Source organism: Mesorhizobium sp. M0152 (genome assembly GCF_040322415.1).
Lineage (GTDB): Bacteria > Pseudomonadota > Alphaproteobacteria > Rhizobiales > Rhizobiaceae > Mesorhizobium.
In genome coordinates, this window is record NZ_JAMYTH010000016.1 from 1 (window position 1) to 113,068 (window position 113,068).

Sequence of the window (113,068 nt, forward strand, 5' to 3'; positions counted from 1 at the left end):
ACCGTTCGAATCATCAAAACCTCCAAAATGAGGCTTGAATCACTCAAAGGGCGAAAGTGGAATCCTGATTCTCAACAACCCCTAGTGCGGCTGATCGTTTCGAACACGGCGCGATGCGGCGAAGGTTGCGCGCCCTACGCGGTCCGACAAGCAGGTCAGTTCTCCAGCCCTTCAAGCAGCGTGGTGAGGGCGGCATCCAGGGGATCCGGGCCGACCTTTTCGAGCTGGAACAAACCTTCCATGGTCAACATGGTGATGCCATGCATCTGTGCCCAGCAGGCTGCCGCGCGACCCCGCACGTCGCGCTTGCGCAGCACCCCCTCGGCCTGGCCCCGCTCCAGCAATTCGGTTACCACGCCAAACACGGCGAGTGCGCTTTCGCTCAAATGCACGTTCACCGCCTTGCCGGCTTCCGCACTGAACATGAGCCGGTAGAGGCCTGGATTTGAGGTTCCGAACCGAACATAGGCCCGCCCAACGGCGAAGAATTCATCCCGCAAGGGACCTGGCCCTTTTGCCTTCGCGGTCGTCATTGCCTTGTGCAACCCTTCGAATCCCAGCAGCGCCATTTCGGCAAGCAGGGCGGCTTTGTCCGGAAAGTGCTTGTAGGGAGCGGCATGGCTGACGCCGGCGCGGCGCGCCACTTCCCGCAGAGTGAACTGCCAGCCCTTGTCCTCGTGCAGCATCGCCATCGCGGTCTCGATGATCTCGCGCCTCAGGTCGCCGTGGTGATAGGGCCGATTGGTCGTGTCCTGCATATCAGCCTCAAAGTTGTCAGTGAAAACATATGTTGACATCGCCTACTTCAGGGCTTATGTCAATGCCCATAAGTTAACACTGTCAACATAGGAGCCCGTCATGAACACCGTCGCCAATGAAGTCGGAACCCGCCTAGCCTTTGCCCATAGACAGTCGCCACATCATGTCCCCGCGGACCAGCCGAGAGCGGAACACGCCAAACGGAGCACCGCACTGCGTAACTTTGCCGGAGGCCTGGCGGCATTCTTGCTGATAGCTTCTCCCCTGCATGCCGGCGAACTGTCCGCCATGACGGGGGAGAGCGTCGACCTTGGCCGCTTTCATGGGGTGATCTACTACACCAGCACGGATAGCGCCTATCAGGTTGTCACGACGATGGCGGACGGTGAGGCTGCGCCCGTGCGTTTCTCGGCCACTCTCGCCGATAATGAATCGGCCACTATATCCGTGCCAGGCAAATTGGGCGAAGCTGGGCAAAGCCTGGAAATCTCGCGCTCGGGCGACAAGGTTACCCTCACTAAGGGGCCGCTGTCCAACTAGCCATTCGGGCCTTGCAAAGCAATGGTCGGGGTGCGCCGCATCTCCGTTGGTGCGCACGTACCCCGGCCGGGCAAAATCCCGGTCGCTACTGTGTCTCCAGTTTTCCTTTCAGCTGCGCCCGCGCGTCGCGGATCGAGGCGGCGTAGGTCACCAACGGCCGTTTGACACCGTGATTGATCAGCATGCGGCGTATCTGCGGCGAGGCGCCTGATATGATGAAGCGGACGCCGGCGCGCTTCGCCTTGTGCGCCGCGCCCTCCATTTTTCTTGATACTCCCGAGCTTTGCGAGCTAAGTTGCTTTCATCTGGGGCGGGGGTAACGCGGTTGAACATTTTCAGGGCCTTGATGACATCGGCATGCTTGCTGTCGGTGGTTTTCCTGCTGGCGGGCTGCGGGATCAACAGATTGATCTGATGGGGAGCCCGAGGGCGGTCAGGCGCTGTCGCCGTCCACCACCTTGCGCCGCTGCAGGAACCGAGCCGCCAACCAGCACAGCATCGCCCAGGCGAAGCCGGCGCACCAGCCGGCCAGCACATCCGATGGCCAGTGAACGCCGAGATAGACGCGACTGACGCCGACCAGCACCGCCGTCAACACGGCGAGCGACAACACATAGATTTTCGTGGTCCGGCCGTGCAGGAAGCGAGCCGCGAGCGAGCCGAGCGTGAGATAGGTCACCGCCGACAGCATGGCGTGGCCGCTCGGGAAAGACAGCGAGGTCTCGGTGACCAGATGTGAAACGAGCTCGGGTCGCGGCCGGTCGACACCGACCTTCAGCAGGCTTGACAGCACCTGGCCGCCAGCCACCGCCACAAAGATGAGCAGCGCCGTTCCGGGCCTGCGGATCAGCAGCAGATAGATGATGGTCGCCGCCGTGATCAGCACCAGCACGCTGGCGCTGCCGAGGCTGGTGATGTCGCGCATCGCCCCTTCCAGCCATGGCGGGCCGATCGGGAGTCCGGGTTGGCCGGCCTGACGGAAGGCAAGCAGGATTTCGGTGTCGAAGGCATGCGGCGTGGCAGTCCGCGCCAGTTCCATCAACTCGACGAGGCCCCACAACCCGCCGGCTATGACCAGGCCGGCCAGCAACACCGGGAATTCGATGCGGTTGAGCAGAGCATTCGCGGCATTCTTCATTGCAGGTCGCCCGTTATAGCCGTCCTTGCAGATAGGGCCCGAGCGTGATCAGCGCCACTGCGGCGATTGCCAGCACGATGCCGGTGGCCTGCAGCGCATTGACGCGCTCGCCGAAGAACACGAGCGCCACGACATTGACCGACACGAGCTGGATAACCGCCGACAGGCTGAACGAAACCGACATGCCGAATTCACGGATCAGCCGCAGCATGATCAGATTGCCGAGCGAATAGAGCGCAAGCGTCAGCAGGATCTTGCCAAGGCTCGGCGCCAGACCCCATTGCTTGGCGGCAGTCGCGGCGAACAGGAAAATGATGGTTGAAAAGCCAAGCTGCAGCAATCCCGAAAAACTCAAGTCCCGTCCCCTCTCGAAGCGGCCCGCGCCGCGTGTGCCGCAGCCCTTGTTTCCGAAGCCTGCCGGAACGTCAAGCAACGTCGGGAGAATGAAGGTCTTGGCAACAGCAAGACTGAAGCCCAATGTACGGATATCGCCCAACTGTCGATCGAGGGCGGTCAGGGGTCCATGACACGCATTCTTCAGAACTTGGCGCGGCGCTGGAGCGAGCTTTCCCTTGCCCTGCAATTCGTGCTTGCCGGCGGATTTGGCCTCCTGGCGGTCATGCTGGTGGTGGGCGCCTGGGTGACCACGCAGATCCGCGACGGCGTCATCCGCAATTCGGCCGCCACGACGGCGCTCTACGTCGATAGCGTGATCGCGCCGCTGTTGCCCGACTTGCGCAAGAGCCAGGAGCTCAGCGATTCCGCCAAGCAGGCGCTCGACGAGACGCTCGGCCAAGGCGCGCTTGGCAAGCGCCTCGCATCGTTCAAGCTCTGGCGCCGCGACGGCACGATTCTGTATGCGAAAGAATCGGCCTTGATAGGACGCCGCTTCGATCCAAGCGATAATCTGCGGTCTGCTTTCCAAGGCAATGTCGTCGCCGAATTCAACACGTTCGACGCCGACGAAAACGAGGAAAGGGCTGCTGGCGTACCATTGCTGGAGATCTACAATCCGGTGCGCGAGCCCTGGTCGGGCGAGGTCGTGGCCGTAACCGAATTCTATGAAATCGCCGATGACTTCCAGGCGACCCTCGCTTCCGCCCTCCTGTCAAGCTGGCTGATCGTGGCTAGCGCGACCTTGGCGGCGCTTCTGCTTCTGTCGGGCATCGTCCTGCGCGGCAGCCGCACCATAGACGACCAGCGCAGGGCTTTGCGCCGCCAGGTTTCGGAGCTGCAGGGCCTGGTGACGCAGAACAGTGCCTTGCGGCAGCGCGTGCAGCGGGCGTCTCGTCGCGCCACCGCACTCAACGAGCGATATCTGCGCCGCATCGGTGCCGACCTCCATGACGGCCCGGCCCAACTCGTGGCCCTGGCGGCATTGCGCATGGACAGTCCGGTATTTTCCGGCGACGGCCAATGGAGCGAAAGCCGTTCGACCGAGGTCGCGATGATCCGCAAGACGCTGGAAGACGCGATGCGCGAGATACGCGGCATCTGCAACGGCCTCGTCCTGCCGCAGATCGAGACGGCGGCGGCGGCGGATATCCTGCGGTTGGCCGTCAACGAACACGAGCGCAGGACAGGAACGGCGGTGACGCTGACGCTGGCCGAACCCTTGCCCGAGCCCGGCGCCTCGGAGAAGATCAGCATCTACCGTTTCGTGCAGGAAGGGCTGAACAATGCGTATCGGCACGGCCGGGGCAAGGATCAGGCGGTGCGCGCCGGGATGAAAGGTGGCAGGCTTTTCGTCGAAGTATCGGACGGCGGACCAGGCTTCGACCCGGCACGGGCAGAAGGCCTGGGGCTCGCCGGCCTGAGAGAGCGGGTCGAAAGCATCGGCGGCCAGTTCGAAACCTTGACCGGGCCGCAAGGTACGCGATTGGTGATCAGGTTATCAGTCGAGGAGCAAGCATGATCGGACCCATTCGCATTGCAATAATCGACGATCATCCCCTTTTTCGCGAAGGCGTGACGCGCAGCCTGTCGGAGATCGGAGGCTTCGAAATGGCCGGCGAGGGCGCCACGGCGCAGGATGCAGAACGCATCGTCTCGACGGTGCGGCCAGACATACTGCTGCTCGACATCTCCATGCCGGGTGGCGGCCTGGCCGCGGTCGCGAACATCCTCGCCAGCCATCCCGCCCAGAAGATCGTCATGCTGACCGTTTCCGAGACCAATGCCGATGTTACCTGGGCTCTGAACGCAGGCGTGCGAGGCTATGTCCTCAAAGGCGTCGGATCACGTGCGCTGGCCGACATCCTGCGCAACGTGGCGGACGGAGAGAGCTATCTGTCGCCAATGCTGTCGGCACGGCTGCTTTCGGATCTCCAGTCCCAGCAGCCCGCCAACGGCATGGCGGACCGGCTGCGGCAACTCACCGAGCGGCAGACGGAAATCCTGCGGCTGGTGGCGGAGGGGCTCAGCAACAAGGAAGTCGCCTTGCGACTGGAGCTGCAGGAGAAGACCGTCAAGCATCACATGACCGGCGTGCTGTCGAAGCTCAAAGTGCGGAACCGAACCGAGGCGGCCCTGATGATGCGCGAGTCGCGCGACCGCGACAGGAACCCCTCGTAGCGCTTTTTGCCATCGCGATGCCGGAGATCGCGTAAACGCCAATTTGAACGAGGTCACCTCCGCCGGGGGCGGCGGAGGTGACGTGTGAAGCTGACCGTTGCCTGTTGGCCGGCTTCACAAGCTCTTGAGGCGGCTGACATCGGCCGGGGTGGCCCGGCGGTCGATGATCGTGCGACCGAGTGCATCTTCCATCCTGAAACGGCCGTTCTCGATCTTTTCCGTTATGCCGTCGGGATGACGGACCGTGATCTCGTTGCCTTGCACGTCGACGCGGTCGCGGGTCTTGGCGTCGACATGGCTCTTGCCATTGTTGTTCTGGCCCTTGCCGGCTCCCGAGCCGCCATTGGTTCCGGAATTGCCGCCGCTGTTGCCGCTATTTCCATTATTGCCACCGCTCCCACCACCGCCGCCGCCACCACTGCCACCGCCCCGACCACCAGCTGCTTGTGCGCTGGCGACGTGGATCCCCGCAGCGGAGCCGTGCAGGGCAATTTGATAGGGAGCGAGAGTCAGGACCAGCGCGGAGGCCGATCCGAGCGCCAGTCGCCGACAGCGGCCCATGATCGATCCGTGCATTTCTTGATCTCCGTCGATTGAGCCGGCGCCCACGGTCAACCTCGCAGTTGCAACGAACATCGCCGAAAGCAGTGGCGTCCGGAAGCGGCCTCCGACCGTTGCGGTTGTCTACCAGGACCTTTGCCAGCGCAAGGTTGGACCAAAGTCCTATGTCGCATACGCGCGAGCCCGCCTCGTGAGGAGATCGGAGCGATCCATCCAAGATCATCCCAGACAGGAAGAAAGGGACTTTTTGCCTGACCTGACCAGGGCCTGGACCCTACGGTGCGCGCTTGTGCAGGAATGCGGTTGAACGCGGCTCTCAATGTCACGAAAGTGTGACCAGGCGACTGTAAGGCGTCGAACAGGCAACAAGATCCAGCCACCCCAAAGCTAGAGGCAAGTCTCGCATGACCGAACATCGCACCCCCGACGCCCGATTCCGCACCAGCCTGCTCGAGGAAAACGACGGCCCGGCCATCAACCCGACCGACAACCGCACCATGGGCGAGATCATCGCCGCGCGGTTTTCTCGCCGGGGTTTCCTGAAGGGGTCGCTGGCGGTCTCGGCGATCGCCGCCACCGTCAGCCCGCTGGCGTTGGTCAGCGCCGGCAAAGCCCGCGCCGCGGAAGGCTCCGCCTTTTCTTTCGACGAGCTCGAAGCCGGCATCGATGACAAGCACCATGTGGCGCCGGGCTACGATGCCGATGTGTTGCTGCGCTGGGGCGATCCGCTGTTTGCCGATTCGCCGGAATTCGACCCGACCAAACAGTCGGCGCAGGCCCAGGCGAGACAGTTCGGCTACAACAATGATTATGTCGGCTACATCGAGATCGACGGCTCGGCCGAGCACGGCCTGCTGGTCGTCAACCATGAATACACCAACCCGCATCTGATGTTCCCGGGGATCGTCACGATCGTCGAGAAGGACGGCAAGAAGTCGGCCGAGGTCGCGCCGCTCAGCAAGGAGCAGGTCGATGTCGAGATGGCGGCCCATGGCGGCACCATCGTCGAGATCCGCAAGGTATCGGGCAAGTGGCAGGTGGTGCGCGACGGCAAGCTCAACCGGCGCATAACCTCCAACACCGAGATGGCCCTGTCAGGCCCGGTCGCCGGCCACGACCGCGTCAAGACCAATGCCGACCCGTCCGGCACCAAGGTTTTCGGCACCGTCAATAACTGCGCCGGCGGCGTCACGCCGTGGGGCACCTATGTGATGGCCGAGGAGAACATCCATGGCTACTTTTCCGGCGAACTGCCCGAAGGCCACAAGGAAGCCGCCAACTACAAGCGCCTCGGCATCCCTGAAGGCGCTTACGAATGGGGCGCGCATTACGACCGCTTCGACATTTCGAAAGAGCCGAACGAGCCCAATCGCTTCGGCTGGATCGTCGAGGTCGATGTCGACGATCCGACCTCGGTGCCGAGGAAGCGCACCGCCATGGGCCGCTTCAAGCATGAGGGCGCCGAATCGATCGTCGCCAGGGACGGCCGCGTCGTGTTCTATCTCGGCGACGACGAGCGCTTCGACTATGTCTACAAGTTCGTCACCGCGGGTAAGTTCGATCCCAATGACCGCGCGGCTAACAAGGACCTTCTCGACGACGGCACGCTGCATGTCGCCAAATTCGCCGAGGACGGTTCTGTCGAATGGCTGCCGATCGTTTTCGGCCAAGGCCCGCTGACGGCCGAGAACGGCTTTGCCAGCCAGGCCGACGTGCTGATCGAAACGCGCCGCGCCGCCGATTTGCTCGGCGCCACCAAGATGGACCGGCCCGAGGACATCCAGCCCAATGGCGTCAACGGCAAGGTCTATGTCATGCTGACCAACAATTCCAAGCGCAAGGCCGACCAGGTCGATGCCGCCAATCCGCGCGCTGGGAATGCTTTCGGGCACATCATCGAGATCGCCGAGGATGATGGCGATTTCGCCGCCACCAAGGGCAAGTGGGAAGTGCTGCTCAAATGCGGCGATCCTTCCGTCGCCGATGTCGGCGCCACCTTCTCGACCGCGACGACGGCGAATGGCTGGTTCGGCATGCCCGATAATTGCGCGGTCGATTCGGCCGGCCGCCTGTGGGTCGCCACCGACGGTCAGGGCCCGAAGGCCACAGGCCGCACCGATGGCCTGTGGGCCGTGGACACGGAGGGCGCCGCGCGAGCGACGTCAAAACTGTTCTTCCGGGTACCGATCGGCGCCGAAATGTGCGGACCTTTGTTTGCGCCCGACGACCAGACCGCCTTCGTCGCCGTCCAGCATCCGGGCGACGGCGGCGAGGACTGGGAGGCATTCGGCCGCCCGTCCTATTATGAGGACCTGTCAACCCGTTGGCCGGACTTCAAGCCCGACATGCCGGTGCGGCCGGCGGTAGTCGCCATCACCAAACAGGGGGGCGGCAAAATCGCGGTTTGATCCCGGTGCGATCCGAGGGAGCGGCATTGGTGAATCTGCCCACGGTTTGCGCCAGCGCTGAAGACACCCACCTGTCGACGCTGGCGCTGCCCCTCATTGTCCTGCCAGGCACTTCTGCCCGTGTTGTGACGGAAGAAAGCCGGGCATCGATTAGCGTCAAGCGCCAGACTGCTTAAGGCCGGAACCGGCAATCTCCCTGGCAATCGCCTTTGCCAAAATGCTGGCATTGGCGAAGCAGCCGCGGATGCTCGGCCGCATGCCGGTGAACCACAGACCGGGGAGTTTCGGGTCGGCTTGGCCGCCATTGAAGAGCGGGACGCCCTTGCCGTCGAGCACGCCGAGATGACCGACCATCTGCTCCAGCCCAGTGCGGTAGCCTGTCGCGGCAATGACAATGTCGGGATCGATCAGGCTGCCATTGGCCAGGATCACGCCGTCGCGGGTGAACTCCCGTATTGATGGCACCACGGTGATCTTGCCTGATTTGATGGCGCTGACGGCTCCCTCGTCGGCGGCGATCGCGGTATAGTCCGTGATCAGGCGGCTGGCGCCGCCCGTCGGCGCGGGCGGCATGCCGAATTTGGTCAGGTCGCCAAAAACGAGACGTTGTGTGATGGCGATCACCGCATCGGCGACACGCAAAGGCAAGCGCGCCATGAACGGCGAAAGCCGGTGCACGGCGACCTTGGCGATGCGCTTGGGGAGCAAAGCGGGGCCGTTGCGTGCCGAAAGCCAGAGGGCGGCCGTGTCGACGCCGGCCAGATGGTTGAGCGCGTCGAAGCCAGAATTGCCGGCGCCCACGACCAGTACTTTCTTACCCGCATAGTTCTTCATGTCACCGAAGTCCGCGGAATGGATGACCCGTCCGGCGAAAACCTTCATCCCTTCCCATTCGGGAATGAACGCCTGCTTGTCGCGCCCGGTGGCGATGACGACGTGTCGCGCCAAGCGCGGTTCCCCGCTGGTCGACAAGGCCCAGTGATCGCCCTTGAACGCGATTTCCTTGACCACGACGCCGAACTGCACCGGCAGACGGTTCGCTTCCCTGAAATCGTTCATGTGGCGGATGACGGCCGCTCTGTCCGGAAACGCGGGAGTGCCCGCGGGATAGGCAAGGCCGGGGAGTGCGGAGAGATCGCGGTGGGTGTTGAGGCGCAGTTGCTGATGCCGCCGATGCCAGGGCTCGGCCAGCCGGCTCTCCTTTTCCAGGATCGTCGCCGGCACTCCGGCCCGGATCAATGCCTGCGCCGCTGCCAGCCCGGCAGCACCCGCGCCGATGACGATCGCAGGCTCGATGCTTATCGGCAGGTCCACCTCCAGCCTGAGTGTCGTGTCAGCCATTCGCCCTTGAACCTTCATTCGACCTTCGCCCCGCAAGGTTCGCAGGACGCTGTAGAAACTCGCGCAGAACCCATACAGCAAATCGCTCCTGTTTTTCGAGAGCGGCGCCGGGTCGCGCTTGCGCTCCGGAGCATGCCCGCCGCCTAGCGCAAACACGGTGCTATGAAAATGTCGCCAAAACAATGGCATAGGGTGGGATGGCGGTTTTGTCCGAATACATGCAGCCCCTATATGGCATATCAGCGGCATCGGCGATAATCAGGTCGCGGCAATGTGATTGATTCGAGGTCTGGGGCTGGGGATCTCGTTACCGACGCAGGAAACCAGCAATCGGCGTTCGGCTTCCTGCGAGAAATCAAGGCGCGATGGCGTGTCTTGCGTGTCCACCGGCACGTCGCGCCATAGACGGCACGCGGAATCTCGACCATGCCCTCCTTGCGAGTCTATTTCGACAAAGTCCTCGAGGGTGCCTCGCCCAAGGTCGAGCGCCTGGCGCTGACGCATGTCGAACGCCTGGCGCTGGTGCGTCGCCATGGCGACTTCTCGCTCGCCTATTCCACCGCCGTGCAGGGCAAGCTCTCCTATTTCGGCGACGCGGACGGCTATATCGCCTTCGGCACCAAGATGAAGCATCATTTCGCGCTTGGCGACCCGGTGACGGCTCCGGCCCGTAGGCCCGACTATATCAGACGCTTTGTCGAGAGCGCCGGCGACCCGTGGTTCGTGCAGATCGGTGAGCAGACGGCACGCGTGCTGGCTGGGCTCGGCTACAAGATCAACCGGCTGGGCATCGACACCCGCCTCATCCTGCCCGAGCATGATTTTTCCGGCAAGCGCAACGAGACCGTGCGCTATTCCGAGCGCTGGCTGTCGAAGAAGGGGTTTTCGTTCGAAGAGGACAAGCGCACGATCTGCCTCGACGAGATCGCCCGGTTGTCCGAGAACTGGCGCGGCGACCGTATCGTCAAGCGCTGGGAGATGGGCTTTCTCAACCGTCCGTTCGCCGATCATCTCGGCACCGATATGCGCCGCTTCGTCCTGCACGGTCCGGACGGCGACCTGATCGCCCTGCTCGACTTCGACCCTCTGTTTGCCGACGGCAAGGTCATCGGCTACACCACCGCCTTCAAGCGCAAGCATATCGACGCCTCGCCGCATGCCGAGATCGGACTGACCAAATTCGCCGTCGATCGTTTTCGCGAGGAAGGCATCTCGGTGGTCACGCTCGGCCTGTCGCCGCTGGTCGACATCGGACCAAGCGGATTTGCCGAAAGCGACTTCTGGCGCAATACCTTCCAGCGCGCCTATGATTCGCCATGGGTGAACCGCCGCAGGTTCAACCTGCAGGGTCAGGCGGCGTTCAAGCGCCGCTTCCATAGCGTCGAGGAGCCGACCTATATCGCCTTCCGCAAGGGGACATATGTCGAGATGCTGGGGCTGCTGCGGTTGGTCAAGGCCGTTTAGGGGATCCGCCGGCGAGCAGGAAGGCAGCCGCGTAGCGCTTAGCGCTCGGCCGATCCGTCAGTTCCTTAGCCGGTAACCGGTCCTGAATATCCACGCCACGATCGTTATGCAGACAGCCAGGAACACGACAGTCATGCCGAGGCTGATGCCGACCGAGACATCGGACTTGCCGTAAAAGCTCCAGCGGAAACCGCTGATCAGATAGACGACCGGATTGAACAGCGTCACCGTGCGCCAGACGCCGGGCAGCATGTTGATCGAATAGAAGCTGCCGCCTAGGAAGGTCAGCGGCGTGATGATCAACAGCGGCACCAGCTGCAGCTGCTCGAAGCTCTTCGCCCAGATGCCTATGATGAAACCGAACAGGCTGAATGTCATCGCCGTCAAGACCAGGAAGGCGAGCATCCAGAACGGATGTTCGATGTGGAGCGGCACGAACAGCGAGGCGGTGGCCAGGATGATCAGGCCGAGGATGATCGACTTGGTCGCCGCACCGCCGACATAGGCGATGACGATCTCCAGATAGGAAACCGGCGCCGACAGAAGCTCGTAGATCGAGCCGACGAATTTCGGGAAGTAGATGGCAAAGGAGGCGTTGGAGATCGACTGCGTCAGAAGCGACAGCATGATCAGCCCCGGCACGATGAAGGCGCCGTAGCTGATGCCGTCGATCTCGGTGATGCGCGAGCCGATGGCCGAGCCGAAGACGACGAAATAGAGCGATGTCGAGATGACCGGCGAGACTATGCTTTGAAGCACGGTGCGAAAGGCGCGTGCCATTTCCATCCGGTAGATCGCCCATACCGCACGAAGATTCATGACCGCGCGCGGGTTCATGCCTCTCTCCTCACCAGATTGACGAAGATCTCCTCGAGCGAGCTGTTTTGCGTGTCGATGTCGCGGAACTGGATGCCGCCGGCCTCGAGATCGCGGATGAGCGAGGCGACGCCGGGGCGCTCGGCCTGGTTGTCATAGGTATAGGTCAGCTGCCCGCCATCCGGCGACAGTTCCAGCGCGTAGTTCGAGAAGGCTTCCGGAATGGCCGTCAGCGGGCTGCGCAGTTCCAGCACCAGCCGCTTGCGGCCAAGCTTGCGCATCAGTTCGGCCTTGTCCTCGACGAGGACGAGCTCGCCACGATTGATGACGCCGACGCGGTCGGCCATGGCCTCGGCTTCCTCGATATAATGGGTGGTGAGGATGATGGTGACGCCGTCCTCGCGCAGCCGGCGCACCATTGCCCACATATCCTGGCGCAGCTCGACGTCGACACCGGCGGTCGGCTCGTCGAGGAACAGGATGCGCGGCTCATGCGACAGAGCCTTGGCGATCATCAGCCGCCGCTTCATGCCACCCGACAGGGTGATCGCCTTGGCGTCCTTCTTGTCCCACAGCGACAGGTCGCGAAGCACCTTCTCGACAAAGGCCGGGTTGGCCGGCTTGCCGAACAGGCCGCGGCTGTAGTTTACGGTCGCCCAGACGCTCTCGAAAGCGTCGATGGTCAGCTCCTGCGGCACCAGGCCGATCAGGCTGCGCGCGGCACGGTAATCCTTGTTGATGTCGTGGCCGTCCACGGTGACCGTGCCCGACGAGCGGTTGACGATGCCGCAGACGATCGAGATCAGCGTCGTCTTGCCGGCGCCGTTCGGCCCCAGCAACGCGAAGATCTCGCCGCGCCGGATGTCGAGATCGACCTGCTTCAGCGCCGTGAAGCCGGTGGCGTAGGTCTTGGAGACCCCGGAAATGGACAGAATGGAAGGCATGGCTGAAAACGGCTGCTTGAAAGAGGTCCCTTGATATAGGCCGAATGTCGTTGCCTGCAACCGGAAGTCAATGCCGTTGCTGACAGTTCTCGACAATCGACGCAGGTCGGCCGTTGCCATGGATAAAAGACAAATAGAGGTCAGCGCGGCACGCATGCGTCATCTTGGCCGAGCGCTGCGGCGTTCCGCCTCGCGGCGGGACGCCGCTTTGACCTCGATCGGCGCCGGGATTATTGTTTTAAAACATTAGAAGCAGCCGGAGCCCACCATGGACCCGCTCATATTGTCGCGCATGCAATTCGGCGCGAATATTTCGTTCCATATATTGTTTCCGACGATCACCATTGCGCTTGGCTGGGTGCTGCTGTTCTTCAAGCTGCGCTACAATGCGACCAACGATTCCGCCTGGATGCGGGCCTATTTCACCTGGGTGAAGGTGTTCGCGCTGTCCTTCGCCATGGGCGTTGTTTCCGGCGTCACCATGAGCTTCCAGTTCGGCACCAACTGGCCGGGCTATATGGAAAAGGTCGGCAACATCGCCGGGCCGCTGCTGGCTTACGAGATCTTGACCGCCTTCTTCCTCGAAGCGGCGTTCCTCGGCATCATGCTGTTCGGCTTCCGCCGCGTCTCCAACCGGATCCATACGCTGGCGACGGTGCTGGTGGCGGGCGGCACCACCGTCTCGGCCTTCTGGATCATCGCGCTCAATTCCTGGATGCAAACGCCGGCCGGCTTCGAGATACGGGACGGCGTGGCGCATGCCGTCGACTGGTGGGCGATCATCTTCAATCCGTCCATGCCTTACCGGCTGGTGCACATGCTGCTCGCCTCCGGCCTGACGGTGTCGTTCCTGATCGCCGGCCTGTCGGCGCTGCGTTACCTCTATGGCGACCGCTCGGAATCGATGTGGAAGGCGCTGCGCACCGGCGTCTTCACCGCCGCCATCCTGATCCCGATCCAGATCTTCGCCGGCGACCAGCATGGGCTGAACACGCTGGAGCATCAGCCGCAGAAGATCGCCGCCATGGAAGCCAATTGGAACACCGGTCCCAACGTGCCGCTGGTTCTGTTCGCCCTGCCTGACGAGGCGGCGAAGGAAAACAGGTTCGAACTCGCCATCCCCGATGGGGCCAGCCTGGTGCTGCGGCACAGCACCAGCGGCGTGGTGCCTGGGCTGAACGATTTTCCGGGCAACCATCCGCCGGTGTTCCCGGTGTTCTGGGGTTTTCGCATCATGGTCGGGACCGGCATCCTGATGCTCCTCGTGTCGTGGTCGGCGGCCTTCTTTCTCAAGCGCCGCCACGGCCTGCCGAAGCCGCTCGCCTTGCTGATGGTGCCGATGGCGCTGTCGGGCTGGCTGGCGACGCTGGCCGGCTGGTACACCACCGAGATCGGCCGCCAGCCGTGGCTGGTGACGGGCGTGCTGAGGACCGCCGATGCCGTCGGCCCGGTGGCGGGCAGCCATGTCGCGCTGACGCTGGCGACCTATCTCATTCTCTACGTGCTTTTGCTGATCGCCTATCTCGGCGTTCTGGTCCACCTGGCGCTGAAGGCGGCCAAGGACGGCGACACCTCGCCACTGCCGGGCGTGCTCAACAGACCGATGTCGCAGCCGGCGGCTGGCGAGTAGGAGAGAAAGATGACCTATGACTGGCCGACCCTGCTCCCCCTCATCTTCGCCGGCCTGATGGGCCTCGCCATTCTGATTTACGTCATCCTCGATGGTTTCGATCTGGGCATCGGCATCCTGTTCGCCGCGGCGGAAGATGCAGAGCAGGACACGATGATCGCAGCCATCGGCCCGTTCTGGGACGCCAACGAGACCTGGCTGGTACTGGCGGTCGGCCTGCTGCTGGTCGCCTTCCCGCTGGCGCATGGCGTCATTTTGACAGCGCTCTACATTCCCGTTTTCGTGCTTCTGGTCGGGCTTATCCTGCGCGGCGTCGCCTTCGATTTCCGCGCCAAGGTGCCGACCGAACGCAAGCACCGTTGGAACCGTATTTTCTTCCTTGGCTCGCTCATCGCCTCGCTGGCGCAGGGATACATGCTGGGCGTCTATGTGCTCGGCCTCGATGTCGGCCCTGGCGGCGTGGCGTTCGGCGTGCTGGTGGCGTTCTGCCTGGCCGCCGCTTACGCGGCGATGGGTGCGGCATGGGTCATCTACAAGACCGAAGGCGAGTTGCAGAAGAAGGCGGTGCGCTGGCTGCGCACCACATTGGTGCTGACCGCGCTCGGCATGGCCGCCGTGTCGCTGGCGACACCGTTCGCCAGTCCGCGCATCTTCGACAAATGGTTCGTCTGGCCCTCGATGCTCTATCTGTCGCCGCTGCCGATTCTGTCGGCGCTGCTGTTCCTGTGGCTGTGGCGGCAGACCTTCCACCTGCCGAAGCCCGACGACCGTCATGCGCTGACGCCGTTCCTGGCGCTGGCCACCATCTTCGCGCTCGGCTTTGCCGGTCTCGCCTGGTCGTTCTACCCGTTCGTGGTGCCTGATCGCCTGACCATCTGGCAGGCGGCCTCGGCACCCGAAAGCCTGGCCATCATCCTGGCTGGCACCGTGGTCGTGCTGCCCATCATCATCTTCTATTCGTTCTATGCCTACCGGGTGTTCGGCGGCAAGGCGACCGACCTGACTTACGATTGAGGTGTGCCTGCAATCTCCCCCCTCGAGGGGGAGATGTCGCCGAAGGCGACAGAGGGGGTCGCCGGACGTGGAGTGCCAACCTTCATCTGCCGCAGGAGGCCCTTCATCTGCCGCAGGAGGCCGCGCCCGGTCGGACCGACTCCCTCTGGCCTGCCGGCCATCTCCCCCTCGAGGGGGGAGATAAACCTCGTCAGTTGCTCGCCGAAAGCACCAGCACCGGCTTCTCGCTGTACAGCGCCGGGAACAGTTGCTTCAGGTTCGCCACCTTGGGCAGGTCGTTGTAGACGATGTAGGGATAGGTCGGGTTCAGCGTCAAAAAGTCCTGATGGTAGTTTTCGGCCGGATAGAAGGTCTTGCCGGTCTCCAGCGTGGTGACGATGGGTTTCGGGAACACCTTGGCCTGCTCGAGCTGGGCGATGTAGCTCTGCGCGATCTTCTTCTGCGCGTCGTTCTCGGCAAAAATCGTCGAGCGGTACTGCGTGCCTGAGTCCGGCCCCTGGTAGTTCAGCTGGGTCGGGTTGTGGGCGACCGAGAAATAGACCTGCAGCAGCTGGCCGTAGGTGACCTTAGAAGGGTCGTAGGTGATCTCGACGGATTCGGCATGGCCGGTGCGGCCGGTGCCGACCGTTTCATAGACTGCTGAATCCTTGTCGCCGCCAGTATAGCCGGAGACGGCCTTGCTGACGCCCTTGACGTGCTGGAACACGCCCTGCACGCCCCAGAAACAACCGCCGGCGAAGATTGCCTTTTCGCTGCCTGCGACTGCCTTCTCATCCATCGCCGGCGGCGGGGTCACCACCGCGTCCTCGGCGGAAACGGCGGGGGTGAGCCAGAAGGCGGCGCCTGTGACGGCGAGGGCGGCGGCGGCCAGCGCGCCCCGAACAAAGCCGGTCGAACGTTTGGAAGATTTGATGTCGGTCATGGTTGCTCTCCTGTGGCTTCCATTGGGATCAGTCTATTGGATCACGTACGGGGGCGCCATGAGTTGCTGCGGCGCCTCGCATTCGCGTGCGGCATTGACGGCCAGCTAGTTGGCCGGAGCCATCGCGTCCGCCGTCGGTTTCATTGCGTCCACCGCGGGCTTCATGGCGTTGGTGGCCATCGGATCGGCCGGCTTCATCGCATCCGTTGCCGGTTTCATTGCATCCGGCGCAGGCTTCATCGCATTGGCGGCGGGTTTCATGGCGTTGGTGGCGTCGTCGGCGCGGGCAATGCCGCCGGCCAACAGCGCCGTCGAGCACAAGGCAAAGGCGAGCGCGGGCAGCGTCAGGCGGGAAAGGAAGGTCATGATTGTCTCCCGGGGGGTGTTGGATGGAGGATGATGGTGTGCGCCCTGTCGGCTGCCGGATTCTCGCGGACCTCACGCGGCGTTTGCGCAATTCAGCGCAGATCCTGCGAATTCAGTCTGTGGCGGCGGCCAGGATCGGGCCGCCACCCGGCGATTGCACCAGCACGGCGGTGCTGAGGCCGCCGGAGGCGGCGGGCAGCGGATAGGCCGTGGCGCCGCCGGTCCAGCTGCCGAGCTTCGTCAGCGCGTGCACGACATTGGCGTGCGGCAAGGTGCGGCCGCTGTTTTCGCCGCGCGCCACCGGCACCTGGACGACGCCCTTGGCATAGCGCACCAGCCAGACATCGGCCTTGCCGCCGGGTGCGGCGCCAGCGCCTATGCTGGCCTTGCCGCCGTCGAGCGACAGCGATGGGCCGCTGACCTGGCCGCTTGCCGCGATCAGATGTTCGATCTCGCCGGGTGCGGCGCCGACGACATCGGCATGGCCATTGACCACCACTTGCGGCGTGAACGGCCCGTCATGGCCGAGCGGCGGCTCGTAGGAAACCTGGCGCTGGGTGAATTCCTGCTTGCCGAAAATGTCCTTCCAGCCGAGATAATCCCAGTAGGTGACGTTGAAGGACAGCGCCAATACGCCGGGCTGGTCCTTGACCTTGATCAGATTGGCGTTGGCTGGCGGGCAGGACGAGCAGCCCTGGCTGGTGAACAGCTCGACCACGGTGAGCGGCTGAGCGGCCGCGGCACCGAGCGAACCCGCGAGCGCCAGCGCTACGGACAGTGCGATGCGCGTGCTGCGCCTGGATCCCGACATCGACTTGCTCCATGGAGTAACGGCGCGGCGCGCCCGTCATGTCCCCACTTCGCCGCCGGCACCGGCTTCGTTACAGCGCTCACCGGTTTGTGATCGTCGAGGGTCGCGTATCCCTGCCCATGCCGAGGTTGGTTTTTGGGCTGGCTCATCGCTTTGTGTTGGCCAAGGCGGGCCTTGCGCCGCAAGCCTTGCCGCCGCTGGCCGCCCCTGCTAAAGCCGCCGCATGAGCACGCCCCTCGACCACATCCGCAATTTCTCCATCGTCGCCCATATCGACCATGGCAAATCGACGCTTGCCGACCGGCTGATCCAGTCCACCGGCGGGCTGGAGCTGCGCGACATGAAGGAGCAGGTGCTGGACTCGATGGACATCGAGCGCGAGCGCGGCATCACCATCAAGGCGCAGACCGTGCGGCTGAAGTACCGTGCCAACAATGGCGAGGACTATATCCTCAATCTGATCGACACGCCCGGCCATGTCGACTTCGCCTATGAAGTGTCGCGGTCGCTCGCCGCCTGCGAGGGCTCGCTGCTGGTCGTCGACGCTTCCCAGGGCGTCGAGGCGCAGACGCTGGCCAATGTCTACCAGGCGATCGACAACAACCACGAGATCGTCGTGGTGCTGAACAAGGTCGACCTGCCGGCCGCCGAGCCGGAGCGCATCCGCGAGCAGGTCGAGGAGGTGATCGGCATCGACGCTTCCAACGCAGTGCTGATCTCGGCCAAGACCGGCTTGGGCATTCCCGACGTGCTGGAAGCCATCGTCCACCAATTGCCGCCGCCGCGCGAAGGCGACGCGACCGCCCCCTTGAAGGCGATGCTGGTCGATAGCTGGTACGACGCCTATCTCGGCGTCATCGTGCTGGTGCGCGTCATCGACGGCGTGCTGAAGAAGGGCCAGACCATCCGCATGATGGGCACCGGCGCCAAGTACCTGGTCGAGCGCACCGGCGTGTTCACCCCTGCCCGCATCAATGTCGACGAGCTCGGCCCCGGCGAGTTCGGCTTCTTCACCGGCTCGATCAAGGAAGTGGCCGACACCCGCGTCGGCGACACCATCACCGAGGACAAGCGCACGACCGCGCAGGCCCTGCCCGGCTTCAAGCCGGCGCAGCCGGTGGTGTTCTGCGGCCTGTTCCCGGTCGACGCCGCCGATTTCGAGGATCTGCGCGCCGCGGTCGGCAAATTGCGCCTCAACGACGCCTCCTTCTCCTTCGAGATGGAAACCAGTGCGGCGCTCGGCTTCGGCTATCGCTGCGGCTTCCTTGGGCTGCTGCATCTCGAAATCATCCAGGAGCGGCTGGAGCGCGAATTCAACCTCGACCTGATCGCCACGGCGCCGAGCGTGGTCTATCGCCTGCTCCTCAACGACGGCTCGATGAAGGAATTGCACAACCCGGCCGACATGCCCGACGTGGTGAAAATCTCCGCCATCGAGGAGCCGTGGATCCGCGCCACTATTTTGACCCCCGACGACTATCTCGGCGGCATCCTGAAGCTTTGCCAGGACCGGCGCGGCGTCCAGGCCGACCTCTCCTATGTCGGCAAGCGCGCCATGCTGACTTACGATCTGCCGCTCAATGAAGTCGTCTTCGATTTTTATGACCGGCTGAAGTCGATCTCCAAGGGCTACGCCTCCTTCGACTATCATTTGACCGACTACAAGGAAGGCGACCTGGTAAAAATGTCGATCCTGGTCAATGAGGAGCCGGTCGACGCGCTGTCGATGCTGGTGCACCGCACGGCGGCGGAAAAGCGCGGAAGGCAGATGTGCGAGAAGCTCAAGGAGCTGATCCCGCACCATCTGTTCAAGATCCCGATCCAGGCCGCCATCGGCGGCAAGGTCATCGCCCGCGAAACCATCTCGGCGCTGCGCAAGGACGTGACCGCCAAATGCTACGGCGGCGACGTCTCGCGCAAGCGCAAGCTGCTGGACAAGCAGAAAGAAGGCAAGAAGCGGATGCGGCAGTTTGGGAAGGTGGATATTCCCCAGGAGGCGTTTATTCAGGCGCTTAAGATGGGGGATTGAGGAGCTAGCCCTCGAGAGAAGCAAAGCTTGGAAGATACCTATAGAGATTTGCAAATGCTTCTGCGTCTCGTCCCGGCACTATATTTCCGCCAAGGGCGGGGGAGATATCTCCGGGCAAACGGGTTTCAAGCAGACGCATCTCTCTCTGTGTCAATATTGGCACGACCAGTCGGGTTGCGTCGTCGTCAGCCCTGTAAAAACTAAGCTCGTTAAAACCGCGGGAAGATAGTAAATTTCTTTGCCCGCTGTCGACGAAGATGCCGCATACGGTGGTCATCTTAGCTCCGTCGGCGTATTCAAACGCGGCGAATTGCTCGAATTCAATCTTTTGATCAATAGGCCGGCCGACATTTCTTGCTGCTAGAGCGGCTGCAATCGTTGACTTAACCATCTGCCGAATGAGCTTTGCGTTTGCCCAGCCGCGCAAGTCCGAATCCAATGCTTCTGCTGGAACTGGCCCAGCGCCGAAATTGTCTCGAAGTTCTTGCACCGACGCTACTTCCCGGATCACCTCTTCCCCATCATCATCCAGAGCGGTGAAAACGGGCGGGCCCTCTACCTGAATAGAAACGACGAAAACGGATCCGGGGCAGGCATTGCTAGCAACTACACGTGTATCCTCAAGCATGTCTTTAGTCAGACGGTCGTCATAGTCGAGCCATGTTATCGCTCGTACTGTCCAATCCAAAGATGGTAGTGCTACAGCGGTGTCTTTAAAGATCAGTTGTATGCATGCAAGCGGCTTATTGAACTCGAAACGCGGCTTATGAGCCACCTCGCGCTCAATAGAGATCATATCGACTATCCCTAGCGATTTATGAAAATGCGAAAAGTCTGAAAACCAAAGGGATCCCATACCGATATATCTATAACTTTTAACGGCCCCAAAAGGATGAACTTTGCCGATGGCCTCTGATATCATACGTCGTTCGGCGTATTTTCCTGGTCTAAGGCTATAATCGATCGAGCGGTAGCTTGCAGCCATTTCAGATTACTTTGTCCCGATAGACGGTATCAAATGTTTGTTCGCCCACGGCTTTGGCTGTGCTTAACCCGAGTGCAGTCATCAAAGAAAGTAGTTGGGCCTCCGGTCGAGAATATGTGATCCGTTTCATTACTGGCCCCGAGAATTTCTCTTTGTCGGGAGCTTTGAATGTGGCCTTCTGTGTCACTCGATCAGCTTGGATTGGCGTAGCGGATGCCAGAGCCTTTGATAGCGGGCCAGCTGAGCCCTGGTCGGACGCCTCGTTGTCGAGGTCGTTTAAAAAATCAATCACGGTTCGAGTACTGGTGATCATCTTCTCCAGTGCACGCTGCCACAGGGGAGAGTCTGCATCAATTCCCGTTTTCGTTGTGTTCCAAGGCAACAGTTCTGCAGAAGTGCAATCAAAATAGATTATTCCGCGAAAGCGTGCGAACTGGTTGTGAAATTTTGGAACATCTCGGTTATCTGGAGTAGCACGGCCCCAGCCGGTTTCACCGCTTCTATCTGCTGCTATAACCACCCTACCGTTGCAGACAACATACCACCCGGATGTCTGAGGAGACGAATATCCTACTCCAGCCACAATCTTGACTTTGACTGTAACCCCATCAAAAACTTCCTCATATTCTTCAAGTGAAGGGGTCACCGTTCCAGTCAGGAAGTTTAAGTCTACTGCAGTAAGCGCTACACCACCTAGCCGAATTTCTAACCCCTTTGCTATAAACTGCCTTTGATGGACACGTATAAGTTCCGATAGTTGGTTTTGGAACCACTGCGTGGAGAATCTGGACGATACCTCGGGGCGTAGCCGACTAACTTCGATCTTTGTTCCCCATTCCGATTCCGGTATCTTTGCGTTGGTGTCAGAAGTCAGGAAATCGAACGTCCAACTTGGTCCATTTTCCCACAGGTCCACGTTGACCTTCACCGACCAGCTTTCGTCTTGGGTCTTTGATAGAATCGAAAACTCTCTGCCGAATTTGAAAAGAGCGCGCTTCATTCCGACGCCAAATTGGCCTATCGAAAATGGGGTAACCCGCGCTTCTTTTGGGCGCCCAAAACGAAATGCATAGTCGCGAGCGGTCGCTATATCGAAGCCGCCGCAATTATCCTCGATCACAAACGATTGTTCATTGAGAACTATTTTGACCCACAGACCAGAGAAATCGAGTTCAGCCGGTTCTCTGAGGCGCTTTGCGCCATCGATGCAATTGTCAACTAAGTCAAGAACCGCTCGCTCCAGCGGTATATCTCGTATTAACATGTCGACGAAAAACTGCTTCGTCGGCATGGCGTCAATCGGCGCCGCCTCGGTCATTGTTTGCCCCCTCAAGGGCCTTAGTCTAACGCTACTCAAGAGTGCTGATCAAGCTTATGAATTCCACATATATGTCCAGGCCACGGATCGTCGACTTATTCTGCGGATGCTCGGGCTTGGGCTTGGGCGCACGAGAAGCCGGATTTGCCGTGCCGTTGTCCGTCGATATAGATCCAATCCTGACCAGTTCGCATCGCCTGAATTTTAACAGTGGAAAACTCCTTCTTAGCAACCTTCATTCGATGAGTGGCGGCGATGTGCTCGAGGCGGCAGGTGGGCAGCCGATCGATGGGATCGTTGGGGGGCCGCCCTGTCAAGGTTTCAGCTCAATCGGTCGTCTGGATCCTGAAGACCCTCGGCGCGAACTGCTTTGGGCGTTCTTCAGGATAGTGATGGAAGCGAGGCCCCGCTTCTTCGTTATGGAAAACGTTCGCGGCCTGTTGTTTCCAAAGAACCGGCCCTTGCTTGACGCCTGCCTAGAAAGGGCGTCTTCCCACTATGAAATAGTCGGGCCTGTGGTAATTGACGCTGCTGACCATGGGGCTGCAACCCGCAGGGTCCGAATTTTTGTGATTGGCTATGATAAAAATTCGGTGGATCCAGTCAGCGTGGACGCTATCACTAAATCACGCCTGCCGCCCTCAACAGTAAGGGATGCAATTTCTGATTTGACTGACGCGAGTTGCGCTGGCGTAGTCGAGGGCTTCGATCAGTGGACTTACGGCGAAAGTGACAAGATTTCAGAATACGCGGCCAAAATGCGCGGTGAGGGAAATCGTACCACTACTGGCCATCGTAAGATTGCTCATGACCCCAAGATATCCGCGCGCTTTGCTCAAGTTGCGCAGGGTGCGACCGACCCTGTCGGACGTTATCCTCGCCTAGCGTGGCTGGGGCAGGCTCCAACCATAAGAGCCGGAACCGGCCCGGACAAAGGTTCCTATCAAGCTGTCAGACCTCTACACCCAAGCGAACCCAGAGTCATCACTGTGAGAGAGGCCGCAAGGCTTCAAGGCTTTCCCGATTGGTTCCGATTCCATCCTACCGCTTGGCATAGTTTCAGAATGGTCGGAAATAGCGTTTCCCCCTTTGTATCAAGGGCGCTACTCAGTCTGATGTATTCAAGGGTTCAGGCAACCCCAATAGCGGCGGAATAGCGTTGGATAGGCTGAGTCCAAATCGTAGATCGTGGTTGATGTCGAGGATTCGCGGGAAAGATACCACTCCCGAATTGATTGTTAGACGGCTTTTACATCGCTTGGGATACAGGTATCGCCTTCATCATCCAAGAATGCCTGGAAAGCCCGACTTGGTCCTAAAATCGCGAAGAAAGATCGTTTTTATTCACGGTTGCTTTTGGCATAGGCATGCGGGTTGCAGAAAGGCGACATCGCCAAAATCAAACCAGAGTTTTTGGCAGGAAAAGTTTGAGAAAAACGTAGCTCGTGACGAAATAGCTCGCCTCACTTTGGAGGCACAAGGCTGGGACGTTCTCGTCGTTTGGCAATGCGAAACGAAAGACCTCGAGATTCTGGAACGGTCACTGATCACCTTCCTAGAGGCGCCTGTTCGTGACAGAAAAGAGCGCCAAGACAGGGTGAGCTAGTCCTGTTAGTCCAGCCGGGCGGTCGAACTAGTCGAAGATTGCGCGATGTAATCCGCGTCGCCGACCATCGCGTTGCTTTGGACAGCTGGCCAACCATTTAAAACGCCGCCCTGGAGGGCACGCAATAGTCGCGCCTTATCTTCAGCCGGCTTTGACTTCGCGGAGGGCGTCCCCCCACTCCCTCCCGGCTTCGCCGGGCCACCTCTCCCCCACTTTCGTGGGGGCGAGGAAATCAGGTCAGCGCTAGGCTCACCCCTCCAGCCAAACCTTCTCAAAGTGCTGTTCCAGCGCCTGGTGCTGTTCGCAGCCTTCGACGCCGTTGCGGTAGGTCCGGTAGACCGAGCGCCAGTAGGGTTGGATGATGATGCCTGAGTCGCGCAGATTCTTCTCGATGCCGGCCATGATCTCCTTGCGCTGGGCGGCGTCGGGCGTTGCGAGCGCCTTGTCGAGCAGCTCGTCAAACTCCTTGTTGGCGTAGGCGCTTTCGTTCCAGGCGGCGCCCGATTTGTAGGCGAGCGCCAGCACCTGGACGCCGAGCGGGCGGCCGAGCCATTCGGTGCAGGAGAAGGGATATTTGCTCCAGTCGTTCCAGAAGGTGGCGGCCGGCAGAACGGTGCGCTTGACCTTCAGGCCCGCGTCGCGCATCAGCGCCGCGATCGCGTCGCCCGTGTTCTTTTGCCATTCGACATCGACGGAGATGAGGTCGTATTCATGGTCCGCCTTGCCGGACTCCGCCAGCAGCTTCCTGGCTCCCGCCACATCGCGCTTGGCCGGGCCGATATCGGCATATTCGGGGTGCATGGGGCCGACATGGTGATTGTCGGCGGGCTTGCCGCGGAGGCCGCCGAGGCCGAGCGTCAGCACGGCGTAATTGTCGACGGAAAGCTGGGCGGCACGACGCACCCTAACGTCGTCATAGGGCGGATTGCCGACATTGAAGCGGGCGACGATGGTGGAGCCGGTGGCGATCTCGGAATTTTTCAAGCCCATCTGCTCGGTCTGCGAGACGGCATCGGAAGCGGTCTCGTGGTCGGTGTCGATCTCGCCGGATTCGAATGCCGACAGCATGGCGTTGGGATCCGAGCCGTAATCGACCCATTTGATGCCATCGAGCCAGAATTCGCCCTTCCACCACGGCTTGTCCCTGCGCTTCACCTCGGCGCCCGTCTCGGCATCCCACTTCACCAGCTCGCAGGGACCGGTGGTGATCGCCAGCGCCTTCATGGGGTCACCGTCGCCGTCATAGGAGCGGTGCATGATCAGCGCGGGATAGTCGGCCATGCCGGCGATCAGCGAAATGTCCGGCTTGGGTAGGTTGAGCTTGATGGTAAAATCGTCGACCTTCTCGATGCCGCCGTCGACCACTTTCTTGGTGCCGGCATCGACCAGCGCGCCCATGCGCGCGGCCACCGAATTGCCGGCGACACCGGCCTCGCACCAGCGGGTGAGATTGTGGACGACATCGTCTGAATTGAAGGCATCGCCGTTCGACCAGTTAATGCCCTTGCGCACGTGCAGGGTCAGCGTCTTGGCGTCGTCGCTCATCTCCCAGCTTTCGAGCAGCCAGGGCTCGAAGGAGAAATCGGTGTTCCAGCGCACCAAATATTCGTTGCAGTGGCGGGCGACATTGGACATTTCGACGCCGTCGAAGGTGCGCGGATCCTTGAAGCCCTTGACGTTCATGGCGACGCGCAGCACGCCGCCGCGCTTGGGTTCGGCGGCGCGGGCAGGAGTGGGAGCGAGGCCGCCCAGCGCCAGCGCGCCGGCGGCGCTGACGCCGAGGCCGGCCATGAGGGCCAGATATTCACGGCGGCTGATGCCGCCTTTCCTGAAATCGTCGGCGACGGGCTCGGCCTGCGGGTGCAATTTGCGGTCGGTCAGCATGAATTTCATCGTCGTTCCCTTGTCGTTGGGCGCTCCGACGAACCGCCAATACGAGAGCGGACGCGACCGCCGGGGCACCAATGTTCGAGCGGGAATGATAAGGCGGCGTGACGCCAGGGAATGTTCTGGAATCCGCAGGACTTGTGCGGCGCTCCGCAGGGGATGGAGCACTCCCTACTCGTCATCCACGGGCATCGCGGAGACCTGAGGATCCCGACTTCAAAGTACCGCGGTGCAGAATTTCCGCTCCGCTGCACGGCACGGCTAAGGTCACGGCCCACCCATCGCTTCGCCCCAGGATGACCAAGTCGGGACGTCAAATTCCCATGCGCGCCGGTGGCTATGCGCCGCCACATTGGCGTATCGTCTTTCCCATCGCGACAGCAGGAGCCCGCACCATGAGCACCCTTCCCAAGGCACCTGAGCAGAAGCCGGCGGACAATGACGGCGGCGGCGAATATTTCGAGGCGCCGACGGCAGGCGGGCTTGAAGCCGACCAGGGTTTGGACGAGCACCTCGAAGCGCCCGACGTGCCGGACTCCGAGCCGGCCGGCCCCGGCGCGTCACGCGGCAAGCCCAAGAAAAAACCGTCGGCGATATCGGGCCGCAAGTTCCGCAAGCGCGACCTGGTGCGCATCGACAATCTGCGCCCGAGCCTCGCCGACCGTATCCGCTCCGATCATCCGGACCTGCCGACCGGCGCCCGCATCAGCCGCGCCGAGCTCGGCCGCTACCGCATGCGCTACATGGAAGAACTGCTCCAGCAGGAGCACGGCGAATTCTCCGAGCTCGACCGCCAGGTGGTGGAATCGATCGCAAGGCAGGACACGATTTCCGAAAACAGCGAGGAGGAGTTCGAGGAGCACCGCTCCTTCGCCGACCGCGTCTCCGACACCATGGCGGCCTTCGGCGGCAGCTGGTGGTTCCTGATCTCCTTCGCCAGCGTGCTTTTGGTGTGGATCGGCATCAACCTGATCGCGGGCATGGGTAGCGCCTTCGATCCCTATCCGTTCATCCTGCTCAACCTGTTGCTCTCCTGCATTGCCGCCATCCAGGCTCCGATCATCATGATGAGCCAGAAGCGTCAGGAGACCAAGGACCGCCTGCGCTCCTTCAACGACTACCGCGTCAACCTCAAAGCCGAGCTCGAAGTGCGCCATCTGCACGAAAAGCTCGACTACCTCATCTCGCGCCAGTGGACCCGCCTGGCCGAAATGCAGCAGATGCAGCTCGACGCCATGCATGAGCTGACGGGCGCGAAGAAGCCGAAGCGGGCGGCAAGACGAGTGAGGAGGCGGGTGGTGAAGAGCGAGGCGACGGGGTGAGGGAATGCACAGCAGGCATGATCGGAAGAAGCGCGCCGCTATTGCAGACACACACACAAAGCTCGCCTCTGGCAGGCTTGGGTTCCTCGCCCTCACCAAGTGGGGGAGGTGGCTTGGCGAAGCCGAGACGGAGAAGGGGAGCGCCATACACGACAAGCCCGCACCTGTGAGAGGGCCACCTGCACCATGGGACGCGGCGCCAATCCCCAATTGCCCGTTGAAGCCCGCGCCCGCTTCCGCTAAGAAGCCGTGACTTGCCGGTTCACCGGCTGGTTCGTTTTCCGGCCCGCCGGGAAGCACCCGTAGCTCAGCTGGATAGAGCGCTGCCCTCCGAAGGCAGAGGTCACAGGTTCGAATCCTGTCGGGTGCGCCAATTTCAATACATATTACAAATGGTTAGATTGGCGGACCCCGGCTGATTGGGCGCATGTGCCATGCGGACAGCGCCTTGCCGATGCATGAGCATTTCCGAAACCTGACCACGGTTTCCCTTTTACCCGACGGACCCGGATCGGGACTGAGGTTCCGCAACGTCGACCACTCCAGCTTGACAGGGCAGGCCCATCGCCTTAGGTTTGCGTTAGTGGCCACTAACGCGAACTACTGGACTGCGCTCGGAGACTCGACGAGGCGCACGATCTTCGAACTGTTGGTCGAACGGCCTTGTTCGGTCAGCGGACTTGCTCGTGTGCTGCCTGTAACCAGACCGGCGGTCTCTCAGCACTTGAAGGTACTCAAGGATGCCGGGCTTGTGGCCGACACGCGCTCGGGCAAGGAACGCATATATCGTATCGACCCCGGCGGCCTGGCAAGTCTGCGCGCGGAAGTCGATCAGTTCTGGAGCAAGACCCTAGCGGGCTACAAATTGGCCGTCGAGCTTCCGAAGAAGGAATCAGGCATGAGCAAGCATCCTACACCCGCGCCTGTAAGGCACTCCGTCGTTGTCGAGGCCCCTATCGCGCGAGCCTTCAAGGTCTTCACCGAGGATTTCGGCAGGTTCAAACCTCGCGAGCACAATCTTCTCGCAATGCCCATTGCTGAGACGATCTTTGAACCCCGGGTCGGGGGTCACGTTTACGATCGCGGCGTGGACGGCAGCGAGTGCCGCTGGGCTCGTGTGTTGGCTTACGATCCGCCCAGCCGACTGGTTCTGAGTTGGGATATCAGCCCGCGGTGGCAGATTGAGACCGACCTGAACAAGACCAGCGAATGGGAAGTCCGGTTCACGGCGGAGACGGAGAACCGAACCAGGGTTGAGATCGAGCACCGGAATCTCGAGCGCCATGGCGAAGGCTGGGAGAGCGTGCGCGGTGGGGTTGATAGCGATCAGGGCTGGCCGCTGTACCTGCAGCGGTTCCACGATCTTTTCACCGGTCAGGCGGCCTAACGCCGATCTGCGATTGAGGACGCGCCGAAGTGATGGTGGATGTTGGCTCGTGTCGTGCCGATCGCCGTCGCTATATCGCCGAAGCTGAAACGGTCGTGGCCGCGCAGGACATGGAACTCGGCCGCGATCTCTTTGATCTTGCTGCGGGTAGAATGCGCCTCGTCACCGGGAGTCGGTTCTCATATCCCTTAAACGGGCCCGCAGCTGGGCACGAAACGCGACCTGCGCCCCACTATCTATCACAATGTCGCGTCCAACGCTGGTCGCTCTTGACTCGCCCAATCCTCCGTCTAGGCTGTGGTCAATAGGTCAGACCAATATGCCAGTCGGCATAACGATATCTGAAGAGAGGATTGGGCTGATATGCCGATCCAGGCGGTTGAACCGCGTCGGCTCTATCGACAGGTCGCCGATCAGCTCAGGCAGCTGATCGACTCCGGCGAGTTTGCCGTCGGCGACCGTCTGCCGACCGAGCGGGATTTGGCCGACCAGTTGGGAATCTCTCGTCCGACAGTGCGCGAAGCACTGATCGCGCTGGAAGTCGAAGGTCGCATCCGCATTCGCGTCGGCTCCGGCATCTACGTCACGGATCCGCCGAACGCCGCCGCATCCGAAGCGGCAACGGACGAAGGTCCGTTCGAGCTGTTGCGCGCGCGCGAATTCGTCGAAGGCGCGATCGCCGCCGAAGCCGCTCTCCATATTCGGCCGGCCGATCTCAAGCTGCTGGATGACGTGCTGCGCCGGATGGAGGCCATGCGCCACCCGAACAAAATGACCATCGCGCTTGACCGGGAATTCCACACGGCGGTGGCGGGCATTCTCGAAAACGCCGTGCTGGTGCGCTTCATCGGCGAGCTGTTCGACCAGCGCATGAACCCTTACTTCGAACGCCTCTCCACCTATTTCGAGAACAAGGAGTCCTGGCAAATCGCCGCCGGGGAGCATCGTGCCGTGCGCGACGCGATTGCGGCGCGCGATCCCGAGCGTGCCAAGGCTGCCATGCAACATCATCTGCGTCAGTCGCAGATCAGGTTCTCACGCAATTTCGATGAAAGAGCCGTAGCCAAGGAGGTTACGCAATAGAGCGTTGGATTAGCAGTCGGGCGGGGGAGCCAGTAAGCCAACACGACCACAGGGAGGAATTAGGATGCTGAGAAAATACGCAGTTCTGCTGGGTGTGATCGTCGCGAGCGTCATGCCGATGGCTTCGGCCTCGGCTCAGACGGTGCTGAAATGGGCCCATGTCTACGAGACGTCGGAGCCTTTCCATACCGAGTCCGTCTGGGCAGCCGACGAGATCAAGAAGCGCACCCAAGGCCGCTACGCCATCGACGTTTATCCGGCCTCGCAACTCGGCAAGGAAGCAGACATCAACCAGGGCCTGATGCTCGGCACTGTCGACATCATCATTTCCGGATCGAGCTTCGCGGCACGCGAATATCCGCCGATCGGCGTCACCTATTTCCCCTATACTTTCCGTGATGCCGACCATCTGCTGAAATACACCAAGAGCGACATCTACAAGGCTCTGACCAAGGGCTACGAGGATAAGACCGGCAATCATATCGCTGCCACCACCTATTATGGCACGCGGCAGACCACCTCGAACCGGCCAATCGCCAAATGCTCCGACATGCAAGGCCTGAAAATGCGCGTTCCCGACGTGCCGGCCTATCTCGCCATGCCGCGTGCCTGCGGTGCCAATACCGCACCGATTGCCTTCGCCGAGGTCTACCTGGCCCTGCAGAACGGCACGGTCGAGGCCCAGGAGAACCCGCTGACCACTATCGAGGCGAAGAAGTTCTATGAGGTGCAGAAGAACATCGTGCTCACCGGCCATATCGTCGATCATCTCAACACCATCGTATCGGCGTCGCGCTGGGCCTCGCTTTCCGACGAGGACAAGAAGATCTTCACCGAGGTGATGCAGGAGGCCGCCGCTCGCGCCACGGCAAAGATCGTCGCCCGAGAAAAGGAACTGGTGCAGGTATTCAAGGACCGCGGCATCAGCGTGACGGATGTCGATCGTGCCGATTTCGAGAAGAATGTGCTGGAGAAGGTCTCCTTCGAGGAGTTCGGCTACAACAAGGCTGATTGGGAAGCGATCCGCGCCATCAAGTAGGGCATCGGGAAATCGGATGCTCATCACGAGGATAGAGCGGCAATCGGATTCGCCGCTTTAACCTGCCCATCCGTCCGGCTTCACGTTGCGCCGGACGGCGTTTCCAATCCTTGACGATCCACCAGCTTCGGGAGCCCCCGCCATGGCCGAGGAACACCACACCGAGATCACCGTCGAAGAGATCGCCCATGCCTTCGAGGAGGTGCCGGTACACGTCGACCTGTCGGACCACGGCGTCGAGGACTGGATCACGCTCGCCGTGTTCTGGGGCATGGTCGGCTGTGTCTTCCTGCAGTTCTTCACCCGTTATGCGCTCAACAACAGTCTTGCCTGGACCGAGGAGATCGCCATCAACGCGCTCGTCGTCGTCGTCTTTCTCGGCGCCGCGATGTGCGTGCGCCTTTCGCGCCATATCCATGTCGACGTGCTCTACCACTATCTGCCGGAGCGCGTCGGCCGCTGGCTAGCGCTCGCCGTCGATATTATCCGCATCGCATTCTTCGCCTACGGATCCTGGCTTATGTGGCGCTACGTCACGATCGTGGCGCATGAGCGCATGGTCACCGTCAACCTGCCGCGGCGCTGGTTCTTCTACGCCGTCCTGGCCGGCTTCGTACTGATGCTTCTGCGCTCGATCCAGGTCTTTATCGGCAATTACAGGCGCGGCTACTCAGTGCTCGAGCGTCCTGGTGCGTTCGAGACGGCAGGGGTCTGAGCGATGCTGCTTCTGGTCGGAGGTTTCATTGTCCTGATGCTCATTGGCGTGCCGGTCGCCGTTTCGATGGCGGCCGCCTCGATCCTTTACCTCGTCATCTACGGCGTCGCGCCCGATATCATCGCAGCCCAGCGCATGATTGCCGGGGTGGAGAGCTTTCCGCTGCTTGCCGTGCCGTTCTTCATCCTTGCCGGCAACCTCATGAACATCGCCGGCGTGACGGGGCGCATCTATTCCTTCGCCCTTGCCCTGGTCGGCTGGATGAAGGGCGGCCTGGCGCAGGTCAACATCATTGGATCGGTGATCTTTTCCGGCATGTCGGGCACCGCGCTCGCCGACGCCGCCGGCATCGGCACCATCGAGATCAAGGCGATGAAGGATCACGGCTACCCGATCGACGCCGCGGTCGGGGTAACCGCCGCTTCCGCCACGCTCGGACCGATCTTTCCACCCTCGCTGCCCTTCGTCATCTACGGCATGATGGCCAATGTCTCGATTGGCGCGCTGTTCATGGCCGGCATCCTGCCGGGCGTGGTCATGACCGTGCTGATGATGATCACGGTCGCCATCTTCGCCTACAGGCGCGGCTGGGGCTCCGACACGCCCTTCGAGTTTCGGCGGCTGGCCGAAGCGGCGGGCGAGGTGCTGGTGGTGGCGGCCTTTCCGGTTGCCTGCTATGTGCTCGTGCAGCTTGGCCTGTCGATCAACATCGCGGTCGGTATCGCGCTGCTGGTGCTGATCGTGGCGGACTGGTATTTTGACTTCTCCGCGGTCATGGCGCTGATGACACCGGTCATCCTGATCGGCGGCATGACGATGGGCTGGTTCACGCCGACCGAAGCGGCGATGGCGGCCGTGATCTGGTCGCTTTTTCTCGGGCTGGTACGCTACCGCACGATGACGCTGCGCTTGCTCGCCAAGGCCAGCTTCGACACGATCGAGACGACGGCTTCGGTGCTCTTCATCGTTACCGCCGCGTCGATCTTCGCCTGGCTGCTCACCGTCAGCCAGGCGGCACAGCTGTTTTCGAACTTCATCTTCGCGCTCACCGAAAACAAGTGGGTCTTCCTGATCCTGGTCAACATCCTCATGCTGGTGGTCGGCTGCTTTCTCGATACGATCGCCGCGATCACCATTCTGGTGCCGATCCTGCTGCCAGTCGCCGCCGTCTACGGTATCAACCCGGTGCATTTCGGGTTGATCATGACGCTTAACCTGATGATCGGGCTTTTGCACCCGCCGCTCGGCATGGTGCTGTTCGTGTTGTCGCGCGTCGCCAAGCTCTCGGTCGAACGCACCACCATGGCGATCCTGCCCTGGTTGGTGCCGCTTATCGTGGCGCTGCTTCTGATCACCTTCATACCGGCCATCACGCTCTGGCTGCCGACTGAGATGGGACTGATCCGGTGAGCGGCCAGGCGATCGCGGCGACATTGTTCGGCCCGCAAGACCTGCGTGTCGTAGAACATCCGCTCGGCCCGCTGGCGCCAGGGATGGTGCGCGTACGCTTTGGCGCGGGCGGAATTTGCGGCTCCGACCTGCATTATTTCCGCCACGCCCGCACCGGCGATTTCGTTGTTACTTCGCCGCTGATCCTAGGTCACGAAGTCGCTGGCGAGATCGTCGAGACTCACGGTGCGGCACCTGGCCTCAGCGTCGGCGACCACGTCGCGGTCAATCCGTCGCGCTGGTGCGGGCATTGCGCGCGATGTCTCGAAGGCCGCGCCAATCTCTGCGAAAACATCTATTTCATGGGTTCGGCATCGAAGACGCCGCATATGCAGGGCGGGTTCGCCAGTCTGTTCGACGCCACGCCCGCGCAATGTTTCAAGGTTCCACTTGATATGGCCTACCAGGCGGCCGCACTTGCCGAGCCACTGGCGGTCAGTCTGCATGCCGTCGCGCGGGCCGGCGACATCAAGGGCCGCAACGTCATCCTGTTCGGTGCCGGCCCCATCGGTCTCTTGACCATGCTCGCGGCCAGGCTTGGCGGCTGCGGCGAACTCACCGTTGCCGACATATCAGCCGCCCCGCTCGCCTTCGCCCGCCGGTTTGGCGCGGACCGGACGATCGACCTTTCCCGCGGCGACGCCGAGCTCCAGGCGCTCGCCGCCGACAAGCCGCTCGACGTGGCGTTCGAGGTTTCAGGCACCGCGGCGGGCCTTGCCGCTGCGATCGCCAGCGTTCGGCGCGGCGGCACGGTGGTCCAGGTTGGAAATCTTCCCGGCGGCCACATTCCGATGCCGGCCAACGCGGTGATGGCCAAGGAGATCGATCTCAAAGGCACCTTCCGCTTCGGCGTCGAGTTCGGCCGGGCTGTCGATCTCATCGTGCGGGGCGACGTGGACGTCCTCAAGCTCGTGACCGCCGAGCACGCCCTGTCCTCCGCCCCCGATGCTTTCCGTCTCGCCGCCGACCGCTCACAGAGCGTCAAGGTCATGCTGATCGCGGAGTGATGTGCGACCTACGGACTGCCTCGTCGAACATTGTTGGCTTCCATTCTGCTGAAATCGGATTCCAACAGTTGCCCTGCGCCAAACTTGGCACTCACTCACCTATGCAAAGGAACTTTCCATGCGCTGGAAGAGTTCCAAGCCTATCCAGGTGCGAACATGAGGAAGACTTCGCTTCACCTCCTAAAGGGGGCCGGCTACCTGATTTCGACGATCAGCGTGGCTCTCCTGACGATTGTGAGCTGGCAGAATGCATCGAAAGACCTCATGCTGACGGTTTGTCTCCTCGCAGGAGCCGCGACATCGGTGATTGGTATGTTCTGTCGTTGGCTCAGTTACGAGATCGAAAAGCGCCAAGCAGACAGCTTCAGAATAAACAACGACTGATGCCCTCGCTTGGAAAGTTGACGAGATTTTGCATGTGCGCGACTGAAAAAACGCGCGACCCTCGCATTATGTTGGCATTATAGCTCGGGCCGGAGTGACGCTAGCAAAAGCAGCACAATTCCAACGAATGCGACATTCCAGACGAGCGAGCGAACCAGGGGAATCCCCGCGGCGTAGAGCGGAAGATATGCCAGCCTGGCTGAAAAATAGAGACCAGATCCCCATTCGCTCAGGCCGCTCTCACGACCGAGCGCATGCACAAGGAAGACTCCAGCCACGAACACCGGGAATGTCTCCAAAAAGTTGCGAAGTGACCGTTCGAGGCGTCCTGCGACCCCCGTGAGCGGAGGGACTTCCGCATCGCGAGCACTGGCCGTCCAATGATAGCCTCGCTGTAGGCTAGCCGCATGAGAGGCGAGAATAATTTGGACAAAACAGAGCACGCAACTCGCTACAAGCATCGCCAGTTCGAAGCTCATTCAACCCCACACCTCGCTGTTACCCGCACGAATTTGTCAAAGCGTACCGATTAAAGCGTCGCCCCGGCTCTTCAGTGCCTTGGATGCTGACAACGCCGAGTCTATAACGCGGCAGTGCCTTCACGCTGCTTGACGGCGAATTCCTCCTCCGGCGAATAGACCAGCGTTCTGCGGCCATAGGCGCCGAAATAGACGATCGCCAGTGCATACCAGACTGCTACTCCGATGATGCCCTGGCGGTATAACGGGTCGGTAAGCTGGAAGCCGATGGTAATCAAGGCGATGATCACGGTCAGCCACGCGCCCAGCACTCCAAAGGGACTCCTGTAGGGCCGTTCAATGTTCGGGAAACGACGGCGCAGTTGCAGGAAGGTCAGCCCCTGCAGAAGATACGAGAACATAGCGCCAAAAACAGCCATGTTCAGGAGCGTGCCGCCGATGTAAGTGCCGGCGGCCCCGCCGCCTTGGGTAAACCAGATCACCACCATCACGACGAAGCCCACGAGCGATCCTGCGGCAAGCGCCACGTTGGGCGTCTTGTGCTCGCCATGGGTTACCGACAGGAAATGCGGAAAGTAGCCCGCGCGGCTCAGCGAATATATTTGCCGTCCGTAGGCGAAGATGATTGCGTGGAAGCTGGCGACCAGCCCTGCAACTGCGAACAGCGCGAGGACCTTCGCCCAGCCTGCTCCGTAGATGACCCTGAAGCCGTCAAGGATAGGCTCACCCGACGTTCCGTAGGCAAAGGATCCGTCGGGCAGGGCCGGGTTGATGATCAGGATCAGGAACCCTGTGACCAGGAGTGTAAACATGCCGAGCATGATGCCTTTGGGCATATCACGCTTGGGATCCACCGATTCCTCGGAGGCAAGTGGCAATTGCTCAATGGCGAGGAATAGCCACACCGCAAACGGCATCGCCGCGAAAATACCTCGCAGCCCGAACGGCAGGAAAGGCCCGTTCCCCTCCGGCAGCGCGACTGCAGCCCCGTCGGGTCCCACTCCGATATTCATCGCGTTCTTGGCGAAGTCGAATTGTCCCGACGCAAGCGCGCTGACGAAAAAGAACGCCAGGATCGCCAAGGCAATGAGCGTTACAATGACGGTGACCCCGAATGAAAGCGCCACGCCACGCACGTTTAACCCGACGAAGACCAAGTAGCCGGCAAACCACCAGATCGGCTGCCAAGCATCAGGCGTGCCGGTGATGGCCGTCATGTAGGTGCCGATGAAATATACCACGACTGCCGGGGTGAGCACGTATTCGATGTTCTCGGCAATGCCGGTAATGAAGCCGCCCCACGGTCCGAACGCGGTGCGCGCGAACGAATAGGCGCCGCCGGTATGCGGCAGCGCAGGGCTCATCTCCGCAATCGAATAGGTCAGGCCGAGATACATGATGGCGATCAGCACCGTTCCGACGAACATGCCGCCCCAGCCGCCGACGGCAAAGCCGAGGTTCCAACCCGAAAAGTCGCCCGAGATAACGGCACCGACGCCCAATGCCCAAAGCGAGAAGACGCCGGCGTGCCGCCTCAGCCCACGTTTTTCAAAATATTCAGAGCCGGGAGTGTGATAGAAGACACCCCCTTCGTGTTTTTTGGATTCCCCAGCCATCGTCCTGTCCTCTCTGTTGAATGACAGTTGTTCCAAAATGCAAGGCGATCTGCTAAACAGTCTCGTCACTACCCCTTTCCATTTCCGGCATGGGTAGTTTCATTGGTTAGACCACCAGCCGTGAAGAGTTGACGCTAACGTTGCGGATTTGCTGCCGCTTCCCTCGGTTTCGAGCAACGCCGCTTCTGATCTATAGATCAATCCTGGATCGACGATCCATTCACCAGGGGAGAGCGATTCGATATCGTAACGTCCGTCAGGAAGACGTGCTGCAAGCCCAACATAACGATAGTGAGTGCCGGAGGAATCTGTAACTGAGCCAAAGATTGGTCGGTCTGCGAGGTAGCCGATGATCGCGCTTTCAGCACCTGATTGCGAAACCGCGGGGCCAGCAATCCTGAGTGTGTAGTACTCGATCGGAACGCTTCTCGTGCCTAGGCGCATCAGCTTATTCCTCGTTAAAGGAACGCATTGCGCAGTATGCTCGCACGGGCTCGATAAATCCATCCACATGATGGTTCGCGCAGGTAGCACACCTGTTTCAACTCACCCTTGGTGTTAAGACAGGTCTCCGCCAATCAGAGCAGCTGCGTTAGCCTCGGTTCGGCAGGCAGCTCTGCCAGTTGAGCCGAACGCCAGATGATCCGGACTGGCCGTATCGAAAATCCACGGCTAATTGGCCACATACACCATTTTGGGCAACCACAGCGTGATTGCGGGAAATACAATGCACAGGCCGACGCCGATGGCTTGCAGGAACAGAAAGGGCACGGCGGACCGGAAGATCGTGGCCATGGTGATCTGCGGCGGGGCGACGCTCTTTAGGTAGAACAGCGAATAGCCGAAAGGCGGGCTGAGGAAGGCCATCTGCATGTTGACCATGAAGATGACGCCGTACCAGAGCGGCACGTCGCTGGAGGCCACACCCGGAAGGCCGAATAGCCCGTCGAACTGGAGGCCCTTCAGTATCGGCAGGAAGATCGGCACAGTGAGAAGCAGGATGCCGACCCAATCAAGAAACATGCCGAGCACGAACAGGATCACCATCATCAGGATGAGCACGCCATAGGCCGCAAGGCCGGTGCCGAGGATCGAATCGGAGACGAATGTCTGGCCGCCCTTGAGGATGAAGAAGCCAACGAACATGGTGGCGCCGAAAAAGATCCACATCACCATGGCGGTCGCCTTCAACGTGGCAATCCCAGCGTCGCGAATGGTGTCCCAGGTGAGCTGGCGGTGTGCCGCACAGACAATGAAGGCCCCGAAGGTGCCGATACCCGCCGCTTCAACGGGCGTCGCAATGCCGAGGAAGATGACGCCGAGAACGAGAATGATGAGCAGGATGGGCAAGATGGTGCGGCGCAATAGCCTGAGTTTTTCGACGAAGCTTACGCGCTCGTCGACCGGCAGTGCTGGTCCCAGGGCGGGATTGATGTAGCAGCGGAGGGTCACATACCCGACATACATGCTCGACAACAAAAGCCCCGGGAAAACCGAGCCGACCAGCAGTTCGCCGAGCGATTGTTGAGCCACAACCGCATAGACGATCGCCATGACCGAGGGCGGGATGAGAATCCCCAGCGTGCCGCCGGCAAGCAGAGAGCCGCAGGCAAGCTTAGCGTCGTAATTGCGTTTGAGCATTGCAGGTAGCGCGATCATGCCCATGGTCACTTCGGTCGCGCCGACGACGCCGACCATTGCGGCAAGCAACGTGCAGGAGATGACGGTCGCCGAAGCGAGGCCGCCTTTCAGTCCGCCGAGCCATTTGTAAACGACATCGAACAGTTCCTCGATGATGCCCGCCTTCTCCAGGATCGCCGCCATAAAGATGAACAGCGGCACGGCAGAGAGCTGGTAGTCCGTCATGAAGGGGAAGATCCTCGACGGCAGCATGTTCAGCACCGCTGAATTGCCGAACAGAAAGAGGAAGAGCACGGCGAGGCTGCCAGTGCAGAAAGCCATCGGCAGGCCGAGCAGCAAAAGCACGCCGAGTCCACCGAACATGAGCACGCTCAGCCACAGGATCGGAAGCTCAAGCCCCATCGCTATTCAACCTTTCCCGCCACGATGGCGATATCGCGCACCAGGCGGGACAGGCCTTGTAGAATGAGGAGCGCCGCGCCGATCGGCATGGTGAGTTTCACCGGCCAATATTGGATTCCCCACTCGGTGAAGGATCGCTCGCCAATGGAGATCGCATCGCTGGCGAAACGCCAGCCAGTGACAAGCAGCGCGCCGGCAAAGAGGAAAAAGAAGAAGGACGTGATGATGTCGCAAACCGCGCGGCCACGCACCGAGAGGTGGCTGTAGACGATATCGACCCTGACATGCGTCTCGTCGCGATAGGCGTAGGCGCCGGCAAGCATGTACTGCATGCCGAACATGAGGAACATGCTCTCATGCACCCAGTTGGTCGGCGAATTGAAGATATAGCGGGCCACCACCTCGTAATAGTAGGCGAAGACCGCGAGCACGGCCCAATAGGCGACGAGTTCGCCCGTCACCCGCACCAGCCAGTCGACCGGCCGAAAGAACGGCAGTGGAGGCTTGACCGCGCTGGCGGGCACGCCCGTATCCAGAGGATGGACCAATGGCGGCGTCGGCGTGGTCTCGCGCTGCCGCCGGCGCCGCACAAGGCGCGGCAGAAGGAAGGCATCGCCGAGGAGAAGAAGCCCGAGCAGGATGCCTGCGACGCGTGCATAGCCGTTTGCACGACGAAGACCGTCAGTCGAGGCGGCGAAATGATCACGCGCCGGCGCGGCATCGGCTTCAGCCTTGGCAAGACGCTGTGCCGCGCCGGTCTTGCCGGCAGCAAGGTCGGATTGGGCGCGGGTGAGCAGCCGTTCGGCATGCTCGGCCTCGGAGCGGGAGAGCGACAGGTTTTCGCGGGCAACACGTATGTCGGCGCTGGTCCACAGGACCGCAAGGAAGAACGGAATGAAGATCATGCCCCAGGCGCTCTTGAGATAAAAACGGTGCATACCGAGAAACCCGGCGGTCAGCAGGAAAAGATAGGCCAGGAACAGGTTCGGTCGGCCAAAGTCGCGTCGCTCCTGCTCGCGATACACCAACCAGGCGGCGACCAGCGGGAACAGGCCAAGCGTCGACCAGTAGAGCCAGTGCGGCATGACGAAGGTCAGTGATGGCATGGGGATCAGCTGCCGGTGAGTGAAAAGACCGAGCGAAAGAAGGCGCCCGCCCCGCCCTCAGGGCAGGCGCGATGCCGACTATAGATTGATCGACAAACCCTGATACATGTCGGGCGTGACGTAGCCTACGGTCGGATTTTCCATGACTTCCAGCTGCAGCTTGAAAATACGCGCGGCATCCTTGTCCTTGTTGGCCCATTCGAACCAGATCGGGACGGCAATTTCCTGGAATTGCTGCAAATCGTCCGCGCTGAGGCGATTGATCTCGGTGCCGGCATCGATGAATTTCTGCCAGGCTTCCATGTCGGCCTTCTGAATGGCCCCGAAATGGATGTTGGAATAGACCTGCACCTCGCCCTCGACGAACTGCTTGAGATTGTCGGGGAGCTTGTTCCAGACGTCCATGTTGACGGCGAAGTCCATCAGGTCGACCGGCTGGTACATCGACATCAGGCCTGGAGGTCCCATGGATATGTACTTGGTCACCTGTTGGAAGCCGAGCGCCCAGTTGACCGCTGGGCCTGTGTAATCGGCTGCGTCGATGGTGCCCTTTTCCAATGCCGAGAAAACCTCGCCGCCCGGCAGCAGCGTCGTCTTGGCGCCGGCCTTGGCGAAGGTCTCGGCGATCATGCCGCCGGGCACGCGCAGTTTCAGCCCCTTGAAGTCGTCAAAGGAGCGGATCGGCGTTTTCGAGTGGATAATGTTGGGCCCGTGGTGGATGCGGTTGACGTAATACAGCCCCTGCGCGGCGTATATGTCGCGACAGACCTGCAATCCGCCCTTGGCATAGAAGAAAATGTCCCATTCGTGCGGATACCGAAGCCCCATCGTATAGGAGCTCATGAAAGCCGTTGCCGGGAGTTTTCCTGCCCAGTACAGCGAAAACGAGTTCATCGCTTCCAGCACGCCGTTTTTGACGCCGTCGAAAAGCTCAAAGTCGCCGACGATGTCCTTGGCCTTGAACGGCTGGAACTCGAGCTGCCCGCCCGTCTTGTCCTTGATCGTCGCGCACCATTTCTGGAATGTTTCCAGACCAACGCCGGCCGGCCATGACGTCTGCACTTTCCACGTGATGGTGTCGGCCGCCTCGGCTTTGCGCACCCAGGGCGCCGTAACAGCGGTCGTAACCGCGCCGGCAAGCAGGCTACTGGTCTTAATGAAATTCCGTCGCGATACGGGTTGCTCGTCCTTTTTCATTTTCTCCTCCCTAGTTCGCTGGACTCCCACAACAGAACGCAATCATGTGCGACATTAAGGCACATGTGGGCTTCCAAGCCAATGTCGAAGAAAGCATTTGACGCGGCCGCTAGGGAACATCCGGCCCCTGATTCGAGATGAACGCGCGTTCACATCCGAGCCGAAAATGCCGGAATTTGTGCCCAGTCAGAATATTTCGATGCAAGTTCGAGGATTTCTGATCTCGCGCTTCATATGGTCGACTTGCCGCCGACAGTCACCGCTCAACAGTATACGCCGAACAGCTTAAGCCAGATTCAGCGTGACCATGGCGCGTCATCGTCGGCGTATTGGTCGCGATGAAAGCAGCTCCGCGATCATGCCCATCCATGCCGATCGAAAACCCGCAAGCGTTAGGGCGACAGCCGACCCTCATCGTCGATAAGGGTCAGGCGAGAGGGCGGGCCATCTCCCCACGTCCAGAGCACGAGATTGACATCGTCCGCGGTCACGCCCAGCGCAAAGCTCCTGACGAGCAATCCGTGATAGCCAAGACCGATCAGTCTTCGGGCAAATCCCTGCGTCACTGCCTCACCGGTCGCCTTCATCTGGTCGCGCCAGGAGCTATCAGCAAGCGCGCCGGCATCGACACTCTCGGCCAGAAGCGCCTGTTCGTCCCGGCTGTCGAAGACCTGCCCGATCTCAGCATCATAGGAAACCAGTGTGGTCGGCTGCAAATTCCCGACCTGGTTGGCTTCCCGCAGCGCAGTGGTCACGGAGAGGGATGTATAGAGTGCGGGAGTGCCCTTCGGATTGAACCGACCGCCGTAAAGCTCAGCACCGCGACCCGAAAGCGGCGCGCGCGCGTAAATGGGGTTTAGCGCCCGATAGAGCTTGCCTCGATACTGCATCCACCGGGTCAGGCGTGGATGCCGGCATCGACGGCGTCGATATAGTCGAGCACCTCGTCAGCCCGACCGCTACGGACCAATTGCATGGCCGTCTGCCCGGAGAAGCCGGGCAGCGGCTCGGACCGATACCATGCATAGGCCATGAGCGCCGAGCCGAGGCGCGGCTCGACCTTATTGACGATCTCCACCATTTCGCGCAGCCGGCGCTGGGTTTTGTCCGACCGAACGCGGTCCTTGCGCTGGACGGCGTCCTTGCCGAGGCCGGCAGTCTTCGCAACTTCCTCGCTGGTCGTTCGGAGAGCCTCCGCGATCTTGCGCGGCGCGAAAAACCCGTCGTCGGAATATTGAACCAGGCCCATCAGCTGCTTCCTATGATCGACGCATCTTATGACGAAAAATAGCGTCAAATCTAGCGGCATTCAATGGGTGGCACTCTCGCTGCGGCCTTTGAGCTTGCGCTCCTGCCTCTGGGACGAAACCGTATCACCCCTGCGGATGGTCCCTCGCCACGCATCAGCGTACAGCCGCCATGATTGGCACCAGTTCCGCCATCACGCTATTTCGGTCCGAAGTCCGCGCCATTTTGGCCACTGATAACACTTTGACAGCCGGCTGTTCCGATCAGTAACGTTCGTAGGTCACGCGCCAGCCTTCGGCCGGATTGTCCGGCGTGAGGACCAATTTGTTGTCCGTGACTTCGAATTTGCGTTTCATGCTCTTCCCGACAAGGTTGCGGACCAGGGAGGACTCGATCGTGATGACGAAGGTCTTGTCCTGGTCGTTGATGGCGACCGGCCCGTAATAGGCTTCGTAGCCATTCGCCGTGTAAGGCGTGTCCGGCGCCTTGGCGTCGGGGTTCTGGGCCTGCACCGAGAGGGTGCCGGCCTCGGTGAAGATGACCTGGCCGGAATATGGCACGGGCTTGAGGTTTCCCTCGGCGCCGGCCTCGAGCGACCTCATGCGCCATGCGCCGATAATCGGGGACTCTTGGGAGAAAGCCGGCGTGGCGACCGAAAGTGCAAGCGCCAGGGCGGCTATCTTCAATCTCATCGTCATATGCGTTGTTCCTTTTCTGACTGTTGTGGGTGCGGACAGGCCGTCCGCCCAATCTTCGCTCAAACCGAAAGCATGACCTTGATGGCGCGCCGCTCGTCCATGGCGCGGTAGCCTTCAGCGACCTCGGCCAATGGCAGCTTGAGGTCGAAGACCTTGCCGGGCTTGATCCTGCCCTTGAGCACACGGTCCATGAGGTCGGGCAGGAAGCGGCGCACCGGCGCGGGGCCGCCCAGCATGCGCTTCTGGCCGAAGAATAGTTTTTGGCCGTCGAAGCTCACGCCATGCGGCACGCCGACATAGCCGATGGTGCCGCCGGGGCGAGAGCAGGCCAGCGCCTGGTCGAAGGATTCCGCCGTGCCGACGCATTCCAGCACCGAGTCCGCGCCGACGTCCTTGGTGAGTTCCTTGATGCGGGCCACGCCTTCCTCGCCGCGCTCGGCGACGATGTCGGTGGCGCCGAACTCGCGGGCGAGTTTTTGGCGGCTGGGGTGCCGGCTCATGGCGATGATGCGCTCGGCGCCCATCTCCTTGGCCGCGAGCACGCCCATCAGGCCGACCGCACCGTCGCCGACCACCACCACCGTCGATCCTTCTCGGACCTCGGCTGCGTCGGCCGCATACCAGCCAGTACCGAGCACATCGGACACGGCCAGCAGGTCAGGGATGAGTTCGGCCGGCGGCACCTCGGCGGTGGCTACCAGTGTGCCATCCGCCAACGGCACCCGGGCGTAAGGCGCCTGCGCGCCCGACATGAACTCGCGCTGCACACAGGACGACTGGAAGCCGAAGCGGCAATGCGGGCAGGTATTGTCGGAGAGGCAGAACGAGCCGACGACGAACTGGCCGGGACGGACCGTGCGCACCTCTGCGCCGACTTCGACGACGATGCCACAATATTCGTGGCCCATATGCATCGGGCCGTCGACCGGCTGCAGCCCGCGATAGGGCCACAGGTCCGAGCCGCAGATGCAGCTTGCCGAGAGCTTGATGATGGCGTCTGTTGGCCGCATGATTTTCGGATCGGCGATTTCCTCGCAGCGGATGTCGCCCGGTTTGTAAAGAACGGTTGCAAGCATTTTCGTTCCTTTCGAGTGGAGAAGATCAGGCTGCGTAGTCGGCGTCGCTGACATGTTCCAGCCAGTCCACGACCTTGCCGTCCTTGACCTCCTGGACGGCAATGTGGGTCATGGCGGTCTGAGGCGACGCGCCGTGCCAGTGCTTTTCGCCGGGCGCGAACCAGACGACGTCGCCGGCACGGATTTCCTCGACCGGGCCACCCTCGCGCTGCACGCGGCCAAGGCCCGAGACGACGATCAGCGTCTGGCCGAGCGGATGCGTGTGCCAGGCGGTGCGGGCGCCGGGTTCGAAGGTCACCTGTGCGCCTTGGACCCGCCCGGCATCGAAGGGATTGAAGAGCGGATCGATCCGCACCGTGCCGGTGAACCAGTCGGGTGGCCCCTTGCCGGAAGGCCTGGTGCCAGCGCGAAGAATGTCCATGGTTGTCTCCCGTTGGGTCCTCAAATGCGTTCGATGCGAAGCGGGAACTCGCCGCGAACGTGCAGGGCCTGCTCGCCCTCGTCGAAGCGGCCGAGCCTGATCAGCCCGGGATGGCGATAGTCGGCGTAGAACATGGCCAGGTTGCCCCAGGGCATGAAATAGCAGAGGTCGTATGGCTGCTCGTTGGCGAACGGACCGCTTCCCTCCTCAGTCAGCTTGCGCGGCAGATAGGCGATCTTCTCGTTATGTGCGTAGTCATCGATCTTGAGGTCGAGCGGCAGCATGGAGAAGAAATCGCGCGCCGACGGATTGTCGTAGAGCGTGGCGGTCATGGTGCGGCCGTTGAAAATCATCCTGATCTTCATGTCGGTTGGCTCCTGGCTGACTGGGGCTTCGCCTTCTTGGCTGGCGGCTCCGCGAGGCAGGGCCGCCACCGCGAGCGCGGCGCCGAGCAATGTCCGGCGGCTGAGCGGCGCACGCTCGATGGTCATGGCAAAGACCTCCGGGCCATATGCGATGCGGCAAGGGCGGCGAGCGCCGACCCGCAGAGCAGCACCGCGCCTAGAGTGAATGCTCCCCACCAGCCGACCGTATCGAAGAGCGTGCCGCCGATCGCGGCGCCGCCTGTGATGGCGAGCTGGATGACTGCCACCTGCAGCCCGCCGCCGGCCTCCGCGTCGTTCGGCAACGTCCGGCTGAGCCACGTGCCCCAGCCAACGGGCGCCACCGTGCCGAAGAAGCCCCAGGCAACGAGCAGCAGTGTTGTGGGACCCGGGAGTGCACCGAGGGCGATGAGCGCAGTAGCCAACGCAGCCATGACCAGCGGGATGACGATGAGGATGCTGAACAGGCGCGTGCGCAAAAGCCGGCCGACACACCATGTGCCGAGCACCCCCGCCAGCCCCATCGCCAGCAGGATCGCCGAGAGAGCAGCGACGTCGAGCCGGGTGACGCTCTCGAGGAAGGGCCGCAGATAGGTGAAGAGCGCGAACTGGCCCATGAACAGCATCATGATCGACGCCATGCCGGCGGCGACAGGAAGACGGCCGAGAAGCGCCAGCGGATTGCCTTGACGCTTCCTACGGCGCGGGGGCAGGGCCGGCAGGCTTGTCCACTGCCAAGCCAGCGCCAGGAGCCCAAACGGCACGACGAGGAAGAAAGCGCCGCGCCACCCGACATAGGCGCCAAGAACACTGCCCAGCGGCGCAGCGATGGTGGCCGCAATGGCATTGCCGGCGTTTAGCATGGCGAGACCCTTCGGAACCATGTCTTGCGGCACGAGGCGCATGACGATCGCGGTCGACATCGACCAGAACCCACCGATCGCGATGCCGAGCAGCGCCCGGCCGACCATGAGAAACGCGTAGTTCGGCGCGAAGGTGACAGCCAGCCCGGACACGATGAGGAGAAGGGTGAAGCCGGTCACGACCAATCGGCGGTCTATCCGGCGCGTGAGGCCGGCGACCAGCAGGCTGGTCACGACGGCGAAAGCGCCCGAGATCGAGATCGCCTGTCCCGTGCGGCCCTCGGTGATACCCATATCGGCCGCAATCGGCGACAGCAGGCTGACCGGCATGAATTCCGACGCGATGAGCACGAAAACACACAGCGCCATCGACAGCACCGCGCCCCGTGCGGCGCGGTCTTCGACAAGCCTTGTGTCGTAGGTCGTTTCCACAATTGGCATCCTTGCAAGGCGACTGGGGCGGATCAGCCGCCATCCCCGTCGCCATGCCGGAAGATATTGCAGAGGAACCCATTCTATTAGACTGAGTAATTCGCATGGACTTATCTGCTTATGATATAAATATCAGACGGGAGGAGGTGCCCTATGCAGCGCGATGGGATGAAGGATCTGCTCTGGTTCGTGGCGGTCGCCCGGGAGCGCAGCTTCACCAAGGCGGCGGCCAAGCTCGGAACTTCGCAGTCGACCCTGAGCTCGACAATCAAGGAGCTTGAAGCTCGTCTTGGCGTCCGCTTGCTGACGCGTACGACGCGGAGCGTCGCTCCGACCGAGGCCGGCGACCGACTTTTCCAATCTCTTGTTCCCCGCTTCGAGGAAATCGAAGCCGACCTTGCAAGCCTGGTGGCCTTTCGCGACAAGCCCTCCGGAACGGTCCGTATCACGCTGTCCGACCATGCGCTCCAGACCACCGTCTGGCCGAAGCTGCAGCCCTTGCTCAGCGACTATCCTGACGTGCGCGTCGAGCTCTACAGCGACAACGGCATGAAGAACATTGTGGAGGAGCGCTTCGACGCAGGCGTGCGGCTTGGTGAGAGCATCGACAGGGATATGATCGCAGTGCGCATCGGGCCGGATTGGAGGCTCGTGGCCGTGGCTTCGCCGGAGTACTTTTCCCGCCATCCGGTTCCGACCGCACCCCAGGATCTGGTCGATCATGACTGCATTAATATGCGGCAGGCGACGTTCGGCGGATTATATGCCTGGGAATTCGCCAGGGATGGCCGCGACCTTCGCGTGCGGGTGGAAGGCCAACTGACCTTCAATTCGTCCATTCCCATGATCGAGGCTGCGATAAGCGGTTTCGGGATCGCCTATGTCCCGGAAAACCTCGTCAGCCACCACATCGCCGAGGGATGCCTTAGGCTCGTGCTTGACGACTGGAGTCCGCCATTTGCGGGCTACCACCTCTATTACCCGAGCAGGCGACAGCTCTCCCCTGCGATGGCGGTGATCGTTGAGGCGCTCCGCCATCGCATCTGAATCCCAAGACAGTGCCTATGGATCATGAAGCTGACATAGGTAGATGGTAGGAGGCGATCGATTGCGCTCATAAATCGGACCTGCGGGTCGCCGACGTGCCGGCCGCGCACGGCCTTCGTGGGACCGGTTCCGCGATGGGTGTCATGGCGCTCCTCCTGGTACGATGTTGCATGTTCAGACGACCAGGACCGGAGCAAACCCGCCGCCGGGTGTTCGGAAATTGGTGGTCTGGCCTTGATAGAGGCGCGCGGCGGCGAGCAGCATCTGGCCGTCATAAGTGTAAAGCCGCACGTCCATCTTGCGCGATGCGGGCGCGCCATCGATCTCGACTATGCGCTGCCCCGGCGCGGCAAATGCCTGGGCCACATAGCCACCACGGGCGATCTCGGCCCACACCCCTTTCGTTACCTTGTCGCCTCGATAGACCGCTTTGCTGCCATGACCGGAGAGCGGCTTGAAGAACATGTCCTTGCGTGATTGCCAAATGGCATCCGAATTGCCGCGCGTGACCAGCGCAGTCTGCGGGATACCAGCGAGCCGCGAACGCATCTCCGGAGAAAGGCCGAACGCTTCCAGCGCCTTTGGATCGGACAGCAATGTCAGATTGCGCTTGCTCGCATAGAGCGCATGGTTGTGCGGATTGGGCGTGACCACCACGGCGCCGCCCTGGTAAGCCACTCTGAGCGCGGCATGTTCCGGGCGATCGAGTGTGAAATCGACCAGGCGATTGTAGACGAGATCAATCTCCTGTCCGCCGAGCAAAAGCCTGCCGCCATCATATGTCAGCTCGTTCGCGTCGCCGATCATCGCGTCGATGCCGTGCTTCAGCAATAGCTGCCGGGCTAGCACGAATTCAGGATAGAGATACTGCTCCGTAGGCTGATCATCGACGATGGCAATCGTTCGCGGCGAGCCGGCTCCGCGCTGGCGGCGCCATTCGCCCTCGAACATCGCAATGACACTGGTTTCGAAGTGACCGTCCCTGGCTCCGATCAACGCACGATCGACTTCGGAGCAGCAGGCCTTCTGTGCTCTGGCCAGCAAGGCATTGAGGAAAGCCCCGCCGGCGTTGGTGTTGACCTCAATCAGCTTGGGCCCCTGATCGTCGAGGTGGAAGTCGTAGCCCATCAGAGCGCCGACGGGTCCAAAATCCCTTTGCGCGATTTCGGGAGCCCAGGAGAGGACCGTTTCGCGGTAAGCCGGCAACTTCGCTGTTGCCTCGATGGCGACGACGATTGCCTGCATCTCATCGAGCGCGGATGCGGCGAGGAAGACCGGAATGTTGGAAAACAGATGCGGCCGCGACGCCATGAAGGCTTCGCAGAAGCCGGGATCGCCGGCCTCATGGTTCAGCGCTGCCCAAAGCGCTGTTCGGTCGAGCGTGATACAGAAGCAGTTGCGATTGCGTCGTGCCGACAGGGACGTGGTGGTTTCCGCCACGCCGGAGACTGCTGCCATGTCAGTGTTTCCTCTGCGAGGGGAGCGTAATGCTGGGTTTTGCCCGCCTCGGCGTAGGCGTAGGGAGCAGCTGGCTGGCAACGGCTCTCTCTTCATCGGTAGGGATTACAAGAACCTCGACGCGTGAATTGGCAAGGCTGATGATCTCCTTGCCGCTTCGGTTCCGATCATGATCGACACTGACGCCAAGCCAGCCGGCAGCAACTCCGATCTTCTCCCGGATCGATGGCGCGTTTTCGCCAATGCCGGCTGTAAACACCAGCGTATCCAGTCCTCCCAGCGCCGCGGCCAGCGACCCGATCTCGCGCCCGATGCGGTAGACGAAGAGATCGACGGCCGCGGCGGCGGCGGGATCGTTCGAGCCGATGAGCGTCCGCATATCTCCTGATATGCCGGATATGCCGAGCAGGCCGGACCGTTCATAGAGAAGCGTCACCAGCTCGTCGGTCGGCAGCTTCCAGTCTTGCAGGAGATGAAGGATGATCCCTGGGTCGAGCGCGCCGCAACGCGTGCTCATGATCAGGCCATCCAGCGTCGAAAACCCCATCGTCGTCGCAATGCTTCGTCCGGTGTCCATGGCGCACACGCTGGCGCCGCTGCCGAGATGGGCAACGATTGCCCGGCCGCCGCCGCCGGCGCCATAGCGGTCGCGCAGGCGCGAAGCGATGTGGCTGTAGGATAGACCGTGAAAGCCGTAGGAAACGATGCCCGCCTCGGTCATCGCACGTGGGATGCCGTAGATCTTCGCAAGGCTCGGGCGGGTTGAATGAAACGCTGTGTCGAAGCATCCGAACTGCATGGCTGGCGGGAGGAGGTCGGTAGCCAGCGCCACGATATCGAGATTGATCCGCTGATGGATCGGCGCCAACGGCTCGAGCCGGGCGAGCGCGTCGAGCGCGGGCGCATCCAGCGGCGTCGCTTGCGTGAAGTCGCGGCCGCCATGAACGATCCTATGCCCCACCCTGTCTATGCGGCGCAGGAGATCGCGATCGGCAAGGAGGGAGGCTACGGCAGCGAATGCTTCGCCGATGCCGATCGGTCCCTCGCCCAGGCTCTTCAAGATCTCCGGTCTGTCACCCACAGCCTCGGCATGCAGTTGCGGATGGCCGCCAAGCGAGGCGATGTTGCCGCGCAGCAGCAAAGGAAGGCCGTCGCGAGCCTCGAAGACAGCGAACTTCAGGCTGGAGGAGCCGCCGTTCAGGACGAGGATAGCGTCGGTCATGGGGCCGTCCGATGTGCTGTCACCGCAGTTCGCTGAAGACGTGGCATCGGCTCAAGCCGGGCGGGTTTGCACCACATCCAGGTCTTGATCCCACTTCCAATCAAGTATCTCCGGCATATCCTGCCCATGGGCGCGAATATAGGCTCGATGTTCAAGCAGCTTGCTGTCCATCGCCTGCTTGAGACCGACTTGAACGCTCTTGAGTTCCGGGACCCGTTCAAGCACGCTTTTGACGAGATGGAACCGGTCGAGGCCGTTCAGAACGGTCATGTCGAAGGGCGTCGTCGTCGTGCCCTCCTCTTTATAGCCACGCACGTGGATGTTGTCGTGGTTGGTGCGCCGATAGGTCAGGCGATGAATGGCCCAGGGATAACCATGATAGGCGAAGATGACGGGTTTGCCGGCGGTGAACAATGCGTCGAAATCGCGATCTGGCAGCCCGTGCGGATGATGCTCCTTGGGCTGCAATGTCATCAGGTCGACGACGTTGACCACCCTGATCCTGAGCTCGGGGACGTGATGCCGGAGGATCTGCACGGCCGCTAGCGTTTCAAGCGTCGGAACGTCGCCGGCGCACGCCATGACCACGTCCGGCTCTTCGCCATTCTCGGTCGAGGCCCAGTCCCAGATGCCGATCCCTGTCTTGCAATGGACGATGGCCTTGTCCATCGACAGCCACTGCCACGATGGCGGCTTGCCAGCGACGATGATGTTGATGCGGTTCCATGTCTGCAGCACGTGGTCGGTCACGCAAAGCAAGGTGTTGGCGTCCGGCGGCAGGTAGACGCGCACTATGTCGGCCTTCTTATTGAGGGCAACGTCTATGAAGCCGGGATCCTGGTGGCTGAAGCCATTGTGTTCCTGATGCCAGACATGGCTCGACAGCAGGTAGTTCAGGGATGCGACCGGCCGCCGCCAGGGAATGTGTCGGGAGGCATCCAGCCATTTCGCATGCTGGTTGAACATGGAATCGACGATATGGATGAACGCCTCGTAGCAGGAAAACAGACCGTGCCGCCCGGACAGCAGGTAGCCTTCAAGCCAGCCCTGGCAGGTATGCTCGGAGAGGATTTCCAGAACCCTGCCGTCGCGGCCGAGACGAACGTCCTCGGGCAGGATCTTTTCCATCCAGGCGCGCTCGGTGACTTCGAACAGGTCCTGAAGCCGGTTCGAGGCGGTCTCGTCGGGACCAACGATGCGGAAGTTCTTCGCGGCACGGTTCAGTTCCATCACGTCACGCAGGAACTTGCCCATGGCCCGTGTCGACTCGGCCTTCACCGCGCCGGGCCGCTCGACTGTCACGGCATGGTCTTGCAACATGGGCAGATCGAGGGGCTTGCGCAGCAGGCCGCCATTGGCATGGGGATTGGCACTCATGCGCTGCGTGGCCTGGGGCGTGGTGGCACGGATCGATGCGATGGCGACGCCGGAATCATCGAACAGTTCCTCAGGTCGATAGCTTCTCAGCCACTCCTCGAGCAGCTTCAGGTGCGCCGGGTTTTCCGCGAGGCCGGATAAAGGGACCTGGTGTGAGCGCCAGAATCCTTCGGTCTTTAGCCCATCGACTTCCTTCGGGCCGGTCCAGCCCTTGGGGCTTCGCAGCACGATCATCGGCCATTTCGGTCTCGAGGTCGATACCGCGGAACCATCGCGCGCAGCACGCTGGATCGCCTGGATGCGGTCGAGCGCATCGTCGAGCGTGGTCGCCATCAGCTCATGCATCAATACCGGATCATGCCCCTCGACGAACAGCGGTTCATAGCCATAGCCAACGAACAACGCTCGCAATTCTTCTTCGGGAATGCGGCCTAGGATGGTGGGATTGGCGATCTTGTAGCCGTTCAGGTGCAGGATCGGCAGCACCGCACCATCGCGTGCCGGGTTGAGAAACTTGTTCGAATGCCACGCGGTGGCAAGCGGTCCGGTCTCCGCCTCGCCGTCGCCGACGACACAGGCCACGACGAGATCAGGATTGTCGAAGGCAGCACCATAGGCATGGGATAGTGCGTAGCCCAGCTCGCCTCCTTCGTGGATCGAACCCGGCACGTCGGGAGCGGCGTGGCTAGGAATCCCGCCTGGAAAGGAGAACTGCCGGAACAGCCTGCGCATTCCCTGCTCGTCCATCGAAATGTCGGGATTGAGCTCGCTGTAGGTGCCCTCCAGATAGGTGTTTGCCACCATGGCCGGGCCGCCATGGCCGGGACCGCAGACATAGATGACGTTCGCGTCCCGAAGCCGTATGGCGCGGTTGAGATGGGTATAGATGAAGCTCAGGCCCGGAGACGTTCCCCAATGACCGAGCAGGCGCGGCTTGACGTGCTCCAGGCCGCAAGGGCTCGCGCAGCAGCGGATTGTCGAGCAGATAGATCTGCCCGATCGTCAGATAGTTGGCGGCGCGCCAATAGGCGTCGATGTCATGCAGCTCGTGTTCGGACAGCCGGCTGGTGGGGATCGGTATTGGCTTGTACTGGGTCATGCCTGTCTCTCGTTGCCGATTGCGAATGCCGCCGGATCGCGACGCGCCCGTACTCGTCGAACCCCAGCGAATGGATACCTACGCGTTCGCGCACCCTTCGCTCCGCCATTGTTCGGCTGACCTTCCAAATGCTCGACCGATCGGGATTGCGTGCACCTCCGGGAAGAGCTGGGAAAAGAGGCTCGCTGAAACTAGGCGCTCTCCCAGAGCCGCGGCATTGATTTGCATCAAAGTGGTGGCGCACCGTTGCGCTAGACTGAATGCATGAAAATCGCGTTGGCTCAGCTTCGGTTATGGCTGGCCGTGATCCTCCTGATCGCGGGCGGTGCCTTTGCCGCTTCTGCAATTGGCGCCGATGCCGGCGTCACGACTGACGCCGCGACGCTCTCGACGAGCGCCACGCACAAGGCGATGGGTCACGTCGCGTCCACAGACCAGGACAACCATCGCGCCCCTTGTGATGACTGTCTGGACTGCGTGCATTCGGCCGGTTCCGGCTGTTGTGCTGCGGGCATTTCCGCCGACCAATGCGCCGTTCTTCATGACGCGCCGGTTGCCGTCCGCTTCATCGCGGGCAAGGCATTCCTGCCAACGGGCATCGACCCCGAGGCTCTCCTGCAACCTCCCCAAATCTTCGCCTGATATCGCGCCGTCGCGGCCCCGGGGACTGTTGAATCCAGCAGTGCCCGTCAAGCCACACAGCGCGCGACGATCTGCGAAACCATAACCGGCAGCGGCGATCTCGGCTGCCTTGCGCGCCATTTAGCGTTCGCCTGTCGGTTCACACCAACGAAAAGGAATTTGTCGTGAAAACTCATCTTCGATTCATCGCGCTTGCCGCATTCGCAACCCTGTCGGGCGCGGCTTTTGCTCAGACAGATCCGCACCATCCGGCGGCCGACGCACCACAAACGACGACAACGGCACCGGCCGCGGCGGCGACGCCGGGCGGCTTGCCTGAGCAGTGCTCGGCTATGATGTCCACGATGCAGAAGATGATGCCCATGATGGAGAAGATGGCTCCCATGATGCAGCAAATGATGCCGATGATGCAGGGTGGGCAAGGCGGCATGCAAGGCGGGATGACGCAGGGCGTCCAGGCCGCCGATCCCGATGTCGCTTTCGTCCAGGCGATGATCCCTCACCACCAGGGCGCCATCGATATGGCACGGGCGGTCCTGCAATTCGGCAAGGATGGTCAGGTCAAGGTTTGGGCCAATCAGATCATCACGGCTCAGCAGGCCGAGATCGCCGCCATGCAGGAATGGCTCAAGCAACACGCGAAGTGAGAGGAGGAAGACATGGACAAACTCAGCGTCCTGTCCATCGGCATTGCGCTGGGCGTGGCGTCGGCCCTGATGAGCATGTTCTGCGCTTTGGCCGTCGTCATCTGGCCAGAGGCAGCACTCGATTTCTTCGGCGCCATCATGCACGGGCTCGACCTCAGCGCGGTCAGGTCTACGGCACCGATAAGCCCTGTCCGAGTTCTCTACGGCGTTCTCGGGCTTGGCATCGTCGGGCTGCTGGCGGGTGTCGTTTACGCCTCGATCTACAATGTCGTCGCGACGGGGGCGCCGGTAGGCAAGTCAAGGTTCAGCCCATGAAAGCTACAGTCAATCCAGTGACGACGTCGTCCGTCACTCTTGCCCTGGCGGGGATGATCATCGCCGGGATCGGACTGTATTTCATCGCCCTCAGGCCACCACTATTGCCGGAGAATGTCCGCTATATGCATCTCTCGGCCGTCGAGCTCGACGCGATCGGTCCACGTCTGGCGGTGTGGCTGACGCAGGTTTTCCGGGTGCTCGGCGGCTACGCTCTGGGCACCGGCGTTCTCCTGGTTGCGCTGGCAATCACCGCGTTCCGCGCGCGCCATCCAGTCGCGGTGGCCGGCGCTCTGGTCGGAGGAGCGTCGTCCATCGGCTTGATGTCGGTGGTCAACTTCACGATCGGCTCCGACTTCAGGTGGCCACTGTTCGCCTGCGCGCTGGTCTGGGCCGTGAGCCTCATCGCGTATGGGCTCGAAAGCTCCCGCAATGACAATCGCTGACAAATAAGGAACCATCCCATGAATACCAACAACGTTCACCGCATGTCGGGTCCCCCGACCAGGTCCGAACCACAACCGGAGCCCGAGGCTGGCAGGTTTTGGACTTCGAAGGCCGGCCTGGTGACGGCCGCTTTCCTGCTGATCGCCGCGTTTTTCCTTCTCACTGAGCACCGGGCGCACAGCTTAGGCGCCCTTCCCTTTCTGTTGCTGCTCGCCTGTCCTCTGCTTCACGTATTCCACCGCGGTCATGGCGGCCACGGCGGCCATGCGGGGCACAAGAAACCCGAGCCGGGCGCGCAAGACGGCACCACCCACCATAAAGGAGCATGACGATGGTCGAGCAATCTCCCGCTTACGGCCTCTGGGGCCTGGTCATAATCAATTCGGCGATTTTCATCCTGTTCGCATTCAGCTTCTTCAAGCCGCGGACCGGTCGCGACTGGCGCTCCTTCGGTGCATTCAGCGCCTTCCTGGTGGCACTGTTTGCCGAGATGTATGGCTTCCCCCTGACGATTTACCTGTTCTCGGGGTGGCTGCAGTCGCGATACCCCGGCATCGACTGGTTCTCGCACGATGCCGGTCACCTCCCGGAAATGATGTTCGGCTGGCGTCTCAATCCGCATTTCGGCCCGTTTCACGTTCTCAGCTTCTTCCTGATCGGCGCCGGTTTCATGCTGATCTCGACCGCATGGCGGGTGCTTTACCAAGCGCAGCATCACAATCGCCTCGCGACGGCCGGTCCCTATGCCTCCATACGGCATCCGCAATATGTCGGCTTCGTCCTCGTCATGGCGGGATTCCTCGTGCAATGGCCGACGCTGCTGACGCTGGCGATGTTCCCCATTCTGGTCGGCATGTATGTGCGGCTTTCCTTCATCGAGGAGCGAGAAGCGAGGAAGGAATTCGGCGACGCATACGACCGTTATGCGGCCCGGGCGCCCGCCTTTTTGCCGCATCTGGCCAGGCTGTTCGGCTCCGCCGGCGGGCGCCGTGCGCCCTGATCGCACCAGCTCATCGCCGACGCGTTTTGAATCTGATCTTTGTGTGCTGAACGAAACAACGAAACTCCCAATCGAAGCGAAGGAAACCATTATGAAACGCCGAGATATCCTGAAGGGCGCAGTTGCAGGTGCCGCAGCTTTTGCGATCCCATCATCCTTGCTCTCGGCAGCCTCCGCCAGCCAGCCGGGCGGCCAGATGCTTGGCATCTCGCGCCGCACGATCGAGGTGAACGGTAAAGCTGCAAGCGTCTTCGGCCTGCAAAGGGCCGACGGCGCGCCTGGCCTGCGCTTGCGGGCGGGCGATGCCTTCAACGTGCTGCTTCGAAACGAGACCGCCGAGCCGACGATCATACATTGGCACGGGTTGACGCCGCCGTGGCCGAGCGACGGCGTAGCCGACGCGCCACTGCCGCTCATCGGCGCTCGCGCCGATCGCAGTTTCGATTTTCCGATCGGCGAGCCCGGCACCTTCTGGATGCACGCCCATACCTTGCAGGAACAATTGCTGCTCGCCGCGCCGCTCATCGTCGCCGATCCCGCCGATGACGCAAAAGACGAGCAGGAGGTCGTCATCCTGCTCCACGATTTCTCGTTCGCATCGCCTCAGGAACTGCTGGCTGGGCTGCAGAGCAAGAACACCGGCGGCTCCATGCCGATGGACGGCATGGATATGCCGGGAGCGAAGACCGACCCCATGGCAGGGATGAACGATGGCGGCATGACGACTGATATCAATGACATCGCGTATGACGCCTATCTGGCCAATGACCGGTCCCTGAACGACCCCGAGGTCGTGCCGGTCGAACGAGGCGGACGCGTGCGGGTGCGGATCATCAACGGCGCCACGGCGACGGCGTTTACAATCGATTTCGGGAAGCTTGAAGGCGAACTGATCGCGGTCGATGGTCAGCCTGCCGAATCGGTCAGGGGCCGGCGGTTTCCGATGACGATGGGGCAGCGCATCGACGTGCGCCTGCGGTTGCCGCGCGATCTCAGCTCCTCCTTTCCGATCCTGGCGCTGCGCGAGGGAAGCAAGGAACGGACCGGAATTTCCTGCGCCCGGCGGGGACCGCGGTAGCCAAGCTCGGGACGGCGGCTGATGTCGACGCCCCGGTTTTGGACCTGACGCTCGAGGCGCAACTTCGAGCAATCGCGCCACTTGCATCGCGCCCTGCCGACAAGACGTTCGAGATGGCGCTGACCGGCGACATGGCCGCCTATCGCTGGGGCCTCGAAACCAACGCTCCGCTCCTCGTGGACAGGGGCGATCGCGTCGAGGTCACGCTGCGCAACGATACCATGATGGCCCACCCGATGCATCTTCACGGCCATCGTTTCCAAGTGGTCGCGATTGACGGGCAACGCTTCGGGGGCGCCGTTCGCGATACCGTGCTGGTGCCGCCGATGCGCTCGGTCACCATTGCCGTGGACGCGGGCAATCCCGGCAAATGGGCATTCCATTGCCACCATCTCTACCACATGGCGAGCGGCATGATGTCGACCTTTGCCTATCGAAGCTGAGACACCGCAGCCAGCGCGAATGCCGGCACGAACCCGCGGGCACGGAGAACGATGATGAAGAAGGTCAATCTGGAAGTGCGCGACCTTGTCGGCACGATGGATTTCGCAGCGGTCGAAAAACGTCTCGCGGCTCTGCCGGGCGTCGCCGGTGTCGCCATGAACGCGGGGTCTACGACCGCGACCGTCGAATTCGACGAAGGACGGACGAGCCCCGAGACCCTTGCCAAGGAAATCGAGGTTTGCGGCTTCCATTGCCGAGGCGAGACCGTGCCCCGGCATCTGTGCGTTCCCGACGACATGACGATTCCGCCGGGGCATCGGCAAGCAACCTCCGGGCTTGTCGGGCATGATCACGCCGAGCACGATCATGGGGGGCACGCCGCCATGACCGAACCCGGTGCAGCGGGACAAAGGACGGCTGCGGCCATGCCGCACGACGCCATGGCCCATGAGATGGGACACGGCGCCGGCATGGACATGCAGGGCATGGTCAAGGACATGCGCAACCGGTTCTTCATCAGCCTAGTCTTCGCGCTGCCGATTTTCGCCATGGAGCCGATGGGCCTCGGCGAGCCCTGGCTGCGTCCGCCCTTCGGCCTCAGCGAAGACGTTGCGATGTTTTTCCTCGCCAGCGCCGCGATCCTCTACCCGGTCTGGCCGTTCCTGGTGGCCGCCTGGCGAGCCCTGCGCAATGGCGTCCTCAACATGGCCGTGCTGGTGGTGCTGAGCGTCGGCACCGGCTACCTGTTCAGCGTCGGCGCGACCTTCTTCTTCGAGGGCCAGCAATTCTACGAGGCCGCGAGCGTGCTGCTCGTGTTCATCCTGCTCGGCCATTGGCTGGAGATGCGCGCACGTGCCGGGGCATCGGCCGCAATCAGGGCCCTGCTCAACCTCGCCCCGCCCAAGGCTTCCGTTCTCCGTGGTGGCAAGGAGATCGAGGTTGCAACCGCCGAAGTCGTGCTCGGCGACATCGTGGTCCTGCGCCCCGGCAACAAGCTTCCCGTCGACGGCGAGGTGATCGAGGGCACCTCGACCATCGATGAATCGATGCTGACCGGCGAGTCGATGCCGGTGACGAAGAAGGTCGGGGACAAGGTCATCGGGGCGACGATCAACAAGAGCGGCACGCTGCGCTATCGCTCGACCAAGGTGGGTGCTGACACCGCTCTTGCCCAGATCGTCAAGCTGGTCCAGGAGGCCCAGAACTCGAAGGCGCCGGCGCAACTGCTCGCCGATCGCGCTTCGCAATGGCTGGTGCTTGCCGCGATCGTGATCGGACTTGCGACCTTCGCCGTCTGGTTCTGGTGGCTTGGCCAGCCCCTGCTGTTTGCGATGACCTTGACCATAACCGTCTTTGTCATCGCTTGTCCCGATGCGCTCGGCCTCGCCACGCCGATGGCCGTCATGGTCGGCACCGGTCTTGGCGCTTCAAACGGCATTCTGTTCAAGAATGCCGCGGCTCTCGAGGAGGCGACCAAGCTCAACGTAATCGTCTTCGATAAGACCGGCACGCTCACCATGGGCCAGCCCAAAGTTGTCGAAATCGTGCCAGCCGCCGGCGTTTCGCCGGACGAGGTTCTACAAGTCGCGGCCGCCGTGGATCAGGGCTCCGATCATCCGCTGGCCGTTGCCATCGTCGAACGGGCCAGGGATATGAAGCTTCCCAAGGTTTCGGGCTTCCTGAATATCGAAGGCAAGGGCGCCACGGCCGCCATCGGCGGAGGCCAGGTTTTCCTCGGCAACCGGCGCCTTATGGACGAGCAGAAGATCGATATTGTCGCACTCGGTGAGAAGGCCGAGGCGTTCAAGGGCGAAGGCCGCACGGTTATCCACGTGGCACGGTCCGGCAAGCTACTCGGGCTGATCGCGATCGCCGACACGCCACGCCCGACGGCCGTCGCGACGATTGCCAAACTGCACGAGCAGGGCGTGCGCGTGGCCATGCTCACCGGCGACAACGCCGGCACCGCGAAACGCATCGCCGACGCACTCGGCATCGACATCGTCCTCGCGGACGTGCTGCCAGGGCAGAAGGCAGAGAAGATCAAGAAACTGCAAGGCCAGGGCCTGAAGGTCGGCATGGTCGGCGATGGCGTCAACGACGCGCCGGCTCTGACGCAAGCCGATGTCGGCTTCGCCATCGGTGCGGGCACCGATGTCGCTATCGAGAGTGCCGACATCGTGCTGATGAAGAGCGATCCCTACGATGTGGTCGGCGCGATGACGCTCTCGCGCGCCACGCTGCGCAAGATGCACCAGAACCTGTGGTGGGCGGTCGGATACAATCTCATCGCCTTCCCGATCGCGGCAGGCGTATTCTATCCGTTCCTGCTGAGCCCTGAACTTGCGGCGCTGGCAATGTCGGGCAGCTCGGCTCTGGTGGCCATCAACGCTCTTCTGCTCAAGCGAACCAGCCTCGAAGGCATCCGGCCCGCCGCCGCATCGACGACCGAAGGCGTCGCCCATGAGCACCCGCGCGGCTCGTTGGCATGAGCGTGTCGATGCAAGCTCGCCTGCCGACGTCGAGTTGGGTCGTGGGCTCACTTCTTGCCTCGGCCTTCGTCGTTGCGCTCGGCTACGGAATTGTCTTGCCGGTCTTGCCGATGATGGTCGAGCGGCTTGCCGGGTCCACCGACCCGGCATTCAATGCGCGGCAGATTGGCCTTTTGACCGCTGCCTATGTCGCCGCGCCGGTGGGCGCCGCTTTCCTCTGGGGGAAGTGGTCGGATTCGATCGGGCGCAGACCTGTCCTTGTCGTCGGCCTGACCGGCTTTGCCGTCACCTTGGCGGCCTCGGCGCTGGCACCGAATCTGCTCGTTCTTTATGTCGGGCGGATATTGAATGGCGGCTTCGCGGCTGCCGTAGGACCAACGGCTCTTGCGTTCATTGCCGACACCGAAGGTGGGGCCGACACCGAAGGCGAGGACGATCGACGAACAAGAGCATTCGGCTGGATGAGCATGGCATCGATCGCAGGCTTCCTGGTCGGGCCGATGCTCGGCGGGCTCGCTGCGGAACTGAATTTCGACTTGGGCGTGGCGGCTGTCGCGCCGCAAGCGGTCCCTTCTTCCTTGCGTCCGGCCTCGCATCAGTAGCAGCCCTTGGCGTGTGGTTTGCGCTGCCTGACAAGCTGCCGGGGGCCCGTGCCGAGGTGAGCAAGAGCGGCTCACCGATGTTTGCACCCGGAGAGCTGCGGCTGCTCGCTCTTGCTGCTGTGGCTGCCGCAGGGCTTGGCGCATTCGAGGTCGGGCTCACCTTGCGAAACGTTGAACTCGCCATGGGTCCCGCTGCGCTCGGCCTCATGTTCGCAACCTGCAGCGTCGTGATGTTTGCGGTCCAGGGCCTCGTCTTTTCGCCGCTCGTCAAACCGGCAGCGGCAAGGTCGCTTGTGCCCCCAGCCTTCCTAGTGATGGCGGTCGGTCTGGCGGCTATGCCGAAACTTGCCGCGCTCAGGGAAATGCTGTTTGCGGTTTCTGCTGTTTCGGCTTCGGCCGGCGTGATCAGCCCGCTGCTCGCTTACTGGGTGTCGCGCATCAGCGCACGAAGCCAAGGCATGGAACTCGGCATCCAGTCGGCAGCGGTCAGTCTCGGGCTGTCAGTGGGTTCCGCGGCCGCCGGCCTGCTGTTTGGTTCCCATCGTCTGGAGGGCGCCGCCTTCCTGGTCGCAGCCGCGGCCATGGGTCTCGCCGCAATCGCAAGCCTGAGGCTGCGGCCACCGCCGGCGCCAGAGCGTCAGGAAGCGCGACCGGCCCCTGCTAACCAAACGGACGCAGCGATTTGATCCAGGTCATTGCGAGTGGAACTGCCAAGATGTGAAATGTAAGAAACAGGAGGGTCGCATCGATGCTGATCCGCACGCTCTCCACTTTGGAATGCACGAAAATGCTGGCAGCCAATCGCGTCGGCCACTTGGCATGCGCGAAGGACGGACAACCCTATGTGGTCTGCTTCAACTACGCCTACGCCGACAACCACCTCTATGCATTCTCTTTGCCGGGCAAGAAGATCGACTGGATGCGCGCCAACCCCTTGGTGTGCGCCCAGATCATCGAACACACCCAGGGACGCGGATGGAGAAGCGTGATTGTCGACGGCCGCTTTGAAGAACTGCCTGATCAGGTCGGCCACGAGCTTCAGCGCGGTCACGCGTGGTCAGTGTTGAGCAGGCATGTGGAGTGGTGGGAGCCCGGTGCGCTCAAGCCCGTTATGCCTCCCGTGTCAGATAGCTTGCCGCACGTTTTCTTCCGGATCCTCATAGAAGAGGTGAGCGGCCGGGAAGCAACTGAATAGGCTGTTTTCCATCGTCATGCATCGCGAACGGGATGCGTGTGCCGGTGGCACGGGAGAGGCCATGAATTGCGCGGGCGCGGCCCGCTTTCGACGGACCAAGCCCGCGCCCAACTCAGGCCAGTATCTTTCTATTTGCCCTGGATAAGGTCCATGACAGGCGGAAAGGTCAGTAATACGCCCACCGCCAACAAGGCGAAGGATACAGAAACCACTTTTCCCATTTCCACATTCTTCCCGGCCCATCTGCGCGAAAGGACAAACCAGGCGACTAGCCAAACGATGACCGCGCTGGTCGAGACGCCGGACAAGCCACCGGTCGGTGTGTAGAACGTGAAGAAGTGGTTGAGCGATGCAAAGGCATCCCCGGCTAGGGCGAAAATCCCCATCGCAGCACACCCAATTCCGGCGGCCAAGATTGCGGCCGCACCTGAGCCGTTGGGAATCTCGTCAGTCCTGATAGGGTTGATATTGGCCATGACTATTCGCCCTCCTGTTCACCGGCGATGATCTCGATCATCGCGCCACCACGAACCGGAGCATATTTGTTAAGAAACGCTCCGAAAGCGCCCGCTACCCCGGTCGCCACGAAGGCAACGACCGCGAAGCCGATGACGGCCGAGCGGATTTCCTTCTGCCTGGCCAAAGCCGGTCCGTATTTGGCGAAGACATAGGCGACCATCGTCATTGCAATTGGCGCAAGCCAGGCCACATGCTCCTTCCACTCCATGCCCAAGCTATGCCACGCGGATGTTTTTGGACTGGAGGTGAGCAGGAACTTCGGATAATCGGCCAGCTCGGTAACCCCTGGGGCACCGCCGCTCGATACCATGGGTACACAATGTAAGCACCCGACAGCACCGCTCCCCAGGCAAGGACGACCATTACCGAGAGATAAAGCAAAAGCAGATTGTGTTCTCTGGCACTTGGGATGGATGGGGCTCCAGGTGCAGACATTCGATAGAGCTCGGCAAGCGCTGCCGAAAACGCCAGCATGAAAAGCGCCCCAAATCCCATGCCGTGGAATACTGTCATAAGATCGCGGAAAGAGATTTCCATGACATCATCTCCTGCGTTGACAAGCTTTAATCAAAGGCCGATGGCGCGCGCTCCGCTTTGATCGGGATCAATTTGCGATATTCAGCGAAATTATTTTGAAGTTTTATTTGAACAAACTTGCCACCGCAGCTGTTGGCGGCCGGCGCTGAAAGGGTCGTGAGGACGGACCCCATTCCGCATCCGCCGAATGCGATTTCCCTCGCCGGCTCAATGCTCGCCTATTTCTCAGCCTTGGTCGTATCCACCCGAATTCAGCCCAAGCCGATCAAACAGCTGGCCAAGCCGATCAAACAGCTGGCGTCGACTCCTGATCCAACCCTCTCAACCAGCCGCCTTCAAATCCTGCCCGTTGCAGGCCATTGCGGACATAGGGGCACGAGCGCATCAACCGCCACAACAGGCCGCTGTTTTCGTTCTCGATCATCAGGACAACTGGGCCTTCGTTGAGGCCGAAGTGCCAAGGCGAAACCCACCATCCAAAGGCGTTGCCGGATGTCCCCGGATGCGTGGGATTAAAGGCTGCCTTGAAACCATAGGCTTTGGCCGCTTTGAGCTTCGCCTGGTGGATGCAGAAGCTGATCGCCGGCCGCACGATTTCCGGAGCGAACGGCAAGGAGGCAGCGACGGCCCACGGAGCGAGCGTGCCATCGTCGGGACCATACGGGACACCCCGCCCTACATAGCCCTCGAACCTGCGTTCGATGCCGTTCAGCTTGAGCGTGGAAGGGCCAGGACCCTCGCTTGCGGTAATGCCCCAGCAGTGTTCGCCGTAACCCTCAAATCCACGTGGATTATTAATGGCGTAGCGCTGCTGGACGTAGGTGGCGCGTCGGCTGTTCTCGAAATAGTCGCTCCCCTTGCTGCGCATGAAGGCATCCTGCAAGCCCCGAAGATCGATCCATACGTGCGAGAGTTGGTGGATGAATAGCGGTCCCGCATAGAGATAGTCGTAGCCGTAACAGCGCTCCCATCTGAAGGTCGAGGTCCAGGCCGTGTAGCTGCTCCAGGGCAAGGGGTGTGTCGGGGAACCCAATCCCAGGACATAGAGCAAGAGCGCCTCGTCATAGCCTTCCCAGCGATACTTCAGGAAACCGTGCTCCGGTGTCCAACCATGGGTGACGGTTTCTCCCTGGTCCTGCGCCCAGCACCAGTCGGCTCGGCGATAGAGCGCATCCGCCAAGGTGCGGATTTCCGTTTCGGCCTCGGTGTCGGCATCGAAATACTGCCCTGCGGCCAGTGCGCCCGCCAGCAGGAGCGTGCTGTCGATGGTCGATAGCTCGCATTGCCAGGCCCGCCGGCCGGTTTGCATATCCAGAAAATGATAGTAGAAGCCACGATATCCCGTGGCGTCCGGCTCCGGGCCCTGTGGACTGTTCCAGAAGAAACGCAGCGTTGCCAAAGTGCGTTCGACGGCCGCGCCTCGCGCCATGAATCCGCGCTCGACTCCAACCGGATAGCAAGCCAGCGCCAAGCCGGTGGCCGCGATGCTTGCGGGCCAATTCGCTTCGGTCTTGTCCAGAACGAGACCGTTGGCAGGGTTCGCCTCATGAATGAAGTAGTCGAATGTCTCCCGCTGCAGCGTAGCCAGATCGTCTTGCTCGGCAGACATGTCCATCAGGTGGTTGGCGTGCGAAGATTGCGATTGCACCAAGGTATTTGCCCACGAAGCGTTGCTCACGGACGCGCCAGATGCAGATGGTCGAACACACCTTTGACGCCCCTGACGCCCTCGGCAACCACGCGGAGGGCATCCCGTTCACTCTGCGACGAGACCGCTCCCGAAAAATGGACCAGACCATCGCTGACCGTGAGCGTTAACGCGTCTCCTTCGACGCGTGCGTCCTCTCGCAACCGTGTAAGAATGCTGCGCCGGATCGCATCGTCACCTGCCGCCGTGGCGTCGTCGAATTTCGCCGCAATTACGACGCGCAAAAGGTCGGCACGGCTGACGACGCCTGCCAGGCGCTGCCCCCTCATGATCGGAATGCGCTTGATGCCGTGCTCCCGCATCAGCGCGGCAATTCGCTCTATCGGAGTTTCCTCGTCGGCCGCGACGACATCTGGACTCATCAGGTCCGCAACTTTCCAGCTGTGTCCCTTCACATAGCTACGCGCGTCATTCGGCGAGATCGCTCCGGCACCGAGTTCCGACCTGCCCAGGAAATCGCCTTCGCTCACAATCCCGACCAGGCGGCTGTCGTCGTTGACGACCGGCAGGCCGCTGATGCGATGATCCAGCATGATCTGGGCGGCGTGCCTTACGCTATGGTCGGGCGACACGGTAACGACCTTTGCAGTCATTACATCCTTTGCTCTCACTGCCTCATCCCCAGTCAGTTCACGTGAACGGGCGCCGGAGCACCGATTGACGATATCTTAGCGTGGCTGCCCACGATTTCATTTGAGGCAAATCAAATACCGATTCCGATCCGGTCCTCTTGTCGATAGACGTTCAGGCACGCATTACGGCCTTGGGATTCCCGTTTTGATTTGCATCAATGTCGCGCTCACCTCGACGGGCGACTGTGGCATTCGACACGAAAAGTGCCTCGAACATCCCACCCCAGCGGCCATGGCTGACAACGTCTTCACTGCAAGAGCGCTGACCAAGACCTACGCGTCAGGTGAGACGCAAGTCTTTGCATTGCGTGAGCTGGACCTTCAGATTTTCGCCGGAGAGATGGTCGTCCTGCTTGGTCCTTCGGGCAGCGGGAAGTCGACCCTGCTCAATATCATGGGCGGGCTTGACCATGCGACGAGCGGCCAGCTGTTCTTCGGGGATCAGGAACTGACCAATCTGGACGATCGGGGGCTGACCGCCTACCGACGCCAGCACATCGGGTTCGTTTTCCAGTTCTACAATCTGATCCCCAGCCTGACGGCTTACGAGAATGTCGCTCTTGTCACGGAAATTTCCGACCATCCGATGCGCCCGGACGAGGCCCTGGCGCTAGTCGGACTCGAAGCGAGGATGCATCATTTCCCGGCTCAGCTCTCCGGTGGTGAGCAGCAGCGCGTGGCCATTGCCCGCGCGATTGCCAAACGTCCGGATGTGCTGCTCTGCGACGAGCCAACCGGCGCTCTCGATTCCAAGACGGGCATTCGGGTGATCGAGGCGTTGCTCGGCATCAATGCGCAGCTTGGCACCACGACACTGATCATCACCCACAACGCCAGCATCCAGGATGTCGCCGACCGCGTGCTGTTTTTCGCCGACGGCCAAATCTCCAGAACTGCCAAGAACCAGGTGCGCCGGACTGCCGCCGAGCTTGTCTGGTGATCCGGATGCGCGCGCTCGACATCAAGCTTCTTCGCGACTTCGGCCGGCTCTGGGCGCAAGCGCTGGCGATTGCGCTCGTCATCGGCGGAGGCGTGGCGACGCTCATTCTCGCGGTCGGTTCCTACCGTTCCCTCGACGAAACGCGCACCGCATACTACGAGCGCTACCGGTTTGCTGACGTCTTTGCCACGGTGAGCCGCGCGCCAAGGACCCTCGTCAACCAGATTGCAGAGATTCCTGGCGTTGCTGCGGTCGACGCGCGAATAGCGAAGCTCGTGCTTATCGACATACCGGGCTATCTGGAGCCGGCGACGGGCGAAGTGATTTCCCTGCCGCGGAGCGATGGCGCTTCGCTTAACCGGCTCTACATGCGCGTTGGTCGCATGCCAGAGCCTGGACGAGCCGAAGAGGTCGTCGTGAACGAAGGCTTTGCCTTGTCACACGGCTTTCAGCCTGGGGCCCGCTTCTCGGCAATATTGAACGGCCGAAAGCGCGAACTGACGATTGTCGGGATCGTGCTGTCTCCCGAGTTCATCTATGCGGTCGGACCCGGCGATATCATGCCGGACGACCGCCGCTTCGGCCTTATCTGGATGTCGGAAAAGGCGCTGGCCAGCGTCTATGACCTCGACGATGCGTTTTCGTCCGTTTCGTTGAAGCTGCTGCGTGGCACGTCCGAGAGCGAGGTCATGATGCGTCTCGATGCGATGCTTGAGCGATACGGTGGGCGAGCGGCCTATGGCCGAAAGGACCAGACCTCGCATGCCTGGCTTAACCACGAACTCGACATGCTCAACAATATGAGCCGGACGCTGCCACCGATTTTCCTTCTGGTGTCGGCATTTCTGGTCAATCTCACGCTCAGTCGGCTCGTTGCTCTGGAGCGCGAGCAGATCGGGCTCATGAAGGCGCTGGGCTACAACAACGCCAGCATCGTCACGCACTACCTCAAGTTCGTCATCGCCATCGTGATGATCGGCATTTTGATCGGCAGTGCAGCGGGCACCTGGCTGGGCATGCGCATCACCGGTCTTTTCGGAGACTTCTTCCATTTTCCGTTCCTCGTCTTCACCAAGAGCCCGGACCTCTACGTCATTGCCGCCGCGCTCAGCCTCATCGCAGCAATCATCGGGGCGGTCCGTGCACTTCGGGAAGTCGTGCGATTGGCGCCTGCCGTCGCGATGCAGGCGCCAGCGCCTCCGCGCTATCGGCGACTGCTGCCTGCGAGCTTCACGCTCGACAGGGTCATCTCGCAGCCGACCACAATGATGTTGCGCAACATCACTCGCCATCCGCTCAGATCTTTATTCACGACGCTTGGAATTGCACTGGCGACAGCCATCCTGATCGTTTCCCTTTTTACAGGCGATGCGATGGAGCAACTCATCGACGTGACGTATTTCCTGGCCGACCGACAGGACGCCACCGTGAGCTTTGTGGAAAAACGCCCGCTGAACGTCGTCCTGCAGATCGCGCGGCTTCCGGGCGTTCTCGCCGCCGAGCCTTACCGTGAGGTGCCCGTTCGCATAAGGAACGGAAACGTCGAGCGCCGGATCATGATCAGCGGCAGGCCGCGCGACGCCGATCTGAACCGGATTATCGATGTCGACCTGCGTCCGGTCGTCCTGCCGGAAGCGGGCCTGGCGATTTCGAGTATGCTTGCCAAGATTCTTGGCGTGAGGGTCGGCGATTCCGTCGAAGTCGACCTCCTCGAAGGAACGCGGCGGACCGTTGTCGTTCCTGTGACAGCCCTGGTCGAAGATTATTTCGGCATCCGCGGAATGATGGATTCAGAGACGCTCTCACGCCTGATGCGCGAAGCGCCCTCGGTGAACAGCATCAATGTCAGCCTCGACCAGCGCAGCCGGGACGCGTTCTATGCTGCTATCAAGGACATCCCCATTGTCGGTGGTCTGGCACTGCAGCGTGTGTCGCTTGCGAATTTCCGCAAATTGGTTGCCTTGCTGATCGCGACAATGGCCAGCATCTACACCGGGCTGGCTGCCGTCATCGCGTTCGGTGTCGTCTACAACAGCGCCCGGATCTCGCTTTCCGAACGGGCGCGGGAGTTGGCCAGCTTGCGCGTCCTTGGCTTCACCCGGAGTGAAGTGTTGCGCATCCTCCTGTTGGAACTCGCCCTGCTCACATTGATCGCGCAGCCGCCTGGATGGCTCATTGGCTATGGTCTTGCTGCGATCATGCAGAAGAACCTGGCCGGCGAACTGATGCGGGTGCGCCTGATCGTTGAGCAGTCCACCTACGTCTTCGCCAGCACGATCGTGATCGCCGCGGCCGTGCTTTCCGCGCTCGTCGTTCGCCGAAGGCTCAACGAGCTGGACCTTGTCACCGTTCTCAAGACACGGGATTGAACCATGCGCGCGATCTGGATGAAACGAACGGTGGGAATTGCGGCCTTGCTGGCGTTGGCTGCCGGCGCTGTCTGGTTCGCATGGCCGCAACCGATTGCAGTGGATCTGGCAACGCTGACGAAAGGTCCAATGGAGGTCACGATCGATGACGAGGCGAAAACGCAGGTGCGTCACGTCTATACGGTGTCAGCCCCGATTGCCGGCAAAGTCCTGCGGATCTCTCCACCCCGCCACATCGGAGACCACGTCACCAAGGACGAAACCGTCATGGCGGTGATGCAACCGACGTTGCCGAGCTTTCACGATGCACGCACGCATGAGGAGCTGCGGGCGGCGTTGGCTGCGGCCGATGCGACGGTAAACCTTGCGGCAGCCGAAATACGCCGTATCGAGGCCGCGCTTGTATTTTCGCGAACGGAGCTCGGGCGGGCCGAAGCGCTTGCCCGCACCGAGGCGATCTCTCTCAAAACCCTCGACGGAGCCAAGTTCGACGTCGAAACCAATGATGCGGCCCTGGCCAGTGCGAAGGCTCAGCTGGAGGTCCGCCGAAACGAGCGTGGCAGCGTTGCAGCCCGACTCGGTGAACAGTCGGGCGCCGCGCCGGAGCCAGATCCCGCCTGCTGCATACAGTTGCGCGCTCCCGTGACGGGCAGCGTCCTGAAGATCATCCAGGAGAGCGAAGGAGTGGTCCAGGCCGGCGCACCGCTGATCGAAGTCGGCGATCCGCTCGATCTCGAAATCGTCGCGGACCTGTTGTCGACCGACGCTGTCCGGATCAAACAAGACGCGCCCGTTTGGATTGACAATTGGGGTGGCCCGCCAATCCAGGGCCGCGTCTCCCGCGTCGATCCCGCCGGTTTCACCAAGGTTTCCGCACTTGGCATCGAGGAACAACGCGTCCGCACGACCATCGACTTCACCGACCCTCCCGCGAAATGGTCGGCTCTGGGACACGATTATCGGGTGATCGTGCAGATCACGATCTGGAAAGCCGATGACGTCCTGACCGTGCCGGTGGGCGCACTGTTCCGAAAAGGGAACGACTGGGCGGTATTCGCGCTCGAGGATGGCCGCGCACGCGCAACCATCCTAAAGGTCGGTGAGCGAAACAATCGGACGGCGGAGGTTCTGTCAGGCCTTGGTGCGGGCGATCGTGTGGTGCTGCACCCGAGTGACAGAGTAACGGATGGTGTGACCGTAGCGGAGCGCAGTGTTCAATAGGCTGAATGGCAACCTGGAGTAGCTCTTAGGCTTCATGTTCAGACGGATTTTCGCAAGTGGGCGCGCCATCATTCGAAGTGATCGGCCTGTCGCACGAGATGGCAGCCGACCGCGGCTTCGAGGGCAACAGGCTTATCAAGGTACTTCGTGCGGGTCGTCACGACAGGCTCCTAAGCGAGCCTTCGATCTCGCGCGCGCGCCTTAAAGTTCGCGGCGACCCTCGAGGTATTCCAGAACCGGCAGTCCGATCGGATGCCCCCTCCTTGCTGTCGGCCAAACGTAGGAAACTACCCTCGACATCGACTTCGCCGCGACGCAGACCGATGACCTCGCTGCGTCGGCAGCCGGTCAGGGCGATTTCGCCAACCACGACGGCCCTTACACTGCCCCCTTGATCGTCGCGACACTCTCCCTTTCCACCAGCGGGCACTCCAGCTTGGTGATCGGATACCGCCCCCGTCCCGCCGGCGCTTCGAGCTGTTCGATCGCCCATTGGCCCATCGCCATGTGCGGCAGGATCGAGGTGGTCAGCGGCGGGAAAAGATGGCGGGCGATCTCCTCGTCGTCGTAGCCGACCACGGAAATGTCTTGCGGAATGTGCAGGCCGGCTTCCTTCAGCGCTTCGTAGCAGCCGATCGCGGTGCGGTCGTTCTGGCAGAAGATGGCGGTCGGGCGGTCCTTGAGCGCCAGCAGCTTCACGGTCGCGGCGTAGCCGGCGCTGGCCGACCAGTCGCCCTCGACCACCAACTCCGGATCGAACGGGATGTCGGCGGTTGCGAGCGCGCGGCGATAGCCCTTCAGCCGGTCCTGCGCGGCCTGCATCCACGGCTCGCCTGATATGGTTGCGATGCGGCGGTGACCGCGGCTGATCAGATGGCGGGTGGAACTCTGGCCGCCGGCGATCTCGCTCGGCACCACGGAAGGAAAGGCATAATCCGCCGTGTAGCAGTTGAGCAGGATCACCGGGATGTCGAGGCCGTAAAGATAGTCGGGCGCCGTGATCTCGCGGGTGAAGATGGTCATGTAGATCAGCGCCGAAATGCCCCGCCTGGTCAGCGCCGAAATGGCGCGCGGCTCCATCACGGCGTCGCCCATGGTCTGCGCCACCAGAAGCACATTGCCGGCATTCCAAGAGGCCTGGCGCGCGCCCTCGATGGCGACGACGGCCTCGGGACTGGTGGCCAGTTGGTCCACGACGAAGCCGATCACCCCGTCGGGCCCCTCGAAGGCGGCAACCGGCTCGCGCAGCGCCGGGAAGGCGGGCGCGCTGTAGCCCAGCGCCCGCGCCGCCTCGATCACGCGTTCGCGGGTCTGCTGGGACAGACGGATGCCGGGCGAATTGTTGAGCACGAACGAAACGGTCGCCTGCGAGCAGCCGGCGGCGCGGGCGATGTCGGTCATCGTGACGCGACCCCTGGCGCTTTTCGCCGCCGCCTTGCGCCGCCTTGCCGTATCGTCCATCGTCTCGCTCATCGCGTTCGTGTCCCCGGTCTCGGGCCTGCTTGCCGGCGGCCGACAAGCCGCGTGACGTCGCCGATTTATAGAAAACCGCCGCGGCGTTTATAGCTATTAGCAGCTTCGTCGCCGATGGGCCATGCAATCCTGAGTCCCGCGCGAAATACAGGGGACTGCCGGGCTTGGACTCCGTGCGGGACGGCGGTGCCGCTTGGCCGACGCGCGGCGAGAGAGGCCGGATGCCCTCGCAAGGCCGCCAACTAATACTGTTTACTAATACAAGGATGCGCTGTACCGTCAATCCGTCGCGTCCGGCCCTTTGGGTCTGGGGTGGCGAGAAAGCGCGCGTAAACGGCCCGACGGCAAGCGGATATTGCCCCGCAAGCCTGGTCTCGGACATGTGATATGTCAGACAAATCGGACTATTTACGAATGAGGAATGAGTCTCTAAAGTCCACGATCGTGGCTGGGACGACGCCATTCTTTCGTTGCCGGGAAAGCCTTGAGGAGGAGGGCGTCCAAGCCGCAGACGGCAAATCGAGGTGAGCAAGACCGGCCAGTCGAACGACTGGCCAAAACGGGAGGTTGAACATGAAATCCATGATACGCAATGCATCCATGGCCGCCGCCGCGCTGGCAGTCGGCCTGACGGCGACGGCAATCGCGCGCGCCGACGACAAGCCGACGCTGGCCTTCGTCGTCAACGGCGCTTCCGATTTCTGGAAGGCCGCCGAAGCCGGCGTCAAGAAGGCGCAGGGCGAGCTGCCCGACTACACGCTTGAGCTGAAATATCCCGAGCAGTCCTCGGTCGCCATCCAGCAGCGGCTGATGGACGATCTGGTGACCGCCGGCGTCAAGGGCATCATGGTCTCGGCCGTCGATCCCAAGACCTCGACCGACGGACTGAACAAGATCGCCTCGCAAACGGCGCTGTTCACCACCGACAGCGACGCCCCGCAGACCAAGCGCGTCGCCTATATCGGCTCGTCCAACGTCGATGCCGGCAAGCAGGCCGCCGAGATCGCCAAGAAGGCGATGCCGGACGGCGGCAAGTGCCTCGGCTTCGTCGGCCTGCTCGGCGCCGACAATGCCAAGGAGCGCATCCAGGGCATGAAGGACGGCCTGGCCGGCACCAAGATCGAACTCGTCGACGTGCGCGGCGACGATATCGACCAGGCGCGCGCCAAGAAGAATGTCGAGGACGCGCTGGTCGCCAGCCCCGACGTCACCTGCATGGTCGGCTTCTACTCCTACAACACGCCGCGCATCTATGAAGCGCTGCGCGACGCCGGCAAGCTCGGCTCGATCACCGTCGTCGGCTTCGACGACGATCCGATCACGCTGGGCGGCGTCAAGGAAGGCACCATTGCCGCCACCGTCGTGCAGCAGCCCTTCGAATGGGCCTATCAGGGCATGAAGCTGATGGCCTCCTATCTCAAGGGCGACAAGTCGGGCATCCCGGACGGCAATCTGATCATCATCCCGACCAAGATCATCGGCAAGGACGACGTCGACGCCTACGCCGCCAATCTGAAGGCGATGGCTGGAAACTGATTGGCGTTGGTGCTGCCCCTCACCTTGCCTTCTCCCCGTTCTTCACGGGGGAAGGTGCCGGCAGGCGGATGAGGGGCAGCGCGACGCTGATATTGCCTCGCTTGTTGTTGACGGGCCCCTCAGGGCCCGTCAATCTGCCTAAAGGCCGGCCCGCCAATTGCTGTCAGGCATGATGAATTATTCCGACACATCCATCGCCGCGACCACCCCGTTCCTCGGCCTCGAGAACGTGCGCAAGACCTATCCGGGCGTCGTCGCGCTCGACGGCTTCTCCATGGAGGTCAGGCCGGGCGAGGTCATCGGCCTGGTCGGCGAAAACGGCGCCGGCAAATCGACCTTGATGAAGATCCTCGGCGGCGTCACCACGCCCGACACCGGCACGATCATCGTCGACGGTACCGCCCATGGCGGGCTGAGCGTCGAAGCCAGCCTTGGTTCGGGCATCGCCTTCGTCCACCAGGAACTCAACCTTTTCGAGAATCTCGACGTCGCCGCCAACATCTTCTTCGGCCGCGAGCCGCTGCGCGCCGGGCCGCTCAGGCTTGTCGACCGCGCCAGGCTGCGCGCCATGGTGGCGCCGCTGCTGAAGCGCGTCGGCGCCAATTTTTCCCCCGACACGCAGGTCGCCGACCTGTCGCTGGCGCAGCAACAAATGGTCGAGATCGCCAAGGCGCTGTCGATCAAGGCGCGGCTGGTCATCCTCGACGAGCCGACGTCGAGCCTGCCGCTCGCCGAAACCGAGAAGCTGCTCGACGTCATCAAGGCGCTGAAGGCGGACGGCATCAGCGTCATCTTCATCTCGCATCGCCTGCACGAGGTCGAGCGCGTCGCCGACCGCGTCATCGTCCTGCGCGACGGCATGCTTGCCGGCACCTTGCAGAAGCGCGACATCAACCACGACCAGATGGTCAAGCTGATGATCGGCCGCATGCTGAAGGAGCGCGAGAAGGCTTCCGAGGCCGCGCGTGCCCCCGGTGCCGTCGCTCTATCGGCCAAGGCCACCCGCACCCCCGCCTATCCCAGCCGTCCGGTCGACCTCGACGTCAGGCGCGGCGAAATCCTCGGCCTTGCCGGGCTCGTCGGCTCCGGCCGCACCGAACTGGCACGGGTGTTCTTCGGCATCGACGGCAGCCTTGGCGGCACGCTCGAACTCGACGGCAAGCCGCTTGTCCTCGGCTCGGCGGCCGATGCCGTGGCGCACGGCATTTTTCTCGTTCCGGAAGACCGCAAGCTGACCGGCATCCTGCTCGACCTGTCGATCGCCCAGAATATTTCGCTGCCCAATTTGCCGGCGCATTCGCGCCATCGGCTGGTGTCGGCCAGTGCCGAAACCACGACCGCCGAGAAGCAGAAGAGCAATCTCGGCATCAAGGCGCCTTCCGTGCAGACGCGCACGGGCACATTGTCGGGCGGCAACCAGCAGAAGGTCGTGCTCGGCAAATGGCTGGCCATGAACCCAAGGGTGATGATCCTCGACGAGCCGACGCGCGGCATCGACATCGGCGCCAAGGCGGAGATTTACGGGCTGATGCGGGCGCTGGCCGATGCCGGCGTCGCCGTGCTGATGATCTCCAGCGACATGGAAGAGGTGATCGGCGTGTCCGACCGCATCGCCGTCATGCATGAGGGCCAGATCTCGGGCATCCTCGACAAGGACCAGTTCAGCCAGGAAAACGTGCTGCTGCTGGCAGTGGGCAAGCAGCCGAAATAGCGTTTTGTTTTGCCGCTCAGGCAGACATTGGGGAGACGATGATGAGCAAGAAAGACCTCGGCCTGCTGATCCTGATCCTGGTGGTCGGGGCCGTCGTGGCGATCATCAATCCGCGCTTCCTGCTGCCGATCAATCTCGCCAACACCTCGAACCTGATCGGCCTGTTCGGCATCCTGTCGATCGGGCAGGCCTTCGTCATCATCACCGGCGGCATCGAACTTTCGGTCGGCTCGGTGGTGGCGCTGCTCGGAACGCTGTTCATCGACTTCATCGCCGTGCGCGAGATGGACTGGCCGCTGGCCTTCGTGCTGATCCTGCTGCTCGGCGCCATCATCGGCCTGGTGCATGGCTGGCTGATCACAAGGCTGAAGCTGCAGCCCTTCGTCGTGACGCTGTGCGGCCTCTTGATCTATCGCGGCGTCGCCCGCTTCTACACCGCCGACGGCACCGCCGGCTTCGGCTTCGGCCAGAATTTTCCCGACCTCGAATTCCTCACCGCCGGCCGCTCCTGGGGCGTGCCGAACAGCTTTTTCGCACTGATCGTCATCGCCATCGTCATGTGGGTGGTGCTGCACCGCTCGGTGTTCGGCCGCTATCTCTACGCCATCGGCAAGAACGAGGAGGCGGCGAAATATTCGGGCATCCGCACCGGTCGCGTCGTCATGGCAGCCTATGTCATCTGCGGCGTGCTGACGGCGCTGTCGGCGATCTATTTCGCCATGTACACGCGCTCGATCTCGCCGGCCAGCCACGGCCAGTTCTACGAACTCTACGCCATCGCCGCGGCCGTGCTCGGCGGCTTCTCGCTGCGCGGCGGCGAAGGCTCGCTGATCGGCGTCATCCTCGGCACCGTGCTGCTGCAGGAATTGCAGAACCTTGTCAATCTGCTCGGCATTCCCTCCTCCCTCAACTTCGCGGTGATGGGCGGCGTCATCCTCATCGGCGTGCTGATCGACCAGCAATGGGGCGTGTTCCGGGCCAGGCGGCGCATGGTCGATGCCGCCCGCAAGAACGTCGCCGGCGCCGCCGCGGAATAGCTGCTCTTACCCTCCCCCTTGTGGGGAGGGTCGGACCGCAGGTCCGGGGTGGGGGCTTTCCTTGCCCACCGCACACGAAAGGGCGAGGTGCCGACCTAGATCAAGCCCGACATGTCGGAAAAGGCCATCGCCTTGCGCAACACCTCGGCGAAGCGCTCGCCGGCCGCCTCGCGCGGGCCGCTATTGTCGATCGAGGTGACGCCGGGGCCGGACAGGGTGACACTGGCGTTGCGTGCCAGGCGCGCCAGCACTTCGCCGCGCGACTCGCGGCCGCGCATCGCCAGCCGTTCGGCCAATACCTGCGGCGAGGCGGTGATCTCGACGACGGCCAGATTGGCATAGCGTTCGCGCAAGATGGGGATGATCGCGCGCGACACGTTCGCCACCGCGACACGGCCATTGCCGACCGACCAGTCGACATCGGCCGGAATGCCGTAGCGCAAGCCATGCGCCTCCCAGGCGATGGCGAAGGCGCCGTCGGCCTCGGCGTCGACGAAGGCGGCGTCGGCCAGCGTGTCGTGATCCTCGCTGGCGGCATCGCTCGGACGCGTGATGACGCGGCGGACGAACTCCAGCCTTGTCTCTTCATTGAAGCGGGCGCGGGCGTAGCCGATCACCGTGTCCTTGCCGGCACCGCTTGGGCCGACAACGGCGACGAAGACGCCGTTGCGGATCGGAAACGTCTCGGCGGACAGTTCACGCTCGATCGAGGCCGACGCCATCATGCGACCCGAAGCCCCTGCCGCCAGACGGTGCGCACCACCGGAACATGGTCGTCGACGCGCACGCGCACCAGATCGGCGCGCCGGCCCGGCTCGATGACGCCGCGGTCGGTCAGGCCAACCGCCTCGGCCGGGTTTTTCGACACCATCGCGACCGCCTGCGGCAAGGAAATGCCTTCGACGACGTCGCCGAGGAAGAAAGCGGACTGGATCAGGCTGAAGGGGATGTAGTCGGACGACAATATGTCGAGCAGGCCGTCGCCGGCCAGCGTGCGGGCCGAGACATTGCCCGAATGCGAGGCGCCGCGCATGACGTTGGGCGCGCCCATCAGCACGCCGAGCCCGGCTGCTTTCGAGGCCCTGGCGGCTTCCTCTGTGGTCGGGAACTCGGCGACGCGCACGCCTTGCTCGATCGCTTCGTCGACATGGCCAGTGGTGGCGTCGTCATGGCTGGCCAGCACGATGCCGCGTTCCTGGCACGCGGCGGCGATCACCGCCCGGTTCGGTGCCGAATTGCGCGCCGATTCCTCCATCCGCTTGTCGCAGAACAGCTTGAAGTCGCGGTCGGTCAGCTTCAGCTTGCGTTGGTAGTAATAGGCATAGGTCTCAAGATCGACGAACTGGCGCTGGCCCGGCGCATGATCCATCAGCGATGCCAGCTTCACTCGCTCGTCGCCGTCGAAATGCGCGAAGGCGGCGAGGCAATCCGGCGCCGAAACCTCGCAGCGAAGATGGATGAAATGGTCGGCGCGCAATCGATCCTGCCGGACACTGTCCTCGATCGCGTCGGCCAGCTTGCGCATGTCGGCCGACGTCATGTCGGCGTCCTCGTCCATGCCGACGCGCAGCGCATCGAGCACGGTGGTGATGCCGGCGGTCGCCACCTGCGCGTCATGGGCAAGCACGGCGGCGATCGGGTTCCAGCGCACCTTCGGCCGCGGCGCGTAGTGGCCCTCGAGATGATCGGTGTGGAGTTCGACCAGTCCCGGAATGATATAGTCGCCGCCCATGTCCTCGCCGGTCCGGCCAATGCCGGCGCTTGGGCCGGCATCGATGCCGGCAATAAAGCCGTCGCGCAGCACCAGCGACCCCTCGACGATCTCGTCGGCAAGCACGATGCGGGCATTGTGGAGAACGGTCTCGGCGGTCATTTCAGGCAGTCCTTGGTTATTGGCGTAGACACCAGTCAGGCGGTTTTTCTGGCGGGCCGGCGCCCGAGTGCGTGATGGGAAAGCACCATGAACGGCGCGCCCGGTTCGGTTTCGACGAACAGCGTCAGCGCATCCACCAGCACCGGCTGTTGCAGCACCTCGGCGAACACGCTGTCGATTGCTAGGCGAAGACGAGGGCTTTCCTGTGGCCCCGCCCGGCCTGACAGCGTCATGTGGAAGCGAAAGGTGTCCATGACATAGGGATAGCCCCATTGGCACAGATTGCGGAACTCGGCCGGCTTCAGTGAATCCGGGCTGCGCCGCTCGATCTCGGCTTCGCTCAGCGGCGCGCGAAACCGGTCGAAATCGCGCACCACCTCGTCGGCGAAGCGGTTGAGCGGAGGCAGCGGTCCCTCCGGCACCAGTGCGAAGAAACCGTCGATCTGGCTGACCACGAGGCGGGGGATCGTCACTGTCGAAGTTGTCTCGGCAAAAGCATCGAGTGCCGTGCGCAACGAGGTCTCCGTCTCGTTGGCAGCCAGCTGGAAGGGCGCTTTCAACGTTGCGTGAAAGCCGTAGCGGCGAGCCGAAGCCGTGTGGAACGCCACTTCCGCCGCCGACAGGTCGCCCACCGCCTCAACCGGCCTTGTCGCCGCGCCGAACGGATCGCGGCCCAGCCAATTCGCGGCGGTCCGCGCCAGCTTCTCGTCCTGCCGGGGGGTGAAATAGATGGCGTAGCGCATCGAAGATCCTCGTCAGCCCGTTGCCATAGGTGATTTCCATGACGGATTGACGAAGCTTTGAAGGGTTTTCGAAGGCAAATCGACCCCGCGGGTCCTTAGCCGACGATTTTTCCCGATCTGGACCAACGGGTTCATCCTTAAACGCGCAACGGTCAGGCCTTCATCAGCCATTCGTGCTCGGGCGCGTTGTGGAATTTCCATGTCCGCTTCGGCCCGGCCATGACATTGAGATAGTAGAGGTCATAGCCGTGGCAGGCGGCGCAGGGGTGATAGCCCTTGGGCACCAGCACGACGTCGCCATCCTCGATCGCCATCGCTTCGTCCAGCGCGCGATGGCCATTCTTGTCGGCGTCGGTGTAGACGCGCTGGAAGGCAAAGCCCTGCGGCGGGTTGAGGCGGTGATAATAGGTCTCCTCGAGGTAGGATTCAGCAGGCAGATTGTCCTGGTCGTGCTTGTGCGGGGGATAACTCGACGTGTGGCCGCCGGGCGTGATGACCTCGACCACCAGCAAGGAATCGGCCGGCTTGCCTTCCGGCAAGATGTTGGTGACGTAGCGCGTGTTGGTGCCCTTGCCACGCACCTCCTGGCCGAGATCATCCGGTCCGATCACCCGCACCGGCAGCCCGCCGCCAAGGCCCGGCGCCGAGCAGACCGCGAGTTCCAACTCCGTATCGGCGCTCACGGACCACTCCGATCCCACGGGCACATAGACCGACCAGGGCTTGCCCTCGAAGGGCGACATGCGCTGCCCGAGCAGGCCGAGATCCTTGCCGCCGGCCTTGACCGTGCCCTTGCCGGTGACGAACACCAGGCAGATCTCGCGATCCCCTGTCTGGCCCGAAGCAGTTTCCCCAGGCCTCAGCCGGTGCAAATCGAAACCGACATAGGTCCAGCCGGCGCTTTTCGGCGTCACATGGGCGACGCGGCCATGACCCTTGTCGGCCTTGAGCAGCAGTTTCGACATTGGCAGCTCTCCTAAATTCCATGACACGGGATTGGCACCTACTGTTTCGATGGACTATCGCAGGCCTTGAAGATTTGGCCGGGTCCTCCCAAACTTCGTCATCCTAGGGCGAAGCAGGAGCGAAGCTCCGTCGCGAAGACCCTAGGATCCATGCCGTAGCCCCAATCGAAGTGAGCAGCGGAGCGAAATTCTGCACCGCAGCCGCTGTTTTTACGTCGCGGCATGGATCCTGGGGTCTGCGCCGCGTCGCTTCGCTCCTTGCTCCGCCCCAGGATGACGACGCGAGAGGCGTTTCGGCTAATTTCCAACGCACGCTATCAGTCATGCGCGCAGTGCCCGACCCGTAAGCCTTCTGGGCCATGGACGGTTATTCCTTCGGCTCGGTCGTGGTCTTGGCATCCTCGGCCGGCTTGTAGAGATAAAAAAACTGCCAGAGGCCATAGCCGGCGAAGCCGAGCGCGATGACGCCCCAGAACGGCGTGCCGGTGGCGAACTCGATGGCGGACCAGATGACGCAGACCGCGACGACGGCGACACGTCGCCACAGCGGGCGGAAGAAGGGGTGCTCGGAATCTTTCATCGGGCCAACCTACAGCAAGCCTGGCTCAGCGAGAACCACCACGAGCAGGTCCACACGTCAGGCCCACACGTCAGGCATTGGGAAACCCTTGCGTCTCCACCGTGTAGCCGGCCGCCGTCATCACCCGCATCAATTCCTTGTGGCCGACCTGCGCCATCTTGAGTGGCGGGTTCTTCTTCGGGTCCTGCTCGGCTTCGACCACGAACCAACCTTCATAGCCATGATCGGCGAACCGCTGCACGATGGCGCCGAAATCCAGCGAGCCATCGCCCGGCACGGTGAAGGCGCCAAGCGCCACCGCGTCGAGGAAGGACTGCTTCGTCCGGTCGAGCCTGTCGATCACGTCCATGCGCACATCCTTCACATGCACATGGCTGATGCGCTCATGATGCTTGTCGATGGCGCGCAGCACGTCGCCACCGGCAAAGGCCAGATGTCCGGCATCGAGCAGCAACGGAATGCCGGCGCCGGAATAGCGCATGAATTGATCGAGTTCCGGTTCGGTCTCGACCACGGCCGCCATGTGATGGTGGTAGGAAAGCGGCATTCCCTGTTCGGCGCACCATTCGCCGAATTCGGTGAGGCGCGTCGCATAGGCCTTCATCTCGTCGTCCGAAAGCTTCGGCTTGGTGGCGAGCGGCTTGGAGCGGTCACCCTGGATGGAGCGGCCGACCTCGCCATAAACGATGCAGGGCGCGTTGACCGCCTTGAACAGGTCGATCATCGGCTGGATGCGGTCCTTGTTCTTGCCCATCTCCTCGTCGACGAGCGTGCCCGAGAACCAGCCGCCGCACAGCGTCACGTCGGCTGCCTTCAGGATCGGCAGCATGACATCGGGATCATTTGGAAAACGCCGGCCCATTTCCATGCCGGTGAAACCGGCCGAACGCGACTGGCGCAAACATTCCTCCAACGACACGTCGTCGCTGAGCTCCGCAAGATCGTCGTTCCACCATGCGATGGGGGACATGCCCAGTTTGGCTTTCAAGTCGTCACTCCGGTTTGGAACACTTTATTTTCATTCGTCGGCGCCGCCCCTCATCCGCCTGCCGGCACCTTCTCCCCGTATAGAGACGGGGAGAAGGGAGGAGCTTCGGCGCCGACATTCAATCGCCGATGGTCTGCATCTGCCGCTTTTCGTCATAGGCCTTGCGTGCCGCATTGACCTGAGGCCTTGCCGAGACTTCCGGCACCGCTACATCCCACCAATGGCCGCCGGCGTCGGTGGAGACCAGCGGATCGGTGTCGATGACCAGCACGATGGTGCGATCGTTTGTCTTTGCCTTTGCCAGCGCGTTTTCCAGCCCGGCGATCGACGACACCTTCTCGGCGATCGCCCCCAGGCTCGCCGCATGCGCGGCAAAGTCGATATCGGGCAGGACCTCGTGGCGGGCATCCTTCAGCAGATTGTTGAAGTTGGCGCCGCCGGTCGCCATCTGCAACCGGTTGATGCAGCCATAGCCGCGGTTGTCGAGCAGCACGATGGTCAGCTTCAAACCAAGCATCACCGAGGTGGCGATCTCGGAATTCAGCATCAGGTAGGAGCCGTCGCCGATCATGACGACGACCTCCTCGTTCGGCTTCGCCATCTTGGCGCCGAGCCCGCCGGCAATCTCGTAGCCCATGGTCGAGAAGCCGTATTCGGCGTGGTAGGAGCCGGGCGCGCCGGCTTGCCAAAGCTTGTGCAGTTCACCGGGCAGGCCGCCGGCGGCATGCAGCAGCGTTACGCCTGAGCCCATGGCGCGCTGCACGGCGCCGATCACCTGCGCGTCGGACGGATAGGCGGCATTGGTCGACGCCGTCACCTTGGCCGCATCCGCCTGCCAGAGCTTCTTGCCGGCCGCCGCATTGTCGGTCCAGGCGAGCGGCGCCGTCCAGCCCTTCAGCGCCGCTCCGAGTTCGGCGAGGCCCTCGGCCGCATCGGCAACCAGCGGCAACGCCCGGTGCTTGCCGGCGTCGAAGGGTTGCACATTCAGTCCGATGATGGTCTTGCCGGAATTCTTGAACAGCGCCCAGGAGCCGGTGGTGAAATCCTGCAACCGCGTGCCGACGGCCAGCACGACATCGGCTTCCTCGGCCAGCCGGTTGGCGGCGGACGTGCCGGTGACGCCGACCGCCGCCATGTTGAGCGCATGGCCATCCGGCAGCGAGGATTTGCCGCCTTGGGTTTCGCAGACCGGAATGCCGGCGCTTTCCACGAATTTCGCCAGCTCGTCCGAAGCCTGCGAATAGAGCACGCCGCCGCCGGCAATGATCAAGGGCTTCTTCGCGCCCTTGAGCGCCGCGACCGCCGCTGCAAGCTCATGGCGGTCCGGGCGTGGCCGGCGCTGGTGCCAGACCCGTTCGGCGAAGAAGCTCTCGGGATAGTCATAGGCCTCGGCCTGGACGTCCTGGCACAGCGACAGCGTCACCGGGCCGCATTCGGCCGGATCGGTCAGCACGGCCATGGCGCGGTTGAGCGCTGGGATGATCTGCTCCGGCCGCGTGATGCGGTCGAAATAGCGCGATACCGGACGGAAGCAGTCGTTCACCGTCGCCGTGCCGTCGGAAAAATCCTCGGCCTGCTGGAGAACCGGATCGGGAATCCGGTTGGCAAAGACATCGCCGGGGAGAAACAGGACAGGCAACCTGTTTACATGGGCAAGTGCCGCCGCCGTCACCATGTTGAGCGCGCCGGGACCGATCGAGGAGGTCGCCGCCATGAAGCGGCGGCGAAAATTGGCCTTGGCATAGGCGATCGCCGCATGTGCCATCGCCTGTTCGTTGTGGGCGCGGAAGGTCGGCAATTCCTCGCGCACCTGATAGAGCGCTTCGCCTATGCCGGCGACATTGCCGTGGCCGAAAATCGCCCAGACGCCACCGAAGACCGGGATCTTCTTGCCGTCGATCTCGGTCATCTGCCTGCTGAGAAAGCGGGTCAGCGCCTGCGCCATCGTCAGGCGGATTGTCTTGCTCATGGTATTGTCCTCCGCAGTCCTTATGCCGCCTTGCGGCCGCGCGCGGCAAGCCACGCTTCAGTCAGTAGTTCGAAGCGCGAGGCCATGTCGGCGATCGCTTCCTCGTCCGACATCCTGCCGGCCAGCCACTGTTCGGCCGCGTACACGAAGATAGTGCGGCCGACGGCAAAACCCTTGACGATCGGCGCCTTGGCCGTGGCCGCGAAGGCTGCCTCCAACTCGTCCTGCGGCGCTTCGAGACCGAGCAGCACCACGCCTCGGCACCAGGGATCGTGCTTCAGGATCACCGCTTCGATCTTGGCCCAGGCGCCGCTCGATGCCTGTGGCTCGAGCTTCCACCAGTCCGGCTTGATGCCGAGCGCATAAAGCTCCTCCAGCGCGCGCGGGATGGTCGTGTCGTCGAGCCTGCCATGCTTGCCGGCGATGATCTCGATGAGCAGTTCCCGGCCCACTTTCCGCGCGGCTTCGAACAGCGCGCGCAGCTTCTGCTGCTGCTCTTCCTTGAGCGCCGCCGGATCGTCGGGATGATAGAAGCACAGGCATTTGATGCAGTGGTCGACCGGCCATTCCGCCAGCTGCGAGCCGATGTCCTGCGAGAACTCGAAACGCAGCGGGCGGGAGCCCGGCAACTCCACCGGGCGTCCGAGCCAGGCGAACGGGTGGCGGGCGAACTCGAACATCGCCTTGCGACCATACTTCTCATCGATCAGCATGCCATAGCCGTCGCGGCCGGCGGCAACCTTCGCCGCTGCCTTGACGGCCAGCACCTTGAATTCTTCGATACGCGCCGGATCGGCACCGGCCTTCGCCGCCACATCCTCCAGCTGGATGCGGTGGTCGCAGGCGAGCGCCATCAGCGAGGGGATGTCACGCCGGCGCGTCGTCGCCCAATGGATGTGGTTGATCGCCTCGTCCTTGCGCAGCGCCAGATGCCTGCTGCCGTTCTTCAAAAAGAACTGCAATTCTTCGAAAGTCGGATATTCCGGCGCGCAGAGCAGCCGCGACACGGCGAAGGCGCCGCAGGCGTTGGCCCAGGTCGCCGCCGTCGCGAAGCTTTCGCCGCCGAGCCAGCCGCGCAGGAAGCCGGACATGAAGGCATCGCCGGCGCCCAGCACATTGTAGATTTCGATCGGGAACCCCTTGCCGACGACGCCGTCCTCGAGATCGTCGCTGATCGGTCCGTCATAGACGATGCAGCCCATGGCGCCGCGCTTCAAGACAATGGTGGCCGAGGACAGCGAGCGGATCGTTTTTAAGGCGCTCAGGCAGTCATCGGCGCCCGACGCGATCATGATCTCTTCCTCGGTGCCGACGATCAGGTCGCAGTCGGGCAGCACGGTCTTCAACTGAGACGAGACCCGGTCCGACTTGACATAGCGCTCGAAGCCTTCGGCATGGCCGGCGAGGCCCCAGAGGTTGGGCCGGTAATCGATGTCGAACACCACCTTACCACCCTTGGCCTTCATGATGCGGATCGCCTTGCGCTGGGCGGCATCGCTGTTGGGCCGGGAAAAATGCGTGCCGGTGACGACGATGGCCCGCGCCGAGGCGATGAAGGCTTCATCGATGTCTTCCGGCGCCAGCGCCATGTCGGCGCAATCGCTGCGGTAGAAGATCATCGGCGAGACGCCTTCATCCTCGACCGAAAGCAGCACCAGCGCCGTCAGCCGCTCCTTGTCGGTCTTCAGCCCGTCGACGTTGACGCCTTCACGCTTTAGCTGTTCGCGGATGAAGCGGCCCATCTGCTCGTCGCCGACGCGGGTGAGCAATGCCGAACGCAGGCCGAGCCTGGCTGTACCGACGGAAATATTGGCCGGGCAGCCGCCGACCGACTTGGCGAACGAGGTGATGTCCTCGAGCCGCGAGCCGATCTGCTGGCCATAAAGGTCGACGGAAGCACGGCCAATGGTGATGACGTCGAGCGGCGCCTGTTTCGCGTCCACGGCTTCGCTCATTGGAACCTCCCATCGGCCTTGTTGTCATGAACAACGTTATTTGGGTAACACGCGCGAGCGGCAGCGTGGTGCCAGCAATATGAAATAATAATTCCAAACCATAGTCAATATGGAATGAGCGTTCCTTCGTCCGAAATCGCCTTGCATGGTTCGGAAGCGGCTGCCGTTTTTCGGAAACGATCTTGGTCAAAGAACAGCGAAAGCCGTGATCAGGCCTTGCGCTTGCGGCCAGCACTGCGCCGCTTCTCGCCAACGCCGACGGTCAGCGCCATGGCCAACGCCATCGTGGCCGACAGTGAGCGGAAGCCGGCGAAATCCGCCTCAGTGACCTCGAACCAGACCTTGGCGAACTGGGCGAGCGGCGAAAATGAGCTGTCGGTGATGGCAATGATCGGCACGCCCTGTTCCGAAATGGTGCGCGCTTCCTCGATGGTGGCCGGAGCGTAGGGCGAGAAGCTGATGGCGATGACGGCATCCGCCGGCGTGGCGAAGCCGACCATCTCGGCGTTCAGGCCGGCGGCCGATTCGATCAGCTGGTTGCGGATCTTCAGCTTGCCCAGCGCATAGGCGATGTAACTCGCCACCGGATAGGAACGCCGCTTGGCCAGCACATAGATGGTCTCGGCCTTTGCCAGTAGGGAGATCGCATCCTCCAGATGCGCCTCGTCCAGCGTGCGCGAAATGTCATTGAGCGAGGTGCTGGCGGCGGCGACGAAGCCGTCGAAGATCGCGCGGTGGCCGGCGCCGCCCTCAGCCTTGGCGCGCAGCGCCTGCAACCGCTCGTCATAGGACGAGTTGCGCTCGCGCAGCCGTTCGCGGAACACCTGCTGCAGGCTGGTGAACCCGTCGAAGCCGAGCTGCTGGGCAAAGCGGATCAAGGTCGAAGGCTGCACGCCGGCCGAGGCGGCTATGCTGGCGGCGGTGCCGAAGGCGATGTCGTCGGGGTTGTCGAGCGCATAGGCGGCGATCTGGGCGATGCGTTTCGGCAGGCTTTCGCGCCGATCCAGGATCGTTGCGCGCAGTGTCTCGAAGTCGCGTGGTATCCGTTCGTCCATAGTCGCCCGTCCAAGCTCACCCGTGAAGCTTCCTCTCTGCCTCATCATAGCGAGCCTGCGCAAGAACGCCATTAAAAATGAGGCAGACATTCCATTCCTGAAGAAAATGGACTAATTCATCCATCAGGCGCTTGAGGCAGTGGAGGAACGCAAGCATGGTCGGCGTAGGTCTTATCGGCACGGGTTTCATGGGCAAATGTCACGCCATCGCCTGGAGTGCCGTCGGCGCTGTCTTTCCCGATGCCGGCAGGCCGCGGCTTGTCCATCTCGGGGAGGTCAACGAGGAACTCGCCAGGCGCAAGGCAGGCGAGTTCGGCTTCGCCAGAGGGTCCGGCGATTGGCGCGCCGTCGTCGATGATCCGGAGGTGGATGTCGTCTCGCTGACCACGCCCAACCAGTTCCATCCGGAAATGGCCATCGCCATTCTCGAGGCGGGCAAGCATCTGTGGTGCGAAAAGCCGATGGCACCGAGTTTTGCCGAAGCCGAGGCCATGGCGGCCGCCGCGAAGACGTCGGGCAAGATCGCCGCACTGGGTTACAATTACATCCAGAGCCCGGCCATCCGTCACATCGGCGCGCTGCTCGATGAGAAGATCATCGGCGAAGTCAACCATCTGCGCATCGAGATGGACGAGGACTTCATGGCCGATCCGGAGACGCTGTTCTTCTGGAAGCACGAAGCGAGTTCCGGCTACGGCGCGCTCGACGATTTCGCCGTGCATCCGCTGTCGCTGGTGTCAGCCTTGTTCGGCCGCGTCGCCAGCGTCATCTGCGACATGGCCAAGCCCTATGCCGACCGCAAGCTGGCCGCCGGCGGCCGCCGTGCGGTCGAGACCTACGATATTGCCAGCGTGCTGATGCATCTCGAAAACGGCATTGCCGGCACGCTGCTGGTCAACCGCTCGGCCTGGGGCCGCAAGGGCCGCATCGCCATCCAGATTTTTGGCTCGAAAGGGTCGATCCTGTTCGACCAGGAGCGGATGAACGAATTCCAGCTCTACCTCACCGCCGATCGGCCGACCGAACAGGGCTATCGCACCGTTCTGGTCGCGCCGCACCACAAACCCTATGATCTCTTCGTACCCGCGCCCGGCCACAGCCTCGGCTTCAACGACCTCAAGATCATCGAATGCCATGAACTGTTGAAGCGGCTTGCCGGCAAGCCGGCGCGGCTCATCGAGTTTGCCGAAGGCCTGGAGATCGAGCGCACAGTGCACGCAATGGCCCGCTCCTTCGAGGAGAAGCGCTGGGTGGAGGTGAGGTAGAGCCTCGTCAAGCAGCTCCCTGCCGGTTCTCGACCATGGCACGGCGTGCCGACCGGCGCCATTCGACGGCGCCGGCAAAGCCATGCAGCACCGTTTCGGTGGTCGCCCAGTCGATGCAGCCGTCGGTGATGCTCTGGCCGTAGACCAGCGGCTTGCCCGGTACGACATCCTGCCGGCCGGCGACGAGATTGCTCTCGATCATGATGCCGATGATGCGCTCGTCGCCCGCCGCGACTTGGCCGGCGACATCGGCCGCCACCTTGGGCTGGTTCTCGGGCTTCTTGCTCGAGTTGGCGTGGCTGACATCGATCATCAGCCTGGGCGCGACGCCGATGCGGGCGAGTTCCGCCGATGCGGCCTCGACGCTCGCCGCGTCGTAATTGGGTTGAACGCCGCCGCGCAGGATGACGTGGCAGTCCTCATTGCCGGTGGTCGTGGCGATGCCGCTGCGTCCGCCCTTGGTCACGGCCATGAAATGATGCGGTTGAGCAGCCGATTTCACCGCCTCGGCGGCGATCCGCAGATTGCCGTCGGTGCCGTTCTTGAAGCCGACCGGGCAGGACAGGCCCGATGCCAGTTCCCGGTGGATCTGGCTCTCGGTCGTACGCGCGCCGATCGCGCCCCAGGCGACGAGGTCGGCAATGTATTGCGGCGTGGTCATGTCGAGGAACTCGGTTGCCGCCGGCAGGCCGAGATTGTTGACGGCCGACAGCACGTTGCGCGCCATCCGCAGCCCCTTGTCGATGTTGAAGCTGCCGTCGAGGTCGGGATCGTTGATCAGGCCCTTCCAGCCGACCGTCGTGCGCGGCTTCTCGAAATAGACCCGCATGACGATCTCCAGCCGGTCGGACAGGGCCTCGCGCAGCGCCGCTAGCCGGCTGGCATAGTCAACGGCCGCGACCGGGTCGTGGATCGAACACGGGCCGACGACGACGACCAACCGGTCGTCGGTGCCGTTCAGGATGGCGTGGATCGCGTTGCGCGAAGCGGTAACGGTGCGCGTCGCCGTCAGCGTGCGCGGAATCTCCCGCATCACCTGGTCCGGCGTGCTCAGTTCTCGAATTTCCTTGACCCGAAGATCGTCAGTGGTGGTCAACACGGCTTTCTGCTCCTGTTGGGAGACCTGCCGGCTGAAACAAAAAAGCCGCCAGGTCTGGCGGCTGTTCGGATTTCGTTGCTGCAATCTTCAGATCGAGCGCAATCCTCCCGCCGCCAGCGAGCTGCTAAAGTACCAATACGTGGCGGTCAGGTTGATCATGCGGCTCATATAGTCGAAGCGCAGGCGTTTGTCACGTGCTTGATTAGGCCTACCAGCGCGGATCAGGCCATTCGACGTTATCCCACTCCAGAAGGTCTCCAGGTGACAGAAGATTCTTCTCACCACGTTGAAGGCGGTATGTGTAGAGGGTTTCGTACATGGGGTCGAAACTGGATAGTAGGTCTAAAAAATGCCGCCTTCGCTCGGATTTTGACCATGAGCAGAAAATCGCGGTACGGCTCCAGAGACTATCGAAAACGTTTCGGTATGCTGGATCCAGTCGCTGCCAATGCGCGACTGCTTCAGCGCCAAACGCTGCGAAATCCTCCTTGAGAGCTTCCTCGATTATGGCTTCCAGAGCATAGGCAATGGCCTGGGTTTTTGCGGTGTGTTCGAGATACGCCAGCGATACCCTCAGCATCCTTTGCTGAAGAAGAATAACGGGCCACAGCGCCTGGACACCATAGCGGATGCCCATTTCCTCATGATCCGAGGGCGGCTGTAGAATCTCGCGTCGGCGTTCGTAGGCCTTCCGGACATCGTAGGCTAAATTTAGGAACAGGCCTTCCCTGTCCTTAATGAGCGGCGATCGCTCATTAACCTCATGCACAACCGTGTGGAGCCATCGGAGAGATGTATAGTCGCCAACCAGAAGAATGCCGGCGTGATTTTTCAGTAAGCGATATGAGAGCAAACGCATCCTCCTGTCTCAGGCGACTTTCCGGCACGACGTGCAGCGACGAGCTGCTCATGCAGTCCAGGGATCGAGGAGTTCAAGTCCAAAGCCGTCGAAATCCTTCGTGTTACGCGTTGCCAAGGTGAGCTCCTGCGCAATCGCCGTGGCTGCGATCAGGCCGTCCATCGACGACAGCGCGCGACCGCGGCGCTTCGCAAGGCCCATCAGGTCGCCCCAGGCCAATGCAACCGGTTCGTCCACCGGAATAACTCTCTGCTCGAAGCGCTGCGGCAGGTCCCGAGCGAGCCATTCGGCGAGTGCCTCGCGTTTGCGGCCCTCATCCATGAGGGCGACGCCGCGCCGGATCTCGGCGATCGACACGACGCTGATGAAGGAGCGGTCCTCATCAAGCCCGTCCAGCCAGTCCAGAACGCGTGCGTCCGGTGCCGGCCTCGTCACCTCGGACAGGACATTCGTATCGAGCAGCAGTCTCACAACCGCAGATCACGCGGTTGGTCGCGCTGACGCTCAAGGTCGAGATCGGCGCCACGCAGCGGCGACTCCAGCAGGAACTCCGCGAGCGTGCCCTTGCGCGCGGTCTTGCGCTGCCATTCCTCGGCCGACACGACAACCACGCTTGGCTTGCCGTTCCTGGTGATCGTCTGCGGTGACGCCTGTGCGCGCTCGATGACCTCCGAGAGCCGGGCTTTTGCCCCAGCGACCGTCCAGTTCGTACCTTCTTTGGGCGCGGATCGCATTTCCACCTCGATGACCACTCTGACCATCTTGACCATATAGGGATGGCAGTGCGGCGGCAACAGGGGAAGAAAGGGAGGCCACTCGCCGATCCTATTCCGGCGACGACCCTGCGATGCTCTGGTCGTAGTCGACCAGCGATCCCGTCATGACGCCAGACTGTGGGCTGACCATATAGCTGATCAACCGCGCGAGCTGATCCGGCTTCACCAATTGACCCATCGGTTGCGCCGCCTCGGCCTTTGCCAGCCAGTCGTCCGGCGCGTCGTGCCATTTCTTCTGCACGATCGCCTCGCCCTCTGTGTCCATCCAGCCGGGCAGCACGGCGTTGCAGCGGATGCGGTTGGAACGATAGGCGTTGGCGACATTCTTGGTCAGAGTCGCCAGCGCGCCTTTGCTCGACGAGTAGGGCGCCAGGAACGACTGGCCGCAATGCGCCGACATCGACAGCACGTTGACGATCGAGCCCGGTGCTTTTTTCTCGAGCAGATGCGCCACCACGCCCTGCATCAGGAAGAAGGGGCCACGCACATTGGTCTGGAAAATTTGGTCGAACAGCTCCTCGGAGGTTTCGACCAGCGAACCGCGCGCCGACGTGGCGGCGGCGTTGACCAGCGCGTTGATGGTGCCGAAATGGGCGAGCGCGGTGGCGACGGCGCGCTTGCAGTCGGCCACCTTGGAAACGTCGGCGCTGATGAAGATCGCATCGACGCCCGATTTCTTGAAATGGGCGACGGCCTTGTCGCCCTTTTCCTGTGAGCGGCCGATCAGCGCCAGCGCCTGGCAGCCCTCGTCGGCCAGCGCCTCGGCGACGGCAAAGCCGATGCCTTGCGCGCCGCCGGTGACGATGGCGCGTGTTTGTGAATTGCGATCGCCGGATGTGCTCATCGCCCTGCTCCTGTGTTAGAGACCAAATAGCCCAAGGTGTGTTCAGATTCGGGTCGGGCCGAGTCGAAAATGGTGGTTCCGAGAACCGGAGCGGAGCGCACGTTTGGGTACGTGAGCACCGGAAGCGCAGGAAGCCGCCATTTGCAGGCCGGCCGAATATCAACATACCTAGTCGAGACGGACGGTCTTGCCTGTGGTCGCCGACTTCAGCGCCGCATCGGCCAGCTTCAGCGCCACGAGGCCATCGGCACCGCTTGGCGCCGCCTTTTTCCCGGACGTCGCCGCCGCGATGAAGGAGGCGATCTCGATGGCATAGGCGTCGAGATAGCGGGTCATGAAGAAATCGTGCAGCGGCGGGCGGGTATAACCCTTCTCGTTGGCCAGCTCGATCGACACCGGCCGCTGGTTCTCGGCCGCGATCATGCCCTTCGAGCCGTGCACCTCGATACGCTGGTCGTAGCCATAGGTGGCGCGGCGCGAATTGGAGATGACGGCCTGCTTGCCCGAAGCGGTTTCGAGGATGACACTGACCGAGTCGAAATCGCCGGCCTCGCCAATTTCTTTGTCGACCAGCACCGAGGCATGCGCACTGACCGCCACCGGCTCCTCGCCGAGCAGGAAGCGCGCCATGTCGAAATCATGGATGGTCATATCGCGAAAAATGCCGCCGGAGCGCTTGATATAGTCGATCGGCGGCGCGCCCGGATCGCGCGAGGTGATGGTCACCATCTCGACGGTGCCGATGGCGCCGTCGTCTATCGCCTTGCGCACGGCGGCGAAATGCGGATCGAAGCGCCTGTTGAAGCCGACCATCAGCGTCGCCTTGGCCTTGTCGACCACGGCCAGGCATTTTTCGACGCGTTTGGCGTCGAGGTCGATCGGCTTCTCGCAGAAGATCGCCTTGCCGGCCCTGGCGAAGCGCTCGATCAGATCGGCATGGGTGTCGGTCGGCGTGCAGATGACGACGGCGTCGATATCCGCGGATTTTTCGATGGCCTCGATCGTGCGCACCTCCGCGTCATAGGCCGTCGCCAGCTCGGTCGCCGCCTTCTCGAAAGCGTCGGCAATGGCGACCAGTCTGGCCTGCGGATTGGAGCCGACGGCGCGGGCGTGGACCTTGCCGATGCGGCCGGCACCAAGGAGGGCGAAGCGGAGAGTCATGGAAATTTCCTCTGGGGATGGTTCGAAGCTGGCGGGGCGCCGGTCATGCGCGCGGGTGATTTTCCGGTCAAGACAAGATCGATAGGGAGGCGATGACCGCCGCCTCCGCGCCCGGCCTAGGCCGCGAGTTCCGCCTCTCCGGTCTTGGCGCCGGTGATGTAGGAGACGATATCGTTTCCGTCGGTGTTCTCCTTGCGCAGATTGGCGACGATGCGGCCGCGCCGGAAGACGACGATGCGGTCGCAGAGGTCGAACACCTGGCGCATGTTGTGGCTGATCAGGACCAGCGGTTCGCCATGTTCCTTCAGTGTGCGGATGATGTTTTCGACCTGCGCCGTCTCCTGCACGCCAAGGGCCGCCGTCGGCTCGTCCATGATGATCAGCTTGGAGGCGAAGGTGGCGGTCCTGGCGATCGCCACGCACTGGCGCTGGCCGCCCGACATGTGGCGGATGGTGTTCGACAGATTGGGAATCTTGACCGCGGTGCGCACCAGCGCCGCTTCGGTCGCCTTGCGCATATACTTGCGGTCGAGGATCGAGAACGGCCCGAGATTGAACAGCACCTTTTCGCGGCCGAGGAACAGGTTCGACGGCACGTCGAGGTCGTCGGCCAGCGCCAGGTTCTGGAACACCGTCTCGATGCCCGCCTCGCGCGCCTCGATTGGGCCCGTGAAATTCACTTCCTTGCCGTCGAACCAGATCTGGCCGCTGGTCGGCTGCTCGACGGCGGTGATCTGGCGCACGAAGGTCGACTTGCCGGCGCCATTGTCGCCCATGATGGCGACATGTTCGCCCTTGCGCAGCTCGAAATTCGCGCCTTCGAGCGCATGCACGCCGCCATAGCGCTTGGTCAGGTTTTCGGTCTTGAGAACGATGTCTGACATGGTCAAGCCCTCATTGCCCGCAGGCGTTGGCGCCACTGGTCGAGAACGACCGCGCCGACGATGATCACACCCTTGACCATCTCCTGGTAGTAGGCGTCGAGGCGCAGGAAGGTGAAGCCGGAGATGATGACGCCGAAGATCAGCGAGCCGATCACGGTGCCGATGATCGAGCCGCGCCCGCCCGACAGCGAGACGCCGCCGATGACCGCCATGGCGATGGCGTCGAGTTCGTACATGACGCCCATGCCGGACTGGGCGGTAAGGTTCTTTGAGCTCAGCACCACGGCGGCGAGCGCGGCGAGAATGCCGGCGATGATGTAGACGAGGATCTTGTGATTGGCGATCTTGATGCCGGACATGCGCGCGGCATCCTCGTTGGAGCCGATCGCATAACAATGCTTGCCATAGCGGGTGTAGGTCATGATCAGCTGGAACAGGATGGCCAGCGACAGGAAGATGATGACGGGCATCAGGCCTTTGCCGATGCCAGCGAAACTCTCGGTTGGAAACGAGATCGGCTGGCCCTTGGACCACCATTTGGCGATGCCGCGCGCGGTCACCATCATGCCGAGCGTGGCGATGAACGGCGGAATGCGCGTGTAGGCGATCAGGGCGCCGTTGACGAGGCCGGCGAGCAAGCCGCAGCCGATCGCCACCAGCACAGGCACGATGACCGGCAGGTCGGTCCAGCCCTGCGCCAGGAACATCGCCTTGGGATTGGGGTTGCCGTTGACTGTCGCTACCTGGGCGAAACTCATGGCGATCATCGCCGTGGCGCCGACGATCGAGCCCGAGGACAGGTCGATGCCGCCTGATATGATCACTTGCGTCACGCCGATGGCGATGATGCCGACGATCGACACCTGCAGGATGATGATCTGCAGCCGCGCCTCGTTGAAGAGACCGCCGACATCGCTGCGGGTGTTGAACAGGAAGCTGTCGCCGAGAAAGATACGGCCGATCAGTTCGAAGATGACGACAAGGATGACAAGCGCCAAGAAGACGTTGAACTCGGCCGGCCAGTTGCGCCTCTTCGCGTCATAGCCGACCTCGCCGACCCCGTGAGATGTCTGTGCCAAACTTCTATCCTCCGTCGGCCGCGGTCGTTCCTCGGCACCTTTCGAACGCTGAGGGAAAGAGGAGCGGCGCTGTCTTCGCGAGAGCGCCGCTCCGTATGTCCGCGGCTCAGTTCTTCTTCAGGAACTTGTCGATGTTCGCCGGCGTCACCAGCTGGAAGGGCACGTAGACCTTGTGCTCCACCTTCTCGCCCTTGGACAGCTTGAGCGCTGCATCCAGCGCGCCCGCGCCCTGGCCGGCGGCGTCCTGGAACACGGTTGCGTCGAGGTCGCCCGCCTGCATGGCGGCAAGTGCGTCCTGGGTGGCGTCGACGCCGCCGACGACCACCGACTTCATGTCGACATTGGCGGCCTTCATCGCCTGGATGGCGCCGATGGCGCTTTCGTCATTGTTGGCGATGACGCCGTCGAACGGCTTGCCGGTCGACAGCCAGTTGGTCATCAGGTTCTGCGCTTCGTCGCGGTTCCAGTTCGACGTCTGCTTGTCGATGATCTTGATGAAGCTGCAATCCGGTGTCGCGATCACCTCTTCGATGTCCTTGGTGCGTTGCACCGCGGCCTGGTTGGAGAGCTCGCCCATGATCACATAGACATTGGCTTCCTTCTTGCCGGCTTCCTTGAACAGGCGGCAGACTTCCTTGGTTTCGAGCGTGCCGGAATCGGCCTCGTTCGAGGCGACGAAGGCCTGGTTGTCCGGAAGCGTATTCACGTTGACCGGCTCGCGATTGACGTAGACCAGCGGGATCTTGGCGGCGGCCGCGGCGTCCGACATTGCCTGGGTGGCCGAGGTGTCGACCGGGTTGACGATGATGGCGTCGACGCCCGAAGCGGCGAAGTTCTTGATCTGGTCGAGCTGCTTGGCGACGTCGTTCTGCGCGTCCTCGACCTGCAGCTGGATGCCGCTCATCCCCTTGGCCTGCTCGATCATGCCGTTGCGCAGCACGGTCAGGAAGTTGTCGTCGAATTTGGCCATCGATACGCCGATCTTGGCGGCCATGGCGGATGAACTCATCAGCGCCGCGAAGGCGACGCCCAAAAGCAGTTTCTTCATTGTATTTCTCCTCCACTTTTGGTGTCCGGTTGCACCGATCTATCCGGAATCCCCGGTCTCCCGGGGGATCTCTCCCTATTGCTGCCTCTCTTCCGGGCGGCGCCTTGCCCTGTGCTGGACGCCAAACTCTCTGTTTGAAACGGACGCTCCGGAACGAAAGAACCAAAAAGCACGGCTAGTGAAATATTTATTCCATTTCTTCTTGAGGCGTCAAGGGCGATTCCAAGGTCGGGCGCGCGATTTTCGGCCTGCTCTGATGGATTCTATCATTTCAGCCGGCCGGTTTACGGCGGACGGGATTGCCCAAGCGTTCTGTCGTTTCATGGAAACGCTCCGTCCCTCGTCCTGGCGCCGGACGGGAAACCGCTGTTCTTCCTGAACTGCTTCAGATGTTTTCCGGCAGATAGATGTCGAAGGGGAGAAAGGTCTGGCCCGGCGCGTTGGCCGCGCCGGTCTCGATGGCATGCGCCATCCGATCGACGAGCTCGCGACAAAGCGGGGCGAGCGGCGTCGAGATCACCATGGTAAGGATGTTGTCGGCGAGCGCGGCGCGCGATTCGGCGTTGATTTCGTTGCAGACGACCACCGGCATGTTGGCGGGCTTCGTTGCCCGCAGCGCCGAGACAGCGCCTTCCATGCCGCCGCCAGCGACGTAGCAGCCGACAAGATCGGGATATCGCGCCAGAAGATCGATCATCGCGTCATGGGTCACCTGGTTGGCCTCCAGATTGACAAGCGTCTCCAGCACGCTGAAGTCAGGCGCATGCTCGCGAAAGAAGGAGCGGAAGCCGATCTCGCGCAGCTCATGGCCGTGGAAGCGATGGCTACCGACGAAAAGGGCGACCTTGCCGGGCGTCCGCGCCGCTCTGGCGATCATCCAAGCCGCGGTGCGGCCGACCTTGCGGTTGTCGAGGCCAACATAGCCCTCGCGGATGCCGGCGGCGAAGTCGGACAGCAGGGAGAAGACCGGCTGTCCCCTGGCCTTTAGCGCCTCCACGACCGCCGTCAGCGTCGGATGATCCGGGCCGACCACGGCGATGGCCCGCGATTTCGCCGCCAGCCCGCGCATCTGGGCGGCGATCTCGTCAGGAGCCAGGGAACTGGCGAAGTCGATGATTGCGACGCCACGGAAGCGCTGCGATTGCGCGACCGCCAGTTCGAGTTCCCGCGCGAAATCGCCGTAGAAGACGTCGTTGCCCTGTAGCAGCAGGAAGCCCAGCCGATACTCAGGCAATTCCTGGCGCATGCGCTGCTTGATTAGGCCCGCCGCGTGGTAGCCGATCTCGGTCGCGGTTTCGTAGACGCGGCGCGCCGTCTCCTCGCGCACCGGCAGGCGATTGTTGAGCACGCGGTCCACCGTGGCGACGCTGACGCCGGAGATGCGCGCCAGATCGGTGATGGTCGGCCGTTTCGCCATGATCGCTCTCCTTCGATTGCCTGTTCAGGGTACATCATCGTGATGTGAAATGATAGAAACCATCTTTGTGATATTGAGTCTATCATGGCCCGGCGTTATTTTGATGATCGAAGCTAGGCCATCAGGCATTCGCAAGGCGAATGCCTTGCCGAGGGAGGCAGCCATGACAACAACGCCGTCCCGGCGTGACTACAGCCTGATAGGCCGCGATGCCAGGCTCGCCGTGGAAACCGGCCTCGCGGCGGCGGAGTGGTACCACACCGACATTTCGCGCAAGCAGATGAAGGAACTCATGCAGCGCTCCGACGGGCCGGCGATCCGCGATACAGCGATCTGGCTTGCCGCGCTGGTCGTCAGCGGCGCCGGCGGCGCCTGGTTCTGGGGCAGTTGGTGGTGCGTGCCGTTCTTCTTCGTCTATGGCGTCCTCTACGGCTCCTCCACCGATTCACGCTGGCACGAATGCGGCCACGGCACGGCTTTCCGTACGCAATGGATGAACGATGCTGTCTATCAGATCGCCTGCTTCATGATCATGCGCAATCCGGTGACCTGGCGCTGGAGCCACACGCGCCATCACACCGACACCATCATCGTCGGCCGAGATCCCGAAATCTCGGTCATGCGGCCGCCGGACCTGGTGCGCGCCATCCTCGGCTTTGTCGGCGTGCTCGATGCCTGGTATGCGATGAGCGACATGCTGCGCAACGCGGCCGGCAACATCAGCGCGGCGGAAAAGACCTTCATTCCGCAGCAGGAACAGCCGAAGGCGATCCGTGTTGCCCGCATCTGGACCGCGATCTATGCCTCGACCATCGCGCTGGCGCTCTACACCGGCTCGTTCCTGCCCTTGATACTGGTCGGCCTGCCCAGGCTCTACGGCGCCTGGCATCACGTCATGGTCGGCCTGCTTCAACATGGCGGCCTGGCCGACAACGTCACTGACCACCGGCTCAACAGCCGCACCGTCTACATGAACCCGATCAGCCGCTTCATCTACTGGAACATGAACTATCATGTGGAGCATCACATGTTCCCGATGGTTCCCTATCATGCGCTGCCGAAGCTGCACGCGCTGATCAAGCACGACCTGCCGGCGCCGACACCGTCGATCCTGGCCGGCTATCGCGAGATGATCCCGGTCTTCCTGCGCCAGCTGCGCAATGAGGACTATTTCCTGAAGCGCGAACTGCCGCCGACGGCCAAGCCGTACCGCGAGGAATTCCACAGCCAAGCCGTCGCCGCCGCGGCGGAGTGACGTGACGATCGAGATATTGCCGGGAGGAATGAATGAGCGACTGGATCGAGGCCTGCGCCGCGGGCGAGATCGACGAAGAGGACGTGATGCGCTTCGATCATGGCGACCGCACCTTCGCCATCTATCGCAGTCCGGACGATGAATACTTCGCTACCGATGGCCTTTGCACGCATGAAAAGGTGCACCTGGCCGACGGGCTGGTAATGGACGACATCATCGAATGTCCCAAGCATAATGGCCGCTTCAACTATAAGACGGGTGCGGCCAGAGGCGCGCCGGTCTGCGTCAACCTCAGGACCTATCCGGTCAAGGTCGACGCCGGCAAAGTCCTCGTCCAGATCGGGTGATTGATATGGCGCGCGGCATGGTCATCATCGGAGCCGGCGAATGCGGCGGGCGGGCAGCGCTTGCGCTGCGCGACCTCGGCTATGACGGGCCGGTGACGCTGGTCGGTGACGAGCCGCATCTGCCCTACGAACGTCCGCCTCTGTCCAAGGATGCGATGTCCAGCGACGCGCCCGAGATCAAGGCGATCGCCAGCGATGAACTCCTGGCTCAGAGGTCGATCCGGCACATCCATTCCGTTCAGGCCGTGGCGATCGATCGGGAGGCCCACAAGGTGCGCCTGTCGGACGGTTCCGTGCTGCCCTATGACAAGCTGCTGCTGGCCACCGGCTCGACGCCCCGCAAACTGCCGATGCCGGGTTTGGGCCCGCGCTGCGTCTATCTCCGCACCTTCGCCGATGCACTGGCCATTCGCGCCCATCTCAGCGCCGGCAATCGCATCGCCATTGTCGGCGGCGGCTTCATCGGTCTCGAACTCGCCGCCGCGGCGCGCAAGCTTGGCGCGTCGGTCACCGTCATCGAGGCGCAGCCGCGCATCCTGATGCGCGGCGTGCCGGCCGAAATCGCCAAGATCATTCATGACAGGCACGTCGTCGAAGGCGTCGACGTAGCGTGCGGCGAAGGCATTGCCTCCATCGCCGACGACGGCAAGGAAGTGCGCGTGACGCTTGCCGGCGGAAAAGAGATATCAGCCGATCTCGCCGTCATCGGCATCGGCGCAGTGCCGGTCACCGGCCTTGCGGCAGAAGCCGGGCTGGCCATCGACAACGGCATTGCGGTCGACGCCGAACTGCGCAGCAGCGACCCCGACATCTTCGCCGCCGGCGACTGCTGCTCGTTCCCGCTTGCCGTCTATGGTGGCCGGCGGGTGCGGCTGGAGGCCTGGCGCAATGCGCAGGAGCAGGGCGCGCTGGCGGCAAAAAACATGCTGGGCGCCGCCGAGGCGCATGCGGCGGTGCCGTGGTTCTGGTCGGATCAGTATGGATTGAGCCTGCAGATCGCCGGGCTGTCCGACGAAGGCCGCATCACCGTGCGTCGTGATCTTGGCGAGGGCGCTTTCATCCTCTTCCATCTGGCAGAAGACGGTAGGTTGGTGGCCGCCAGCGGCATCGGTCCCGGCAATGCGGTCGCCCGCGATATCCGGTTGGCGGAGATGCTGATCGGCAGGAGGGCCAGGCCCGCGCCGGAGGCGCTGGGATCACAGGCCGTCAAGCTGAAATCACTGCTGGCGGCCTGAGCGGCGCGACCTGGCCGCACCACGCCCTAAAACAGCGCCTTCAATTCCCGCAGTTTATCATTGACCAGCCAGCCATAATAATTCTCTTCCGGCAGCTTTTCCGGCTCGCCGGCGGCGCGGCGCTTGTCGTTCTCCGCTTTCAGCGCATAGGCGCGCTGCTCGGGATTACCGACATTGTAAAGCGTGGCGGTAATCCCCGGATTGCCGGAAATGTCGAAGCCGGCGATGCTCTTATAGGCGTCGATCGATTTCCTGATCGTCGCGGCGACGTAAGGCAGCGTCAGGTCCGGATCCATGATGGTCTTGTAGACAGAATTGGGATCGCCGACGTCGAGCTTCGGCAGGCCCGAGACCTTGTGCACGAGATCGCTCATCTGCAATGCGGTCAGCGGGTTGAGCTGGCCGAGGCCGAAGGTCTGGCCGGCGTAATAAGGCTGGAAGAAGGTGGCGCCGAAACGATCGTCGGGGAAGCTTGTTCCGCCGACGGCCTTGCCGCGGAACGAATGGTTCCACACCTGCTCACGGCATTCCCACAGATCGTAGCTGTCCGACACTCCGGCGCATTTCTTGAATTCCGGCCGCTGCACGAAATCCGTGATGTCCTCGCCGTCATAGGCGAAGGAGAGCTTGCTGGAGAGATAGGAGATCGCCTTGACATAATAGGTCTGGAGCCGGTCATAGGCATCGACATTATAGGTGTGCTCGCCGACGATGGCGCCGACGATATGCATCGGATCGACGCCGTAGGCAGCGGCCGCCTTCCTGATCTTGGCGCGCAGATCGGCATCGTTCTGCAGCAAGGCGTAGACCTTGCGGTATTTCGCCTGGAACGTGGTGTTGGTGGCCTGGGTGCGCCGGCTCGAAGCGCCGGGTATATCAGGCTGCTCGGCATTGCGGTTTCCCGGCGCCACCAATGTCGCCGCGTCAGCCGCGAACAGCGTCGCCGCCAGCGTCAAGCCGAGAATGACCAGGATCAGTTTTTTCATGCGCCGCCGCCTGCAAATTTTGCGGGCAAACTAGGTAAAGCTCCGGGCCGAGTCGAGAGCGACCCGGTTCACGGCGAGACGAAAGGTGGCCAGATGATACCATCTGGCCACACACGATCCAGCTGCGGGAAACCTGTTGCCCGAACCGGAGCCGGAATGTTCCGGCGCCGTCGTTTAGAGAATGAACCGCGACAAGTCGGTGTTTCTGGAGAGATCGCCGACATGCTTTTCCACATAGGCGGCATCGATGGTGACGCTCGTGCCGTTGCGGTCCGGCGCGTCGTAGGAGATATCGTCCAGAACCCGCTCCATCACCGTCTGCAACCGCCTGGCGCCTATGTTCTCGACACTGGCATTGAGATCGACAGCGATGCCGGCCAGCGAATCGATGGCGTCATCGGTGAAGGCGAGATCAACGCCTTCGGTCTTCATCAGCGCGATGTATTGCTTGATCAGGCTGGCTTCGGTCTCGGTCAGGATGCGGACGAAGTCTTCCTTTTCCAGCGCGCGCAGTTCGACGCGGATCGGCAGGCGGCCCTGCAATTCCGGCAACAGGTCCGACGGTTTCGAGACATGGAATGCGCCGGAAGCGATGAACAGGATATGGTCCGTCTTCACCGGCCCGTACTTGGTCGCCACCGTCGTGCCTTCGACCAGCGGCAGCAGGTCGCGCTGCACGCCTTCGCGCGACGGGCCGCCCGATATATCCGATCTGGCGGCGATCTTGTCGATTTCGTCGAGGAAGACGATGCCGTCGTTTTCCGTCACGTCCAGCGCCTGGCGCACCACCTCGTCCTGGTCGAGCAGCTTGTCGGACTCGTCGCCGACCAGCAGCGCGTAGGACTCCTTCACCGTCGTCTTGCGCAATTTGGTCTTCTTGCCGCCCATCGCCTTCGACAGCATATCGTTGATGTTGAGCACGCCGATATTGGCGCCGGGCATGCCGGGAATCTCGAAGCCGGGCATGCCGCCATTGCCGGTATCGGCCACTTCGATCTCGATCTCCTTGTCGTCGAGTTCGCCGTCGCGCAGCTTCTTGCGGAAGGAATCGCGTGTGGCCGGGCTCGCGGTCTTGCCGACGAGGGCTTCCAGAACGCGTTCCTCGGCGTTGATATGGGCGCGCGCCTTGACGTCCTCACGCATCTTGTCGCGCACCAGGCCGATGGCGATCTCGACGAGGTCGCGGATGATCTGCTCGACATCGCGGCCGACATAGCCGACTTCGGTGAATTTGGTCGCCTCGACCTTGACGAAGGGCGCACCCGCCAGGCGCGCCAGGCGGCGCGAGATCTCGGTCTTGCCGACGCCGGTCGGCCCGATCATCAGGATGTTCTTCGGCATCACCTCTTCGCGCATCTGGCCTTCCAACTGCTGGCGGCGCCAGCGGTTGCGCAAGGCGATGGCCACGGCGCGCTTGGCGTCCTTCTGGCCGATGATGAAGCGGTCGAGTTCCGAAACGATTTCGCGGGGTGAGAATGTGCTCATATCACTAAATTCCAGTTTGCCACTGCTTGATGGTCTCGGACGGATGCAGCAGCATGATCACGTTGAGTGTCAGATTGTCCCGGATCAGATAGCCAGTACCCACTTCGAAGATGAGGGCGAGGCTGACGATCACCCATATAGGTAGCTTTCGCGCCATCACAAATCCCAGCACCATGGCCAGTGTGTCGGATACCGAATTGATGATGCTGTCGCCGTAATAATCGAGCGAAATAGTACCGGCGCGGTAGCGTTCGATGATGAACGGGCTGTTTTCGAGGATTTCCCAGCCGCCTTCGACGAGGACGGCGAATGCCAGCCGCAAGCCGATCGGCGAACGCGGAAACAGGAACCGTGCCAACGCGTAGAACAGGAAGCCGTGGATGATGTGCGAGAACGTATACCAGTCCGAAATGTGCTGGGAGTTCTCCGAACTCATCACCACGCCGTGCCAGAATTTGACGTAACCGCAGGTGCAGATCGGCGGATGACCCATCAGATAGAGCGTGGCCGCCTGGACCGTGACTAGGCCAAGAACGATCAGTAGCCCCATCCGCCAGCTGTTTTCGTAAGCGGACAGGCCTTTCTCGTCGACCAGTGTGTTCATGCCCTATTACCCCTCGTCCGCGTCGCCTTCGTCGGCGTCGATTCCCATCAAAACGACGTTACCATAGACCGACTGCCTGCGATCAATCGCCTGGAATCCAGCCTTTTCATAGGCCCGAATCGCGCGACCATTGGCTGGATCCGGGTCGATGATGACGCGCGGAACACCTTCCTCGAACAGCTGTTCGACAAACTGGCGCACGATCGCCGAACCGTGACCGATGCCGATCAGCTCCGGCCGGCCGATCGATAGGTCGATGCCGAGCGTGCCGAATGGCTGGTCGGCATAGGGGTGGTCGTCCTCCAGATGCGGATCGTAGCTCTGCAGATAGGCGATCGGCTCGCCGTCGAGTTCGACGATCAGCGGCTCGACCGAAATCGAGTCGATATGGTCGCGAATCTCGGCGATTTCGGCCTCCGGGTCGTCCCACCACTCCGCGACATGCGGCTCGGCGAGCCAGCCGGCGATCATCGGCAGGTCTTTCCTGGTCACCGGCCGAAAATCGTAGAGCACGACCTGCTCAGGCGGCATCGAGCGTTTCAACGACGAAGTTGTTGTTGGTGTAGACGCAGATGTCCGACGCTATCTGCATGGCCCTGCGGGCGATCTCCTCGGCATCCTTGTCGGTATCCATCAGCGCGCGCGCGGCAGCCAGTGCGTAATTGCCGCCGGAACCGATGGCCATGACGCCATGTTCGGGTTCAAGCACGTCGCCAGTGCCGGTCAGCGCCAGCGAGATCGACTTGTCCGCGACCAGCATCATCGCTTCCAGCCGGCGCAGGTAGCGGTCGGTGCGCCAGTCCTTGGCGAGCTCGACGCAGGCCCGCGTCAGCTGGTCGGGATATTGTTCGAGCTTGGCTTCGAGCCGTTCCAGAAGCGTGAAGGCGTCCGCCGTGGCGCCGGCGAAACCGGCAATCACATTGCCGTCCTTGCCGATGCGGCGCACCTTCCTGGCGTTGCCTTTCATGATGGTCTGGCCAAGGCTGACCTGGCCGTCGCCGGCGATCACCACCTTGTTGCCCTTGCGCACCGTTACGATGGTCGTGGCGTGCATGGTCAGATTATCAGACATGTCCTGGCTCCGATTCGCGCGATCCCGAAAAGGCGATTGGCGCGGTACGAGTAACTTTGATCGGCCATATGTATGCATGGGGCGAACGATTGCAAATTGCCTCTCCGGCAAGGCCAATACGGGTTAGCGGGGTTCCCTCGGAGCCTTCGCCGGCGCGCGGTTGACGAAGCATTGAACGGAAAACCCGCCTGGCCGCGTGTTCTTGGCGCAACTCGTCACCATGACCAGATATCTAGCATAGCTGCACTCACCCGTCAAGAAAAAATTCCTATCGGCACAACCCACCGGCTAGCCGACCGGCCGTCACCAGGCCATTGTCAACCCGATCTCGGGGCCCTGCCGCAAGGCCGGTGCCTCTGTGCTTGGCAACTGGCAATCGCCGGATCATGCTGATAGAAGGCTCTCGTTTTCAAGCCTGCGAGCGCTTGAGGCCCGTGAACCGGTTGCGACGCAACCCCTCTGGGACAAGGATAGAGTGATGGCGCGCCGTTCCGCCGAAGCAAGCCGCAAGACCAAGGAAACCGACATTTCCGTATCGGTCCATGTCGATGGCTCGGGCAAGTCGGAGATCGCGACGGGCGTCGGCTTCTTCGATCACATGCTGGACCAGCTTTCCCGCCATTCCCTGATCGACATGGCGGTCAAGGCCAAGGGTGACCTGCATATCGACGACCACCACACGGTCGAGGACACCGGCATTGCGCTCGGCCAGGCGCTGACCAAGGCGCTGGGCGACCGGCGCGGCATCATGCGCTATGCCTCGATCGACCTTGCCATGGACGAGACGCTGACGCGCGCGGCAATCGACGTGTCCGGCCGCCCGTTCCTCGTCTGGGACGTTTCGTTCTCGTCGCCGAAGATCGGCACGTTCGACACCGAACTGGTGCGTGAATTCTTCCAGGCGCTGGCGCAGAATGCCGGCATCACGCTGCATGTCACCAATCACTATGGTGCCAACAACCACCATATCGCCGAGACATGCTTCAAGGCCGTGGCGCGTGCGCTGCGTGCTGCGTTGGAACGCGACCCGCGCCAGCCGGACGCGGTTCCCTCCACCAAGGGATCTTTGAAGGGATAGCGTCATGGCCGCCTATGTCGTGATGGAACCGCCCGGCCGCAGCGAAAAGGTCGATGCAGCCGCCCTTGTCCGCGATGGCTTCACCTGGTTTGGTCTGCTGGTGCCGCCGCTGTGGTTCGCCTGGCACCGGATGTGGATCGAGGCAGCACTTGTCTTCCTTGTGATGGTCCTGCTTTCGATGCTTGGCGAAGGGCTCGGCCTTGGTCTGGCCGGTTCGCTGTTGTCGCTGCTGGTCTCGCTCTATGTCGGCCTGGAGGGGCAGGGCCTGCGCATCGCGGCACTTCGCCGGCGCGGCTGGCATGAATGGGGCGTGGTGGAGGCCGGTTGGCTCGATGATGCCGACGCACGCTACGCATTGGAAGCCGATGCGCTTTCCGGCCAAGCCGTACCGGCGCCGCGCATGATTCCGGATGCGGCTCTTGCCCGCCCTGCGCAGCCTGGCATGGCGCTCGGACTGACCCATATTCCGGGAAGGCGCTGACATGCGTGTTGCGATCATCGATTACGGTTCGGGCAATCTGCGCTCGGCCACCAAGGCTTTCGAGCGCGCCGCGCGCGAGGCCGGCATATCCGCGCAGATCGACCTGACGGCCGACGCCGAACGGGTGCGCACGGCCGACCGCATCGTCCTGCCCGGCGTCGGCGCCTATGCCGACTGCGCGGCCGGCTTGCGCGCCGTTGACGGCATGTGGGAAGCAGTCGAGGAAGTCGCCGTTCGGAAGGGCCGGCCCTTCCTCGGCATCTGCGTCGGCATGCAGCTGATGTCGGAACGAGGCCTTGAGAAGACGATTGCCAACGGGTTTGGCTGGATTGCCGGCGACGTCAAGGAGATCACGCCGGCCGATCCGGCATTGAAGATCCCGCAGATCGGCTGGAACACGATCGAGCTCAGGCGCCAGCATCCGCTGTTTACCGGCATTCCGACCGGGGCCGCGGGGCTGCACGCCTATTTCGTCCATTCCTACCATATCGATGCGCGCAAACCGGACGAAGTTCTGGCGGTTGCGGACTACGGCGGCCTGGTGACGGCCACCGTCGCCCGCGACAATCTCGTCGGCACGCAGTTCCATCCTGAAAAGAGCCAGGCGTTGGGTCTCGCGCTGATCACAAACTTCCTGCGCTGGAGGCCCTGAGCACATGAGCAGGAAGGGCTATTGGATGGCGATGATAGATGTCCGCGATCCCGAGATGTACAAGCGGTACATCGAGGCGAATGCCGTCGCCTTTGCCGAGTACGGCGCGAAATTCCTGGTGCGGGCCGGTCGCTACGACAATCCGGAAGGACCAACCGGAAACCGTCATGTGCTGGTCGAGTTCGAATCCTACGACAAGGCGGTAGAATGCTATCATTCGCCCGAATATCAGCATGCTCTGGAGTTCAGGCTTGCCGCTTCGACCGGCCACTTCGTCATCGTTGAAGGCGCCTGAACGGATGATCCTGTTTCCAGCCATCGACCTCAAGGACGGCCAGTGCGTGCGCCTGAAGCACGGCGACATGGCGACCGCGACCATCTACAACGATGACCCAGCCGCCCAGGCCGAGGCCTTCGAACGGCAAGGCTTCGAGTGGCTGCACGTCGTCGATCTCAACGGCGCCTTCCAGGGCCAGAGCGTAAACAGCGCGGCGGTCGGCGCCATCCTCAAGGCGACGAAGAACCCGGTGCAACTCGGCGGAGGCATACGCACGCTGGAGCAGATCGAGGACTGGCTCGACCGCGGTCTTGCCCGCGTCATCCTCGGCACGGTGGCGGTGCGCGATCCCGAACTGGTCAAACAGGCCTGCAAGGCTTTCCCGGGGAAGGTGGCCGTCGGCATCGACGCCAAGGGCGGCAAGGTCGCCGTCGAGGGCTGGGCAGAGGCGTCGAGCCTCGGCGTCACCGAACTGGCGAAGAAATTCGAGGGCGCCGGCGTCGCCGCCATCATCTACACCGATATCGACCGCGACGGCGTGTTGACCGGCATCAACTGGGAAGCCACGATCGATCTCGCCGACGCCGTGTCGATCCCCGTCATCGCGTCCGGCGGCCTCGCCTCGATCGCCGACATCGTGCGCATGACCATGCCGGACGCTCAAAAGCTTGAAGGCGCGATCTCCGGCCGCGCGCTCTATGATGGCCGCATCGATCCGGCCGAAGCGCTGGCGATCCTGCGGAGCAGGCCTGTGGCGGAGGCGAAATCGTGAAACTCACCATCATCCTCGCCTCCTATGACAGCGGCCATTTCCACGGCGGCATGGGCCAGGGTCCGGACGCGTTGATATCGGGCGGGCTGGTCGATGCCCTGACCATGGCTGGCCACGACGTTGCGGTCGAGGACATCGGCAAGGTCGGCCATGCCCAAGAGCGCGAGATCGCCACCGGCTTTGCGGTCTGCAACGCCATATCGGGCGAGGTCCGTATTGCCCGCGACAGGGGGCGGTTTCCCATCGTGCTTGCAGGAAACTGCCTGACATCAGCCGGTGCGGTCGCAGGCGAAGCCGCCGACGCGATCATCTGGGCCGACCAGCATGGCGACCTCAACACGCCCGAGACATCCACATACGGCTTTCTCGACGGCATGGCGCTGGCGACGGTGCTTGGCTTGTGCTGGCGCCCGATGGCATCAGCCATTCCCGGCTTCAAGCCGATCGACCCGGCGCATTGCGTGCTCGTCAATGCACGCGATCTCGATCCGGACGAAAAGCAGCTGCTGGAGAAATTGCCGGTCATTCGGACCGAATGCGCGAATGCGGCCGGGGCGATTGAAAGACTGAAGGCGGCCGGCGCAAAAAGGGTGCACATGCATCTCGATCTCGACGTGCATGATCCGGAGGCGCTGCAAGCCAATCGCTATATCACTCCCGGCGGACCGAGCCCGGAACAGTTGCGCGATGCGACCTGCGCCATGGCGCTTGCGCTGCCGGTCGTCGGCATCACCGTTTCCGCCTATGATCCGGCCTTCGACGCGCAAGCCAATGTTCCGCCGCTCGTCGGCCAATTGCTCAACGATCTCATCGCCACGATAGAGGGCCGCTGATGCTGAAGGCTCGCGTCATTCCTTGCCTCGACGTCAAGAACGGCCGCGTCGTCAAGGGCGTCAATTTCGTCGACCTCGTCGATGCCGGCGACCCTGTCGAGGCCGCGAAGGCCTATGACGCGGCCGGTGCCGACGAGCTTTGCTTTCTCGACATCACGGCTTCGTCGGACAACCGCGAAACCATCTTCGACGTCGTCGCCCGCACCGCCGAACAATGTTTCATGCCGCTGACCGTCGGCGGCGGCGTGCGCCAGGTCGCCGACATCCGGAAACTTCTGCTGGCAGGGGCCGACAAGGTGTCGATCAACACGGCGGCGGTCAAGAACCCGGATTTCGTCGCCGAGGCGGCCGACAAGTTCGGAAACCAGTGCATCGTCGTCGCCATCGACGCCAAGAAAGTGTCCGGCGCCGGCGAGGCCGACCGCTGGGAGATATTCACCCATGGCGGGCGCGAGAAGACCGGCATGGATGCGGTCGAGTTCGCCCGGCGAATGGTCGATCGCGGCGCCGGCGAGATCCTGCTGACCTCGATGGACCGTGACGGCACCAAGGCCGGCTACGACATCGCGCTCACCCGCGCGGTATCAGACGCGGTTCGCGTGCCGGTTATCGCTTCCGGCGGCGTCGGCACGCTCGACCACATGGTCGAGGGCATCCGCGACGGCCATGCCGGTGCGGTGCTGGCGGCCTCCATCTTCCATTTCGGCACCTACACGATAGCACAAGCCAAGGCTCATATGGCCAAGGCAGGCCTGCCGATGCGGCTGGACTCCCCCGGTGATCGGTCCTAAAGCATGATCCCGAAAAAGTGGGAACCCGTTTTCGAAAAGATCATTCGTAAACAAGCGGATAGACGGCGCCATGACTGAGTTTTCGCTATCCGATCTGGAAAAAATCGTCAGGGAACGCGCAGAGTCCGGCGACCCGGACTCGTGGACCGCGAAGCTGTTCGCGCGCGGCATCGACAAGGCGGCACAGAAGCTTGGCGAAGAGGCGGTCGAGACGGTGATTGCCGCCGTCAAGGGCGACAAACCGGCCCTCGTTTCGGAAAGTGCCGATCTCATATATCATTGGCTGGTCGTTCTCGGCATCTCAGGGATTCCGCTGGGCGACGTGCTCAAGGAGCTCGAAAGCCGCACCGGGCGTTCGGGCATCGCCGAGAAGGCGTCGCGGCCCCAGGGCTGATCGCGAGGGAGGGCAGGAGTCTCGATGGATCAGCTCGCGCCGACCGAGAAATATTCGCCTTTTCGCTTTTTCTCCGCCGAGCAATGGTCGCAATTCCGCGCCGACACGCCGCTGACGCTGACCGAGGACGAGTTCCGCCGCCTGCGTTCGCTCAACGACCCGATCGACCTCGAAGAGGTCAAGCGCATCTATCTGTCGCTGTCGCGGCTTTTGTCGGCGCATGTCGAAGCGAGTCAGCTTCTGTTTCGCCAGCGCCAAGCCTTCTTCAACGCGGTGGATGTGGTCAAGACGCCGTTCATCATCGGCATTGCCGGTTCCGTCGCGGTCGGCAAGTCGACCACGGCGCGCGTGCTGAAGGAGCTGTTGGCGCGCTGGCCGTCGAGCCCCAAGGTCGATCTCATCACCACCGACGGCTTCCTGCTGCCCAATGAGGTCCTGCGCCGCGAAAACCTGATGGAGCGCAAGGGTTTTCCAGACAGCTACGATGTCGGCGCGCTGCTGCGCTTCCTTTCGGGCATCAAGTCGGCGCAGCGCAATGTCCGCGCACCGGTCTATTCACACCTCACCTACGACGTCATTCCCGGCGAGTTCGTCACCATCGACCGGCCGGACATCCTGATCTTCGAAGGCATCAATGTCTTGCAGCCGGGCAAGCTGCCGCAGGACGGCAAGATCGTGCCTTTCCTGTCTGACTTTTTCGACTTCGCCATCTATATCGATGCCGACGAGAAGCTGATCCACGAGTGGTACATTTCCCGCTTCATGCGGCTGCGCGACACGGCCTTCCGCAACCCGGATTCCTTTTTCCATCGCTATTCGCAGCTCTCGCAGGGTGCTGCCCGGGCGATCGCCGAAGGCCTGTGGACCAACATCAATTTGAAGAACCTGCGCGAAAATATCCTGCCGACGCGCGCCCGCGCCGACCTGATCCTGCGCAAGGGCGCCGACCATCTGGTCGAGGAAGTGGCGCTGCGCAAGCTCTGATGCATGTCGCCCTAGCTGTGCATCGGTCTGGGACAACGGCATGCATAAAATCAGATGCATGGCGCCCAATTGCGCGGCGGTTTTGGTGAGACGCATAAAAACGAGACGTAAAGCGCCTCGACTGGAACCGTTCCGAGCGACCCTTTTGGAGGTGAAGCGGCGTTCGGCCGCCAGGTTAGAACGCTCTTAACCGCCGGTTTGCTAAATATGCAGCACGACTGCTGCTTTGGTGGTGAGGACCGCTGGCATGGATGCGCCATTCGTTGCTTCCGACAAACCGGCCGCTGTGCAATCCGTTGAAGTCGCGGCTGCTGGCCGCTGCGGCTGGCCTGTGGCCGCGACGCTGCTGATTGTTGCTTATACCATCATCGTCTCGTTCCTTGTCATGCCAGGCAACGTCGACGTGTCGTGGCTGTTGACGATCGGCGAGCGGGTGCTCGATGGCGAGCGCCTCTCGGTCGACATTATCGAGGTCAACCCGGCCTTCTCCGTCTGGCTGTACTTGCCCTTTGTGTTGCTTGAGCGCTTGACCAGGGTGCCGGCCGAGTTTTGGGTGAGCGTCGGCGTGACCGCACTCGCGGTCGCATCAGTCTGTTTTTCGGCACGCATTGTCGCGCGGGCGGACGAAACGCTGAACCGGCATGTCTGGATCGTTCCGGCTGCCGTGTTTTTCGTGCTATTCCTGTTCCCGATCGATTTCGGCCAGCGAGAACAGATCGCCGTCCTCGCCTTGCTGCCTTGGCTGGCTCTGTTTTCCGCACGCGACAAGACTGCCGATTTCCAAGACGGCAGCGTGACCGAGCGGATCGTTGCCGGTCTCGGCGCTGGGATATTCGTCATGATCAAACCGCCCTACAGCGTGCTGGCTCTGGCGGTGCCTGCCCTGGCCGCTGCGCTGCGACGACGGTCGCTGCATCCGCTGCTGACCACTGAAAATGTAATCGGCGCAACTCTCACCGTGGCCTACCTGATCGCGCTTGCCATTTTCATGCAGCCCTTCTTTACCGATGTGCTGCCGCTGCTGCGTCAGGTCTATTTGCCCATGCGCATGCCGGTGGCTGACGTGCTGACGCAGTGGCACGTTACGATGTTCGTGGCTATGACTGTGGCCCTGCTGGCGATGGCGTATCCCGGTCGGCCCGATCGCGACGCCGGGATAGTGCTGCTGGCGGGCGCCGCCTACGTTCCAGCCTTCGTTATTATGGGCAAAGGCTGGACCTACCAGGCACTGCCATTTCTGACGCTCGGCGTCCTGGCCCTCATGCTGCAATATGCAAGGTCGAAACCGTTCCGGACCCTACCGGCGTTGGCCAGGGCCGGCGCCGCGCTCTGCCTATTCTCGATTGGGCTTTTGACAGCGCTGCAGCAGGGCATGGCGTTCGCCCATTCGCGTCGCGATCTTGATGACGCGACCGCGGCAATCGTGCGCGCGGTCGAGCGCCCAACCATGATGTCAATCGCCTCGCAACTGCAGTTCAGCAATCCGCTCACTCGGATGACCGGCGCCCGCTTCGTGGCACGCCAACAATCAGGGTGGATGGTCAATGACGCGGGAATACTGATGACGCTGGAGCACGACCCCGCGAAGCGGGGGGATTTGGCGGCACTGCGGGAAAGATACGCCGTTTCGATCGCAAGCGAACTCGCAGCGAAACGTCCGGACATCGTCATCGACGACGGCGCTGCCGGACCGCGCGCACCGGTGCAATTGGACCTAATCGCACAGCAGTCCATGCCGCCTTTGCATGACAATCCGGCAATCGCCGCGGCACTGGCGGACTACCGTCCGTTGCTTCGGAACGGATCCGTGACCGTACTTATCCGCGCCGATATAGCTGCGCGCGACTAGACTGCCGCCATTTGATCGCATGGAATGGCAGGTGCGTCATCGACAGGCCTGCCACACCGCCAGCACTCACGCCGGCAAATACGTCTCAGCCATTGGCGAACGGCACGGCAACATAGATCTGAGCGTCGCCTCGCTCCACCAGGAGCAGCACGGAATGGCGGCCCGATTTGCCGGCCTGCGCAATCGCCTGGGTCACTTGCCTGGCGCTCTTCACCGGAGCCTGGTTGACGGCGACGATGATATCGCCGGGCTGTACGCCGGCGGCAGCCGCCGGTCTATCGGGATTGACGCTGGCGACCACCGCGCCATGCTCGTTGTCGGCGAGGTTCATCTGCTGGCGAATTTCGGGCGTGATGTCCATCAGGCCAAGGCCGAGCGCCGGCAGGCGCGCGCCCTGCCCAGCACTCGGCGCGCTGGAATCGCCGGTCGACGCCGTCTTGGCCTCGTCGCTGTTGCGCCCGACATCGACGGAAATCCGCATGGTCTTGCCCTTGCGCCAGACATCCAGTGTTTCCCTGGCGCCCGGCGCGACGTCGGCGACGGCCCGGGACAGGTCCTTGGGGTCCTTCACGTCCTGTCCGGCGAAGCTGGTGATGACGTCGCCGCTCTCGATGCCGGCGTTTGCCGCGGGCGAGCCGTCATTGACCTGTGAAACCAGGGCGCCGCCGGCGTGATCGAGCCCGATGGCGCTTGCCACGTCAGGCGTCACCGGCTGGATCTGGACGCCCAGATAGCCATACTGGATGGAACCGCCCTTCATCAGCTTGGCGACCACTTTCTGCGCCTGGTCGGACGGGATGGCGAAGCCGACGCCGACACTGCCGCCGTTGGGCGAAAAGATCGCCGTGTTGATGCCGACGACGTTGCCGTTCACATCCACCAGCGGACCGCCGGAATTGCCACGGTTGATCGGTGCGTCGATCTGGATGAAATCGTCGAACGGCCCGCTGTGCAGATCGCGGCCGCGTGCCGAAACGATGCCTGCGGTGACCGTCGTGCCGATGCCGAACGGATTGCCGATCGCCAGCACCTGGTCGCCTGTCATCAGCCTGTCGGAATCGCCCCACTTGATGGCCGGCAAGGACTTGCCGGTCTTGACCTTGAGCACGGCGAGATCGTTCTTGGCATCGCGGCCGACGAGCTTGGCCGGAAGCTCGGTGCCGTCGTCGAGCGTCACTTTGATCGAAGAGGCGCCATCGACGACGTGGTTGTTGGTGACGATGGTGCCATCGGTACTGACGATTAAGCCGGAGCCCAAGGCCTCGCTCCGCGGCGCCTGGCGCTGCGGCGGCGTCCTGGGCATGGGTGTTCCCTGATCACCGAAGAACTGGCGGAAATAATCGTCCAAGGGTGAATCGCCATCGAAAGGCGACGCCCCGCCCATCGCTTCCGGCTGTGCCTTGGTGACCGTAGTGACGGTCACCACCGCCGGTTTGGCCGTCGCCACGATCGGTGCAAACGAACCGTTCGGGGCCTTTATCCCGGCAATAGGGGTCTGGGTCGTCGCGGCGGCGTTGCTCGTGCCGATGCTGCTCGCGTTCTGCGCCAACGAGACGACGGCGGGAGAGATGATCAGTGCAGCGCCCAGCAGGGCTGCGACGCGATGCCTACGAAGAATGCTTAGGGGTGACATGGTCGTTCTGTCCGGGCGAGAGTTGATCCGGCGCCGCGGGGTTTCCTGGAGAAGCTCCCGTCGGCGTGCCGGCGACCGGGATCGCCTGTCTCGCCGTACATGGCGGCCGGCCGCATCGACAACCAGCTATCTAGGTTTTGGATCGGCCTGGATTAGGGTTTTGGGCCGACCTTACGAAGATTTAATTCAGGACGCGCTTACGGACCCGCTCGCCGGCGTATGTAAGCCGAGGCGATCTCGCGCATGCGCTTGCCGTCGAAGCTTGGGCCATGGCCGCCATGGCCGATGCGGATCGGCAGGTCGAGCAGGCGCTGCATGGTGCTGACATAGGCGGCTTGGTCGGAGTCCGGAAGGTCGTCGATCAGTCGGTCGTCGTAGATGGCATCGCCGCTGAAGAACAGGCCGTCGGTTTCGTCGAACAGCGCGATCGAATCCGGCGAGTGACCGGGCAGATGCAGCACGCGGAATTGCCGGTCGCCGAGATCGACCAAATCGCCCTCGCCGAGGATGTGTGTCAACGGTGCCGAGGGGATTTTGTAGTCGGCGGCCTTCCAGCCATGTTCCGGCAGTTTCGAAACGGCGCCTTCGAGGTCGCGGAACATGTAGGCGTAGGTGGCGGCCTCGTCCATGCTCTCGAACTGCGCGGCACTCATCCTTGGCCCCGCCCGTAGCGGGAATTCGTGCAGCGAACCGACGTGGTCGAGATGGATATGGGTGGCGACGACCAGCAGCGGCTTGCCCTCCGGCGTCTCGATCTCCGGCGCCAGCGGACAAATACCCATGCCGGTATCGACCAAAAGGTCGGCGTCGCGTCCGCGCAGGTGCCAGATATTGGCACGCACATACTCATGCACGAACGGCTCGGTCAGCATCGTCGTCTTGTCGTCGACGATGCTCCTGCTGAACCAGTCCGGCATCAAGTGTGAGCCCGGCATCAAGTTTGAACCGGCATCAAGTGTGAGCCTGGGGCATCAGACGAACGGCTTCCCGACCTTGTATTTTTCGGGCACCAGCCGCTTGAGGTAGGCCATGCCGGCATCGGACAGCTGGTTGACGTCGGGCTTCATGAAAGTGTCAGGCATATGGCGGGTCTTGCCGGCGACGTTCTTCAACGGCACCTTCTTCAGCACCGTTTTGGTGCCGTCATATTGCAATGCCACCGAGCCGCCGCCTTGTTCGGCAACGGTGACGGCGAAGGCGCCGGCATCGAAAGCCTCCTGCGCATCGACCGCGCTGATGGCGCCGACATAGCCGCGCGGCATATAGCCAAGCGCATCGACGCGGGCCCGCTTGCCCGGCAGGCCTTCGGCCAATGCGCGCTCAAGCGCGGCCGGCAGATCGCTGCCGGACAATTTGACGTTGCCATGCGCGTCGCGCTCGAGCTTGTCCGGTGGCACCAGGCTTTCGACCAGCGCCTTGCCGTCGGCGGTGCTGACACCTTCCGACACGGCAACAATGCAGCGCTTGTGGCGGTCGAGCGTAGCGCGCACGTCTTCTATGAAGCCGGCGGCCGAGAACGGCCGCTCCGGCACGTAGACCAGGTGCGGACCGCTGTCGGGGTCGAGTTGCCAGGCGGCCGAGGCGGCGGTCAGGAATCCTGCGTGCCGGCCCATGACGATGCCGACATAGATGCCGGGCAGCGCGCGAAAATCGAGATCGACGGAGAGGAATGCGCCGGCGACGAACTCGGCCGCCGACATGAAGCCTGGCGTGTGGTCGTTTTCCTCGAGATCATTGTCGATGGTTTTCGGTGCATGGACGAAAGCGATCTTGCCGCCGGCGGCGTCGGTCAGGATCTGCTGCGTGCCCGACGTGTCGTTGCCACCGATGTAGATGAAGGCATCGGCGCCAGCCTTTTTCAGGCCGTTGAGAATCACGTCGCAATAGGCGGCGTCCGGCTTGTCGCGCGTCGAGCCAAGGGCGGCGCTTGGTGTCCCGGCGATCAGCCGCAGCCGGTCCTCCGATATGGCG

Annotated in this window: 109 protein-coding genes, 1 tRNA gene and 5 pseudogenes (1 of these 115 cut by a window edge); 52 read left to right on the forward strand and 63 right to left on the reverse strand. The window is 62.3% G+C overall.

Annotation, left to right across the window (positions count from 1 at the left end):
- Positions 1–155: 155 nt before the first annotated feature.
- A complete protein-coding gene (locus NKJ26_RS17220; RefSeq protein WP_352696272.1) occupies positions 156–758 on the reverse strand; it encodes a TetR/AcrR family transcriptional regulator in 603 nt (200 codons plus the stop codon).
- A gap of 100 nt (positions 759–858) precedes the next feature.
- Between NKJ26_RS17220 and NKJ26_RS17225 the strand changes: the two genes are divergently transcribed.
- Positions 859–1,299, forward strand: a complete 441-nt coding sequence (locus NKJ26_RS17225) for a hypothetical protein (protein ID WP_352696273.1) — start codon at positions 859–861, stop codon at positions 1,297–1,299.
- An 85-nt stretch (positions 1,300–1,384) separates the two neighbouring features.
- Here the strand turns inward: NKJ26_RS17225 and NKJ26_RS17230 are convergent.
- The 3 genes and pseudogenes from NKJ26_RS17230 to NKJ26_RS17240 all read right to left on the reverse strand — a co-directional run.
- Positions 1,385–1,561: pseudogene (locus NKJ26_RS17230) on the reverse strand (SulP family inorganic anion transporter); the annotation flags it as partial.
- Between the two features lie 171 nt (positions 1,562–1,732).
- Positions 1,733–2,437, reverse strand: coding sequence for a phosphatase PAP2 family protein (locus tag NKJ26_RS17235; protein ID WP_352696274.1), 705 nt, complete (start codon positions 2,435–2,437; stop codon positions 1,733–1,735).
- A gap of 13 nt (positions 2,438–2,450) precedes the next feature.
- On the reverse strand, positions 2,451–2,792 hold the full coding sequence (locus NKJ26_RS17240) for a hypothetical protein (protein ID WP_352603663.1): 342 nt from the start codon (positions 2,790–2,792) through the stop codon (positions 2,451–2,453).
- A 168-nt stretch (positions 2,793–2,960) separates the two neighbouring features.
- Between NKJ26_RS17240 and NKJ26_RS17245 the strand changes: the two genes are divergently transcribed.
- Together NKJ26_RS17245 and NKJ26_RS17250 are read left to right on the forward strand one after the other, a co-directional pair.
- Entirely contained in the window at positions 2,961–4,352 is a 1,392-nt protein-coding gene (locus NKJ26_RS17245) for a sensor histidine kinase (RefSeq protein WP_352603665.1), read from the forward strand.
- Positions 4,349–5,011, forward strand: coding sequence for a LuxR C-terminal-related transcriptional regulator (locus NKJ26_RS17250; RefSeq protein ID WP_352603667.1), 663 nt, complete (start codon positions 4,349–4,351; stop codon positions 5,009–5,011). Before NKJ26_RS17245 ends, NKJ26_RS17250 begins: the two co-directional genes overlap by 4 nt.
- Positions 5,012–5,125: 114 nt before the next feature.
- Here NKJ26_RS17250 and NKJ26_RS17255 read toward each other — a convergent pair whose 3' ends face one another.
- Positions 5,126–5,620: a hypothetical protein gene (locus NKJ26_RS17255; protein WP_352696353.1), complete on the reverse strand. Its 495-nt coding sequence runs from the start codon at positions 5,618–5,620 to the stop codon at positions 5,126–5,128.
- A gap of 356 nt (positions 5,621–5,976) precedes the next feature.
- Between NKJ26_RS17255 and NKJ26_RS17260 the strand changes: the two genes are divergently transcribed.
- A complete protein-coding gene (locus tag NKJ26_RS17260) occupies positions 5,977–7,980 on the forward strand; it encodes a PhoX family protein (RefSeq protein ID WP_352696275.1) in 2,004 nt (667 codons plus the stop codon).
- Between the two features lie 156 nt (positions 7,981–8,136).
- Here the strand turns inward: NKJ26_RS17260 and NKJ26_RS17265 are convergent, their stop codons facing one another.
- Positions 8,137–9,321, reverse strand: a complete 1,185-nt coding sequence (locus NKJ26_RS17265) for a flavin-containing monooxygenase (protein WP_352696276.1) — start codon at positions 9,319–9,321, stop codon at positions 8,137–8,139.
- A gap of 426 nt (positions 9,322–9,747) precedes the next feature.
- On the opposite strand from NKJ26_RS17265, the gene NKJ26_RS17270 reads away from it, so the two are divergent.
- Positions 9,748–10,785, forward strand: a complete 1,038-nt coding sequence (locus NKJ26_RS17270) for a phosphatidylglycerol lysyltransferase domain-containing protein (protein ID WP_352696277.1) — start codon at positions 9,748–9,750, stop codon at positions 10,783–10,785.
- A gap of 57 nt (positions 10,786–10,842) precedes the next feature.
- On the opposite strand, the gene NKJ26_RS17275 is transcribed toward NKJ26_RS17270, so the two are convergent.
- Positions 10,843–11,604 carry an ABC transporter permease gene (locus NKJ26_RS17275; RefSeq protein ID WP_352696354.1) on the reverse strand — a complete coding sequence of 254 codons (762 nt, stop codon included), beginning with the start codon at positions 11,602–11,604 and terminating at the stop codon, positions 10,843–10,845.
- Positions 11,605–11,618: 14 nt separating this feature from the next.
- Positions 11,619–12,545: an ABC transporter ATP-binding protein gene (locus tag NKJ26_RS17280; RefSeq protein ID WP_352603677.1), complete on the reverse strand. Its 927-nt coding sequence runs from the start codon at positions 12,543–12,545 to the stop codon at positions 11,619–11,621.
- A gap of 268 nt (positions 12,546–12,813) precedes the next feature.
- Between NKJ26_RS17280 and NKJ26_RS17285 the strand changes: the two genes are divergently transcribed.
- Positions 12,814–14,175, forward strand: a complete 1,362-nt coding sequence (locus NKJ26_RS17285; protein ID WP_352696278.1) for a cytochrome ubiquinol oxidase subunit I — start codon at positions 12,814–12,816, stop codon at positions 14,173–14,175.
- A gap of 9 nt (positions 14,176–14,184) precedes the next feature.
- Entirely contained in the window at positions 14,185–15,189 is a 1,005-nt protein-coding gene (locus NKJ26_RS17290) for a cytochrome d ubiquinol oxidase subunit II (RefSeq protein ID WP_352696279.1), read from the forward strand.
- Positions 15,190–15,379: 190 nt separating this feature from the next.
- On the opposite strand, the gene msrA is transcribed toward NKJ26_RS17290, so the two are convergent.
- From msrA to NKJ26_RS17305, 3 genes are all read right to left on the reverse strand, one after another.
- Positions 15,380–16,111 (reverse strand): peptide-methionine (S)-S-oxide reductase MsrA, encoded by a 732-nt coding sequence (gene msrA / locus NKJ26_RS17295; protein ID WP_352696280.1) that lies wholly within the window; start codon positions 16,109–16,111, stop codon positions 15,380–15,382.
- Between the two features lie 105 nt (positions 16,112–16,216).
- Positions 16,217–16,477: a hypothetical protein gene (locus tag NKJ26_RS17300; RefSeq protein WP_352696281.1), complete on the reverse strand. Its 261-nt coding sequence runs from the start codon at positions 16,475–16,477 to the stop codon at positions 16,217–16,219.
- A gap of 112 nt (positions 16,478–16,589) precedes the next feature.
- Positions 16,590–17,288 carry a DUF1223 domain-containing protein gene (locus NKJ26_RS17305; protein WP_352696282.1) on the reverse strand — a complete coding sequence of 233 codons (699 nt, stop codon included), beginning with the start codon at positions 17,286–17,288 and terminating at the stop codon, positions 16,590–16,592.
- A gap of 223 nt (positions 17,289–17,511) precedes the next feature.
- Here NKJ26_RS17305 and lepA point away from each other — a divergent pair, with 223 nt between their 5' ends.
- Positions 17,512–19,317, forward strand: a complete 1,806-nt coding sequence (gene lepA, locus NKJ26_RS17310; protein ID WP_352696283.1) for a translation elongation factor 4 — start codon at positions 17,512–17,514, stop codon at positions 19,315–19,317.
- Positions 19,318–19,321: 4 nt separating this feature from the next.
- On the opposite strand, the gene NKJ26_RS17315 is transcribed toward lepA, so the two are convergent.
- Positions 19,322–20,302, reverse strand: coding sequence for an O-methyltransferase (locus tag NKJ26_RS17315; protein ID WP_352696284.1), 981 nt, complete (start codon positions 20,300–20,302; stop codon positions 19,322–19,324).
- A gap of 1 nt (position 20,303) precedes the next feature.
- Positions 20,304–21,620 (reverse strand): ATP-binding protein, encoded by a 1,317-nt coding sequence (locus tag NKJ26_RS17320; protein WP_352696285.1) that lies wholly within the window; start codon positions 21,618–21,620, stop codon positions 20,304–20,306.
- A gap of 71 nt (positions 21,621–21,691) precedes the next feature.
- On the opposite strand from NKJ26_RS17320, the gene NKJ26_RS17325 reads away from it, so the two are divergent.
- Positions 21,692–22,777 carry a DNA cytosine methyltransferase gene (locus NKJ26_RS17325; RefSeq protein WP_352696355.1) on the forward strand — a complete coding sequence of 362 codons (1,086 nt, stop codon included), beginning with the start codon at positions 21,692–21,694 and terminating at the stop codon, positions 22,775–22,777.
- A gap of 2 nt (positions 22,778–22,779) precedes the next feature.
- Positions 22,780–23,226: a very short patch repair endonuclease gene (locus tag NKJ26_RS17330; RefSeq protein ID WP_352696286.1), complete on the forward strand. Its 447-nt coding sequence runs from the start codon at positions 22,780–22,782 to the stop codon at positions 23,224–23,226.
- A 249-nt stretch (positions 23,227–23,475) separates the two neighbouring features.
- Here NKJ26_RS17330 and NKJ26_RS17335 read toward each other — a convergent pair whose 3' ends face one another.
- Positions 23,476–25,119, reverse strand: coding sequence for an ABC transporter substrate-binding protein (locus tag NKJ26_RS17335; protein ID WP_352696287.1), 1,644 nt, complete (start codon positions 25,117–25,119; stop codon positions 23,476–23,478).
- Between the two features lie 389 nt (positions 25,120–25,508).
- Between NKJ26_RS17335 and NKJ26_RS17340 the strand changes: the two genes are divergently transcribed.
- The 4 genes and pseudogenes from NKJ26_RS17340 to NKJ26_RS17355 all read left to right on the forward strand — a co-directional run.
- The gene (locus NKJ26_RS17340) at positions 25,509–26,435 is read left to right on the forward strand and encodes a DUF1003 domain-containing protein (RefSeq protein ID WP_352696288.1); all 927 of its coding nucleotides are present in this window, start codon (positions 25,509–25,511) and stop codon (positions 26,433–26,435) included.
- A gap of 296 nt (positions 26,436–26,731) precedes the next feature.
- Positions 26,732–26,808 (forward strand) — tRNA-Arg (locus NKJ26_RS17345).
- 210 nt (positions 26,809–27,018) lie between these two features.
- Positions 27,019–27,312: pseudogene (locus NKJ26_RS17350) on the forward strand (ArsR/SmtB family transcription factor); the annotation flags it as partial.
- 84 nt (positions 27,313–27,396) lie between these two features.
- Positions 27,397–27,822, forward strand: a pseudogene (locus NKJ26_RS17355) (SRPBCC family protein); the annotation flags it as partial.
- Here NKJ26_RS17355 and NKJ26_RS17360 read toward each other — a convergent pair.
- Positions 27,819–27,959 (reverse strand): TetR family transcriptional regulator, encoded by a 141-nt coding sequence (locus NKJ26_RS17360; protein WP_352696356.1) that lies wholly within the window; start codon positions 27,957–27,959, stop codon positions 27,819–27,821. The pseudogene NKJ26_RS17355 and the gene NKJ26_RS17360 sit on opposite strands and share 4 nt — an antisense overlap.
- Positions 27,960–28,185: 226 nt before the next feature.
- Here NKJ26_RS17360 and NKJ26_RS17365 point away from each other — a divergent pair, with 226 nt between their 5' ends.
- The 6 genes from NKJ26_RS17365 to NKJ26_RS17390 all read left to right on the forward strand — a co-directional run bounded on the left by NKJ26_RS17365 (position 28,186) and on the right by NKJ26_RS17390 (position 33,499).
- Positions 28,186–28,905 carry a FadR/GntR family transcriptional regulator gene (locus NKJ26_RS17365; RefSeq protein WP_352696289.1) on the forward strand — a complete coding sequence of 240 codons (720 nt, stop codon included), beginning with the start codon at positions 28,186–28,188 and terminating at the stop codon, positions 28,903–28,905.
- A 112-nt stretch (positions 28,906–29,017) separates the two neighbouring features.
- Complete coding sequence (locus NKJ26_RS17370) at positions 29,018–29,944, forward strand: sialic acid TRAP transporter substrate-binding protein SiaP (protein ID WP_352696357.1); 927 nt, start codon at positions 29,018–29,020, stop codon at positions 29,942–29,944.
- A gap of 142 nt (positions 29,945–30,086) precedes the next feature.
- Positions 30,087–30,659, forward strand: coding sequence for a TRAP transporter small permease (locus NKJ26_RS17375; protein ID WP_352696290.1), 573 nt, complete (start codon positions 30,087–30,089; stop codon positions 30,657–30,659).
- A 3-nt stretch (positions 30,660–30,662) separates the two neighbouring features.
- Positions 30,663–32,069 carry a TRAP transporter large permease gene (locus NKJ26_RS17380; RefSeq protein ID WP_352696291.1) on the forward strand — a complete coding sequence of 469 codons (1,407 nt, stop codon included), beginning with the start codon at positions 30,663–30,665 and terminating at the stop codon, positions 32,067–32,069.
- On the forward strand, positions 32,066–33,115 hold the full coding sequence (locus tag NKJ26_RS17385; RefSeq protein WP_352603709.1) for an L-idonate 5-dehydrogenase: 1,050 nt from the start codon (positions 32,066–32,068) through the stop codon (positions 33,113–33,115). The genes NKJ26_RS17380 and NKJ26_RS17385 overlap by 4 nt, the downstream gene beginning before the upstream one ends.
- Before the next feature lie 33 nt (positions 33,116–33,148).
- Positions 33,149–33,499 (forward strand): hypothetical protein, encoded by a 351-nt coding sequence (locus NKJ26_RS17390; RefSeq protein ID WP_352603711.1) that lies wholly within the window; start codon positions 33,149–33,151, stop codon positions 33,497–33,499.
- A 77-nt stretch (positions 33,500–33,576) separates the two neighbouring features.
- Here the strand turns inward: NKJ26_RS17390 and NKJ26_RS17395 are convergent, their stop codons facing one another.
- From NKJ26_RS17395 to NKJ26_RS17455, 13 genes are all read right to left on the reverse strand, one after another.
- A complete protein-coding gene (locus tag NKJ26_RS17395; protein WP_352603713.1) occupies positions 33,577–33,978 on the reverse strand; it encodes an MAPEG family protein in 402 nt (133 codons plus the stop codon).
- Positions 33,979–34,079: 101 nt separating this feature from the next.
- The gene (locus NKJ26_RS17400; RefSeq protein ID WP_352696292.1) at positions 34,080–35,594 is read right to left on the reverse strand and encodes an amino acid permease; all 1,515 of its coding nucleotides are present in this window, start codon (positions 35,592–35,594) and stop codon (positions 34,080–34,082) included.
- Between the two features lie 99 nt (positions 35,595–35,693).
- Positions 35,694–36,038, reverse strand: a complete 345-nt coding sequence (locus tag NKJ26_RS17405) for a hypothetical protein (protein ID WP_352603717.1) — start codon at positions 36,036–36,038, stop codon at positions 35,694–35,696.
- Between the two features lie 228 nt (positions 36,039–36,266).
- On the reverse strand, positions 36,267–37,637 hold the full coding sequence (locus tag NKJ26_RS17410; RefSeq protein ID WP_352696293.1) for a TRAP transporter large permease: 1,371 nt from the start codon (positions 37,635–37,637) through the stop codon (positions 36,267–36,269).
- A 2-nt stretch (positions 37,638–37,639) separates the two neighbouring features.
- Positions 37,640–38,743: a TRAP transporter small permease subunit gene (locus NKJ26_RS17415; protein WP_352696294.1), complete on the reverse strand. Its 1,104-nt coding sequence runs from the start codon at positions 38,741–38,743 to the stop codon at positions 37,640–37,642.
- A gap of 78 nt (positions 38,744–38,821) precedes the next feature.
- A complete protein-coding gene (gene dctP / locus NKJ26_RS17420) occupies positions 38,822–39,940 on the reverse strand; it encodes a TRAP transporter substrate-binding protein DctP (RefSeq protein WP_352603723.1) in 1,119 nt (372 codons plus the stop codon).
- Positions 39,941–40,332: 392 nt separating this feature from the next.
- Entirely contained in the window at positions 40,333–40,830 is a 498-nt protein-coding gene (locus NKJ26_RS17425) for an RES family NAD+ phosphorylase (protein WP_352603725.1), read from the reverse strand.
- An 8-nt stretch (positions 40,831–40,838) separates the two neighbouring features.
- Positions 40,839–41,189: an MbcA/ParS/Xre antitoxin family protein gene (locus NKJ26_RS17430; RefSeq protein WP_352696295.1), complete on the reverse strand. Its 351-nt coding sequence runs from the start codon at positions 41,187–41,189 to the stop codon at positions 40,839–40,841.
- Between the two features lie 262 nt (positions 41,190–41,451).
- Positions 41,452–41,886 carry a lipocalin-like domain-containing protein gene (locus NKJ26_RS17435; RefSeq protein WP_352603727.1) on the reverse strand — a complete coding sequence of 145 codons (435 nt, stop codon included), beginning with the start codon at positions 41,884–41,886 and terminating at the stop codon, positions 41,452–41,454.
- Positions 41,887–41,945: 59 nt separating this feature from the next.
- The gene (locus NKJ26_RS17440) at positions 41,946–42,962 is read right to left on the reverse strand and encodes a zinc-dependent alcohol dehydrogenase family protein (RefSeq protein WP_352603729.1); all 1,017 of its coding nucleotides are present in this window, start codon (positions 42,960–42,962) and stop codon (positions 41,946–41,948) included.
- Between the two features lie 25 nt (positions 42,963–42,987).
- Entirely contained in the window at positions 42,988–43,383 is a 396-nt protein-coding gene (locus NKJ26_RS17445; RefSeq protein ID WP_352603731.1) for a (R)-mandelonitrile lyase, read from the reverse strand.
- Between the two features lie 20 nt (positions 43,384–43,403).
- The gene (locus NKJ26_RS17450; RefSeq protein WP_352603733.1) at positions 43,404–43,874 is read right to left on the reverse strand and encodes a cyclophilin-like fold protein; all 471 of its coding nucleotides are present in this window, start codon (positions 43,872–43,874) and stop codon (positions 43,404–43,406) included.
- On the reverse strand, positions 43,871–45,070 hold the full coding sequence (locus NKJ26_RS17455; protein WP_352696296.1) for an MFS transporter: 1,200 nt from the start codon (positions 45,068–45,070) through the stop codon (positions 43,871–43,873). The genes NKJ26_RS17450 and NKJ26_RS17455 overlap by 4 nt, the downstream gene beginning before the upstream one ends.
- A gap of 144 nt (positions 45,071–45,214) precedes the next feature.
- On the opposite strand from NKJ26_RS17455, the gene NKJ26_RS17460 reads away from it, so the two are divergent.
- Positions 45,215–46,108 (forward strand): LysR family transcriptional regulator, encoded by an 894-nt coding sequence (locus NKJ26_RS17460; RefSeq protein WP_352696297.1) that lies wholly within the window; start codon positions 45,215–45,217, stop codon positions 46,106–46,108.
- 174 nt (positions 46,109–46,282) lie between these two features.
- Here NKJ26_RS17460 and NKJ26_RS17465 read toward each other — a convergent pair whose 3' ends face one another.
- The 3 genes and pseudogenes from NKJ26_RS17465 to NKJ26_RS17475 form a co-directional block, all read right to left on the reverse strand.
- A complete protein-coding gene (locus NKJ26_RS17465; RefSeq protein ID WP_352696298.1) occupies positions 46,283–47,566 on the reverse strand; it encodes an ATP-grasp domain-containing protein in 1,284 nt (427 codons plus the stop codon).
- A gap of 1 nt (position 47,567) precedes the next feature.
- Positions 47,568–48,788, reverse strand: coding sequence for an acetate/propionate family kinase (locus tag NKJ26_RS17470; protein ID WP_352696299.1), 1,221 nt, complete (start codon positions 48,786–48,788; stop codon positions 47,568–47,570).
- A 51-nt stretch (positions 48,789–48,839) separates the two neighbouring features.
- Positions 48,840–51,264 (reverse strand): annotated as a pseudogene (locus NKJ26_RS17475) (phosphoketolase family protein).
- A 264-nt stretch (positions 51,265–51,528) separates the two neighbouring features.
- On the opposite strand from NKJ26_RS17475, the gene NKJ26_RS17480 reads away from it, so the two are divergent.
- The 11 genes and pseudogenes from NKJ26_RS17480 to NKJ26_RS17530 all read left to right on the forward strand — a co-directional run bounded on the left by NKJ26_RS17480 (position 51,529) and on the right by NKJ26_RS17530 (position 60,126).
- A complete protein-coding gene (locus tag NKJ26_RS17480; protein ID WP_352696300.1) occupies positions 51,529–51,906 on the forward strand; it encodes a hypothetical protein in 378 nt (125 codons plus the stop codon).
- Between the two features lie 164 nt (positions 51,907–52,070).
- Positions 52,071–52,553 (forward strand): DUF305 domain-containing protein, encoded by a 483-nt coding sequence (locus NKJ26_RS17485; RefSeq protein WP_352696301.1) that lies wholly within the window; start codon positions 52,071–52,073, stop codon positions 52,551–52,553.
- A 12-nt stretch (positions 52,554–52,565) separates the two neighbouring features.
- On the forward strand, positions 52,566–52,868 hold the full coding sequence (locus NKJ26_RS17490) for a DUF5676 family membrane protein (protein WP_352696302.1): 303 nt from the start codon (positions 52,566–52,568) through the stop codon (positions 52,866–52,868).
- Positions 52,865–53,314, forward strand: a complete 450-nt coding sequence (locus NKJ26_RS17495) for a hypothetical protein (RefSeq protein WP_352696303.1) — start codon at positions 52,865–52,867, stop codon at positions 53,312–53,314. Before NKJ26_RS17490 ends, NKJ26_RS17495 begins: the two co-directional genes overlap by 4 nt.
- Before the next feature lie 18 nt (positions 53,315–53,332).
- The gene (locus NKJ26_RS17500) at positions 53,333–53,644 is read left to right on the forward strand and encodes a DUF2933 domain-containing protein (protein ID WP_352696304.1); all 312 of its coding nucleotides are present in this window, start codon (positions 53,333–53,335) and stop codon (positions 53,642–53,644) included.
- Positions 53,645–53,646: 2 nt separating this feature from the next.
- Positions 53,647–54,315, forward strand: a complete 669-nt coding sequence (locus tag NKJ26_RS17505) for a methyltransferase family protein (protein ID WP_352696305.1) — start codon at positions 53,647–53,649, stop codon at positions 54,313–54,315.
- A gap of 91 nt (positions 54,316–54,406) precedes the next feature.
- Positions 54,407–55,836, forward strand: a pseudogene (locus tag NKJ26_RS17510) (multicopper oxidase family protein).
- A 54-nt stretch (positions 55,837–55,890) separates the two neighbouring features.
- On the forward strand, positions 55,891–58,329 hold the full coding sequence (locus tag NKJ26_RS17515; protein ID WP_352696306.1) for a heavy metal translocating P-type ATPase: 2,439 nt from the start codon (positions 55,891–55,893) through the stop codon (positions 58,327–58,329).
- Between the two features lie 41 nt (positions 58,330–58,370).
- A complete protein-coding gene (locus tag NKJ26_RS17520; protein WP_352696307.1) occupies positions 58,371–58,931 on the forward strand; it encodes an MFS transporter in 561 nt (186 codons plus the stop codon).
- Between the two features lie 77 nt (positions 58,932–59,008).
- Positions 59,009–59,617: an MFS transporter gene (locus NKJ26_RS17525; protein WP_352696308.1), complete on the forward strand. Its 609-nt coding sequence runs from the start codon at positions 59,009–59,011 to the stop codon at positions 59,615–59,617.
- Between the two features lie 62 nt (positions 59,618–59,679).
- Entirely contained in the window at positions 59,680–60,126 is a 447-nt protein-coding gene (locus NKJ26_RS17530; RefSeq protein WP_352696309.1) for a pyridoxamine 5'-phosphate oxidase family protein, read from the forward strand.
- A gap of 128 nt (positions 60,127–60,254) precedes the next feature.
- Here the strand turns inward: NKJ26_RS17530 and NKJ26_RS17535 are convergent, their stop codons facing one another.
- The 4 genes from NKJ26_RS17535 to NKJ26_RS17550 all read right to left on the reverse strand — a co-directional run bounded on the left by NKJ26_RS17535 (position 60,255) and on the right by NKJ26_RS17550 (position 63,501).
- Entirely contained in the window at positions 60,255–60,602 is a 348-nt protein-coding gene (locus NKJ26_RS17535; RefSeq protein ID WP_352603763.1) for a hypothetical protein, read from the reverse strand.
- Between the two features lie 2 nt (positions 60,603–60,604).
- Complete coding sequence (locus tag NKJ26_RS17540; protein ID WP_352696310.1) at positions 60,605–60,835, reverse strand: hypothetical protein; 231 nt, start codon at positions 60,833–60,835, stop codon at positions 60,605–60,607.
- Between the two features lie 633 nt (positions 60,836–61,468).
- Positions 61,469–62,797: a glucoamylase family protein gene (locus NKJ26_RS17545; RefSeq protein ID WP_352696358.1), complete on the reverse strand. Its 1,329-nt coding sequence runs from the start codon at positions 62,795–62,797 to the stop codon at positions 61,469–61,471.
- A 59-nt stretch (positions 62,798–62,856) separates the two neighbouring features.
- A complete protein-coding gene (locus tag NKJ26_RS17550) occupies positions 62,857–63,501 on the reverse strand; it encodes a CBS domain-containing protein (RefSeq protein WP_352696311.1) in 645 nt (214 codons plus the stop codon).
- 253 nt (positions 63,502–63,754) lie between these two features.
- Here NKJ26_RS17550 and NKJ26_RS17555 point away from each other — a divergent pair, with 253 nt between their 5' ends.
- From NKJ26_RS17555 to NKJ26_RS17565, 3 genes are read left to right on the forward strand one after another with little or no spacing between them, the layout of a single operon-like run.
- Complete coding sequence (locus NKJ26_RS17555) at positions 63,755–64,462, forward strand: ABC transporter ATP-binding protein (protein ID WP_352696359.1); 708 nt, start codon at positions 63,755–63,757, stop codon at positions 64,460–64,462.
- A gap of 5 nt (positions 64,463–64,467) precedes the next feature.
- The gene (locus NKJ26_RS17560; RefSeq protein WP_352696312.1) at positions 64,468–66,831 is read left to right on the forward strand and encodes an ABC transporter permease; all 2,364 of its coding nucleotides are present in this window, start codon (positions 64,468–64,470) and stop codon (positions 66,829–66,831) included.
- Between the two features lie 3 nt (positions 66,832–66,834).
- On the forward strand, positions 66,835–68,052 hold the full coding sequence (locus NKJ26_RS17565) for an efflux RND transporter periplasmic adaptor subunit (RefSeq protein WP_352603773.1): 1,218 nt from the start codon (positions 66,835–66,837) through the stop codon (positions 68,050–68,052).
- A gap of 378 nt (positions 68,053–68,430) precedes the next feature.
- On the opposite strand, the gene NKJ26_RS17575 is transcribed toward NKJ26_RS17565, so the two are convergent.
- A complete protein-coding gene (locus NKJ26_RS17575; RefSeq protein WP_352603775.1) occupies positions 68,431–69,525 on the reverse strand; it encodes a LacI family DNA-binding transcriptional regulator in 1,095 nt (364 codons plus the stop codon).
- 573 nt (positions 69,526–70,098) lie between these two features.
- Between NKJ26_RS17575 and NKJ26_RS17580 the strand changes: the two genes are divergently transcribed.
- From NKJ26_RS17580 to NKJ26_RS17590, 3 genes are all read left to right on the forward strand, one after another.
- A complete protein-coding gene (locus NKJ26_RS17580) occupies positions 70,099–71,061 on the forward strand; it encodes a sugar-binding protein (RefSeq protein WP_352603777.1) in 963 nt (320 codons plus the stop codon).
- Between the two features lie 172 nt (positions 71,062–71,233).
- Positions 71,234–72,772, forward strand: a complete 1,539-nt coding sequence (locus NKJ26_RS17585) for a sugar ABC transporter ATP-binding protein (protein ID WP_352603858.1) — start codon at positions 71,234–71,236, stop codon at positions 72,770–72,772.
- A gap of 41 nt (positions 72,773–72,813) precedes the next feature.
- Complete coding sequence (locus NKJ26_RS17590) at positions 72,814–73,809, forward strand: ABC transporter permease (RefSeq protein WP_352603779.1); 996 nt, start codon at positions 72,814–72,816, stop codon at positions 73,807–73,809.
- A gap of 95 nt (positions 73,810–73,904) precedes the next feature.
- Here the strand turns inward: NKJ26_RS17590 and phnN are convergent, their stop codons facing one another.
- From phnN to NKJ26_RS17635, 9 genes are all read right to left on the reverse strand, one after another.
- Positions 73,905–74,534: a phosphonate metabolism protein/1,5-bisphosphokinase (PRPP-forming) PhnN gene (gene phnN / locus NKJ26_RS17595; RefSeq protein ID WP_352603781.1), complete on the reverse strand. Its 630-nt coding sequence runs from the start codon at positions 74,532–74,534 to the stop codon at positions 73,905–73,907.
- Positions 74,531–75,682 (reverse strand): alpha-D-ribose 1-methylphosphonate 5-triphosphate diphosphatase, encoded by a 1,152-nt coding sequence (locus NKJ26_RS17600; RefSeq protein ID WP_352603783.1) that lies wholly within the window; start codon positions 75,680–75,682, stop codon positions 74,531–74,533. The genes phnN and NKJ26_RS17600 overlap by 4 nt, the downstream gene beginning before the upstream one ends.
- Before the next feature lie 35 nt (positions 75,683–75,717).
- The gene (locus tag NKJ26_RS17605) at positions 75,718–76,425 is read right to left on the reverse strand and encodes a DUF1045 domain-containing protein (protein WP_352603785.1); all 708 of its coding nucleotides are present in this window, start codon (positions 76,423–76,425) and stop codon (positions 75,718–75,720) included.
- 152 nt (positions 76,426–76,577) lie between these two features.
- Complete coding sequence (gene iolB / locus NKJ26_RS17610) at positions 76,578–77,390, reverse strand: 5-deoxy-glucuronate isomerase (protein ID WP_352603787.1); 813 nt, start codon at positions 77,388–77,390, stop codon at positions 76,578–76,580.
- Between the two features lie 367 nt (positions 77,391–77,757).
- Positions 77,758–77,970, reverse strand: coding sequence for a DUF3329 domain-containing protein (locus NKJ26_RS17615; RefSeq protein ID WP_352603789.1), 213 nt, complete (start codon positions 77,968–77,970; stop codon positions 77,758–77,760).
- 70 nt (positions 77,971–78,040) lie between these two features.
- Positions 78,041–78,958, reverse strand: coding sequence for a myo-inosose-2 dehydratase (gene iolE / locus NKJ26_RS17620; protein ID WP_352603791.1), 918 nt, complete (start codon positions 78,956–78,958; stop codon positions 78,041–78,043).
- Positions 78,959–79,076: 118 nt separating this feature from the next.
- On the reverse strand, positions 79,077–80,927 hold the full coding sequence (gene iolD, locus NKJ26_RS17625; protein WP_352603793.1) for a 3D-(3,5/4)-trihydroxycyclohexane-1,2-dione acylhydrolase (decyclizing): 1,851 nt from the start codon (positions 80,925–80,927) through the stop codon (positions 79,077–79,079).
- 20 nt (positions 80,928–80,947) lie between these two features.
- On the reverse strand, positions 80,948–82,882 hold the full coding sequence (locus tag NKJ26_RS17630; protein ID WP_352696313.1) for a bifunctional 5-dehydro-2-deoxygluconokinase/5-dehydro-2-deoxyphosphogluconate aldolase: 1,935 nt from the start codon (positions 82,880–82,882) through the stop codon (positions 80,948–80,950).
- Positions 82,883–83,091: 209 nt separating this feature from the next.
- Complete coding sequence (locus tag NKJ26_RS17635; RefSeq protein ID WP_352696314.1) at positions 83,092–83,937, reverse strand: MurR/RpiR family transcriptional regulator; 846 nt, start codon at positions 83,935–83,937, stop codon at positions 83,092–83,094.
- A 155-nt stretch (positions 83,938–84,092) separates the two neighbouring features.
- On the opposite strand from NKJ26_RS17635, the gene NKJ26_RS17640 reads away from it, so the two are divergent.
- Positions 84,093–85,202 carry a Gfo/Idh/MocA family protein gene (locus NKJ26_RS17640; RefSeq protein WP_352696315.1) on the forward strand — a complete coding sequence of 370 codons (1,110 nt, stop codon included), beginning with the start codon at positions 84,093–84,095 and terminating at the stop codon, positions 85,200–85,202.
- A gap of 7 nt (positions 85,203–85,209) precedes the next feature.
- Here the strand turns inward: NKJ26_RS17640 and NKJ26_RS17645 are convergent, their stop codons facing one another.
- The 10 genes from NKJ26_RS17645 to NKJ26_RS17690 form a co-directional block, all read right to left on the reverse strand.
- Entirely contained in the window at positions 85,210–86,301 is a 1,092-nt protein-coding gene (locus NKJ26_RS17645; RefSeq protein ID WP_352696316.1) for a 3-deoxy-7-phosphoheptulonate synthase, read from the reverse strand.
- 208 nt (positions 86,302–86,509) lie between these two features.
- On the reverse strand, positions 86,510–87,154 hold the full coding sequence (locus NKJ26_RS17650) for a DUF6904 family protein (RefSeq protein WP_352696317.1): 645 nt from the start codon (positions 87,152–87,154) through the stop codon (positions 86,510–86,512).
- 54 nt (positions 87,155–87,208) lie between these two features.
- Positions 87,209–87,631 carry a type II toxin-antitoxin system VapC family toxin gene (locus NKJ26_RS17655; protein ID WP_352696318.1) on the reverse strand — a complete coding sequence of 141 codons (423 nt, stop codon included), beginning with the start codon at positions 87,629–87,631 and terminating at the stop codon, positions 87,209–87,211.
- On the reverse strand, positions 87,628–87,921 hold the full coding sequence (locus tag NKJ26_RS17660; protein ID WP_502903121.1) for a type II toxin-antitoxin system prevent-host-death family antitoxin: 294 nt from the start codon (positions 87,919–87,921) through the stop codon (positions 87,628–87,630). Before NKJ26_RS17660 ends, NKJ26_RS17655 begins: the two co-directional genes overlap by 4 nt.
- Positions 87,922–87,985: 64 nt before the next feature.
- Positions 87,986–88,780: an SDR family oxidoreductase gene (locus tag NKJ26_RS17665; RefSeq protein WP_352696319.1), complete on the reverse strand. Its 795-nt coding sequence runs from the start codon at positions 88,778–88,780 to the stop codon at positions 87,986–87,988.
- Between the two features lie 168 nt (positions 88,781–88,948).
- Positions 88,949–89,941: an inositol 2-dehydrogenase gene (iolG, locus tag NKJ26_RS17670; RefSeq protein ID WP_352696320.1), complete on the reverse strand. Its 993-nt coding sequence runs from the start codon at positions 89,939–89,941 to the stop codon at positions 88,949–88,951.
- A gap of 116 nt (positions 89,942–90,057) precedes the next feature.
- Entirely contained in the window at positions 90,058–90,825 is a 768-nt protein-coding gene (locus tag NKJ26_RS17675; RefSeq protein WP_352696321.1) for an ATP-binding cassette domain-containing protein, read from the reverse strand.
- Between the two features lie 2 nt (positions 90,826–90,827).
- Positions 90,828–91,904 carry an ABC transporter permease gene (locus NKJ26_RS17680; RefSeq protein ID WP_352696322.1) on the reverse strand — a complete coding sequence of 359 codons (1,077 nt, stop codon included), beginning with the start codon at positions 91,902–91,904 and terminating at the stop codon, positions 90,828–90,830.
- A gap of 106 nt (positions 91,905–92,010) precedes the next feature.
- Positions 92,011–92,952, reverse strand: a complete 942-nt coding sequence (locus tag NKJ26_RS17685) for a sugar ABC transporter substrate-binding protein (protein ID WP_352603815.1) — start codon at positions 92,950–92,952, stop codon at positions 92,011–92,013.
- A gap of 385 nt (positions 92,953–93,337) precedes the next feature.
- Positions 93,338–94,369: a LacI family DNA-binding transcriptional regulator gene (locus NKJ26_RS17690; protein ID WP_352696323.1), complete on the reverse strand. Its 1,032-nt coding sequence runs from the start codon at positions 94,367–94,369 to the stop codon at positions 93,338–93,340.
- Positions 94,370–94,532: 163 nt separating this feature from the next.
- Between NKJ26_RS17690 and NKJ26_RS17695 the strand changes: the two genes are divergently transcribed.
- Genes NKJ26_RS17695 through NKJ26_RS17705 form a run of 3 tightly spaced genes read left to right on the forward strand, consistent with a single transcriptional unit; the run spans position 94,533 to position 97,206 of the window.
- Positions 94,533–95,624, forward strand: a complete 1,092-nt coding sequence (locus tag NKJ26_RS17695; protein ID WP_352696324.1) for a fatty acid desaturase family protein — start codon at positions 94,533–94,535, stop codon at positions 95,622–95,624.
- 32 nt (positions 95,625–95,656) lie between these two features.
- A complete protein-coding gene (locus NKJ26_RS17700) occupies positions 95,657–95,971 on the forward strand; it encodes a MocE family 2Fe-2S type ferredoxin (RefSeq protein ID WP_352603821.1) in 315 nt (104 codons plus the stop codon).
- A 17-nt stretch (positions 95,972–95,988) separates the two neighbouring features.
- A complete protein-coding gene (locus tag NKJ26_RS17705; protein ID WP_352696325.1) occupies positions 95,989–97,206 on the forward strand; it encodes an NAD(P)/FAD-dependent oxidoreductase in 1,218 nt (405 codons plus the stop codon).
- 26 nt (positions 97,207–97,232) lie between these two features.
- Here the strand turns inward: NKJ26_RS17705 and NKJ26_RS17710 are convergent, their stop codons facing one another.
- The 5 genes from NKJ26_RS17710 to hslV form a co-directional block, all read right to left on the reverse strand.
- A complete protein-coding gene (locus NKJ26_RS17710; protein WP_352603825.1) occupies positions 97,233–98,192 on the reverse strand; it encodes a DUF1402 family protein in 960 nt (319 codons plus the stop codon).
- Positions 98,193–98,366: 174 nt separating this feature from the next.
- Positions 98,367–99,677 (reverse strand): ATP-dependent protease ATPase subunit HslU, encoded by a 1,311-nt coding sequence (gene hslU / locus NKJ26_RS17715; RefSeq protein WP_027023974.1) that lies wholly within the window; start codon positions 99,675–99,677, stop codon positions 98,367–98,369.
- A 4-nt stretch (positions 99,678–99,681) separates the two neighbouring features.
- Positions 99,682–100,281, reverse strand: coding sequence for a DUF2585 domain-containing protein (locus tag NKJ26_RS17720; RefSeq protein WP_352696326.1), 600 nt, complete (start codon positions 100,279–100,281; stop codon positions 99,682–99,684).
- A 6-nt stretch (positions 100,282–100,287) separates the two neighbouring features.
- Positions 100,288–100,812, reverse strand: coding sequence for a GNAT family N-acetyltransferase (locus NKJ26_RS17725; protein WP_352696327.1), 525 nt, complete (start codon positions 100,810–100,812; stop codon positions 100,288–100,290).
- A complete protein-coding gene (gene hslV, locus NKJ26_RS17730) occupies positions 100,802–101,353 on the reverse strand; it encodes an ATP-dependent protease subunit HslV (RefSeq protein ID WP_027023971.1) in 552 nt (183 codons plus the stop codon). Before hslV ends, NKJ26_RS17725 begins: the two co-directional genes overlap by 11 nt.
- A gap of 478 nt (positions 101,354–101,831) precedes the next feature.
- Between hslV and hisB the strand changes: the two genes are divergently transcribed.
- From hisB to NKJ26_RS17780, 10 genes are all read left to right on the forward strand, one after another.
- Entirely contained in the window at positions 101,832–102,431 is a 600-nt protein-coding gene (hisB, locus tag NKJ26_RS17735; protein WP_352696328.1) for an imidazoleglycerol-phosphate dehydratase HisB, read from the forward strand.
- Positions 102,432–102,435: 4 nt separating this feature from the next.
- On the forward strand, positions 102,436–102,912 hold the full coding sequence (locus NKJ26_RS17740; RefSeq protein ID WP_352696329.1) for a DUF2628 domain-containing protein: 477 nt from the start codon (positions 102,436–102,438) through the stop codon (positions 102,910–102,912).
- Between the two features lies 1 nt (position 102,913).
- On the forward strand, positions 102,914–103,564 hold the full coding sequence (gene hisH / locus NKJ26_RS17745; RefSeq protein WP_352696330.1) for an imidazole glycerol phosphate synthase subunit HisH: 651 nt from the start codon (positions 102,914–102,916) through the stop codon (positions 103,562–103,564).
- A 4-nt stretch (positions 103,565–103,568) separates the two neighbouring features.
- Entirely contained in the window at positions 103,569–103,859 is a 291-nt protein-coding gene (locus tag NKJ26_RS17750) for a DUF1330 domain-containing protein (RefSeq protein ID WP_352696331.1), read from the forward strand.
- A gap of 4 nt (positions 103,860–103,863) precedes the next feature.
- On the forward strand, positions 103,864–104,613 hold the full coding sequence (hisA, locus tag NKJ26_RS17755; RefSeq protein WP_352696332.1) for a 1-(5-phosphoribosyl)-5-[(5-phosphoribosylamino)methylideneamino]imidazole-4-carboxamide isomerase: 750 nt from the start codon (positions 103,864–103,866) through the stop codon (positions 104,611–104,613).
- Positions 104,610–105,446, forward strand: a complete 837-nt coding sequence (locus tag NKJ26_RS17760) for an arginase family protein (protein WP_352696333.1) — start codon at positions 104,610–104,612, stop codon at positions 105,444–105,446. Before hisA ends, NKJ26_RS17760 begins: the two co-directional genes overlap by 4 nt.
- Positions 105,443–106,237: an imidazole glycerol phosphate synthase subunit HisF gene (gene hisF, locus NKJ26_RS17765; RefSeq protein WP_352696361.1), complete on the forward strand. Its 795-nt coding sequence runs from the start codon at positions 105,443–105,445 to the stop codon at positions 106,235–106,237. Before NKJ26_RS17760 ends, hisF begins: the two co-directional genes overlap by 4 nt.
- Before the next feature lie 70 nt (positions 106,238–106,307).
- Positions 106,308–106,631 (forward strand): phosphoribosyl-ATP diphosphatase, encoded by a 324-nt coding sequence (locus NKJ26_RS17770; protein WP_352603845.1) that lies wholly within the window; start codon positions 106,308–106,310, stop codon positions 106,629–106,631.
- 24 nt (positions 106,632–106,655) lie between these two features.
- Positions 106,656–107,615: a type I pantothenate kinase gene (gene coaA / locus NKJ26_RS17775; protein ID WP_027023962.1), complete on the forward strand. Its 960-nt coding sequence runs from the start codon at positions 106,656–106,658 to the stop codon at positions 107,613–107,615.
- A gap of 247 nt (positions 107,616–107,862) precedes the next feature.
- Entirely contained in the window at positions 107,863–109,464 is a 1,602-nt protein-coding gene (locus NKJ26_RS17780) for a hypothetical protein (RefSeq protein ID WP_352696334.1), read from the forward strand.
- Between the two features lie 85 nt (positions 109,465–109,549).
- Here NKJ26_RS17780 and NKJ26_RS17785 read toward each other — a convergent pair whose 3' ends face one another.
- The 3 genes from NKJ26_RS17785 to NKJ26_RS17795 form a co-directional block, all read right to left on the reverse strand.
- Positions 109,550–111,097: a DegQ family serine endoprotease gene (locus NKJ26_RS17785; protein ID WP_352696335.1), complete on the reverse strand. Its 1,548-nt coding sequence runs from the start codon at positions 111,095–111,097 to the stop codon at positions 109,550–109,552.
- A gap of 197 nt (positions 111,098–111,294) precedes the next feature.
- Positions 111,295–112,014 (reverse strand): MBL fold metallo-hydrolase, encoded by a 720-nt coding sequence (locus NKJ26_RS17790; RefSeq protein WP_352696362.1) that lies wholly within the window; start codon positions 112,012–112,014, stop codon positions 111,295–111,297.
- A gap of 54 nt (positions 112,015–112,068) precedes the next feature.
- Positions 112,069–113,068, reverse strand: the 3' portion of a protein-coding gene (locus tag NKJ26_RS17795) for a 6-phosphofructokinase (protein ID WP_352696336.1). It continues 167 nt past the right edge of the window; the window shows 1,000 of its 1,167 coding nt (coding positions 168–1,167); the start codon falls outside the window, past its right edge; its stop codon occupies positions 112,069–112,071.

Excerpts from the sequence above, each read along its gene's own strand:
- NKJ26_RS17220 (WP_352696272.1), bottom strand. The coding sequence starts at position 758 with ATGCAGGACACGACCAATCGGCCCTATCACCACGGCGACCTGAGGCGC.
- NKJ26_RS17225 (WP_352696273.1), top strand. The coding sequence starts at position 859 with ATGAACACCGTCGCCAATGAAGTCGGAACCCGCCTAGCCTTTGCCCAT.
- NKJ26_RS17235 (WP_352696274.1), bottom strand. The coding sequence starts at position 2,437 with ATGAAGAATGCCGCGAATGCTCTGCTCAACCGCATCGAATTCCCGGTG.
- NKJ26_RS17245 (WP_352603665.1), top strand. The coding sequence starts at position 2,961 with ATGACACGCATTCTTCAGAACTTGGCGCGGCGCTGGAGCGAGCTTTCC.
- NKJ26_RS17250 (WP_352603667.1), top strand. The coding sequence starts at position 4,349 with ATGATCGGACCCATTCGCATTGCAATAATCGACGATCATCCCCTTTTT.
- NKJ26_RS17260 (WP_352696275.1), top strand. The coding sequence starts at position 5,977 with ATGACCGAACATCGCACCCCCGACGCCCGATTCCGCACCAGCCTGCTC.
- NKJ26_RS17265 (WP_352696276.1), bottom strand. The coding sequence starts at position 9,321 with ATGGCTGACACGACACTCAGGCTGGAGGTGGACCTGCCGATAAGCATC.
- NKJ26_RS17270 (WP_352696277.1), top strand. The coding sequence starts at position 9,748 with ATGCCCTCCTTGCGAGTCTATTTCGACAAAGTCCTCGAGGGTGCCTCG.
- NKJ26_RS17275 (WP_352696354.1), bottom strand. The coding sequence starts at position 11,604 with ATGAATCTTCGTGCGGTATGGGCGATCTACCGGATGGAAATGGCACGC.
- NKJ26_RS17280 (WP_352603677.1), bottom strand. The coding sequence starts at position 12,545 with ATGCCTTCCATTCTGTCCATTTCCGGGGTCTCCAAGACCTACGCCACC.
- NKJ26_RS17285 (WP_352696278.1), top strand. The coding sequence starts at position 12,814 with ATGGACCCGCTCATATTGTCGCGCATGCAATTCGGCGCGAATATTTCG.
- NKJ26_RS17290 (WP_352696279.1), top strand. The coding sequence starts at position 14,185 with ATGACCTATGACTGGCCGACCCTGCTCCCCCTCATCTTCGCCGGCCTG.
- msrA (WP_352696280.1), bottom strand. The coding sequence starts at position 16,111 with ATGACCGACATCAAATCTTCCAAACGTTCGACCGGCTTTGTTCGGGGC.
- NKJ26_RS17300 (WP_352696281.1), bottom strand. The coding sequence starts at position 16,477 with ATGACCTTCCTTTCCCGCCTGACGCTGCCCGCGCTCGCCTTTGCCTTG.
- NKJ26_RS17305 (WP_352696282.1), bottom strand. The coding sequence starts at position 17,288 with ATGTCGGGATCCAGGCGCAGCACGCGCATCGCACTGTCCGTAGCGCTG.
- lepA (WP_352696283.1), top strand. The coding sequence starts at position 17,512 with ATGAGCACGCCCCTCGACCACATCCGCAATTTCTCCATCGTCGCCCAT.
- NKJ26_RS17315 (WP_352696284.1), bottom strand. The coding sequence starts at position 20,302 with ATGGCTGCAAGCTACCGCTCGATCGATTATAGCCTTAGACCAGGAAAA.
- NKJ26_RS17320 (WP_352696285.1), bottom strand. The coding sequence starts at position 21,620 with ATGACCGAGGCGGCGCCGATTGACGCCATGCCGACGAAGCAGTTTTTC.
- NKJ26_RS17325 (WP_352696355.1), top strand. The coding sequence starts at position 21,692 with ATGTCCAGGCCACGGATCGTCGACTTATTCTGCGGATGCTCGGGCTTG.
- NKJ26_RS17335 (WP_352696287.1), bottom strand. The coding sequence starts at position 25,119 with ATGAAATTCATGCTGACCGACCGCAAATTGCACCCGCAGGCCGAGCCC.
- NKJ26_RS17340 (WP_352696288.1), top strand. The coding sequence starts at position 25,509 with ATGAGCACCCTTCCCAAGGCACCTGAGCAGAAGCCGGCGGACAATGAC.
- NKJ26_RS17365 (WP_352696289.1), top strand. The coding sequence starts at position 28,186 with ATGCCGATCCAGGCGGTTGAACCGCGTCGGCTCTATCGACAGGTCGCC.
- NKJ26_RS17370 (WP_352696357.1), top strand. The coding sequence starts at position 29,018 with ATGCCGATGGCTTCGGCCTCGGCTCAGACGGTGCTGAAATGGGCCCAT.
- NKJ26_RS17375 (WP_352696290.1), top strand. The coding sequence starts at position 30,087 with ATGGCCGAGGAACACCACACCGAGATCACCGTCGAAGAGATCGCCCAT.
- NKJ26_RS17380 (WP_352696291.1), top strand. The coding sequence starts at position 30,663 with ATGCTGCTTCTGGTCGGAGGTTTCATTGTCCTGATGCTCATTGGCGTG.
- NKJ26_RS17395 (WP_352603713.1), bottom strand. The coding sequence starts at position 33,978 with ATGAGCTTCGAACTGGCGATGCTTGTAGCGAGTTGCGTGCTCTGTTTT.
- NKJ26_RS17400 (WP_352696292.1), bottom strand. The coding sequence starts at position 35,594 with ATGGCTGGGGAATCCAAAAAACACGAAGGGGGTGTCTTCTATCACACT.
- NKJ26_RS17405 (WP_352603717.1), bottom strand. The coding sequence starts at position 36,038 with ATGCGCCTAGGCACGAGAAGCGTTCCGATCGAGTACTACACACTCAGG.
- NKJ26_RS17410 (WP_352696293.1), bottom strand. The coding sequence starts at position 37,637 with ATGGGGCTTGAGCTTCCGATCCTGTGGCTGAGCGTGCTCATGTTCGGT.
- NKJ26_RS17415 (WP_352696294.1), bottom strand. The coding sequence starts at position 38,743 with ATGCCATCACTGACCTTCGTCATGCCGCACTGGCTCTACTGGTCGACG.
- dctP (WP_352603723.1), bottom strand. The coding sequence starts at position 39,940 with ATGAAAAAGGACGAGCAACCCGTATCGCGACGGAATTTCATTAAGACC.
- NKJ26_RS17425 (WP_352603725.1), bottom strand. The coding sequence starts at position 40,830 with ATGCAGTATCGAGGCAAGCTCTATCGGGCGCTAAACCCCATTTACGCG.
- NKJ26_RS17430 (WP_352696295.1), bottom strand. The coding sequence starts at position 41,189 with ATGGGCCTGGTTCAATATTCCGACGACGGGTTTTTCGCGCCGCGCAAG.
- NKJ26_RS17435 (WP_352603727.1), bottom strand. The coding sequence starts at position 41,886 with ATGACGATGAGATTGAAGATAGCCGCCCTGGCGCTTGCACTTTCGGTC.
- NKJ26_RS17440 (WP_352603729.1), bottom strand. The coding sequence starts at position 42,962 with ATGCTTGCAACCGTTCTTTACAAACCGGGCGACATCCGCTGCGAGGAA.
- NKJ26_RS17445 (WP_352603731.1), bottom strand. The coding sequence starts at position 43,383 with ATGGACATTCTTCGCGCTGGCACCAGGCCTTCCGGCAAGGGGCCACCC.
- NKJ26_RS17450 (WP_352603733.1), bottom strand. The coding sequence starts at position 43,874 with ATGACCATCGAGCGTGCGCCGCTCAGCCGCCGGACATTGCTCGGCGCC.
- NKJ26_RS17455 (WP_352696296.1), bottom strand. The coding sequence starts at position 45,070 with ATGCCAATTGTGGAAACGACCTACGACACAAGGCTTGTCGAAGACCGC.
- NKJ26_RS17460 (WP_352696297.1), top strand. The coding sequence starts at position 45,215 with ATGCAGCGCGATGGGATGAAGGATCTGCTCTGGTTCGTGGCGGTCGCC.
- NKJ26_RS17465 (WP_352696298.1), bottom strand. The coding sequence starts at position 47,566 with ATGGCAGCAGTCTCCGGCGTGGCGGAAACCACCACGTCCCTGTCGGCA.
- NKJ26_RS17470 (WP_352696299.1), bottom strand. The coding sequence starts at position 48,788 with ATGACCGACGCTATCCTCGTCCTGAACGGCGGCTCCTCCAGCCTGAAG.
- NKJ26_RS17480 (WP_352696300.1), top strand. The coding sequence starts at position 51,529 with ATGAAAATCGCGTTGGCTCAGCTTCGGTTATGGCTGGCCGTGATCCTC.
- NKJ26_RS17490 (WP_352696302.1), top strand. The coding sequence starts at position 52,566 with ATGGACAAACTCAGCGTCCTGTCCATCGGCATTGCGCTGGGCGTGGCG.
- NKJ26_RS17495 (WP_352696303.1), top strand. The coding sequence starts at position 52,865 with ATGAAAGCTACAGTCAATCCAGTGACGACGTCGTCCGTCACTCTTGCC.
- NKJ26_RS17500 (WP_352696304.1), top strand. The coding sequence starts at position 53,333 with ATGAATACCAACAACGTTCACCGCATGTCGGGTCCCCCGACCAGGTCC.
- NKJ26_RS17505 (WP_352696305.1), top strand. The coding sequence starts at position 53,647 with ATGGTCGAGCAATCTCCCGCTTACGGCCTCTGGGGCCTGGTCATAATC.
- NKJ26_RS17515 (WP_352696306.1), top strand. The coding sequence starts at position 55,891 with ATGAAGAAGGTCAATCTGGAAGTGCGCGACCTTGTCGGCACGATGGAT.
- NKJ26_RS17525 (WP_352696308.1), top strand. The coding sequence starts at position 59,009 with ATGTTTGCACCCGGAGAGCTGCGGCTGCTCGCTCTTGCTGCTGTGGCT.
- NKJ26_RS17530 (WP_352696309.1), top strand. The coding sequence starts at position 59,680 with ATGCTGATCCGCACGCTCTCCACTTTGGAATGCACGAAAATGCTGGCA.
- NKJ26_RS17535 (WP_352603763.1), bottom strand. The coding sequence starts at position 60,602 with ATGGCCAATATCAACCCTATCAGGACTGACGAGATTCCCAACGGCTCA.
- NKJ26_RS17545 (WP_352696358.1), bottom strand. The coding sequence starts at position 62,797 with ATGGACATGTCTGCCGAGCAAGACGATCTGGCTACGCTGCAGCGGGAG.
- NKJ26_RS17555 (WP_352696359.1), top strand. The coding sequence starts at position 63,755 with ATGGCTGACAACGTCTTCACTGCAAGAGCGCTGACCAAGACCTACGCG.
- NKJ26_RS17560 (WP_352696312.1), top strand. The coding sequence starts at position 64,468 with ATGCGCGCGCTCGACATCAAGCTTCTTCGCGACTTCGGCCGGCTCTGG.
- NKJ26_RS17565 (WP_352603773.1), top strand. The coding sequence starts at position 66,835 with ATGCGCGCGATCTGGATGAAACGAACGGTGGGAATTGCGGCCTTGCTG.
- NKJ26_RS17575 (WP_352603775.1), bottom strand. The coding sequence starts at position 69,525 with ATGAGCGAGACGATGGACGATACGGCAAGGCGGCGCAAGGCGGCGGCG.
- NKJ26_RS17580 (WP_352603777.1), top strand. The coding sequence starts at position 70,099 with ATGAAATCCATGATACGCAATGCATCCATGGCCGCCGCCGCGCTGGCA.
- NKJ26_RS17585 (WP_352603858.1), top strand. The coding sequence starts at position 71,234 with ATGAATTATTCCGACACATCCATCGCCGCGACCACCCCGTTCCTCGGC.
- NKJ26_RS17590 (WP_352603779.1), top strand. The coding sequence starts at position 72,814 with ATGAGCAAGAAAGACCTCGGCCTGCTGATCCTGATCCTGGTGGTCGGG.
- phnN (WP_352603781.1), bottom strand. The coding sequence starts at position 74,534 with ATGATGGCGTCGGCCTCGATCGAGCGTGAACTGTCCGCCGAGACGTTT.
- NKJ26_RS17600 (WP_352603783.1), bottom strand. The coding sequence starts at position 75,682 with ATGACCGCCGAGACCGTTCTCCACAATGCCCGCATCGTGCTTGCCGAC.
- NKJ26_RS17605 (WP_352603785.1), bottom strand. The coding sequence starts at position 76,425 with ATGCGCTACGCCATCTATTTCACCCCCCGGCAGGACGAGAAGCTGGCG.
- iolB (WP_352603787.1), bottom strand. The coding sequence starts at position 77,390 with ATGTCGAAACTGCTGCTCAAGGCCGACAAGGGTCATGGCCGCGTCGCC.
- NKJ26_RS17615 (WP_352603789.1), bottom strand. The coding sequence starts at position 77,970 with ATGAAAGATTCCGAGCACCCCTTCTTCCGCCCGCTGTGGCGACGTGTC.
- iolD (WP_352603793.1), bottom strand. The coding sequence starts at position 80,927 with ATGAGCAAGACAATCCGCCTGACGATGGCGCAGGCGCTGACCCGCTTT.
- NKJ26_RS17630 (WP_352696313.1), bottom strand. The coding sequence starts at position 82,882 with ATGAGCGAAGCCGTGGACGCGAAACAGGCGCCGCTCGACGTCATCACC.
- NKJ26_RS17635 (WP_352696314.1), bottom strand. The coding sequence starts at position 83,937 with ATGGACGAACGGATACCACGCGACTTCGAGACACTGCGCGCAACGATC.
- NKJ26_RS17640 (WP_352696315.1), top strand. The coding sequence starts at position 84,093 with ATGGTCGGCGTAGGTCTTATCGGCACGGGTTTCATGGGCAAATGTCAC.
- NKJ26_RS17660 (WP_502903121.1), bottom strand. The coding sequence starts at position 87,921 with ATGGTCAGAGTGGTCATCGAGGTGGAAATGCGATCCGCGCCCAAAGAA.
- NKJ26_RS17665 (WP_352696319.1), bottom strand. The coding sequence starts at position 88,780 with ATGAGCACATCCGGCGATCGCAATTCACAAACACGCGCCATCGTCACC.
- iolG (WP_352696320.1), bottom strand. The coding sequence starts at position 89,941 with ATGACTCTCCGCTTCGCCCTCCTTGGTGCCGGCCGCATCGGCAAGGTC.
- NKJ26_RS17675 (WP_352696321.1), bottom strand. The coding sequence starts at position 90,825 with ATGTCAGACATCGTTCTCAAGACCGAAAACCTGACCAAGCGCTATGGC.
- NKJ26_RS17685 (WP_352603815.1), bottom strand. The coding sequence starts at position 92,952 with ATGAAGAAACTGCTTTTGGGCGTCGCCTTCGCGGCGCTGATGAGTTCA.
- NKJ26_RS17690 (WP_352696323.1), bottom strand. The coding sequence starts at position 94,369 with ATGGCGAAACGGCCGACCATCACCGATCTGGCGCGCATCTCCGGCGTC.
- NKJ26_RS17695 (WP_352696324.1), top strand. The coding sequence starts at position 94,533 with ATGACAACAACGCCGTCCCGGCGTGACTACAGCCTGATAGGCCGCGAT.
- NKJ26_RS17700 (WP_352603821.1), top strand. The coding sequence starts at position 95,657 with ATGAGCGACTGGATCGAGGCCTGCGCCGCGGGCGAGATCGACGAAGAG.
- NKJ26_RS17705 (WP_352696325.1), top strand. The coding sequence starts at position 95,989 with ATGGTCATCATCGGAGCCGGCGAATGCGGCGGGCGGGCAGCGCTTGCG.
- NKJ26_RS17710 (WP_352603825.1), bottom strand. The coding sequence starts at position 98,192 with ATGAAAAAACTGATCCTGGTCATTCTCGGCTTGACGCTGGCGGCGACG.
- hslU (WP_027023974.1), bottom strand. The coding sequence starts at position 99,677 with ATGAGCACATTCTCACCCCGCGAAATCGTTTCGGAACTCGACCGCTTC.
- NKJ26_RS17720 (WP_352696326.1), bottom strand. The coding sequence starts at position 100,281 with ATGAACACACTGGTCGACGAGAAAGGCCTGTCCGCTTACGAAAACAGC.
- NKJ26_RS17725 (WP_352696327.1), bottom strand. The coding sequence starts at position 100,812 with ATGCCGCCTGAGCAGGTCGTGCTCTACGATTTTCGGCCGGTGACCAGG.
- hslV (WP_027023971.1), bottom strand. The coding sequence starts at position 101,353 with ATGTCTGATAATCTGACCATGCACGCCACGACCATCGTAACGGTGCGC.
- hisB (WP_352696328.1), top strand. The coding sequence starts at position 101,832 with ATGGCGCGCCGTTCCGCCGAAGCAAGCCGCAAGACCAAGGAAACCGAC.
- NKJ26_RS17740 (WP_352696329.1), top strand. The coding sequence starts at position 102,436 with ATGGCCGCCTATGTCGTGATGGAACCGCCCGGCCGCAGCGAAAAGGTC.
- hisH (WP_352696330.1), top strand. The coding sequence starts at position 102,914 with ATGCGTGTTGCGATCATCGATTACGGTTCGGGCAATCTGCGCTCGGCC.
- NKJ26_RS17750 (WP_352696331.1), top strand. The coding sequence starts at position 103,569 with ATGAGCAGGAAGGGCTATTGGATGGCGATGATAGATGTCCGCGATCCC.
- hisA (WP_352696332.1), top strand. The coding sequence starts at position 103,864 with ATGATCCTGTTTCCAGCCATCGACCTCAAGGACGGCCAGTGCGTGCGC.
- NKJ26_RS17770 (WP_352603845.1), top strand. The coding sequence starts at position 106,308 with ATGACTGAGTTTTCGCTATCCGATCTGGAAAAAATCGTCAGGGAACGC.
- coaA (WP_027023962.1), top strand. The coding sequence starts at position 106,656 with ATGGATCAGCTCGCGCCGACCGAGAAATATTCGCCTTTTCGCTTTTTC.
- NKJ26_RS17780 (WP_352696334.1), top strand. The coding sequence starts at position 107,863 with ATGGATGCGCCATTCGTTGCTTCCGACAAACCGGCCGCTGTGCAATCC.
- NKJ26_RS17785 (WP_352696335.1), bottom strand. The coding sequence starts at position 111,097 with ATGTCACCCCTAAGCATTCTTCGTAGGCATCGCGTCGCAGCCCTGCTG.
- NKJ26_RS17790 (WP_352696362.1), bottom strand. The coding sequence starts at position 112,014 with ATGCCGGACTGGTTCAGCAGGAGCATCGTCGACGACAAGACGACGATG.